The organism is Candidatus Sulfotelmatobacter sp., from assembly GCA_035504415.1.
Taxonomy (GTDB): domain Bacteria; phylum Vulcanimicrobiota; class Vulcanimicrobiia; order Vulcanimicrobiales; family Vulcanimicrobiaceae; genus Vulcanimicrobium.
On the sequence record DATJRY010000021.1, the window covers coordinates 229,640 to 341,234 of the forward strand.

General features: G+C 69.7%; 121 protein-coding genes and 1 pseudogene (1 of these 122 only partly in view). 57 read left to right on the plus strand and 65 right to left on the minus strand.

Features of this window, described 5'->3' with window-relative positions:
- Positions 1-209 precede the first annotated feature (209 nt).
- The gene (locus tag VMD91_18870) at positions 210-698 is read left to right on the plus strand and encodes a hypothetical protein (protein HTW86142.1); all 489 of its coding nucleotides are present in this window, start codon (positions 210-212) and stop codon (positions 696-698) included.
- Between the two features lie 40 nt (positions 699-738).
- On the plus strand, positions 739-1,314 hold the full coding sequence (locus tag VMD91_18875; GenBank protein HTW86143.1) for a helix-turn-helix transcriptional regulator: 576 nt from the start codon (positions 739-741) through the stop codon (positions 1,312-1,314).
- On the opposite strand, the gene VMD91_18880 is transcribed toward VMD91_18875, so the two are convergent.
- The gene (locus VMD91_18880) at positions 1,259-1,981 is read right to left on the minus strand and encodes a methyltransferase domain-containing protein (protein ID HTW86144.1); all 723 of its coding nucleotides are present in this window, start codon (positions 1,979-1,981) and stop codon (positions 1,259-1,261) included. The two genes, VMD91_18875 and VMD91_18880, sit on opposite strands and share 56 nt — an antisense overlap.
- Before the next feature lie 53 nt (positions 1,982-2,034).
- Between VMD91_18880 and VMD91_18885 the strand changes: the two genes are divergently transcribed.
- Entirely contained in the window at positions 2,035-2,865 is an 831-nt protein-coding gene (locus VMD91_18885; GenBank protein ID HTW86145.1) for a glycoside hydrolase family 16 protein, read from the plus strand.
- A gap of 39 nt (positions 2,866-2,904) precedes the next feature.
- On the opposite strand, the gene VMD91_18890 is transcribed toward VMD91_18885, so the two are convergent.
- The 12 genes from VMD91_18890 to VMD91_18945 all read right to left on the minus strand — a co-directional run bounded on the left by VMD91_18890 (position 2,905) and on the right by VMD91_18945 (position 15,886).
- The gene (locus VMD91_18890; GenBank protein HTW86146.1) at positions 2,905-4,266 is read right to left on the minus strand and encodes an O-antigen ligase family protein; all 1,362 of its coding nucleotides are present in this window, start codon (positions 4,264-4,266) and stop codon (positions 2,905-2,907) included.
- A 2-nt stretch (positions 4,267-4,268) separates the two neighbouring features.
- Entirely contained in the window at positions 4,269-5,216 is a 948-nt protein-coding gene (locus tag VMD91_18895; protein ID HTW86147.1) for a glycosyltransferase, read from the minus strand.
- Positions 5,213-6,169, minus strand: a complete 957-nt coding sequence (locus VMD91_18900; GenBank protein HTW86148.1) for a glycosyltransferase family A protein — start codon at positions 6,167-6,169, stop codon at positions 5,213-5,215. The genes VMD91_18895 and VMD91_18900 overlap by 4 nt, the downstream gene beginning before the upstream one ends.
- Positions 6,166-6,777: a glycosyltransferase family 4 protein gene (locus VMD91_18905; protein HTW86149.1), complete on the minus strand. Its 612-nt coding sequence runs from the start codon at positions 6,775-6,777 to the stop codon at positions 6,166-6,168. The genes VMD91_18900 and VMD91_18905 overlap by 4 nt, the downstream gene beginning before the upstream one ends.
- A 692-nt stretch (positions 6,778-7,469) precedes the next feature.
- Positions 7,470-8,267, minus strand: coding sequence for a WecB/TagA/CpsF family glycosyltransferase (locus tag VMD91_18910; protein ID HTW86150.1), 798 nt, complete (start codon positions 8,265-8,267; stop codon positions 7,470-7,472).
- Positions 8,264-9,703 carry an oligosaccharide flippase family protein gene (locus VMD91_18915; GenBank protein HTW86151.1) on the minus strand — a complete coding sequence of 480 codons (1,440 nt, stop codon included), beginning with the start codon at positions 9,701-9,703 and terminating at the stop codon, positions 8,264-8,266. The genes VMD91_18910 and VMD91_18915 overlap by 4 nt, the downstream gene beginning before the upstream one ends.
- Positions 9,700-10,515, minus strand: a complete 816-nt coding sequence (locus VMD91_18920) for an NAD-dependent epimerase/dehydratase family protein (protein ID HTW86152.1) — start codon at positions 10,513-10,515, stop codon at positions 9,700-9,702. The genes VMD91_18915 and VMD91_18920 overlap by 4 nt, the downstream gene beginning before the upstream one ends.
- Positions 10,516-10,525: 10 nt before the next feature.
- Positions 10,526-11,092, minus strand: coding sequence for a hypothetical protein (locus VMD91_18925; protein ID HTW86153.1), 567 nt, complete (start codon positions 11,090-11,092; stop codon positions 10,526-10,528).
- A 15-nt stretch (positions 11,093-11,107) separates the two neighbouring features.
- A complete protein-coding gene (locus VMD91_18930; protein HTW86154.1) occupies positions 11,108-12,496 on the minus strand; it encodes a hypothetical protein in 1,389 nt (462 codons plus the stop codon).
- Entirely contained in the window at positions 12,496-13,188 is a 693-nt protein-coding gene (locus tag VMD91_18935) for a sugar transferase (GenBank protein ID HTW86155.1), read from the minus strand. The genes VMD91_18930 and VMD91_18935 overlap by 1 nt, the downstream gene beginning before the upstream one ends.
- Entirely contained in the window at positions 13,185-14,330 is a 1,146-nt protein-coding gene (locus VMD91_18940; protein HTW86156.1) for a polysaccharide biosynthesis/export family protein, read from the minus strand. Before VMD91_18940 ends, VMD91_18935 begins: the two co-directional genes overlap by 4 nt.
- A gap of 8 nt (positions 14,331-14,338) precedes the next feature.
- Complete coding sequence (locus VMD91_18945) at positions 14,339-15,886, minus strand: glycoside hydrolase family 16 protein (GenBank protein ID HTW86157.1); 1,548 nt, start codon at positions 15,884-15,886, stop codon at positions 14,339-14,341.
- Positions 15,887-16,177: 291 nt separating this feature from the next.
- Here VMD91_18945 and VMD91_18950 point away from each other — a divergent pair, with 291 nt between their 5' ends.
- Positions 16,178-17,506 (plus strand): nucleotide sugar dehydrogenase, encoded by a 1,329-nt coding sequence (locus VMD91_18950; GenBank protein ID HTW86158.1) that lies wholly within the window; start codon positions 16,178-16,180, stop codon positions 17,504-17,506.
- Between the two features lie 6 nt (positions 17,507-17,512).
- On the opposite strand, the gene VMD91_18955 is transcribed toward VMD91_18950, so the two are convergent.
- From VMD91_18955 to VMD91_18965, 3 genes are all read right to left on the minus strand, one after another.
- The gene (locus VMD91_18955) at positions 17,513-19,867 is read right to left on the minus strand and encodes a winged helix-turn-helix domain-containing protein (protein HTW86159.1); all 2,355 of its coding nucleotides are present in this window, start codon (positions 19,865-19,867) and stop codon (positions 17,513-17,515) included.
- A gap of 403 nt (positions 19,868-20,270) precedes the next feature.
- On the minus strand, positions 20,271-20,456 hold the full coding sequence (locus VMD91_18960; protein HTW86160.1) for a hypothetical protein: 186 nt from the start codon (positions 20,454-20,456) through the stop codon (positions 20,271-20,273).
- Positions 20,453-21,259 carry a hypothetical protein gene (locus VMD91_18965; GenBank protein ID HTW86161.1) on the minus strand — a complete coding sequence of 269 codons (807 nt, stop codon included), beginning with the start codon at positions 21,257-21,259 and terminating at the stop codon, positions 20,453-20,455. The genes VMD91_18960 and VMD91_18965 overlap by 4 nt, the downstream gene beginning before the upstream one ends.
- 401 nt (positions 21,260-21,660) lie before the next feature.
- Between VMD91_18965 and VMD91_18970 the strand changes: the two genes are divergently transcribed.
- Positions 21,661-24,237 carry an AAA family ATPase gene (locus tag VMD91_18970; protein ID HTW86162.1) on the plus strand — a complete coding sequence of 859 codons (2,577 nt, stop codon included), beginning with the start codon at positions 21,661-21,663 and terminating at the stop codon, positions 24,235-24,237.
- Positions 24,238-24,240: 3 nt separating this feature from the next.
- Here the strand turns inward: VMD91_18970 and VMD91_18975 are convergent, their stop codons facing one another.
- On the minus strand, positions 24,241-25,131 hold the full coding sequence (locus VMD91_18975; GenBank protein ID HTW86163.1) for a hypothetical protein: 891 nt from the start codon (positions 25,129-25,131) through the stop codon (positions 24,241-24,243).
- A gap of 82 nt (positions 25,132-25,213) precedes the next feature.
- On the opposite strand from VMD91_18975, the gene VMD91_18980 reads away from it, so the two are divergent.
- Positions 25,214-25,576: a hypothetical protein gene (locus VMD91_18980; protein ID HTW86164.1), complete on the plus strand. Its 363-nt coding sequence runs from the start codon at positions 25,214-25,216 to the stop codon at positions 25,574-25,576.
- An 18-nt stretch (positions 25,577-25,594) separates the two neighbouring features.
- Here VMD91_18980 and VMD91_18985 read toward each other — a convergent pair whose 3' ends face one another.
- Both VMD91_18985 and speD read right to left on the minus strand, forming a co-directional pair.
- Positions 25,595-26,137: a hypothetical protein gene (locus tag VMD91_18985; protein HTW86165.1), complete on the minus strand. Its 543-nt coding sequence runs from the start codon at positions 26,135-26,137 to the stop codon at positions 25,595-25,597.
- Between the two features lie 90 nt (positions 26,138-26,227).
- A complete protein-coding gene (gene speD, locus VMD91_18990) occupies positions 26,228-26,716 on the minus strand; it encodes an adenosylmethionine decarboxylase (protein HTW86166.1) in 489 nt (162 codons plus the stop codon).
- 317 nt (positions 26,717-27,033) lie between these two features.
- On the opposite strand from speD, the gene VMD91_18995 reads away from it, so the two are divergent.
- The 4 genes from VMD91_18995 to VMD91_19010 are packed head-to-tail and all read left to right on the plus strand — an operon-like array spanning position 27,034 to position 31,646.
- On the plus strand, positions 27,034-28,161 hold the full coding sequence (locus tag VMD91_18995) for a hypothetical protein (GenBank protein HTW86167.1): 1,128 nt from the start codon (positions 27,034-27,036) through the stop codon (positions 28,159-28,161).
- Positions 28,158-29,627: an aminotransferase class V-fold PLP-dependent enzyme gene (locus VMD91_19000; protein HTW86168.1), complete on the plus strand. Its 1,470-nt coding sequence runs from the start codon at positions 28,158-28,160 to the stop codon at positions 29,625-29,627. The genes VMD91_18995 and VMD91_19000 overlap by 4 nt, the downstream gene beginning before the upstream one ends.
- 59 nt (positions 29,628-29,686) lie before the next feature.
- Complete coding sequence (sufB, locus tag VMD91_19005) at positions 29,687-31,096, plus strand: Fe-S cluster assembly protein SufB (GenBank protein ID HTW86169.1); 1,410 nt, start codon at positions 29,687-29,689, stop codon at positions 31,094-31,096.
- 10 nt (positions 31,097-31,106) lie between these two features.
- Positions 31,107-31,646: a hypothetical protein gene (locus VMD91_19010; GenBank protein ID HTW86170.1), complete on the plus strand. Its 540-nt coding sequence runs from the start codon at positions 31,107-31,109 to the stop codon at positions 31,644-31,646.
- Positions 31,647-31,664: 18 nt separating this feature from the next.
- Here the strand turns inward: VMD91_19010 and VMD91_19015 are convergent, their stop codons facing one another.
- The 3 genes from VMD91_19015 to VMD91_19025 form a co-directional block, all read right to left on the minus strand.
- Positions 31,665-33,185, minus strand: coding sequence for a hypothetical protein (locus tag VMD91_19015; protein HTW86171.1), 1,521 nt, complete (start codon positions 33,183-33,185; stop codon positions 31,665-31,667).
- 177 nt (positions 33,186-33,362) lie between these two features.
- Positions 33,363-34,952 (minus strand): hypothetical protein, encoded by a 1,590-nt coding sequence (locus tag VMD91_19020; GenBank protein HTW86172.1) that lies wholly within the window; start codon positions 34,950-34,952, stop codon positions 33,363-33,365.
- A gap of 130 nt (positions 34,953-35,082) precedes the next feature.
- Positions 35,083-35,490, minus strand: coding sequence for an FKBP-type peptidyl-prolyl cis-trans isomerase (locus VMD91_19025; GenBank protein ID HTW86173.1), 408 nt, complete (start codon positions 35,488-35,490; stop codon positions 35,083-35,085).
- A gap of 27 nt (positions 35,491-35,517) precedes the next feature.
- Between VMD91_19025 and VMD91_19030 the strand changes: the two genes are divergently transcribed.
- Positions 35,518-35,823 carry a non-heme iron oxygenase ferredoxin subunit gene (locus tag VMD91_19030; GenBank protein ID HTW86174.1) on the plus strand — a complete coding sequence of 102 codons (306 nt, stop codon included), beginning with the start codon at positions 35,518-35,520 and terminating at the stop codon, positions 35,821-35,823.
- A 3-nt stretch (positions 35,824-35,826) separates the two neighbouring features.
- Here the strand turns inward: VMD91_19030 and VMD91_19035 are convergent, their stop codons facing one another.
- Positions 35,827-36,018: a hypothetical protein gene (locus tag VMD91_19035; GenBank protein HTW86175.1), complete on the minus strand. Its 192-nt coding sequence runs from the start codon at positions 36,016-36,018 to the stop codon at positions 35,827-35,829.
- A gap of 97 nt (positions 36,019-36,115) precedes the next feature.
- Here VMD91_19035 and VMD91_19040 point away from each other — a divergent pair, with 97 nt between their 5' ends.
- Genes VMD91_19040 through VMD91_19050 form a run of 3 tightly spaced genes read left to right on the plus strand, consistent with a single transcriptional unit; the run spans position 36,116 to position 39,517 of the window.
- Entirely contained in the window at positions 36,116-36,916 is an 801-nt protein-coding gene (locus VMD91_19040) for an arginine deiminase-related protein (protein ID HTW86176.1), read from the plus strand.
- Positions 36,917-36,947: 31 nt separating this feature from the next.
- On the plus strand, positions 36,948-37,400 hold the full coding sequence (locus VMD91_19045; protein HTW86177.1) for a (2Fe-2S)-binding protein: 453 nt from the start codon (positions 36,948-36,950) through the stop codon (positions 37,398-37,400).
- Positions 37,400-39,517, plus strand: a complete 2,118-nt coding sequence (locus VMD91_19050; protein HTW86178.1) for a molybdopterin cofactor-binding domain-containing protein — start codon at positions 37,400-37,402, stop codon at positions 39,515-39,517. The genes VMD91_19045 and VMD91_19050 overlap by 1 nt, the downstream gene beginning before the upstream one ends.
- Before the next feature lie 77 nt (positions 39,518-39,594).
- Here the strand turns inward: VMD91_19050 and VMD91_19055 are convergent, their stop codons facing one another.
- The 7 genes from VMD91_19055 to VMD91_19085 form a co-directional block, all read right to left on the minus strand.
- The gene (locus VMD91_19055) at positions 39,595-40,194 is read right to left on the minus strand and encodes an NTP transferase domain-containing protein (GenBank protein HTW86179.1); all 600 of its coding nucleotides are present in this window, start codon (positions 40,192-40,194) and stop codon (positions 39,595-39,597) included.
- 59 nt (positions 40,195-40,253) lie between these two features.
- A complete protein-coding gene (locus VMD91_19060) occupies positions 40,254-41,993 on the minus strand; it encodes a hypothetical protein (protein HTW86180.1) in 1,740 nt (579 codons plus the stop codon).
- A gap of 88 nt (positions 41,994-42,081) precedes the next feature.
- Positions 42,082-42,258, minus strand: coding sequence for a hypothetical protein (locus VMD91_19065; protein ID HTW86181.1), 177 nt, complete (start codon positions 42,256-42,258; stop codon positions 42,082-42,084).
- 207 nt (positions 42,259-42,465) lie between these two features.
- Complete coding sequence (locus VMD91_19070) at positions 42,466-44,202, minus strand: hypothetical protein (GenBank protein HTW86182.1); 1,737 nt, start codon at positions 44,200-44,202, stop codon at positions 42,466-42,468.
- Positions 44,203-44,271: 69 nt separating this feature from the next.
- Positions 44,272-46,509, minus strand: a complete 2,238-nt coding sequence (locus tag VMD91_19075; protein HTW86183.1) for a xanthine dehydrogenase family protein molybdopterin-binding subunit — start codon at positions 46,507-46,509, stop codon at positions 44,272-44,274.
- Positions 46,506-47,492 (minus strand): xanthine dehydrogenase family protein subunit M, encoded by a 987-nt coding sequence (locus VMD91_19080; protein HTW86184.1) that lies wholly within the window; start codon positions 47,490-47,492, stop codon positions 46,506-46,508. Before VMD91_19080 ends, VMD91_19075 begins: the two co-directional genes overlap by 4 nt.
- Entirely contained in the window at positions 47,492-47,977 is a 486-nt protein-coding gene (locus tag VMD91_19085) for a (2Fe-2S)-binding protein (GenBank protein HTW86185.1), read from the minus strand. The genes VMD91_19080 and VMD91_19085 overlap by 1 nt, the downstream gene beginning before the upstream one ends.
- A gap of 102 nt (positions 47,978-48,079) precedes the next feature.
- Between VMD91_19085 and rplU the strand changes: the two genes are divergently transcribed.
- Genes rplU through VMD91_19105 form a run of 4 tightly spaced genes read left to right on the plus strand, consistent with a single transcriptional unit; the run spans position 48,080 to position 49,543 of the window.
- Positions 48,080-48,394: a 50S ribosomal protein L21 gene (rplU, locus tag VMD91_19090; protein ID HTW86186.1), complete on the plus strand. Its 315-nt coding sequence runs from the start codon at positions 48,080-48,082 to the stop codon at positions 48,392-48,394.
- Positions 48,395-48,399: 5 nt separating this feature from the next.
- A complete protein-coding gene (locus VMD91_19095) occupies positions 48,400-48,783 on the plus strand; it encodes a ribosomal-processing cysteine protease Prp (GenBank protein ID HTW86187.1) in 384 nt (127 codons plus the stop codon).
- Positions 48,780-49,013 (plus strand): hypothetical protein, encoded by a 234-nt coding sequence (locus VMD91_19100; protein HTW86188.1) that lies wholly within the window; start codon positions 48,780-48,782, stop codon positions 49,011-49,013. The genes VMD91_19095 and VMD91_19100 overlap by 4 nt, the downstream gene beginning before the upstream one ends.
- A gap of 47 nt (positions 49,014-49,060) precedes the next feature.
- Positions 49,061-49,543 carry a lytic transglycosylase domain-containing protein gene (locus VMD91_19105; GenBank protein ID HTW86189.1) on the plus strand — a complete coding sequence of 161 codons (483 nt, stop codon included), beginning with the start codon at positions 49,061-49,063 and terminating at the stop codon, positions 49,541-49,543.
- Here VMD91_19105 and VMD91_19110 read toward each other — a convergent pair.
- Positions 49,517-49,957: a twin-arginine translocase TatA/TatE family subunit gene (locus VMD91_19110; GenBank protein HTW86190.1), complete on the minus strand. Its 441-nt coding sequence runs from the start codon at positions 49,955-49,957 to the stop codon at positions 49,517-49,519. The two genes, VMD91_19105 and VMD91_19110, sit on opposite strands and share 27 nt — an antisense overlap.
- Positions 49,958-50,216: 259 nt before the next feature.
- Here VMD91_19110 and VMD91_19115 point away from each other — a divergent pair, with 259 nt between their 5' ends.
- Positions 50,217-50,537: a hypothetical protein gene (locus tag VMD91_19115; protein HTW86191.1), complete on the plus strand. Its 321-nt coding sequence runs from the start codon at positions 50,217-50,219 to the stop codon at positions 50,535-50,537.
- 52 nt (positions 50,538-50,589) lie between these two features.
- Here VMD91_19115 and VMD91_19120 read toward each other — a convergent pair whose 3' ends face one another.
- On the minus strand, positions 50,590-51,090 hold the full coding sequence (locus VMD91_19120) for a Clp protease N-terminal domain-containing protein (GenBank protein HTW86192.1): 501 nt from the start codon (positions 51,088-51,090) through the stop codon (positions 50,590-50,592).
- Positions 51,090-51,557, minus strand: coding sequence for a tetratricopeptide repeat protein (locus VMD91_19125; GenBank protein ID HTW86193.1), 468 nt, complete (start codon positions 51,555-51,557; stop codon positions 51,090-51,092). The genes VMD91_19120 and VMD91_19125 overlap by 1 nt, the downstream gene beginning before the upstream one ends.
- Between VMD91_19125 and trmD the strand changes: the two genes are divergently transcribed.
- Genes trmD through VMD91_19140 form a run of 3 tightly spaced genes read left to right on the plus strand, consistent with a single transcriptional unit; the run spans position 51,558 to position 52,922 of the window.
- Positions 51,558-52,247: a tRNA (guanosine(37)-N1)-methyltransferase TrmD gene (gene trmD / locus VMD91_19130; protein HTW86194.1), complete on the plus strand. Its 690-nt coding sequence runs from the start codon at positions 51,558-51,560 to the stop codon at positions 52,245-52,247. It begins immediately after the preceding gene.
- 50 nt (positions 52,248-52,297) lie between these two features.
- Positions 52,298-52,792, plus strand: coding sequence for a hypothetical protein (locus VMD91_19135; GenBank protein ID HTW86195.1), 495 nt, complete (start codon positions 52,298-52,300; stop codon positions 52,790-52,792).
- A 4-nt stretch (positions 52,793-52,796) separates the two neighbouring features.
- Positions 52,797-52,922 (plus strand): hypothetical protein, encoded by a 126-nt coding sequence (locus VMD91_19140; GenBank protein ID HTW86196.1) that lies wholly within the window; start codon positions 52,797-52,799, stop codon positions 52,920-52,922.
- On the opposite strand, the pseudogene VMD91_19145 reads toward VMD91_19140, so the two are convergent.
- Positions 52,919-54,374 (minus strand): annotated as a pseudogene (locus VMD91_19145) (amino acid permease). The gene VMD91_19140 and the pseudogene VMD91_19145 sit on opposite strands and share 4 nt — an antisense overlap.
- 863 nt (positions 54,375-55,237) lie before the next feature.
- Here VMD91_19145 and rplS point away from each other — a divergent pair.
- The 13 genes from rplS (at position 55,238) to VMD91_19210 (ending at position 66,868) form a co-directional block, all read left to right on the plus strand.
- A complete protein-coding gene (gene rplS, locus VMD91_19150) occupies positions 55,238-55,588 on the plus strand; it encodes a 50S ribosomal protein L19 (GenBank protein ID HTW86197.1) in 351 nt (116 codons plus the stop codon).
- A gap of 10 nt (positions 55,589-55,598) precedes the next feature.
- On the plus strand, positions 55,599-56,369 hold the full coding sequence (gene lepB, locus VMD91_19155; protein ID HTW86198.1) for a signal peptidase I: 771 nt from the start codon (positions 55,599-55,601) through the stop codon (positions 56,367-56,369).
- An 88-nt stretch (positions 56,370-56,457) separates the two neighbouring features.
- Positions 56,458-56,946 carry a signal peptidase I gene (lepB, locus tag VMD91_19160; GenBank protein ID HTW86199.1) on the plus strand — a complete coding sequence of 163 codons (489 nt, stop codon included), beginning with the start codon at positions 56,458-56,460 and terminating at the stop codon, positions 56,944-56,946.
- Positions 56,946-57,752 carry a ribosome biogenesis GTPase YlqF gene (ylqF, locus tag VMD91_19165; GenBank protein ID HTW86200.1) on the plus strand — a complete coding sequence of 269 codons (807 nt, stop codon included), beginning with the start codon at positions 56,946-56,948 and terminating at the stop codon, positions 57,750-57,752. Before lepB (VMD91_19160) ends, ylqF begins: the two co-directional genes overlap by 1 nt.
- Complete coding sequence (locus tag VMD91_19170; protein HTW86201.1) at positions 57,752-58,483, plus strand: ribonuclease HII; 732 nt, start codon at positions 57,752-57,754, stop codon at positions 58,481-58,483. The genes ylqF and VMD91_19170 overlap by 1 nt, the downstream gene beginning before the upstream one ends.
- A complete protein-coding gene (locus VMD91_19175; GenBank protein HTW86202.1) occupies positions 58,480-58,818 on the plus strand; it encodes a YraN family protein in 339 nt (112 codons plus the stop codon). The genes VMD91_19170 and VMD91_19175 overlap by 4 nt, the downstream gene beginning before the upstream one ends.
- Positions 58,815-60,110 (plus strand): protein kinase, encoded by a 1,296-nt coding sequence (locus tag VMD91_19180; GenBank protein ID HTW86203.1) that lies wholly within the window; start codon positions 58,815-58,817, stop codon positions 60,108-60,110. Before VMD91_19175 ends, VMD91_19180 begins: the two co-directional genes overlap by 4 nt.
- Before the next feature lie 4 nt (positions 60,111-60,114).
- The gene (locus VMD91_19185; protein ID HTW86204.1) at positions 60,115-61,749 is read left to right on the plus strand and encodes an APC family permease; all 1,635 of its coding nucleotides are present in this window, start codon (positions 60,115-60,117) and stop codon (positions 61,747-61,749) included.
- Positions 61,733-61,945, plus strand: a complete 213-nt coding sequence (locus VMD91_19190; protein ID HTW86205.1) for a hypothetical protein — start codon at positions 61,733-61,735, stop codon at positions 61,943-61,945. Before VMD91_19185 ends, VMD91_19190 begins: the two co-directional genes overlap by 17 nt.
- The gene (locus tag VMD91_19195) at positions 61,942-62,571 is read left to right on the plus strand and encodes a universal stress protein (GenBank protein HTW86206.1); all 630 of its coding nucleotides are present in this window, start codon (positions 61,942-61,944) and stop codon (positions 62,569-62,571) included. Before VMD91_19190 ends, VMD91_19195 begins: the two co-directional genes overlap by 4 nt.
- A gap of 6 nt (positions 62,572-62,577) precedes the next feature.
- Positions 62,578-63,927 carry an MATE family efflux transporter gene (locus tag VMD91_19200; GenBank protein HTW86207.1) on the plus strand — a complete coding sequence of 450 codons (1,350 nt, stop codon included), beginning with the start codon at positions 62,578-62,580 and terminating at the stop codon, positions 63,925-63,927.
- Between the two features lie 168 nt (positions 63,928-64,095).
- Entirely contained in the window at positions 64,096-65,655 is a 1,560-nt protein-coding gene (locus VMD91_19205; GenBank protein HTW86208.1) for a PQQ-binding-like beta-propeller repeat protein, read from the plus strand.
- A gap of 13 nt (positions 65,656-65,668) precedes the next feature.
- Positions 65,669-66,868, plus strand: a complete 1,200-nt coding sequence (locus VMD91_19210) for a c-type cytochrome (GenBank protein HTW86209.1) — start codon at positions 65,669-65,671, stop codon at positions 66,866-66,868.
- On the opposite strand, the gene VMD91_19215 is transcribed toward VMD91_19210, so the two are convergent.
- The gene (locus VMD91_19215) at positions 66,865-67,284 is read right to left on the minus strand and encodes a DUF5069 domain-containing protein (protein ID HTW86210.1); all 420 of its coding nucleotides are present in this window, start codon (positions 67,282-67,284) and stop codon (positions 66,865-66,867) included. The two genes, VMD91_19210 and VMD91_19215, sit on opposite strands and share 4 nt — an antisense overlap.
- A gap of 91 nt (positions 67,285-67,375) precedes the next feature.
- On the opposite strand from VMD91_19215, the gene VMD91_19220 reads away from it, so the two are divergent.
- From VMD91_19220 to VMD91_19235, 4 genes are all read left to right on the plus strand, one after another.
- Positions 67,376-68,407 (plus strand): radical SAM protein, encoded by a 1,032-nt coding sequence (locus VMD91_19220; GenBank protein HTW86211.1) that lies wholly within the window; start codon positions 67,376-67,378, stop codon positions 68,405-68,407.
- Complete coding sequence (locus tag VMD91_19225; protein HTW86212.1) at positions 68,404-69,030, plus strand: hypothetical protein; 627 nt, start codon at positions 68,404-68,406, stop codon at positions 69,028-69,030. Before VMD91_19220 ends, VMD91_19225 begins: the two co-directional genes overlap by 4 nt.
- 110 nt (positions 69,031-69,140) lie before the next feature.
- Positions 69,141-70,229: a hypothetical protein gene (locus tag VMD91_19230; protein HTW86213.1), complete on the plus strand. Its 1,089-nt coding sequence runs from the start codon at positions 69,141-69,143 to the stop codon at positions 70,227-70,229.
- 75 nt (positions 70,230-70,304) lie between these two features.
- Positions 70,305-70,847 (plus strand): phage tail protein, encoded by a 543-nt coding sequence (locus VMD91_19235; GenBank protein HTW86214.1) that lies wholly within the window; start codon positions 70,305-70,307, stop codon positions 70,845-70,847.
- A gap of 36 nt (positions 70,848-70,883) precedes the next feature.
- On the opposite strand, the gene VMD91_19240 is transcribed toward VMD91_19235, so the two are convergent.
- The 6 genes from VMD91_19240 to VMD91_19265 all read right to left on the minus strand — a co-directional run bounded on the left by VMD91_19240 (position 70,884) and on the right by VMD91_19265 (position 76,851).
- Positions 70,884-71,927: an ABC transporter permease gene (locus VMD91_19240; GenBank protein HTW86215.1), complete on the minus strand. Its 1,044-nt coding sequence runs from the start codon at positions 71,925-71,927 to the stop codon at positions 70,884-70,886.
- Entirely contained in the window at positions 71,927-73,444 is a 1,518-nt protein-coding gene (locus VMD91_19245; protein HTW86216.1) for a sugar ABC transporter ATP-binding protein, read from the minus strand. Before VMD91_19245 ends, VMD91_19240 begins: the two co-directional genes overlap by 1 nt.
- A 1-nt stretch (position 73,445) precedes the next feature.
- On the minus strand, positions 73,446-74,405 hold the full coding sequence (locus tag VMD91_19250) for a substrate-binding domain-containing protein (GenBank protein ID HTW86217.1): 960 nt from the start codon (positions 74,403-74,405) through the stop codon (positions 73,446-73,448).
- A gap of 337 nt (positions 74,406-74,742) precedes the next feature.
- Positions 74,743-75,336, minus strand: a complete 594-nt coding sequence (locus VMD91_19255) for a UdgX family uracil-DNA binding protein (GenBank protein HTW86218.1) — start codon at positions 75,334-75,336, stop codon at positions 74,743-74,745.
- A gap of 47 nt (positions 75,337-75,383) precedes the next feature.
- Entirely contained in the window at positions 75,384-76,283 is a 900-nt protein-coding gene (locus VMD91_19260; GenBank protein HTW86219.1) for an aldo/keto reductase, read from the minus strand.
- Between the two features lie 22 nt (positions 76,284-76,305).
- Positions 76,306-76,851, minus strand: coding sequence for an MOSC domain-containing protein (locus tag VMD91_19265; protein HTW86220.1), 546 nt, complete (start codon positions 76,849-76,851; stop codon positions 76,306-76,308).
- 372 nt (positions 76,852-77,223) lie between these two features.
- On the opposite strand from VMD91_19265, the gene VMD91_19270 reads away from it, so the two are divergent.
- The 3 genes from VMD91_19270 (at position 77,224) to VMD91_19280 (ending at position 80,150) form a co-directional block, all read left to right on the plus strand.
- The gene (locus tag VMD91_19270) at positions 77,224-77,778 is read left to right on the plus strand and encodes a hypothetical protein (protein HTW86221.1); all 555 of its coding nucleotides are present in this window, start codon (positions 77,224-77,226) and stop codon (positions 77,776-77,778) included.
- A 57-nt stretch (positions 77,779-77,835) separates the two neighbouring features.
- On the plus strand, positions 77,836-79,371 hold the full coding sequence (locus VMD91_19275; GenBank protein HTW86222.1) for a YifB family Mg chelatase-like AAA ATPase: 1,536 nt from the start codon (positions 77,836-77,838) through the stop codon (positions 79,369-79,371).
- Between the two features lie 164 nt (positions 79,372-79,535).
- Positions 79,536-80,150 (plus strand): hypothetical protein, encoded by a 615-nt coding sequence (locus VMD91_19280; protein HTW86223.1) that lies wholly within the window; start codon positions 79,536-79,538, stop codon positions 80,148-80,150.
- A 19-nt stretch (positions 80,151-80,169) separates the two neighbouring features.
- Here the strand turns inward: VMD91_19280 and VMD91_19285 are convergent, their stop codons facing one another.
- The 3 genes from VMD91_19285 to hppD form a co-directional block, all read right to left on the minus strand.
- Entirely contained in the window at positions 80,170-80,490 is a 321-nt protein-coding gene (locus tag VMD91_19285; protein HTW86224.1) for a hypothetical protein, read from the minus strand.
- 109 nt (positions 80,491-80,599) lie between these two features.
- Positions 80,600-81,922, minus strand: a complete 1,323-nt coding sequence (gene hmgA / locus VMD91_19290) for a homogentisate 1,2-dioxygenase (protein HTW86225.1) — start codon at positions 81,920-81,922, stop codon at positions 80,600-80,602.
- 3 nt (positions 81,923-81,925) lie between these two features.
- On the minus strand, positions 81,926-83,038 hold the full coding sequence (gene hppD / locus VMD91_19295; GenBank protein HTW86226.1) for a 4-hydroxyphenylpyruvate dioxygenase: 1,113 nt from the start codon (positions 83,036-83,038) through the stop codon (positions 81,926-81,928).
- Positions 83,039-83,198: 160 nt separating this feature from the next.
- Between hppD and VMD91_19300 the strand changes: the two genes are divergently transcribed.
- Positions 83,199-83,621 (plus strand): MarR family winged helix-turn-helix transcriptional regulator, encoded by a 423-nt coding sequence (locus tag VMD91_19300; protein ID HTW86227.1) that lies wholly within the window; start codon positions 83,199-83,201, stop codon positions 83,619-83,621.
- Here the strand turns inward: VMD91_19300 and VMD91_19305 are convergent.
- Both VMD91_19305 and VMD91_19310 read right to left on the minus strand, forming a co-directional pair.
- Positions 83,618-84,190 carry an arsinothricin resistance N-acetyltransferase ArsN1 family B gene (locus tag VMD91_19305; GenBank protein HTW86228.1) on the minus strand — a complete coding sequence of 191 codons (573 nt, stop codon included), beginning with the start codon at positions 84,188-84,190 and terminating at the stop codon, positions 83,618-83,620. The genes VMD91_19300 and VMD91_19305 overlap by 4 nt on opposite strands.
- Positions 84,187-85,041, minus strand: coding sequence for a serine hydrolase (locus VMD91_19310; protein HTW86229.1), 855 nt, complete (start codon positions 85,039-85,041; stop codon positions 84,187-84,189). Before VMD91_19310 ends, VMD91_19305 begins: the two co-directional genes overlap by 4 nt.
- Positions 85,042-85,068: 27 nt before the next feature.
- Between VMD91_19310 and VMD91_19315 the strand changes: the two genes are divergently transcribed.
- The gene (locus tag VMD91_19315) at positions 85,069-85,545 is read left to right on the plus strand and encodes a cupin domain-containing protein (protein ID HTW86230.1); all 477 of its coding nucleotides are present in this window, start codon (positions 85,069-85,071) and stop codon (positions 85,543-85,545) included.
- Here the strand turns inward: VMD91_19315 and VMD91_19320 are convergent.
- From VMD91_19320 to VMD91_19360, 9 genes are all read right to left on the minus strand, one after another.
- Complete coding sequence (locus tag VMD91_19320; GenBank protein ID HTW86231.1) at positions 85,533-86,543, minus strand: MBL fold metallo-hydrolase; 1,011 nt, start codon at positions 86,541-86,543, stop codon at positions 85,533-85,535. The genes VMD91_19315 and VMD91_19320 overlap by 13 nt on opposite strands.
- Before the next feature lie 44 nt (positions 86,544-86,587).
- Positions 86,588-88,012, minus strand: a complete 1,425-nt coding sequence (locus tag VMD91_19325) for an NAD-dependent succinate-semialdehyde dehydrogenase (protein ID HTW86232.1) — start codon at positions 88,010-88,012, stop codon at positions 86,588-86,590.
- A 31-nt stretch (positions 88,013-88,043) separates the two neighbouring features.
- A complete protein-coding gene (locus tag VMD91_19330; GenBank protein ID HTW86233.1) occupies positions 88,044-88,520 on the minus strand; it encodes an HNH endonuclease in 477 nt (158 codons plus the stop codon).
- Positions 88,521-88,524: 4 nt separating this feature from the next.
- Entirely contained in the window at positions 88,525-88,956 is a 432-nt protein-coding gene (locus tag VMD91_19335; GenBank protein HTW86234.1) for a VOC family protein, read from the minus strand.
- Positions 88,957-88,958: 2 nt separating this feature from the next.
- Positions 88,959-89,828 (minus strand): hydrogen peroxide-dependent heme synthase, encoded by an 870-nt coding sequence (hemQ, locus tag VMD91_19340; GenBank protein ID HTW86235.1) that lies wholly within the window; start codon positions 89,826-89,828, stop codon positions 88,959-88,961.
- Entirely contained in the window at positions 89,825-90,808 is a 984-nt protein-coding gene (locus VMD91_19345; GenBank protein HTW86236.1) for a ketopantoate reductase C-terminal domain-containing protein, read from the minus strand. The genes hemQ and VMD91_19345 overlap by 4 nt, the downstream gene beginning before the upstream one ends.
- A 4-nt stretch (positions 90,809-90,812) precedes the next feature.
- Complete coding sequence (gene dut / locus VMD91_19350; protein ID HTW86237.1) at positions 90,813-91,259, minus strand: dUTP diphosphatase; 447 nt, start codon at positions 91,257-91,259, stop codon at positions 90,813-90,815.
- Positions 91,256-91,729: a transcriptional regulator NrdR gene (gene nrdR / locus VMD91_19355; protein HTW86238.1), complete on the minus strand. Its 474-nt coding sequence runs from the start codon at positions 91,727-91,729 to the stop codon at positions 91,256-91,258. Before nrdR ends, dut begins: the two co-directional genes overlap by 4 nt.
- Positions 91,730-91,792: 63 nt before the next feature.
- The gene (locus VMD91_19360) at positions 91,793-91,942 is read right to left on the minus strand and encodes a DUF5679 domain-containing protein (GenBank protein HTW86239.1); all 150 of its coding nucleotides are present in this window, start codon (positions 91,940-91,942) and stop codon (positions 91,793-91,795) included.
- 139 nt (positions 91,943-92,081) lie between these two features.
- Between VMD91_19360 and VMD91_19365 the strand changes: the two genes are divergently transcribed.
- The 4 genes from VMD91_19365 (at position 92,082) to VMD91_19380 (ending at position 96,491) form a co-directional block, all read left to right on the plus strand.
- A complete protein-coding gene (locus tag VMD91_19365) occupies positions 92,082-92,978 on the plus strand; it encodes a DNA-processing protein DprA (GenBank protein HTW86240.1) in 897 nt (298 codons plus the stop codon).
- Positions 92,979-93,039: 61 nt separating this feature from the next.
- The gene (locus VMD91_19370; GenBank protein ID HTW86241.1) at positions 93,040-93,501 is read left to right on the plus strand and encodes a 23S rRNA (pseudouridine(1915)-N(3))-methyltransferase RlmH; all 462 of its coding nucleotides are present in this window, start codon (positions 93,040-93,042) and stop codon (positions 93,499-93,501) included.
- The gene (argS, locus tag VMD91_19375; GenBank protein ID HTW86242.1) at positions 93,482-95,167 is read left to right on the plus strand and encodes an arginine--tRNA ligase; all 1,686 of its coding nucleotides are present in this window, start codon (positions 93,482-93,484) and stop codon (positions 95,165-95,167) included. Before VMD91_19370 ends, argS begins: the two co-directional genes overlap by 20 nt.
- A gap of 46 nt (positions 95,168-95,213) precedes the next feature.
- On the plus strand, positions 95,214-96,491 hold the full coding sequence (locus VMD91_19380; protein ID HTW86243.1) for an MFS transporter: 1,278 nt from the start codon (positions 95,214-95,216) through the stop codon (positions 96,489-96,491).
- Here VMD91_19380 and VMD91_19385 read toward each other — a convergent pair.
- From VMD91_19385 to pyrF, 5 genes are read right to left on the minus strand one after another with little or no spacing between them, the layout of a single operon-like run.
- Positions 96,488-97,675: an AI-2E family transporter gene (locus VMD91_19385; GenBank protein ID HTW86244.1), complete on the minus strand. Its 1,188-nt coding sequence runs from the start codon at positions 97,673-97,675 to the stop codon at positions 96,488-96,490. The genes VMD91_19380 and VMD91_19385 overlap by 4 nt on opposite strands.
- Entirely contained in the window at positions 97,672-98,139 is a 468-nt protein-coding gene (locus VMD91_19390) for a GNAT family N-acetyltransferase (protein ID HTW86245.1), read from the minus strand. Before VMD91_19390 ends, VMD91_19385 begins: the two co-directional genes overlap by 4 nt.
- Positions 98,136-99,233, minus strand: a complete 1,098-nt coding sequence (hisC, locus tag VMD91_19395) for a histidinol-phosphate transaminase (protein ID HTW86246.1) — start codon at positions 99,231-99,233, stop codon at positions 98,136-98,138. The genes VMD91_19390 and hisC overlap by 4 nt, the downstream gene beginning before the upstream one ends.
- 5 nt (positions 99,234-99,238) lie before the next feature.
- Positions 99,239-99,820: an orotate phosphoribosyltransferase gene (gene pyrE, locus VMD91_19400; protein HTW86247.1), complete on the minus strand. Its 582-nt coding sequence runs from the start codon at positions 99,818-99,820 to the stop codon at positions 99,239-99,241.
- Positions 99,817-100,527, minus strand: coding sequence for an orotidine-5'-phosphate decarboxylase (gene pyrF / locus VMD91_19405; GenBank protein ID HTW86248.1), 711 nt, complete (start codon positions 100,525-100,527; stop codon positions 99,817-99,819). Before pyrF ends, pyrE begins: the two co-directional genes overlap by 4 nt.
- A 103-nt stretch (positions 100,528-100,630) precedes the next feature.
- Between pyrF and VMD91_19410 the strand changes: the two genes are divergently transcribed.
- Positions 100,631-100,780: a hypothetical protein gene (locus tag VMD91_19410; GenBank protein HTW86249.1), complete on the plus strand. Its 150-nt coding sequence runs from the start codon at positions 100,631-100,633 to the stop codon at positions 100,778-100,780.
- Between the two features lie 78 nt (positions 100,781-100,858).
- On the opposite strand, the gene VMD91_19415 is transcribed toward VMD91_19410, so the two are convergent.
- The 3 genes from VMD91_19415 to VMD91_19425 are packed head-to-tail and all read right to left on the minus strand — an operon-like array spanning position 100,859 to position 102,742.
- On the minus strand, positions 100,859-101,494 hold the full coding sequence (locus VMD91_19415; protein HTW86250.1) for a hypothetical protein: 636 nt from the start codon (positions 101,492-101,494) through the stop codon (positions 100,859-100,861).
- 4 nt (positions 101,495-101,498) lie between these two features.
- The gene (locus VMD91_19420) at positions 101,499-101,789 is read right to left on the minus strand and encodes a hypothetical protein (protein ID HTW86251.1); all 291 of its coding nucleotides are present in this window, start codon (positions 101,787-101,789) and stop codon (positions 101,499-101,501) included.
- Between the two features lie 2 nt (positions 101,790-101,791).
- Positions 101,792-102,742: a DUF4097 family beta strand repeat-containing protein gene (locus tag VMD91_19425; protein HTW86252.1), complete on the minus strand. Its 951-nt coding sequence runs from the start codon at positions 102,740-102,742 to the stop codon at positions 101,792-101,794.
- 79 nt (positions 102,743-102,821) lie between these two features.
- Here VMD91_19425 and VMD91_19430 point away from each other — a divergent pair, with 79 nt between their 5' ends.
- Genes VMD91_19430 through VMD91_19450 form a run of 5 tightly spaced genes read left to right on the plus strand, consistent with a single transcriptional unit; the run spans position 102,822 to position 107,077 of the window.
- Complete coding sequence (locus VMD91_19430) at positions 102,822-103,391, plus strand: sigma-70 family RNA polymerase sigma factor (GenBank protein HTW86253.1); 570 nt, start codon at positions 102,822-102,824, stop codon at positions 103,389-103,391.
- Between the two features lie 2 nt (positions 103,392-103,393).
- Positions 103,394-103,747, plus strand: a complete 354-nt coding sequence (locus tag VMD91_19435; GenBank protein ID HTW86254.1) for a hypothetical protein — start codon at positions 103,394-103,396, stop codon at positions 103,745-103,747.
- Complete coding sequence (locus VMD91_19440; GenBank protein ID HTW86255.1) at positions 103,744-104,457, plus strand: response regulator transcription factor; 714 nt, start codon at positions 103,744-103,746, stop codon at positions 104,455-104,457. The genes VMD91_19435 and VMD91_19440 overlap by 4 nt, the downstream gene beginning before the upstream one ends.
- Before the next feature lie 38 nt (positions 104,458-104,495).
- Complete coding sequence (locus tag VMD91_19445; GenBank protein HTW86256.1) at positions 104,496-105,881, plus strand: HAMP domain-containing sensor histidine kinase; 1,386 nt, start codon at positions 104,496-104,498, stop codon at positions 105,879-105,881.
- 32 nt (positions 105,882-105,913) lie between these two features.
- Positions 105,914-107,077, plus strand: a complete 1,164-nt coding sequence (locus tag VMD91_19450) for a DUF4097 family beta strand repeat-containing protein (GenBank protein HTW86257.1) — start codon at positions 105,914-105,916, stop codon at positions 107,075-107,077.
- Here the strand turns inward: VMD91_19450 and VMD91_19455 are convergent.
- Together VMD91_19455 and VMD91_19460 are read right to left on the minus strand one after the other, a co-directional pair.
- Positions 107,037-107,459: a GNAT family N-acetyltransferase gene (locus VMD91_19455; GenBank protein HTW86258.1), complete on the minus strand. Its 423-nt coding sequence runs from the start codon at positions 107,457-107,459 to the stop codon at positions 107,037-107,039. The two genes, VMD91_19450 and VMD91_19455, sit on opposite strands and share 41 nt — an antisense overlap.
- On the minus strand, positions 107,452-108,228 hold the full coding sequence (locus VMD91_19460) for an MBL fold metallo-hydrolase (GenBank protein ID HTW86259.1): 777 nt from the start codon (positions 108,226-108,228) through the stop codon (positions 107,452-107,454). Before VMD91_19460 ends, VMD91_19455 begins: the two co-directional genes overlap by 8 nt.
- A 147-nt stretch (positions 108,229-108,375) precedes the next feature.
- Between VMD91_19460 and VMD91_19465 the strand changes: the two genes are divergently transcribed.
- The 3 genes in view from VMD91_19465 to VMD91_19475 are tightly spaced (each overlapping or abutting the next) and all read left to right on the plus strand, a layout consistent with a single transcriptional unit that may run on beyond the window.
- Positions 108,376-109,512, plus strand: coding sequence for a hypothetical protein (locus VMD91_19465; protein ID HTW86260.1), 1,137 nt, complete (start codon positions 108,376-108,378; stop codon positions 109,510-109,512).
- Positions 109,512-111,086, plus strand: a complete 1,575-nt coding sequence (locus VMD91_19470; GenBank protein HTW86261.1) for a multicopper oxidase family protein — start codon at positions 109,512-109,514, stop codon at positions 111,084-111,086. Before VMD91_19465 ends, VMD91_19470 begins: the two co-directional genes overlap by 1 nt.
- A protein-coding gene (locus VMD91_19475) for an SCO family protein (protein ID HTW86262.1) crosses the window boundary here: on the plus strand, positions 111,083-111,595 show its 5' portion. 75 nt of this gene lie beyond the right edge of the window; the window shows 513 of its 588 coding nt (coding positions 1-513); its start codon is at positions 111,083-111,085; its stop codon lies beyond the right edge, outside the window. The genes VMD91_19470 and VMD91_19475 overlap by 4 nt, the downstream gene beginning before the upstream one ends.

Sequence of the window (111,595 nt, forward strand, 5' to 3'; positions counted from 1 at the left end):
GACGGTCCGGGAATGCGCGGAAGCTCGCGTGCCGTCCTCGCGCGCAGGCCGCCGGGTTTGCTCGCGGCGAGCGGTCGCTTGACCGTGGAGCAGCCGTGATCTAGCACAAACTTTAAACTTTCTACTAGTAAAAACTATTATAGACGCGGCTGCTCTCTCCGATGTTCTAGGCGAGACCCTCACGCACTCGCCGCCTTCGGAGCCGCATCGTGACCGCCGCCCGCCCGCTCGCCGCCGCCCTCGCCGCCCTGGCCCTCGCCGCCGGCCGGCCCGTCTTCGCCGACCCGACGACGCCCGCGGCGCCCGCGCCGGCGACGCTCGCCGACACCAGCACCACCGTCTCGGCCTTCCGGCCCGACCCCGTCACGCTGCAGATCGTGCAGCCGCGCCCGCCCTCGTCGTTGCCGGCGCTCTCGCGCATGGCGCTCTACGTGCTGCAAGGCATCGACGCGGTGCAGAGCGGTCGCGCGCTGCGCATCAACGGGGCCTACGAGCGCAACGGCATGATGCGCCCCTTCTCCCACGCCGGCACCGCCGGGATGGCACTGGGCTTCGCGCTCGGCGACGTCGTGCGCGACTTCGCCCTGCGCCGCAGCTCGGAAAAGGTGAAGCTCGCCGCCGAAGCGGCGCAGGCCGCCAGCAACGTCGCCGGGATCCTCACCACCCGCGCGACGCTGGACGCCGCCTCCCACCCGTAGCGGGCAGGACGAGAGGGCCTTCAGTCGGTAGGGCGTCGCGATGAAGGCGGCGCGCGAAACGGCCGTTCGAACGAGCGTGACCGGCGGGGACACGCCGGATCGCGCCGTCGTGCGGCGCCGCGCGCCCGTCTGCGCCTACGTCACCGATCTGCAGCTCGCCGTTCAGTCGACGACGGTCGCCGATCCCTTCGCGGCCTGGCGCGACGCCGAGCGGGCACCGGACGCGCCCGGCGGCTTACCGGCGATCGTGGAGCAGGCGGCGCGCGACGCGCTCGACGGCCTCGATCTGGAGACCGCCGGCGAGCAGATCATCTTCCCGCTGCCGTCGTTGGTCGTTCGCATCGTTCCGCTCGAGCGCGACGGCGCGGTCGGGCTGGCGCTCTTCCTCGAACGCGTGCGGGCCGGCACCGACCTCGACGCGGTCGCGCAGCGCTACCGGATCTCCGCCCGCGAGCTGGCCGTCGCGCGGCTGTTGATCGAAGGCGCCTCGCTCGAGGAGGTCGGCCGGCAGCTGACGATCGCGGCGCCGACCGTCGCCGCACACGTGCGCAGCTTGGTGGTCAAGACCGGCTCGCGCCGCCGCGCCGAGATGGTGGCGCGTCTGTTGGGCTGGTAGGGCCCTCCCACCCGCCGTAGGCGACGTAGCTCTTGGTCAGGCCGAGGATCTTCTCGACGTGGATCTTCGCGTCGGGGAAGAGCGCGCGCACTTGGGAACGCCGCAGCAGCCGCACCGACCGCACCTCTTCTCGCGCCCGCTCCATCGACTCGGCGCGCGCGACCCAGCCCAGCCGGCGCCGCACGAGCAGCGCCGCGCGCACCTCGAACGGCAAGAACTGGAAGCCCGGAACCAAGAAGTGCGGTTCGATCGGAAAGAAGTACGACGGCGTTTGGACGAAATAGCGCGGCGCGACGCGCATGACTTCGCGCGCCATGCGCCGCTGATCGGCAAACGTGCCGACGTGTTCGATCACCGAGTTCGAATAGACCACGTCGAAACTGCCGGCGTCGAAGGGTAGCTCGCGTGCGTCGCCGACGAGCGTTTGAATTCGCTCGCCCGCGGGCTGTTGCCGTTCGAGGTTGACGACGGTGACCGAGACGTCGTCCTCGTCGGGCAGCGAGAGCCCGCGCCAGAATTCGGTCGTCCCGCCGACGTCGCATACCGAGATCGGACGCGGCAGGCGCGCGAGCAAATCCAGGAAGAGCGCGAAACGCCGTTGACGCAGCCGCGCGGCCCACGACGCGTCGTTGCGGTGGTCGGCGAGTGCGAGCAGCATCCTCGTCATCCGCTCTCTTCGCCCAACAGGGCTAGCGAAGCGGGACACGAAATCGAGTTGCGATGCTGTCGGCAAGCTACGTCCGGGCTCATCACGTCGCGGCCACCACCGGCACACCGTCGCCGCTCTGCCTGAACGGGACGCGCTACGTCGTCACCTTCGACGACGAGTTCTCCTCGTTTCGGCCGTACGATCCGGCCACCGGACGCGGCGTGTGGGATACCGCCTACACCTGGGGACGCATGAATCCCGGAGCGCGAGACGCTGCCATGTACGTCGATCCCGGCTTCGGCGTGCAACACGGCGTTTCGCTCGGCTTGAACCCCTTCTCGGTCTCCGGCGACGGTTTGACGATCACCGCGCGGGTCGCACCGCCGGCCGTCGCCGCGCTGCCGGGACGACCGGCCTACGTTTCCGGCGTCATCACGACGGCGCACAGCTTCTCGCAGACCTACGGCTACTTCGAGGCGCGCATGCGGCTCTCGCGCGGTCGCGGACTCTGGCCTTCGTTTTGGATGCTGCCCGTCATCGGCTATCCGCCGGAAATCGACGTCATGGAGATCCTGGGGCAAGAGCCGGCGCGCGTGTATCAGACGACCCACGCCGTCGACAAGTCGACGCAGCAGATCGTCTCGACGGAGGCGAACCCGGACGGGTTCCATTCGTACGGCGTGGCCTGGGCGCCGTCGACCATCACGTACTACGTCGACGGACGCGTGACCGGCACGGTCGGCAACATCTCCAATCAGCCGATGTATCTGTTGGCGAACTTGCAAGTCGGCGGCGTCGGAAGCTGGCCGGGAACGCCCGACGCGTCGACGACGTTCCCCACCTCGGCGACGATTCGGTACGTTCGGGGCTACGAAGCCGCGGGCGCTTGTCCCGTCCATTGACGATCCCATCGGTCCGCTCACGCCGGCCGCGACCGCCCGTCAGCGAATGCCGGTCGGCCGACGCACCGGAGCCGTCCGCGAGCGCACCAACCCGCCGGCGCCGATCACGAAGCGCGCCGGCGCCGGCTCCCGCCGCGGCTGCGCGGTGCTGCTGGCCGTCTCCGGCAGCAGCGTGAAGAGGAAGAACGTGAGAAAGACGATCCAGTCGAAGTCGTTGTATTTCGCGATGTACGCCTCGCTGATGTTCAACGTGACGAAGAACGCGAGCGCGGCTAGCGGACAGGCGCGATCGAAGGTGTAGCGGCGCATCACGAACCGCCAGCCCGCGCGGGCGGACTGGCCGAGCACGACGACCATCATCGCCAAACCGACGAGCCCGAGATCGAGCGCGAGCTCCAGATACCCGTCGTGCGCGTGGAACGGCCGCCAGCCGGACGTTCCCGGATTGAACTGCAAGAACGACCCACCCGGCTCCCAGAACACGTCATAGCCGTAGCCGACGAGCGGGTGCGCCGCGATCGCCTGCACGACGTGCGTCCAGATCTCGAGCCGCCCGGTGAGCGTCGCATCGCGGCCGAGCAGCGCGAAGACGGGGTTCTGCGTGCCGTCGGTAGCCAAGGCGGCGCCCGCGACGAGCGCTACGGCCAGCACCACGATGCCGGCGATCAGCGGACGCGCGCGTCGCCGGTTCGCCGCGAAGGCGACGACCATGGCGACCGCGCAGACGAGCAAGGTCAGGAGCGCCGTCGCCGAGCGCGTGGCGGCGAGCTCGACCAGGCACAGCACTCCACCCGCCCAGAAGAACGCCGAGGGCGCCCCGCGCCGGCGCCAGGCGGCCATCGCGACGGTGATGATGCCGAAGGCCAGGAAGAGCCCGAGCCGGTTCTTGTGCGCGAAGATGCCGCGCAGCGCGCCGGCATACTCCAGGTGCATCAAGCCGGCGTCGGGCGAGACGATGACGACGGCCAAGCTCAGCACGGCTGCCGCGATGACGACGACGGCGAAGGTATCGATGAAGCTCTCGAGCGTGAAGCGCGACACGATGAAGTACGCGCACGCGGTGGTTCCGACCAATCCGATGGCCCGCCGCGCCGTCGCTCCGGGATCGTCCGACCACAGCGTCGAGAGGACCGCCAGCGCGACCAGCGCGACGACCAGCCACGACGAACGGATCAGCGCGGCAAGGCCGGCCGAGTGCCGCGCCAGGCCGACGACGGCGATGACGTAGAGTCCGCCCCAGACGGCTTCGGAGAGCGGGGAGCTCGTCTCGACCAGCGCGCTGAACTCTTGGTCCGGCGTCGTGATGCGTACGACGAGGATGCCCAGCAAGATGACTGCGAAGACGAACAGGCGATCGAGCAGGGTCGGCTCCGCGGCTAGGCGCGAGGACGATGACGTCATCGTCACATTTCCGTTCCGTACCGAAGCGTGCTCGGACGATCGTACTCCAGGAAGAGCACGCCGAACGCGCCGGCGAGCATGCCCGCGCCACGGGCGAAGTCGACCAGTGCTTCCACCGCGCCGGTGCGGCCGCGAACGGCGAGCCGTACCGGCAGGCTCGCGAGGCCGAACGTCACCCAGAACAGCGCCTTGGCCACCCGCATGGCGATCACGCGCGCCGTGCCGAGGATGCGCAGGTCGCAGTACCACAGCGTGTTGCCCCGGCGAAACGCGCGCCGCAGGATGTACGCCGCGCAAAGCCGGTTCGGCATCACCTGCTCGGTGGCGACGGCGTTCGCCGCGTACACGATCTCGCCGCCGCGCGCCAGCAGCTCGCGGAAGAAAAACTGATCCTCGCCGCCGGCCGCGTTGAAGGCCGGATCGAAGCCGATCTCGTTGAGCGCCGGCGCACGTAACCGCAAGAGCGCGTTGCCGGTGCAGCCGTCGCGGAGCTGGGCGCCGTCGTGAAAGCGCGGCATGTCGTAGAAGGCGCCCCGGCGGATCCAGGCGGGAGCGGACGCGGGCACCAGCGCCAGGACCGGGCCGCTGACGGCCGCGGCATCGGTCAGCGACTGCACGCGCAGGAGCTCCGCGAGCCACTGCGGCTCCGGAATCTCGTCGTCGTCCAGCATCGCGAGAAACGGCGCGCGCGCCCGTGCGACCGCCAGCGCGGCATTGCGCACGTTGGAGAGGCCGCGCTCGCGCACGACCAGGTATTCGATCGCGAACGGGAGCAGCGCGGCGGCTTCCCGGACGACGGCGCGCGCGCTCTCTTCCGGATCGTTATCGAGGACGACGACCGTGACCCGGGCGTGCTCGACGTCGGTCTGATGCCGCAAGGCGGCCAAGGCGCAACGCAAGAGCTTCGGCCGCCGGTAGGTCGGGACGACCAGGCACACGTCGGGGGTCACGAAGCGACTTCCGCGCCGTACTTGATCGTGCTGGCCTGATCGTACTCCTGGAACACGACGCCGAAGAGGCCCGCGAAGGCTCCGAGCCCGCGCGCGACGTCGACCATCGCCTCCACCGCGCCGGTCTTGCCGCGCACGATCGCTCGCGGTACGAACGTGACCAGACCCAAGCCGATCCGGCCGGCCGCCTTGCACAGCCGCAGGGCGATCACGCCGGCCGTTCCGTGGATCCGCAGGTCGCAGTACCAGAGCGTGTTGCCGCGCCGGAAGGCGCGCCGCAAGATGTATGTCACGCACAGCCGCTGCGGCAGGACGTACTCGGGCGCGATCGCGTTGGCCGCGTACGCGACCCGCCCCCCGCGCGCGAGAAGCTGCCGGAAGAAGAATTGATCGCTTCCGCCCGCGTTGGCGAAGGCAGTGTCGAAGTGCAGCCCGTCGATGGCCGGCGAGGCGAGCCAGAACACACCGTTCCCGGTGCAGCCGTCGTCGAGGAGCTGTCCGTCGGCGAAGGTCGGGATGTCGTAGAATGCGCCGCGACGGATCCACGCCGGCGCGCCGGCCGGGACGAGTCGCGGCACCGGACCGATCACCGCCGCCGCGCCGGTCTGGGCTTGGACACGCATCAGCTCCGCCAGCCATTGCGGTTCGGGCACCTCGTCGTCGTCCAACATGATCAAGAACGGCGCTCGCTCGCGGCCGATCGCGAGCGCCGCGTTGCGGACGTTCACGATTCCCGGTCGCGGGCAGACGGCGTAGTCGACGGGGAACGGCATCGTGCTCCCGATCTCCTCGACGAGGGCGCGAGCGCTTTCCTCCGGATCGTTGTCGAGCACGACGACGCCCACCCGTTCGAGCGCGATTCCGGTCTGACGGCCCAGGCTCGCCATGACCGTACGCAGGAGGCGCGGCCGTTTATAGGTGGTCACGATCAGGCAGATGTCAGGGGTATTCATCGGCTCATCGCTATCACGCTTTGCTCGCTTGTGGTGTGCGTCGTGCGAGTGGACTCGAGATCATCGGCGATCGCAGCCTCGAGCGGCGCGAAGACGCGGGCGGTGCTGAAGCGCGGCGCGGCGCCACGCGCGGCCCGGACCATTCGGGCGTGCTCCTCGTCGTCGGTCAGCATCCTGGCCACCGCGTCGGCGAACTCGCCCGGCTCGTTCGCGACCGCAAAGGGCGCAGGCTGAATGTCGAGCAGTCCTTGCGCGCCGATCGACGTCGTCACCATCGGTACGCCATAGGCCATCGCCTCCACCACCTTCAGCTTGAGCCCGCTGCCGGCGAGAAGCGGGGCGATGGCGACCGTCGCGCCGGAGAAGATCTCCGTCAGCTCATGGCTGAATCCCATCAGGGTCACGTTCTCCGGGACGCTGTCGAGGCGCAAGCAGATCGTCCCGTAGATCTCGAGGTGAGCGTGTGGAACGCGCGCGCGGATCTGTTCCCAGCACGACTCGAAGAACCAGCGAATGCCGTCGACGTTGGGCAGCGTCCCGCTCGCGACGAACACGCAGCGGCCGGGACGACGCGGTGCGCTCACACGCTGGTCCACGTCGATCGCCATCGGCAGCTCCACCACCCGCGCCGAGGGCACGAAGCGGCGAAACGTCTGTGCGTCCTCGCGCTGGATCGCGATCAGGTTTCGCGCGGCGGAGAGCACCTCTCGCTCCGTCTCGGCGCAGAAACCCGCCGGCCGAACCTCGAAACCGCGATCGCGAAGCGATTCGGCGCGCTGAATCTTCACGTCGTGGGTGATGACCCAGCCACTGCGCGCTCGGACGCCTTCACAATAGTTGAAGATCGAGTCGTACAGGATGACGTCCGGCTGGGCGCGTCGGGTGTACTCGCGCACGAAACGGCGCTCGCGCGGCGAGAGGAACGTTCCGAGCACATGCGAGAAGCCGCGAGCGCGCCGCAACGACGTCCGGGCTCGTTCGATTGCGGCGCGCAGCGGCTTGGGCAGCACGTCGAACACGCGATAGGCGAACGTCGTCGCGACGGCGACGGGCGAGCAGAGCACCGAATATCTCCCGACGCGGCGCAGGGCCGGAGAGACGAGCCGGTACGGCAAGCGCGCATCGGTGAGGACGACGGTGGTGATTCGCGGACGCAGCAGCAGCCAGGTAACGTGCCAGCCGCGCGCCGCGAAGCGCGCCACGATCGTCTTGACGTAGGTCGAAAGTCCGGACCGTTCGAGCGCGATCTGGTAGTCGGGCAAGAAGTCGCTCACGATCACGAGCTCACGCGGACGCACGCTCACCGCACCCGTTCCTCGCGACGCCGGGCACGCAAGATCATCCCGGCGACGAGCCAGGGTTCGACCAGGTAGCGGCGCCAGAACCGGGCCGGGTCGGCCGCGAAACGGAAGAGCCACTCGATCCCCAGGCGCCCCATCCAGCGGGGCGGCGTCGGCGTCGTGCCGGCGACGTATTCCAAGCACGCCCCCACCGTGAAGAAGCACGCCGGCGCCACGGTGTGCCGGTGGCTGAGGATCCAGCGCTCCTGTCGTCCCATCCCCATGCCGACGAGCACCACGTGCGGCCGGTACTCGGCCAGTCGGCGGGCCACGTCCGCACCGGCCTCGTCCCCTGGATCGAAGTAGCCGCAGACGCCGTCGACCTCCAGACCGGGCACGCGCGAGCGAACTGCCGCCAGGCCCAGGCGCTGCACCGTGGCCGTGCCGCCGATCCAGAACACGCGCCAACGCAGCGTCGCCGCGAGATGCAGCAAGGGCCAGATGACGTCCAGGACCGTTACGCGGTGATCGCGTCGGGCCGGCACGCCGGCCAGGCGGCACAGTCCGACGATCGGCATCCCGTCGATGTGCACGTACGTCTCGGGCAGCCCGTGCAGCGTGCGAAAGGCGAGGTCGTCCTGCAGGACGCGCAGGCCGTGCAGATTCTGCGAGGCCACGATACACTGCTCGCTCGCCTCGACGTGCGCGCGAACGATCTCGAGCAAGTCGTGTGCGGTCGTCGGCGTGATGCGCGCGCCGAAGACGTCGTATGAGGGAAACCGGCGCGAGAGATAGGCCGACGCCGTGTCGACGGTCATGTCTCGAGCGACCCGTTGGCGCGAGCGCTGACGGCGTGCCCGAGCACGGCATGCGGGGTGCGCGCGGCGATCGCATAGCAGCCGCCGTATGCCAGAACGGCGGCGGTGCACGCGAGCGCGAGCCAGGGGAGGCCGACGTGGACCGGGATCAGCAGCAAGACGGCAACCATGCCGAACGTCGCCACGCCGGCCTGGACCCACCCCGCGGCGCCGAAGGGGAGCGGGAAGAAGCGCCGTCCCCATGCCGCGCTCAAGCCGATACCGAGCGCGTTCGCGATCAGCGACGACCCGGCGGCACCGTACGCGCCGTAGCGCGGAATCAGCGCCAGGCTGCAGACGATCCCCGCGGCCGTCGCCGCCACGCTGATGAGCGCGGCCGGGCGCGTGCGCCGCGAGAGCTCGAACGCCTGATCGAAGTAGAACGTGCGCAAGCCGTAGAGTGCCGTCGCGACGGCGGCGAGCGCGATGATGGTCTCGGCCCCGTTCTGGAAATGGCGACCGAAGAAGGTGTGCGCGATCGGCCCCGCCAGGACGACCAGGCCGGCCACGGCCGGAATCGCCAAGCCGAGCATCAGCCGCACGTTTTGCCGCAGCTGCGCGCGCGCCGCCTCGGCGCCGTCCGTGTCGAGCAACCGCATCGCGAGCGGCTGCCCGGCAAGCGCAGTCGCCGAAATCAGCAAGTACACGGACTGGCGAGAGAAGTCGAACGCCACCGAATAGATTCCGACCGCCGCGGTTCCGGCCGTCACCCCGAGCAGAAGCCGGTCGAAGGTCACGTTGAGCTGAGCGAGGACCCCGGTCGCGGTGATCGGCCAGCCGAAGTGCGCGAGCCGGTGAAACAGCTCGCGGTCGAACCGTCCGCTCATCGCGGGCGCCCATTGCCCGACGGCGAGCAACGCGCTGGCGTTTCCCAGCGTGAAGCCGAGCAGCAGGCCTTCGCCTTTCAGACCCATCGCGATGCAGCACAACGAGACGACGACGGTGGTGAAGGCGCGCGTCACGCTGAGGGCGCCGTACGCGCCGACCGCGCGCTTCGCCTGAAGCACGGTGATCGTCAGCTCGAACCATCCGTTGGCGATCGTGGCCGCAACGGTCAGCGCGATCGCGGTCGTCGAGAACCGCCCCCACGCCGCGAGTGCGGCGACCTCGACGAGCGCGAGCACCAGCGCGGTCCCGGCGAACGACACCAGCACCGTCCGGGCCAGAGCCGGATCCATGACGAGCGTGCTGCCGAGCGTGCGCAGCATCGCGACGCGCACCCAATAGAATGCGACCGCGGCGAACAGAGCGATGCTGGCGAGCAGGGCATAGAGACCGACCGCGCCCGGTTCGAGCAGTCGCGTGTACAGTGAAACGGCGAGCACGGTGACGAGCGCGGGAAGAATCCGGCCCGCGAAGTAACCGCCGAAATGGCGAACGACCGGTGGAAGCCTCACGGCGAGGCTCCGGCGGCGAGCGAAACGCTCGCCGCTTCCAGCCCGCGAAACCACGCCAGTGTTTCGGCGAGCGAGCTCTCGAGCTGACCGGCGTCGGCCGCCGCCGGCGGCACCTGGTGGGTCGCGAGCGGAACGCTCGCGGGGTTTGCGGGCCGCGTCCGCATCGCGATCCCGGCGACCAGTGAGAGGGTAGCGGCAAACTCGGCCGTCGTGACGACGGCATCGGCTTCACGGAGATTGGCGGCATGCCGCTTGCCGGCCTCGACCCACTCGACGAGGTCGTGCGCGATGCGGCGCGACGAACTGACCTCGAGCGGGACTCCCTCGATGCCGCGAATCGGCAGCGGTTCCCCGGCGGCGCAGGCCGCGAACAGCTCGTAGACGAGCGCCGATGGCCGGCGGCGCATGCGCGGCCCGTACGCGATGCCGCGGCAGATCAACGCGTTCTCGGACTGCGCGCTCGCGGTGCGGGCTTCCATGCCCGGCGGCGACTCGCGTATACGCCGCAACGCGACGACGGGCACGGCCAGCTCGGCGCCGATACGCGTGCTCGTCGCGGGCGCATCGGCGAGGTCGAAGACGACCTTCGCTCGCGCGTGCAGCACCTCCAACGCCTGCCTCACCTGCGCGAGCGACGCGGGCGAGTTCCAGAACGCGAAGGCTCCGCGCCCCGATTGGATGGCGGTCGCGGTGTTCGTCAGCGATCCCGACTGTAGCGTGTCGACGATGACCACGGGCTGGCGGCGCGCGATGAGCACCTCGACCAACGCGCTTCCGAGAAACCCCGCTCCACCGACGACGATCGAGGCCATGTGCCGCCGCTCAGCGCTCCAGGACGAGTCTGTGCGAGTCGGTCGACGATGGCACCGTCTCACCGTGCACGACGCGCAGCGATCCGCGGCCCGGGGTGACGATATCGACGCCTTGCGCGCCCTCCGCCGCCAGCTCGGCCAGGCGCCGCGGCTCGGCGGCGACGACGCCCAGGACGCGCGCACCGAAGCGCGAGAGGGCGGGCACGACGTCCCGATCCGCACGGCGCACCCGCCGCCCCATTCCGACGACCAGGATCACGCCGTCCACGATCCGAGCGGCATCGAGCGCGACGCTGCTCTCCAAGATGCGCGCCGTCTCGATGACGCACACGTCGTATTCGGCCTTCAGCTCCGCGAGGCGCAGTCCGAGCGCGACCGCCGGGCGCTGCTCGCCGGCGTCCAGGCGCAGCAACGCCGTCGTACGTCCGGCGGCGGCGAACGCGTTTGCCAGCCCCAACCCCAACCCCGAGCCGTCGTCGTCGTCGGTCGAGGCGACGAGGATCATGGTCGGGGCACCGACTTCGGCCTCGATGGCGACCCGCAGAATCCGGAGTTGCTCGTCCAGAGAAATTGCCATGACGATCGCCTCCCTTCAGCTCAGCGTCGCGACGACCGGCGCGCCGTAGACGGTCTCGACGATCGTGACCGACCACATGCGATACTCGCGCCGGTCCAGCCAGAGGATCATCGCGAAGGCGATGCACAGGGACAGGAGCAGCGCCAGGGCGATCCGCACGGGCAGCACCGTGTAGAAGACCGGCTTGCCGTAGGGGGCGCGGTCGAGCACGCTGACGGAGCCGATGGAGCCCGCTTGCGCCTGGTCGGCCCGCGCTTCGGCCAGACGCGAGGAGAGCACGCCGTACGCCGACGTCTGCACGTCGCGTTCGCGTTGCAGATCGTCGAATCGCGACGCCAGCGTCTTGCCGGTGTTCAGCTCGGCTTGCGTCTCGCGCAGTACTTGATTCAGCCCTTGCAGCTTCGCGGCGTCACCCGCCGCGACCGATTGCGCACGGGTCGCCTCGCCGAGCGCCGCGGCGTAGCCCGTGTCGAGCGCGGGGGGTTTCTGTTGCAGGATGGCGCGCCGGCCCTGTACCGCGCTGCGCTCGCCAGCCACGGTGTGACGAAGCTCCGGCAAGCCGGGATATGCGTCCGAGTACTGCGACTGCACGGCCGCGAGGCGCGCGAAATCGCGCCCGAACTGATCGACGACGTCACGATACGCCGGATCGCTCTCGGTGATCTCGCGGCGCGCGGCCAACTCGGCTTCCGCCGGCCGCCGGTTCGTCACCGAGGCGGCCGCGGCTTCTCCCTTCGCGACCGCCTCGACCTCGGCTCGCTCTTCGGCGAGCGTTTGGTACTGGGCGCTCAACGAGTGCGCATCGTCGTGCGCGGCCAAATACGGCGCGGCGGCGGTGAGACGCTGGATCTCGGTATCGACCCGGTTGATGCGCGCGCGACGGGCCTCGACTTGTTGCTGCAAATCCGCCGTGAGCACGCGGAACCGCGCCGTCGCGCGGTCGTGGTAGAAGCGCGTCATCTCGTCGGCGACGGCGTTCGCGCCGGCGGCACTGTCCGCCGACGAGAGCCCGGTGAAGCGGATCACGACGATCGCTCCCGGTGAGAGCGCGATCGCCCCGGCCGGCGGCGCCGACAGGTTCGCCTTGATATGGTGCATGAGGCGCAGCAGGGCGTGCGGGTCCTGGCCCCACCCGATGTCGCGCGCCACGTTCGTGAGCACGGTCGGCGTCGTGGCGAGATACGGCAAGTCGGCCGAGAGGATCGGCTTGGTCGAGGACGTGGCGTCGGCCGGCGTGTCGTGGTCGCCGCCGGCCGCCATCAGCACCGACGACTGGGCGGCATACTCGGTGGGAACGACGAGCACGGCGAGCGCGTCGAGCACCAGCGCCGCGACGAGGAACGCCACCGCGAACGGACGCCGGCGCCGAACGAGAACGTCTTTGACCTGAGCGAGCCGCATCATCAGTGCGCTCCTTGGCCGTTCACGACGACCCGCACGGTCTCGAGCAAGATCTTCAGGTCGGTCGACGCCGATGCGCGGCGAATGTACTCGAGGTCCAGCAGCGTCGCTTCCGGGCGGTGCAGCGGGACCTTCGAGCGGCACGTCACCTGCCAAAGCCCGGTGAGGCCGGGCGCGGCGAGATGCCGCAAGTGCTGCCACGGCGCGTACTCGCGCACGATGAAGGGCATCTCCGGGCGCGGCCCGATCAGCGTCATGTCGCCGCGAATCACGTTGATCAGCTGAGGCAGCTCGTCGATCGAGGTCTTACGCAAGACGCGCCCGACGCGAGTGATCCGTGCGTCGCTCGAAGTCGACGGCGTGAACTCGTCGCCGCACATGTCGACGCGCATGGTTCTCAGCTTGTACATCGCGAAGAGGCGTTCGAAGCGTCCGACGCGGTGCTGAACGAACAGGGCCGGCCCGCGATCCTCCGCAAGGATCGCGAGGATCGCGAGCAGGAGCAGCGGCGCGGTGACGACCAGCACGACGGTCGCGACGAAAACGTCCAGCATGCGACGTGCGACGCGTGCCGAGCGCCGGCTGCCGTAGACGAAGCTGATGTGCGGGACGTCGTCGTCCCGCTCCGGCACGACGCCGATGTGGTGATCGGACCGAACGGTTGGGACGGAAACGGTCTGGCGGCGCATGATCATGGGAACAGGATCCAGCGCAGCGTGGAAGCCAGCGAGGCGAGGATCGTGTTGTCGATCCGCTTTCCGTGCGGTACGTAGACCTGATCGCCGTCGGCCAATCGAGGGTTCGCGGACATGTCGCCGCGCGCGACGAGCGTCACGTCGTACATCTCGACGACGCCGTCGTGCACGACATGGACGTGCCCGAGGTCGCCGTCCTTGTCCGGGCCGCCGGCGCTGAAGACGGCCGCCAGCAGCGAGACGTCGCTCTTGAGCGTGACCGTTCCGGGATGCAGTACGATCCCGGCGACGGTCACTTGCGGCGCCGTTTGAACGACGAGCACGTCGCCGTTCACGGCCGGCTCGCGAAACGCCGGGTCGGCGATCGAGATCGACGTGTCGGTTCCGTTTCGCCGGAGGATGATGCCGGCCGTCCGCGCGGCGTCGGTCAATCCGTAGACTTGATCGATCGCGTCGGAAAGCGGCTCGTCGGGAGCCAAGTGCGCGAACCCCGGCTGGCGCACCGCACCGCTCACCTGCACCGCGATGGGCTTGTCATGGAACAGCACCGCGTCGCCGGGTCGCAACTGCGGACCGGACTCGCCCGCCGCGGCCAGAGCGACCATGTCGTACGTGCCGAGCAGCGCACCGTCGCGTTCCACTCGCACCGCGCGCATGTCGATCTGCGAGTGGTACGGGTCGAACGCCGGCGGTGCGTTCTGCGCGACCAGCTCCGGCGTCTGCCCCGTCATCCGAATCGCGTCGATGGCGCCCGCCAAGGTCTGACCCGGGTAGTACTTCGCGACGCCGTCATTGAGCGGGAAGGGCCAGCCCGCGATCGTGATCGACGATCCTTCGCTCTGGCGCTGGACTTCGACCGCGGCGAACGGGAGGTACGGCCGAAGGCGAGCGCTGATCCGGCGGGCCGCGTTCGCCGGCGTATCGCCGGCCACGTGAACGATGCCCGCCATCACCAGGATGATGTTGCCGGTACTGTCGACGACGTGGGTTCCCGACAGCTCCGGATGGTTGTAGACGTTGACGTAGACCTGATCCCCGACGTGGACCGGGGCATCGGCGGCGAGGACGCCGAGCGGAATGGCTGCGAGGGAGACGGACGCCACCGCCGCGAGCAGCGTCCGCGCAAGCCGAAAGGAGTACATGTTCCTCTCTATTGATAGACGTGGACGTAGTCGACGAGCATGGTCGCCGGGAAGGACGTGCTCGCGTTCGGTGCGCCCGGGAAGTCGCCGCCGACGGCCAGGTTGAGAACGAGGTAGAACGGCTGGTTGAAGACCCACGTCCCGCCGGTCGGAATCGTGGACGGTGTCACCGTCGCGTACAGCGCGTTGTCGAAGTAGTAGCCGATGCTGCTGGCGGTCCAGAGCACGCCGTAGCTGTGGAAGCCCTGCGAGAGCACGACGTTGGGCACGGTGTACTCCACCGTCAGCGGACCGGTCGTGTCGAAGCCGGGGCCGTGCAGCGCGCCGAACACCGTCGAGGGATCCGAGCCGATGATCTCCATCGGGTCGATCTCACCCTCGTTGGCGCCGGACGGCGTCGTCATCCAGAACGCGGGCCACAGGCCCTGCCCCGCCGGCACCTGGATGCGTGCCTCGAAGTACCCGTACGTCTGGGAGAACAGGCCGCGAGTCGTCAACCGCGCCGAGACGTATTGACACGGGCCGTACGAGCAGGTGGCATTGAACGGATTGCCGGCGTTCGCCGTGATCACCAGGTGCCCGTTGCCGTCCTGTTCCGCGTACTGCGGCGCGTAGTTCGGCGCGCTCGGGTTGGTGACGTTCGCGTAGTACTCGAGCTCCTGATTCTCGGACCACGGCCCGGTGTCGTCGGTCCACTTGGTGGTGTCGACCGGAGCGTTGGCCGCGCCCGTGAACTCGTCGTCGAAGACCAGCGTCATCCCGCTCGACGGTGATTGCGGCGGCGGGGGTGACTGGGTGGGGACGGACGTCGGCGCGATGCTCGGCGCCGGGGTCGGCGCGCCGACGGATTGCGGGATCGCGATCGCCGCGAACCAGTATTGGACGTCCGGCGCGAACGAGAACGCGCTGCTGCCGCCGGTGAAGTTCAGGGTCGTTCCCGACACGGTGGCCGGGCCCTCGAAGCCGTACTGCCACCCGAGCGATGGGCGAGTCGGGTCGTACAGGGCCAGATAGTACGACGCACCCGACACGATGTCGGCCTGCGGAACGACGAGCGAGAAGCCGGGCGTGGTCAGGAACGTGATCGGTGAGGCCCAGTAGAGGGCCAGGTACACGAGCGGCACGGCGTTGCCGGTCGCCTGCGTCCGTCGAATCGCTTGCGCCGCGCGCTTGAGGTCGAGCACGGGAATCGATGCGGGAGCCGTGTCCTGCAGCGTCGCCGTGATGCTTTCGGTCCCCGGCGACTGTGCGGGGGGCATTTGAAGCGTCGCGGCGGTTCCTGTCCCGTTGTTCGCGAGCGAGACCGGCACGGGAGCGGCGGTCGGCTGGCCCGACGGCGGCGCGGTCGCGATCGGCACGCCGACCTGCTGTTGCGTCACCGAATACGGCGAGGCGCTCGGAATCGGCAACGACGTCGGCGTCGCCGTCGCGGTGGGTGCCGTGGTCGGAGTCGCGCCCGAGTGCGGCGCGACGCCGACCCCGCCGCCGCCGCAAGCGGCGAGCGCCGAGGCGACGACGAGCCCGAAGCCCAGCGCGCCGATTTTCCACGCGTTCATCGATTTTGTCTGCACGGTCCCTCCCGCTGCCGGTCGGCTGAACAACGACAAGCACCGAGTGCAAATGCTGCACCTCGATGCACCTCGACCCGCAGGTGTGGAGCCATCGTAGGTCATCGTCCGTTACAAGTCGGTTAACGCGCGGCCGCTCGGCCGCCCTGATCGGGCGTTAACGCTGCGGTTACACCGGAAGCCGTAGCATAGGCGCCATCAGGCGATCCGATTTTCGGGCCGCCGTCTTCTAGTGTATGCAGCCGGTATGATCCGATCAGAGCCGGGAGGATCAGGACGTTGATCGATAGCGTGGAGTTCGGCCTCTCCACTCGCGGGTCGCGCCTGCGAGATCGAATCCACGACCGCACGGCGCGTATCGCCGTCGTCGGTATCGGGCGTATCGGCCTGCCGGTCGCGTTGGAGAGAGCGCGCATCGGCTACAGCGTGGTGGGAATCGATCTCGACGAGGCGCGCGTCGACGCGCTCAACGCCGGCGTGACCTATTACGATGACGTCGATGCCGGCGAGCTCGCCCAGGCCGTCGCGAAAGGTGCGCTGCGCGCGTCATCCGACTTCGCGGAGCTCGGGCGCTGCGACGTGGTAGAAATCTGCGTCCCGAGCGCGCTCACGGCGAACAAAGATCCGGATCTCTCGCGGCTGCGCAGCGTCGGTGAGGCGATCACGCTGCAGCTGCGGTCGGGGCAGCTCATCACGCTCGAGTGCACGGCGTACCCCGGGACGACCGAAGAGGTGCTGCTGCCCATCTTGGCACGCTCCGGGCTCATCGTCGGCGAGGAGTACTTTCTCGCCTTCGCGGCCGAGTGCGAGGACCGGCAGTGCGCGCCGCCCGGCGCGAAGATCGTCGCGGGGGCGACGCCTCGCTGTCGGGAGATCGCCCAGATTTTCTACGGCCAGACCGGCCAGCGCGTCTTCACGGTCAGCTCGCCGCGGGTCGCCGAGATGGCGAAGATCTTCGCGAGCACGTTCCGCGCGGTCAACGGTGCGCTGGTCAACGAGCTGGCGTTGCTCTGCGACCGCATGGGGATCGACGTCTGGGAAGTCGTCGACGGCGCGAGCCGTCCGTTCGGCATCACGCGCTTCGACCCGAACCCGGGTGCCGGCGGACGCTTCGCGGCGTTCGATCCGTTCTATCTGGCTTGGAAAGCGCGCCAGTTCGATTTCACGACCCGTTTCATCGAGCTCGCCGGCGAGATCAACGTGCGCATGCCGTACTTCGTGGTGGAGAAGCTGGGCCGTATCCTCAACGAGCGCGGCAGGTCACTCCGGTATGCCGACGTGGTCGTCATCGGCGTCGCCAACGCGCGCGACGGGGCCGACTGGCACGGCTCGCCGGCGGTCAAGGTGATCGAGCTGCTCGAACGGGCCGGCGCGGCGGTGACGTACCACGATCCGCACGTGGCGTCGTTCGTCGACGAGCGCGGGAAGTTCCGTCGCAGCATCCCGTTGGACGACGCGCAGCTCGGCGCGGCGGACTGCACCGTGATCCTGACGGATCACAGCGACATCGCGTGGGAACGGGTCGTCGAGTCGAGCACCGCGGTGCTCGACGCGCGCAACGCGACCGCCGGCGTCGCGACGAACCGTCACAAGATCGTTCGTCTGTAGCCGCCCTCAGGGGGTGAGCGGTTCTTCCTCTTCGCTCTCCAGGACGGCGTCGACCGCGATGCGCAGGTGGATCGGAAAGGTCGTACGCCGCTCCTGGAGCCACGCCTCGATGCGTTCAGCCTGCAGGTTGATGCGGGCGTAGACCGAGGGGACCGGAACAAGGTCGAGCAGCGTCGTGGCCGGACCGGCGAGGAGCGAACGGAGATATCGCATCGCCTGCTCGACGGTCGCCGCATCGCCGCCGTCGCGCGGCAGGCGCGCGACGAAGTCGGCGATCTCGTCGAGGTCGGTGCGCACGGTCGGCCCGCGGGCGTAGCCGTACTGCGTCGATTGGACGACGCGCGGATCACCCAGCCGTTTGCGCAAGCGGTTGACGTAGACGCGCAGTCCCACCGTTCGGTCGTCGAGCGGTGCGTTGGGCCACAGCGCTTCGAGCAGCGTCTCGGCCTCGACCGGCTCGTTGTGAACGGCCAGCAGCCCCAGCAGCGCGAACTCTTTGGGCGAGAGCGCAACCATCGCGCCGTCGTGGACGACGCGGCCCGTGAGTACCTGAACCTCGAAGAGCTCTTCGGCCTCGGGCGGGTCCGCCGAGCCGCCGGCCGGGAAGCGGCGCAGAAACGACGCCAGCGTGCCGCTCCCGCTCTCGATCGCCTGCTGCAGCGCCACGTCGGCGCTGGCCGCGGCCAGCGTGCGCGCTTCGGCGCTGAGCCGGTCCGCATCGAGCGCCGCGGACGCGGCGGCGAGCCGTGCGAGAACGCGCACGCGCAGTTGGCCCGAGGCGTCCGCGTCGCGGACCGCGTCTTCGAGCTGGCTGCGGCGCTCCGGGCCGTCCGGCAGGTGCGCGGCCAGGACGAGCGCGGTGAGAGCGCACTCGGCCGGACCGATGCGGTGATCGAGCGGCACCACGCGGCAGGCCGCGGCGCCGATCAGCCGGCGGGCAACCGGATCGTCGGCACCGTGCTCCTCGACGAGCGCACGCAGCCCGTCGACATACCGGTCGAAGAGCGGCTGTTCACCGGCGAGCCAGGCCGTCGCCGCGGCGGCGAACAGCGCACGCGAGACGAGCGCGTGGATGCACGTCCGGCGCGACCGGACGATCGCGTCTTCGAGCGCCCGCCGCTCCGCGCCGCGGTTCGCGGCGGCCGCCGCCGCCGGGGCGACGACGTCGATCAGCGCGACGACCCGCACGACCTCGGAGAGCTCGGTCGAGAGCACGCGCTGTACCGCGTCGGCGTCGAATGCGTCCCCGCGGGCCACCGCGGCGCGCGCTCGCGCGACGAGCGCCGAGGTCGCGACGCGCGGCTCGTCGAGCACGCCGCGAGCCTGCATACGTGACGCGCACTCCAGCTCGAACGCCTCGACCTCGTCCCACGAACCGGCGCGCGCGAGTGCCGCCCGGATGACGTCGGCCACGTCGAGAATCGTCTCCGCCGACGCGGCGGTGTCGAGCCGGTCCCACGTCGCGAACGCACGCGTGAGCACCTCGAGCGGCGCGAACTCGTGATCGCGATGACGCATCGCGATCCCCCACAGCCGCGGGTGGTCGTGAAGCGAACCCAGATCGAGTCGCCGGACCAGCTCCGCCACCTCCTGGGTCGGCGATGCGAGCGCGCGCACCTCGCCCTCGGCAAAGTCGGCGGCGCGGCGGGCCTCGCCCGCGGCGAGCGCGACGTGAGCGGCCCGCAAGACCTGGCCGCGTTGCCGCAACGCCTCCGCGGCGCGCTGCGCCGCCTCGTTCTTCCGCCGGCCGGCGTGACGCTGGACGAACGAGGCGAGGAGCGGGTGGAGCGAAAACCGTCCGCGCTCTTCGCGCACGAGCGGCAGCGCGCGCGTCGCGTTCAATACGTGCTCGGGTTCACCGCCCAGGACCGTCGCCAGCTCGTCGAGCGTCGTCGGCTCCAGCGCGGCGATCGTACACAGCCGCTCCAGCGCGCCGTCGTTCAGCGGTCCGACGATCTCTTGGCGGATGAATCCGTGCAGCCGACGGAACTCCAGATCGTCGGGTTCGTCGATCAGCGCCTGCAGCCGGCCGATCCGCGCGGCCCGCAGGAGAACTTGGACGGCGATCGGCCAGCCCAGCGTCAACCGCTCCACTTGCGCCAGCAGCGCGTCGTCGAGCGCGTGATCGAACAGCGACGCGATCTCGGCGCGGGCCAGGCGCAAGTCTCGTTCGCCGATGCTCAGGACGTCGGTCGGCCGCAACGTTCGCGAGAAGACCGCCTTGGGATACGTGCGCGCGCACACGACCAGGCTCGTCCGGGGACCGGCGAAGTGCAGCACGTCCGTCAACTCGTCCGGCTCGAGGCGCTCCGCGTTGTCGACGACCGCCACCCCTCCGGTACGGGTGCCGAGGGCAGCCATCAGGGCGGGCATATCCAGCTCCGACGCGTCAAGCGGGTCGGCGCCGCCCGCCGTCCGCAACAGCTGACCGGCCAGGACCGACTTTCCGTATCCCGCCGGGGCGGCGCAAAAGACCACGCGCGGCCGCTCGCGCAAGATCGTCTCTACGAGCTGCTTGCGCTGTACCAGCTTCCGATTCGTTACATCGTCGGCCGCCATCTTCGCTCCGAGGCCGTGAGTAGCTGTGGCGCCCGTGCGCACGGTGATCGTCCGCCAACCCGGCCGGCAGCTTTACCCACGGAGTGTGACGTGGGGCACACATCGTAGCACAGCAAGCTGGCGAAGTCCTGTCCAAGGCAGTCACACGGGCTGTCGATGTGTACCTCGGTGAGCGCGGGCTCCCGCCGCTCGGACCGGCGGCGCCTCATGCGCGGACGTCGATGAACCGGCCCTTATACGATGCGATCGGCGCGTCGTCGTCCCAAATGACGGGCAGCGGCCCCCACTCCGCCGCGGGCGCCGGTTGCCGCACGGGGACGGCGGGCTTGAGCACCATCACGGCTGCACGGGGACGTTCGGTCCGCGGCGGGACGCCGGTCGCGACCTTCATCCGTCCATGCTCCCGCGGATGACGCGCGAGCGCGGGAGGATGCGATGCACGACGCCGGCCTCACCGAATTCGGCCATCCGCGCGGGACCGGCGAAGACCAGCGTCTCGGTGCGGCGCTCGCCGGGCCGGCCGACGCCCGCACCCGCCTCGCGCGGGGTCAGCTCGCCCGCGGTTCCGACCCGATGCACGGTCATCGTCGCGCCGAACGCCGAGGAGAGCTCGGCGACGACGTCGTGCGCGCCGCGCGGAACCGCCGTACAGATATAGACGGCATCGGGGTTCTCGTGCACGACCCGCCGCATGCCGCGCAGCGCGCGCCGGCCGAAGCGGCCGGCGTCGAGAAGCAGAACGTCGATCCGGGCGCCCGGCGGCAGCTCGTCGTCGAGCCGGCGCGCTTCGACCGGGAGCGCGACGCCGAACCCGGCCCGCATCGCCGTCGTCCCGGTCAGGTCGTGCGGCTCGGCCTGGATCAGCCGGACGACGGTCTCCAGCCGGTTGCGGCGGACGTTGCTGCGCAGCAGGTCGAACGCCGCCGGATTCGCTTCCCAGGCCAGCACCGTGCCGTCGGGCGTCACGGCGCGACCGGCCAGCACCGTCAGATAGCCGACGCTCGCCCCCAGATCGACGACGAACCGGCCCGGCAGCAGCAGCCGTTCGAGCAGAGCGGTCAGCCCCGGCTCGTACGACGGCTCCAGCAGCACGCTTGCACCCCGGTCGGGCGCCCGCAGGTCGATGGCCAGCGGAAAGCCGGCCCCCGTCCGCACCACGATCGCGTCGCCGAAGACGTCGTGGGCCAGGGCCAATGGAATGGAGAGCGGCTCTGTCTGCTCCCGGACATGGTAATTCGACAGGCGGTCTATCGCCGTCACAGCTACCTTCCGTCCCCTTCGTCATTCCGGCGCGGCAACGGACCTGCCCGTAACCGAGCCTGCGCGTGGATGGATGCTCACCGTACCGCCACCCACCTAACGGAGCGATAACTGGTGGGATAACAGAAAAGTGTGATCTCGGTCATAGGGACGCGAGGCCAAAAGGGGCTGGCGCTCCTCGTGGGCGCGCCGGAAGTGTGACTGGCCTCACACCCCGAAGAGAGCGACCTCCCGTGTACTCCTCGGACGCTTCCCGCCTGGGTCCTGGAGCGGAATCGCCGGGCCCCAATGCGGGCAAGCCCTCGCTACCTTTTGTGAAAAACCTAGTTCGCCGTATGCAGCTGGACGCAATCGCTGCAACGCGTCCGCGAATCGTCGTCTGCTGGGCTCCGGCGGGCTTCGGGAAGTCGGTCCTAGCCTCGCAGATCATCGCCCAAGCAGGCGCGAGCGGTGTCGTCACGATCGACGCCGCCGGCGCCGGCGACGCGGCCGCGTTTGCGCGCGCGGTGCTCGCCGCGTGCGAACCCGAGTCGGCATCGCTCCCGCTCCACGGTGCGGATGATGCGGCGGCGGCGCTCGATGCGTGGCGGCGCTGCGCCGACCCGCAGACGGTGTACCTGTTCGAGAACGTCGACGCGCTCGACGCGACGGCTCGCGCGCTGCTCGCCGCATGCCTCGAGGATCTGGGCACGCGCGGACTCGTCGTCATGTGCAGCCGCGCCGCCGTGGACGTCCCCTTCTCCCGCTCGCTTCGGCCGACCGACGTGCTCGTGCTCGGCGAACCGGACCTTCGCTTCACGCGCGGCGAGATCGCCGATCTCTTCGGCGAGCGCGTTGACGAGTCGACCCTCGATCGCATCGAGCGCCTCACCGAGGGCTGGCCTCTCGCGCTGGGCCTCTTGCATCACGCAGCGCAGGTCGGGCCGTTGGACCGGCTGCTGCGCGAGCTCGACGACGTCGAGCACGGCCGATTGGGGACCTACCTCGAGGCCGACGTCATCGCCTCGCTCGACGACACCGCGATGGACGTGGTGTGCCTGCTCACGCTGGTCGAGGAGATCGACACGCACGGCGCGGCGGCCGCGCTGCGCATCCCGATCGATCGAGCGCGCGCGGTGCTGCGGGGCTTGCCTTTCGTGCAGCGCACCGAGCGCAGCTATCGCCTCCATCCCCTGATCGTCTCGCACGTTTTCCACAATCACGCCGCACGCCGGGCCCTGGTCGCGGCGCGGGCCGTCCGTGCGCTGCGCGAGACGCACGACGACCTGCTGGCGGCGCGCATCGCCTTCGCCGTGGGCGACACGGAGGGCGCGGCCGGAGCGTTGGACGAGATGGTGGCCGCACCGCCCGAACTGCGCGACCACGTCGCCGACCTCGCGCAGGCGCTCGACGGCGCGACGCTGATGCGCTTCCCGCGTTTGTGGGTGATGGCGATGCCCCATCGCATCTACGCGACCTCGCTCGAGCAGTGGCGGCTCGAGGCGAGCGCGCTGTGGGCGAGCCTCGCCGACGACTGCGCCGAGGACATCGTGGTCGGCGTCGGCGCGGCGCTCGGCATGGTGCTCGGGTTCGAGGGGCTCTGGGACGACTACGACGAGATGCTGCTCGAGCTCTCGCAACGGTTCGTCGCGATCGATCCCCCCTCGCCGGCGCGCCTGCTCGAGTACGCGCTGCGCGTCTGGCGCGGCGTCATCGACCTCGAGCTGCTCGACGTCGACCGGCTCCGCGCGACGCTCGCGCCGCTCGAAGCGACCGACTACCTCTACGTCGCCGCGCTGTGTTTCCTGGTCGCGCCGGCCTACGCCAACGCCGGCGACCGCGAGAGCGAGCGCGAAACGCTCGCGCGCGCGATCGCAGTCGCCGAAAACGGCATCCCGTCCGTGTGGGCTTTCGCGTTGCAGCAGGCGGCGATCGCGGCCTGGCTGGCCGGCGAGGACGACCTCTTCCGTTCGCTCGTGCACGTACTGCAGGCGCTCGCGGACCATGACGGCGGGATTCAGCGCGGCATGGCTCACTTTCTGCGCTGCACGTCGGGCGACGGCTTGGGGACGCTGCCCGACAACGAAGGCTCCGCGACGCGCGCCCTCTCGCTGCTGATCGCCGCCGCCGCGACGCCCAACGCCACGATCCGGCGCTCGACGCTCGACGGCGCGCTGGCCGCCGCCGACGCGTCGCGCCACGCCGGGCCGCGGATCTTGGCCCGGCTCGCGATATCGGTCGCGGATCCCAGCCAGCAGCAGCTGCTCGAGGAGGCGCGCGCGCTGATGACGCCGCTCTCGCGCGACTCGCTCTACGGCCGATACCTCGCGGCACGCCCCGGCGACGAGCCGCTCGAACCGTTCCTGCGCCGCTATCGCTCCGTCCAAGTTCCGACCGGGACGGTGCTCGTGCAGCTGCTGCAGGGCGCCGTGTGGACCGAGACGCGTCAGGTCCCGCTTTCGCACCGCGAGTTCGCCCTGTTCGCGCACATCGCGCTGCAGCCGCGCGCGATCGACGTCGACGCGCTGGCCGACCGGCTATGGCCGGACGCGTCGGCCGAGGCGGGCTTGGCGTCGGTGCGCGTCTACGTCAACCGCATCCGCAAGCGGATCGGCGACGCGGAGGTCATCGCCTCCACGCGAGGCGCCTACGGCCGCGGTCCCAGCGTGCGCACCGACGTCGAGCTGGCCGAACGCTTCGTCGCGAGCCTGCCGTCGGCGACCAACGACGAGATCGTCTCGGCGCTCGAGCTGCGCGCCGCGCTGCGCACCGGGCCGCCGGCGTGGCTGCTCGACCTGCCGGGGTTCGAGACGCTGCACGGCCGGCTCGGCGCGTTGCTGGAGCGCCTCGACGCCGCGCTCGAACGGCGGGCGGCCGGGCTGACGCCGGCGCTGCGCGACGCGGTACGCGCGGCGCTCGACGCCGACGACTGAAGCTCAGGCGAAGACGTCACCCGCTTGGGCGAGCTCGGCGCGCAAATAGCGCGGCAGCGCGAACAAGCGGCGATGCGTCTCGGCGTCGTAGAACCAGTTCTCGCCGCGCAGCCCGTTCACGTACCCGTCGATGCGCTCCGGATCGAGGTCGAGCAGATCGACCGCGTCGCTGCAGGCGATGAACGCCCAGTCGTTGTCGAACGCCGGAACGTGGGTGTAGAAGCTGCGCACGTGACGGAAGAACGGCCGCAGCGAGCGCGCCATCTTCGCGTGCAGCGCCATGTTGTGGAAGCCGGCCGTCGAGGCTTGCAGGACGTAGACGCCACCCGGTGCCAACCGGCGCTTGACGTCGCGGAACACCTGGCCGTTGAACAGCGGGAACGACGGCGAGTCGGGCAGCGGTTCGGTCAGATCGCTGATGATCGCCCCGTATTGTCCGGCGTCCTCGGCGAGAAAGCGCAGCGCGTCACCGATGACGACGCGCGCGCGCGGGTCGTCGAATGCGCCGGCCGACCACTCGGGCAAGTAGCGCTTGGAGAGCGCGACGACCTCGCCGTCGATGTCGACCATCGTGCAGCGCCGCACCGAGCGATCGCGCAGCACCTCGCGCAGCGTGGCCCCCTCGCCGCCGCCGAGGATCAGCACCTCGGCGCGGTCGTCGATCGCGGCCAGCGCCGGGTGCACCAGCGTCTCGTGGTAGATGCGCTCGTCGGCCTGCGAGGACTGCGTGTCGCCGTCGAGGACCAGCAGCTTGCCGAACACCGGCGTGCGCAGCACGGCGACCGACTGGAACGGCGTGCGGCCGGCGTAGTACGCCTCGTCGATCGCGTGCGCGTGGATCTCGCTGGGCGCGAACTGCTCGGTGTACCACTGATACTGCTCGGTTTTCGGCATGGCGCACCTCCGCTTGCCCCGCGTGCCGCAAAGGCCCTGCCGCGCGGGGTGCCGTCGCTCGGCGCGCGAACACGAGCGCGGCATGTCACCCTCGTTCGTCCTCGCCGCCGTGCTGCTCGCGCAAGCCGCCGGCGCTTCGCCGCCGCCGGTCGGCGTGACCCCGACGCCCGCGCCCAACCGCCCGCTGGGCCCGTCCTATTCGCTGCTGTACCGCTGCAGCAACGGCGGCGCGGTGACGGTCGGGTTGACGCCGCATGCCGCGAGCATCCTGTACAACGGGCGAGCCTCCGTCTTCGCGCGGTCCGACAACCCCGACGGCAGCGTGCTGCTGGTCGGTTCGGGGATGCAATGGCTGCTCCGCGGCCGGAGTCTCACGCTGACCCGCGGCGTCGGGGTGCACGCCGTCGCGCTCGAGCGCTGCGTGGCGGTCGGCCCGGGCCACTGACGCGCGCCGCGCGGCGGCTCAGTGCTTCTTGCGGTGCTTGGCCTGGACGCCCAGGCTCGTCTGCGTCAGCGCGACCGTCAACGTTCGGGTTTCGGTGAGGTTCGTGTCGGCGAACGTGAACGTCTGCGTCCCGCACGCATTCGCGCCGCCGGAGGTAAAGGTGAACGTGCCGGTCCCCGTTGACGGCGAGACGGTGACGATCGGGCCGGTGCAGTTCGTCCCGTTCGTTTGCGTGCCGGCCACCACGCTGAACGTGCCGCTGTAGCCCGTCTCGCTGACGGTGACGACCGCGGTCTGTCCGCTGTTGGTGAAGCCGATCGTCGGGTTGGGCGTCGCGGTGTAGTACGAGCTGGTCGAGGTGAAGCTCGGCTGCGGCGTCGGCGTGGGCTCGGGCGTCGGCGTCGGGGTGACGGCCGGGGTCGGCGTCGCGGTAGGCCCGACCGTCGTCGTCGGCGGCGTCGTCCCGCTGCTGCCACCGCCGCTGCAGGCGACCAGCGAGGCGCACGCCACGGCCAGGGCAGCCAGCACCAGACGAGCGGAACAGGGACGCGCGCGATCCATCGCGTTCTGGTTTCGTCCCCGCGAAAGGCGACGCCCGCTGCCGATCGACAGCGGGCGTCCAATTCTCCCTCCGGTTGGGTCGAGGAGGAGCTAGGCCGTGGCGGCCAGCTCGCGAGTATCGTGCTCGGTCGTGACGAGGTGGGTGAAACGGCCGGAACTCGCTTCGATTCCGCGCTTCACTTCGGTCGTCAACATCTGCTTGGCGTCGAGCGCCTCCGCGGCGTACTGGCACGCCGCCCACGGATCGGTGTGGTCGCCGCACGTGTAGAAGTCCATGGCTGCGTAGCCGGTCTCCGGCCACGTGTGGATCGACAGGTGCGACTCTTGGATCACCACCACGCCCGACACCCCTTGGGGCTGGAAGCGGTGGAAGGCGGTCTCGATGACGGTCGCGTTGGCAGCGCGGGCCGCCGCTTGCATCATCTCACGGACTGCTTCGACGTCGGTGAGCTTGGCGGCATCACAGCCGGACAGCTCGCAGACGATGTGCGTGCCGAGTGCTTTCAATTGTTCGTGACTCCTCGGGTTCGGTTGGGAGAATCCCACCTCCAGGCGCGTCGTCCGACGTGTGCGGTACACCGTCTCGTCGTCGACCTATCAGCGAACGCTTGCCGGCACGGCCCCTTCTTCTTGCCGCACGGACGGTCCACTGCGATGGCGCGTAGGGCGCGCCGTCCCCTAAACCGTTGTTCGGTGACTACGCCGCCCCCGGTTCGTAACGGCCGGGGGTCGTCGAAAAGTCCGACGCCAAGTGTACCCCCCGGGGGGTCGCCTGTAAAGTGCCTGGGTCGAGAACCCGGCAACCGGGTCCCACGCCACCGCACATTGTGTGACGACCTATGGAGAACATGCCCGTCGAACCGGAAGTTCCCACCCCGCCCGCCGCTGCGGGAAGCTTGACGGAACGCGGCCGGGCGCTGGCCGCCGCCGGCCGGCACGACGAGGCGCTGGCGGCGTTCGAGCAGGCCGTCGCCCTGGACGCGCGGGCCGTCGGCGCGCACCTGGGCATCTACGAGGTCGCCCAAATCCTCGGCCGACCGGAGCTGGCGCTGGCCCACCAAGCGGCGGCGATCGCGATCGCGCCCATCCACTCGACCCCGGCGCGCGGCCGCGAGGCCTACGCCCTGCTGGTCCCGAGCGTCCCCGGTCCGTGGACGGCCAACACGCCGGTCGACCTGCTGTTCGACCCCGCGCAGGTGACCATCCATCGCTGGTACGTCGACCCCACCGGAGCGGTCCCGCCGTTGCCGCGCCACGACGCCGTCTTCGTCGCCGCCGGCGAGTCGCAGGCGGCCCAGCCGGCGCTGACCTTCCTCTCGCAGGCGCTCGCCGCCGGCGAGCGGCCGGTCCTCAACGACCCGGCGCGGATCGCGCTGCTGGGCCGCATCCCGTTCGCGCGGACGTTCGCCGGCGCGCGAGCGCGGGTGGTGACGACGACCCGGATGACCCGCGGCGACTACGCCCGGCACGGCTTCCCGACGCCGCACATCGTGCGGCCGCTCGACGCCCACGGCGGCCACGGTCTCGAACGGATCGACGACGACGCGCAACGCGCCGCGTATCTGGCCGGCCACGACGCTGCCGAGCTGTACGTCAGCCCGTTCATCGACTACGCCAGCGCCGACGGGTTCTACCGCAAGTACCGCATCGTGTTCGTCGACGGCGAGCCCTACCCGTTCCACCTCGCGATCTCGCCGCGCTGGATGGTGCACTACTACAACGCGCCGATGACCGAGCACCAGTGGATGCGCGACGAGGAACGCGCGTTTCTGGCCGACCTCGAGCGCGTCTTCCACGGCGCGCTGGCCGAGGCGCTGCGCGAGACCGCGGAACGCTTGGCGCTGGACTACGTGGGGATCGACTGCGCGATCGATCGCGACGGGCGGCTGGTCATCTTCGAGGCCGACAACGCGCTGCTGATCCACTCGCTCGACGACCCGCAGCTGTTCCCGTACAAGCGCGAGTACGTGCCGCGCATCTACGTCGCGCTCGACGCGATGGTGCGGCGGCGCATCGGCCGATGAGCGACACCTCGCTCGACCCCGCCGATTGGGACGCGTTCCGCGCGCTCGTCCACCGCGCCGTCGACGACGCCGTTGATTTTCTCGCCACCATCCGCGAACGTCCGGCGTGGCAGCCCGTGCCGACGGCGGTGAAAGGCGCGCTGCGCGAGCCGTTGCCGCGCGCCGGCGAACCGCTCGAGGAGACGTACGCGCGCTTCCGCGAGCTGATCATGCCGTATGCGACGGGGAATTTGCACCCGCGCTTCTTCGGCTGGGTGCACGGCGGTGGGACGCCGGCCGGCGCGCTGGCCGAGTTCCTGGCCGGGGTGATGAACGCCAACGTCGGCGGCCGCGAGCACGCGGCGGTCTACGTCGAGCGCGCGGTCGTCGGGTGGTTCGCCGAGCTGTTCGGCTTCGGGCCGTCAGCGAGCGGGATCCTCACCACCGGCACGTCGATGGGGAACCTGCTGGCCGTCTGCGCGGCGCGCGATCGTGCGCTGGGCGCGGACGCGCGCCTGCGCGGCGTCGACGGCGCGCCGCTGGTCGCGTACGCCGCCCGCGGCGCGCACAGCTCGATCGCCAAGGCGATCCGCATCGCCGGCCTGGGCGGCTCGTCGTTGCGCGCGATCGACGTCGACGACCGCTTCGCGATCGACGTCGACGCGCTGCGCGCGCAGATCGCCGCCGATCGGACGGCCGGGCTGCGTCCGTTCTTGGTCGTCGCGACGGCGGGCACCGTCGACACCGGCGCGTTCGACCCGCTCGCGACGCTGGCGGATCTCTGCGAGCGCGAGGGGCTGTGGCTGCACGTCGACGGCGCCTTCGGCGCGCTCGCGATCACCAGCCCACGCCACGCGCACCTGGTTGCGGGCATCGACCGCGCCGACTCGCTGGCGTTCGACGCCCATAAGTGGCTGCAAGCGCCGTACGCCGTCGGCTGCGTCCTCTTCCGCGACGAGGCCGCCCATCGCGGCGCGTTCGCCGAGTCGCCGGACTACCTCACGCCGGCCGACCGCGGCACCGCCGCGGGCGCGCCCTGGTATGCCGAGTACGGCCTGGAGCTCTCGCGCGACTTTCGCGCCCTACGGCTGTGGCTGACCCTGCACCACTACGGCATCGACAGCTTCGGCCGCGCGATCGCCGCAGGCTGCAACCTGGCCGCCGAGCTCGGCCGCCGGGTTGACGCCAGCCCCGACCTGGAGCTGCTGGCGCCGGTCTTCCTCAACGTCGTCTGCTTCCGCGTGCGCCCGGCGGGTTTGGACGAGCAGGCCCTCGACCGCCTGAACGCCGCCGTGGCCGTCGCCGTCCAGGAGAGCGGCGCCGCCGTCCCGAGCACGACCCGCCTCGGCGGCCGGCTGGCCCTGCGGGCCTGCTTCATCAATCACCGCACCCGGCTCGACGACCTCGACGTCCTCATGGCGGCCGTGCGCTCGGCCGCTGCCGAAACCTCGCGACGGCACGATCCGCGGGGGAAGCGGGTTAGATAGTACAGAAACCCCTGCACTATCTTGACCGGTCCAGCGTGGGCCGGTAGCCTGGGAGACCTATGGCCGCATCGCCCGACGTCCTGATCGAAGAGTACCGACACGGGTTCCACGACTCGGAAGACAAGTATGTCTTCAAGTCCGACAAGGGGCTCTCGCGCGAGATCGTCGAGCGCATCTCGGCGATGAAGAACGAGCCGGCGTGGATGCTCGACTTCCGTCTGCGCGCCTACGACGTGTTCCGGGCCAAGCCGATGCCGACGTGGGGCGACACCGAGCTGCTCGACCAGATCGATTTCGACAACATCCGCTACTTCGTCAAAGCCGGCGAGCGCACCGAGCAGAACTGGGACGACGTCCCCGACGACATCAAGCGCACCTTCGACCGGCTCGGCATCCCCGAGGCCGAGCGCAAGTTCCTCAGCGGCGTCTCGGCGCAGTACGAGTCGGAAGTCGTCTATCACTCCGTCATCGAGGAGCTCGAGAAGGACGGCGTGATCTTCTGCGACATGGACACGGCGCTGCGCGAGCATCCGGAGATCGTCCAGAAGTACATCTCGACCGTCATCCCGATCGAAGACAACAAGTTCGCCGCGCTCAACTCGGCCGTGTGGTCGGGCGGGTCGTTCGTCTACGTCCCGAAGGGCGTCGAAGTCAAGATGCCGCTGCAGGCCTACTTCCGGATCAACACCGAGAACATGGGCCAGTTCGAGCGCACGCTGATCATCGCCGACGAGGGCTCGAAGGTCCACTACATCGAGGGCTGCACCGCACCGCAGTTCTCGACCAGCTCGCTGCACTCGGCGGTCGTCGAGCTGATCGCGATGGACGGCGCGTCGATCCGCTACACGACGATCCAGAACTGGTACCGCAACATCTACAACCTGGTCACCAAGCGCGCCAAGGCGATGCGCAACGCGACCGTGGAGTGGGTCGACGGCAACATCGGCTCGCGCCTGACGATGAAGTACCCGGCCATCTACTTGATGGGCGAGGGTGCGCGCGGCGAGATCCTCTCGGCGGCGTTCGCCGGTCAGGGCCAGCATCAGGACGCCGGCGCGAAGGTCATCCACGCCGCGCCGAACACGACCTCGGTCGTCACCAACAAGTCGGTCACCGCGCACGGCGGCAAGACGACGTATCGCGGCCTGGTCGAAATCCATCCGGGTGCGGTCGGCGCCAAGACCCGCGTGCGCTGCGACGCCTTGCTGATGGACGACAAGTCCGAGTCGGACACGCTGCCGACGATGAAGGTCGACGAGCAGCGCTCGACGGTCGAGCACGAGGCCTCGGTGTCGAAGATCGGCGAGGAGCAGCTGTTCTACGCGCGCAGCCGCGGGCTCAGCGAAGCCGACGCGACGGCGATGATCGTGAACGGGTTCTTCGACTTCTTCGTCAAGGAGCTGCCGATGGAGTACGCCGTCGAGCTCAACCGGCTGATCAAGATGGAGATGGAAGGGGCGGTCGGCTAGCACCGACCGCATGCGGCGCCTCGCGCTGAGCGCGTTCGCGCTCGTCGCTCTCGCCCTCCCCGCGCCGGCGCGCGCCGTCAAGGTGTGCGCCTACGCGATCCCCGCCGAGATGCTCGACAAGGTCGCCTCCGCCAACGCGCGGGTGGGCGATCCGTTTCGTTTTCGCACCACCGAGGAGCTGACGCTCGACGACGGGATGGTGATCCCAGCCGGCACGCTCGGCTACGGGATCATCCGCGCGGCCTCCGCAGCCGGCCGTCACGACAAGAACGGCGTCGTCGCGCTCGAGCCGCGCTACCTGATCGTCGAGAAGCCCGATGGTGCCGGCGCGACGCGGCTCGACGTCGCGATGAACCCGACCCTGCCGCTCGCGTACAGCCCCGACCAGTCGCTGATCGAAAAGGGACTTGCACGCGTTCCGCTGCCGGTGCCGGGCCTGGTGATGAGCGGCGTCAACGCCGTGCGCTGGGGCAAGAACATCACCATCGGCCCGGGCTTCACGTTCTCCGTCCTGCCGGTCGGCAATCTCGCGCGTTCGCCGGTCTGCTGACGAGCGCGCGGCGCCGCTTCACGACGGCGAGATCGACACCGTGACCGAGGTGAACATCCGGAGCAGCCCGGGCCCATAGAGCCCGCTCGTGTCTTGCGTCCCCGACGTGTACGACGGCGGGGTGAGTATCTTGAAGCTCTCGTCGGTGATGTCTTGGTCCGCGATGTAGAGGTTGTTCGCCGGATCGAGCGCGAGGCCGGCTTGGGACACGCCACCCCCGGTGATCGTCGCCGTCGGGGCGCCCGTGTACGGCGGCGCGTACTCGAGCGCTTCCGGCGTGCTGTTCGCGTACGCGAGGACGAACAAATTCTTGTTGGTGTCGAAACCGACGTCACTCGGATACCCGCCGGGCGAGATGCTCGTAAACCCGTTGGTGTACGGCGGCGGATATTCACGCACGTCTTGGCCATCGGTGTCGGCGATCCAGAGATTGCCGCTCGCGTCGAAGATGATTCCGTTCGGGTTGTTGAGCCCCGAAATCACCGTCTGCGGCGTTCCGGTGTACGGCGGTGCGACGCTCGAGATCGTGCCGTTGAAATCGCTGGCGATGTAGAGCGTTCCGTCGGCCCCGACGGCGAGGCCGGTCGGAAAGCCGTACCCGATGCTCGCGATCGTGGCGGTGGCCGTGCTGTAGGGCGGCGCGTACTCGGTGACGACCCCGCCGCTTCCCGACGCGAAGCTCGACACGAAGAGGTCGCCTTTGGAGTCGAGCGCCACGGCGTACGCCGCGTTCACGCTGATCGTGGTGGTCGGCGCGCCGGTGAACGGCGCCCCGTAGATCGTCACGTCGTTCCCGGACTCGTTGGGGACGAAGAGGTTTTGCGACGCTTGCGTGGCGGTGTAGGCGAACGTCGCCGTGCAGACGGCGCCCGACTGCGTGCAGGCGTTGGTGACGTTCGTCCCGCTGTACGACGCCGTCACTTGCAGCGTCGCCGTACCCGGCGCCGAGGGCGTCGCGAGGAACTCGTTGGGGCTCGTGGTCGTCGGCTGGACGAGCCACGCCGTCGGCCCGGCGGTCTGTGCAACCGTGAACGTCGGCGCGCCCGGCCCGACGATGATGTTGCCGTCGGCGTCGAGCGCCTCGACCAGCACGGCGGCCGCGTTCTGATTGAGCACGCTCGCGATGATCGACGCCGGCACGCCGGAAAGCGAGAGCGAGACGGTGTTGGCCTGCCCTTCGGCGATCGTGAACGCGATCTGCTGCGCGGTGGAGAGCGTCGTGCCGCCGGAGTCGGCGGTCGTCAACGTCATCGTATAGTTACCGGGCGGAAGCGCGATCTGGAGTTGGCACGACGTCGAGGCCAGCGTGCTGGTGCAGCCGCCCGAGGTCGGCGTGAGCGCGACCGTCGTCGGGTACCCGGAGACGTCGGTGCAGGCGCCCGGACAGCCCGTCTGGATGTCGATCGTCATCTGCGTGGTCGCCGGCGAAACGTACGCGGCGCGGCGCGCCGCGGTGCTACTCGTGGCCTTCGGGACGTCGATCTTGATCGTGACCGGCAGCCGCTGATGGACGCTCGTGGTCCGGGGCGTCGCCGGCATCGAATGCCCACCTCCTCCGCAGCCCGCGAGCAGCACGGAGGCGCCAAAAGCGAAGACAGCGACACGGAAAGCGCTCATGCGGCGCGCCGTTGAACCCGATGACCCCGTATTCCCTCCCGTACCACGGGCGGAAATCAGCGAAACCGCACAGATTCGCGGTTCGAGCCGGTCCGGCGGCTACGAAGGCGCGATCGAGGTCGTGTAGGTGTTCAGGAAGCGTATCCGACCGGGGATACCGGCAAAGTAGCTGTACGTCGCTGAGCCCGTATACGGCGGTGCGTAGATCGCCATCCCGCCGTCGGCGTTGTCGTCTCCGTTCGCGATGTAGAGATTATCCGCGGTGTCGAGCGCCACGCCGCCGCCCTGGTAGCCGTAATTGAACGGGCCGAGCGAGAGGACCGCGGCGCCCGTGTAGGGTGAGGCATATTCGCGCACGTAGCCCAAGCCGTCATCGCTGTCCTGATCGAAGACGAAGAGATCGCCCTTGCTGTCGAAGGCCACGTCTTGGGGATAGGTCCCGTGCACCAACGTGAGCGCCGCACTCCCCGTGTACGGCGCCGCATACTCGTTGACGGTTCCGCCATATCCGGTTGCGACCCAGAGGTTGCCGCTCGCATCGAAGGTGATTCCCTGTCCCGCGTTCACCGAGGGATCCAGGGCCTGAAAATCGCTTTCCTGGTACGGAGGCAGCCACCGCCCGAAGCCGTTCGTATCCGTCACGTAGAGATTGCCGTTCGCGTCGAAGGCGAGGCCCCTCCACTGCGCGTCCGCGTTGATGAGCGTCTCGGCCGTGCCGGTGTACGGGGGCGCGATTTTTCTGACCGTGTCCTCGTCGAAGCCGTTCGCGACGTATATGTTGCCGAGCGGGTCGACGGCGATCGCCATCGGACCGATCCCCGCGCTGAAGGCCGTCTCGGCAGCACCGGTGTACGGCGGGGCGAAGAGCTGCACCGCGGGAGCATAGCTCGGAACGACCAGCGTCTGCGACGCGATCGTCGCCGTGTACGTGAAGTTCGCGGTGCACACCGCCCCCGGCAGCGCGCAGGTGTTGGTCCCACTGAACGCCGCGGTCACCTGCAGCGCGGTCGTGCCGGCGCCCCACGGCTTCGCGACGAACTCGTTGGTGCTCGTCGCCGTCGGCTGCGTGAGCAGCACCCCGCCGGCGCCGCCGGTTTGCGCGACGGTGAAGGTGGGCGCGCCCGGACCGACGATGTAGTTGCCGTCGGCGTCGACGGTCGCGACGTAGATGTCCGGTGAGCTCGCCGTCGGCATCGTGGCGGTGATCGCGGTCGGCACGCCCGAGAGCGTGAGCGAAACGCTGTTCGCCTGACCGACGACGACCGTGAAGGCGATCTGCTGCGCCGACGAGAGCGTCGTGCCGCTGGCGTCGGCGGTGGTGAGCGCCAGCGTGTAACTTCCCGGCGTCAACGCGATCGCGAGCTCGCACGACGTACTCGCCAGCGTGCTGGTGCAGCCGTTCGAGGTCGGCGTGAGCCCGACCGTCGTCGGATAGCCCGAGACGTCCGCGCAGCTGCCGGGACAGCCGGTTTGGACGTCGATGGTCATCTGCGTCGTCGCCGGCGAGACGTACCGCGCGCGCCGCGCCGCTGCGGCGGACGCTTTCGGCACGTCGATCTCGATCGTCACCGGCATCCGCTGGTGCGCGCTCGCGCTCTTCGCGGGCGCGGGCAGCGCGCGCGAGCCGCCGCACCCGGCCAGACTCAGGCCCAGTACAACGCAAAAGCCGACGCCGCGCAAAGCGTTCATCGCGGTTTGGCTTGGCCTCGCCCGGCCCGAATTCCCGTCCGCAGCGCACGAAAACGCGCAAAAGGGCGCGGCAGCCGGTCGGTCTCGACTTTTCCTTGACGGACGCGCTCGCGGTCGCGAACGCGTGCGCTTATTTCACGCCGACGAGGACGATGTCGAAGTCGAGCGTCGCGTTCGGCGGGATCACGCCGCCGGCGCCGCGCGGGCCGTAGGCGATGGCCGGCGGGCACACGATCTTGCGATGGCCGCCGACGTGCATCGTCGCCACGGCTTCGTCCCAGCACGAGATCACTTGGTGCTGACCGAGCGGGAACGAGAACGTTCCGCCGTGATCGGCCGACGCGTCGAACTTCTTGCCGTTGGGAAACGTCCCGACGTACGTCACGACCGCGGTCTGCCCCGGCTTGGGCACGGGGCCTTTGCCGACTTTGAGGTCCATGTATTTCAGGCCGTCGGGCAGCGTGACGGTCTTGGCGGCGAGCGCGGGGACGGTGAGGGCGGCAACGAGCGCCGCGGCGATGAGGAGCGGACGGGTCATGGCGCGCCCTTCGCGAACGCTGGGCGCGTGCCCCACCGCGTCGCGTCCGCGTCATCGATCGCCCCCGGCACCACCAAACGGGTCGAGGTCGCCGGCGTCGAGATCCTGCTCTGCAACGTCGACGGGAGCATCTATGCGGTCGAGGATGTCTGCACGCACGACGGCGGCCCGCTCGACCAAGGGACGCTCGAGGGCTGCCGGGTCATGTGCCCGCGCCACGGCGCGCTGTTCGACGTGACGACGGGCGCGGCGCTCACGCTGCCGGCCGTCATCCCGCTCCCGACCTACCCCGTCCGGGTCGAGGGTGACGACGTCTACGTCGACGACGTCTGAGCGCTAGTCCTCGGCCTCGCTGCCGCGGTGGACGTCCTGCTGGTCTTCCCGGTTGGGGTCCTCGTCGGACTCGCCGTAGACCATCTCCGGGGTCGTGGTGATCCCCGCGACGTCCGCTTCCCGGCGAGTCAGCGGGGGCTCGTCGTCCGCCTCGGTGTGGAGCTGCCGCACGCCGACGTCCGTTTCGTGTTCCATGTCCTCCCGGTACCCACGGCGGCGCACGGGCCCCTTCCACGTCGCACCGTTTGTCGAACGACGACCGGGCACGCCGCAGGCTAGGATTGGACCCGAGATGGCTACACGGTTCCTGGTCTGCCCGCCCCGCGAAGGTCCCCGCTACTCGGCGGACGCCCTGCGGCAATGGGACCGTTTCGTCGAGCTGGCCGGCTGCGTCGGCGAAGCCGAGTTCGTCCGCCTCGACCCGCAGGAGCAAGCCCCGGACCTGGTCTACACCGCCAACGCGGCGCTCCTCACCAGCAACCTCGCGATTCTGGCCAGCTTCCGCCACGCCGAACGCCGCCGCGAGCAGCCGATCTACCGGGCCGCCCTGGCACGCGCCGGCTTCGCCACGACCTTCTTGCGCCAGACCTACTTCGAAGGCGCGGGTGACGCGCTGTTCGACCGGGTTCGCCCGCTGCTCTATGCCGGCTACGGCTGGCGCACGGAACGCGGCGCGACCCTGCAGCTGCAGGAGATCGTCGGCTGCCGCGTGCTGCCGCTGCTGTTGACCGACGAAGCCTTCACCCACCTCGACGCGGTGCTCTGCCCGCTGGGCAGCGGCCACGTCCTGGCCTACCTGGAGGCCTTCTCACCGCACGCGCAGTCGATGCTGCGGCGCGCGATCGAGCCGGGGTGGCTGATCGAGATCGGTCGCGAGGACGCGGCCGAGCTGGCCTGCAACGCGCTCGAGATCGGGGACGCGCTGATCATGCACGCGTGCTCGCGGCGGCTGCGCGAGCGGCTGCACGACGTCGGCTACCGGGTCTGGTGTACCGATCTCTCGGAGTTCCAGCGCACCGGCGGCTCCGCCAAGGGACTGACCCTGCGCCTCGACGACGGCCCAGCCGTGGGAATGGCCGCCGCGGCCGTCTGACGAAGCCCTTTCCCGCTCAGGGAGGGCAGTCATGAAAACCATCACCATCAACGGCGTCGACCATCAGGTCGACGTCCCTGATGACATGCCGCTACTGTGGGTCATCCGTGACGTCGTCGGTCTGACCGGCACCAAGTTCGGCTGCGGCGTCGCGACCTGCGGCGCGTGCACCGTTCATCTCGAAGGCGACGCCGTGCGTTCGTGCATGACGCCGATGTCGCGCGCCTACGGCAAGAAGGTCACCACGATCGAAGGGCTCTCGCCCGACGGAACGCATCCGATCCAGGTCGCGTGGGTCGACGACGCCGTGCCGCAGTGCGGCTACTGTCAGCCCGGCCAGATGATGACCGCGTCGGCGCTGCTGGCCAAGACGCCGAAGCCCAGCGACGAAGAGATCCGCACCGCACTGACCGGCAATATCTGCCGCTGCGGCTGCTATCAGCGCATCGAAGCGGCCGTCAAGCGCGCCGCGGGGATCGCCTGATGCGCCGCGCCGCATTTCTCCAGCTGACGACGAGCATGGGCGCCGGCCTCGCGCTGGGCGCGATGCTGCCCGTCGCGCTCAAGCCCGCGCGCGCGCTCGCCGCGCCCGCGACCGACGCGTTCTCGCCCAACGTTTGGGTGCACGTGCGCACCGACGGCACCGTCAAGGTGATGCTCTCGAAGTCCGAGATGGGGCAAGGCGTCTACACCGGCTTGCCGATGATGGTCGCCGAGGAGCTCGACGTGCCGATGGACCGCATCGTCGTCGAGATGGCGCCCGCCGAGGACGCCTACGCCGACCTGCTCTTCACGCACGACCTCACCACCGGCGGCAGCACCAGCACGCCCGACATGTGGCCGGTGCTGCGCCAAGCCGGCGCGACCGCGCGCGCGATGCTGGTCGCCGCCGCGGCCAAACAGTGGGGCGTCTCACCCGCCAGCTGCACGACGGCCAACGGCGTCGTCACCTCCGGCACGCACCACGCGACGTACGCCGAGCTGGCGGCCATCGCGGCGACGCTGCCGGTTCCCACCAACGTCCCGCTCAAGGACCCCGCGCAGTACACGGTCATCGGCACGTCGCCCAAGCGCCTGGACATCGACGCGAAGGTCCGCGGCACGGCGCAGTTCGGGATCGACGTCGTGCTGCCGGGGATGCTCTACGCGAACATCCAGAAGTCGCCGACGTTCGGCGGCACGGTCGTCTCCTACGACGCGACCGCCGCGAAGGCGGTACCGGGCGTGGTCGACGTCTTCCCGGTGTCGTCGGGCGTGGCGGTCGTCGCGACCAACACCTGGGCAGCGTTCCAGGGCGCGCAGAAGGTGAAGGTCACCTGGAAGCCGGGCATGACCAAGAGCTCGAAGGAGCTCTTCGCCGAAGCCGAGCACCTGGCGCGCACCACCACCGTCGTCACCGACAAGCGCGGCGCGGCGAACCTCGCGGTCGCGCCCGGCAAGGAGCTCGGCGCGGTCTACAAGGGACCGTTCCTCGCGCACACGCCGATGGAACCGATGAACACGACTGTCTGGGTTCGTCCCGACGGCGTCGAGATCTGGTCGCCCACACAAGTCCAGTCGCGCACCAAGGCGATCGGCATGCAGATCACCGGCATGCCGGCCGACAAGGTGCAGGTCCACTGCACGTTCCTGGGCGGCGGCTTCGGACGCCGGCTGCATCCGGACTTCGTCGTCGACGCGGTCGAGGTCGGCAAGCACATGGCCGGCAAACCGGTGAAGACGATGTGGCGGCGCGAAGACGACGTCAAGAACGACGCCTTCCGTCCGATGGCGGTCAGCGTCGTTCGAGCGAAGCTCGACGGCGGTACCGTCAGCGGCTGGGAGCACCGCACCGCGCAGAAGTCAATCATGCGCACCTGGGCGCCGCCGCTGTTCAAGGACGGCCTGGACGCGTTCGCCGTCGGCTCGTGCACGCCCGAAGACTACGCGTTCCCGAACGCGGCGACGTACTACTCCGACCACCCCTACGAGGTCCCGGTCGGATTCATGCGCGCGCCGGGCGCGAACTGGAACTGCTTCGTCACCGAGTCGTTCATGGACGAGCTCGCGCACGCGGCCGGCGCCGACCCGCTGGCGTTCCGTCTGGCGAACCTGGGTCCGAAGGCGACGCGCGCGCGCGCCGTGCTGCAGCTCGCGGCGGAAAAGGCGAACTGGGGGCATCCGCTCGCAGGCACGACCCAGGGTCTGGCCCTAGGCTGGTGGGGCGGCGCATACTCGGCCATCGTCGCCGACGTCGCGCTCAACGGCTCGCAGGTGATCGTCAAGCGGGCCGTCATCGCCGTCGACATCGGTCGCGTCATCCATCCCGACATCGCGCTGGCGCAGGTCCAGGGCGCGCTCAACTACGGCCTGGCGATGGCGTTGACCGCCAAGATCACGCTGACCAACGGCGTCGTCGATCAGAACAACTTCTACGACTACACGGTGCTCCGCATGAACCAGTCACCGGAGATCGCCGTCTACATCGTGCCGAGCACGGAGAGTCCCGCCGGCGTCGGCGAGCTCGGCGTGCCGGCGATCGCGCCGGCGATCGGCAACGCGATCTTCCGGGCCACCGGGAAACGCGTGCGCGAGCTGCCCTTCAGCGACGCACTGGCCTAGCGCGCCGCTCGCCCGACCACGGCAACGGCCGTCGCACCTCGCGTGCGACGGCCGTTCTCGTTTCACCGGCACCGCGCTCAGCCGCGGTCGTGCTCGCGCGCGCGCGCTTTCGCCTTCGCTTCCGCCGTGTGCCACGCTTCGGGCGTATCGACGTCGGTCACGTAGGCCTCGTCGTGCTCGAGCATCTCGGCGATCCGCAGCGCCGGATCGCGCCGCACGCGCGCCGGCGGCTCGTCGTCGCGCAGGTTCGGGATGCGCGTACGGGCCTTCGGCGACCAGATCACCGGATGGCCGGGCGTGCCGTGGACGACCGGATAGGCGATGTCGACGTCGGGCGCGACGCGCGCGAGGAACGCGCGGATGCGCGCCGCGTCGAGGAACGGCAGATCGGCCGGCAGCACGACCAACGTGTGGTCGTACGGCAGCGCGGCGTGCGCCAGCGCGAGCGTCGCGCTCGGCCCCGGCGTCGGCTTGGTGACGATCAGGCGCGCGAAGCGCAGGTCGTTCATCGTGTCGGCGACGGGCGGCGTCGCGACGACCAGCGGCGCCAGCTCGCGCAGCGCCAGCACCAGCCGCCGCGCCAGCGGTTCGCCGGCGAACGGCTCGACGAGCTTGTGGAATCCCATCCGCTCCGAGCGTCCGCCCGCGAGGACGACGACCTGAAACGGCGCGTTCACCGGCACGGCGATGCCGTACGCGCCGCGATCGTGGGCTCCTGGTACGGCGCGCCCGCGGGCTACGGAACGACCGTGATGTTGCCCGGCGTGAAGCTCAGCGCTGCCTGGCTCGTGCTGGCCGCGCTCGCCGGGTTCACCGCCATCAGCCCCTGCGGCTGGGCGTAGAAGACGTTGCCGATCGCGTCCGCGGTCAGGCCGTACGGCTGCGCGTACGGAAGACTGGCCGGGACCGACAAGAACGGGCTCGTTGCGTTGGGCGCGAAGAAGTTCAGGGCGCCGTTGTAATAGACGGTCACGTTCCCGGACGAGTCGCAGGCGATCTGGTAGGCCTGCTGCGCGATCGCGCTGCCGGCCGGAAACGCTTGCACGAAACCGCCGCTGGCCGGGCTGACGAACTCGACAGCGATCGACGCGTTGCCGGCGCCGTTATACGTCATCAGCAGGGCATCGTGGCTTGCGCCCGCGCCGAACCCCGTCGGACAATAGATCGCGTCGAACGAGTCGTTGCCGTAGCCGCTGAAGCTGCTGGTCGAACCGGCAAAGAGACCGCCGGAGCCGTTGGCGACGAGAAACGCGTTATGCTGCGGATTCGCGCCGAAGACGATGTTCGGCACGTCGGACACCGGCGAGCTCGAGCCGGAGTACGGTGGGACGGTGGCCAGGAAGCCGCTGGGGTCGGACACGTCGATGTCGCCGCTCCCGGCGTCGTACGTGAGCCGAACCGCGGTGGGATCGACCAGCCCGAGCGGCAGGTCCGACGAGCTCGTATACGGATACGCGCTCATGGCCAGCTTGCTGTTCGCGTCGAAGAAGTAGATATTGCCGCTCGCGTCGCTGACCAGGCCCTGCGCCGTCGTCGACGCCGCCAACACGCCGAGCTGCAGACGCATGTCGGGATAGGCGATGAAGAGGATGGAGCCGGCGGGCTGATAGCTGTCCATGGCGACAATCTCTTGCGGTTCGACCGTGAAGGTCGCCGAGCAGGCGACGCTTCCGCCACAGCTCGCGCCGCCGGCCAGCGTCGCCGTCAGCGTCAGCGTTTGCGCGACGCCGTCGAACGAGCTCGCGGTGATCGAGAACGCGTTGGGTGCGGTGGTCGTCGGTTGGACCAGTGCCAGCGGGTTGGGGGCGCTATGACCGGAGAGCGCGAGCGCGTAGGTCGGCGCGCCGGGACCGACGATCACGTTGCCGTCGACGTCGAGCGCGTTGACGATGAACCGTGAGGACGGCCAAACGGGTTCGACGACGGACTGCGTGGTGGCCCCGTACGAGCCCGGATAGGATGCGATCGCATAGGATGCCGGCAGCGCGCCGAGCGTCGCCTGGATCGTGTTGGCCTGGCCGGCAACGATGGTGACGGCGACGTTCGTTGCGGACGAGAGCGCATTGCCGCTCGCGTCGTCCGTCGTGAAGCTGCCGACGTACGTTCCGAACGAGAGCGCGATGTTCAGCGTGCAGACGGTCGACGCGAGCGACGAGACACACCCGGACGACGACGGCGTCAGCGACGCGTTGAACGTCTGCGGTCCGCCGGGCGTCGATCCGGTCGGCGTGAAAACGATCGCGATCGACGCGGTCGCCGGCGAGAGGTAGCGCGGCAGCCGCGCGCCCGACGAGGTCGTTTTCCCGGTCGGGATCGTGATGACGAGCTTCGCGTGGGCGAGTGCCGGCTGCCGGTCAGGCGGCGCGGCGGGGACACTGCGCGTGCCGCCCGCGGCACAAGCGGCCAGACCGGCCACCGCGACGACGCCGCCCACGAGGACGAAAAAACGACGGGCCAGCGAAGCGGACCACCGCATGGCGGAGCCTTCGGCTAGCCCCTCCCGCCGCCCCCTACCGCCCGGCGCCGTACGCGCCGCGACCGCGGGCTCCTGGACGCCCCGCGGGCTACGGGATGACCGTGATGTTGCCCGGCGTGATGGTCAGCGCCGCCTGGCTCGTGCTCGCCGTGCTGTTCGGGTTGACCGCGATCAGCCCGTGCGGCTGGGCGAAGAAGACGTCGCCGATCGCGTCCGTGGTCAGACCGTACGGCTGCGAGTACGGCAGACTGGCGGGGACCGACAAGAACGGGCTGGTCGCGCCGGGGGTGAAGAAGTTCAGCGGGCCCCGGCGTCGGCTTGGTGACGATCAGGCGCGCGAAGCGCAGGTCGTTGATCGTGTCGGCCCCATGCGCTCGGAGCGCCCGCCCGCGAGTACGACGATCTGCAGCCCCGCCGGCCACCGCGAATCCGTCACCCGTGGGATGTACGCAGTGGCCGTCGCGATCTCCGGCTACGGAATGGTCGCGATGTTGCCGGGCGTGAAGCTGAGCGCGGCCTGGCTCGTGCTCGCCGTGCTCCCCGGGTTCACGGCCAGCAGCCCGTTCGGCTGCGCGTAGAAGACGTCACCGATCGCATCCGTCGTCAGCCCGTACGGCTTGGCATACGGAAGGGCGGCCGGCACGGTGAGGAACGGGCTCGTCGCGTTGGGCGCGAAGACGTTCAACGCGCCGTTGTAGTAGACCGTCACGTTACCGGAGGAGTCGCAGGCGATCTGATAGGCCTGTTGCGCGATCTCGGTGCCGGCCGGGAAGCCCTGCACGAAGCCGTTGCTCGCCGGGCTGACGAATTCGATCGCGATCGAGCCGTTGCCGCTGCCGTTGTACGTCATGAGCAACGCGTCATGTGTCGCGCCGCTGCCGAACCCCGTCGGGCAGTAGATCGCATCGAACGAATCGCTGCCGTTCCCGGCAAAGCTGCTGTAGGTGCCCGCGATGAGACCGCCGGCGCCGTTGGCGACGAGGAACGCGTTGTGATCTGGATTCGCTCCGTAGACGACGTTCGAGACGTTGCTGACCGGTGAGTAACTGGTCGAATACGGCGGGTAGATGACCGCAAAACTGCTCGGGTCGGACACGTCGATGTCGCCGATGCCGGCGTCGTAGGTCAGGCGAACCGCCGCCGCGTCGACCAGCCCGACGGGCAGATCGGTCTTGCTCGTAAACGGATAGGCGCTCTTGGCCAGCTCGCTGTTCGCGTCGAAGAAGTAGATGTTGCCGCTGCCGTCGCTGACCACACCCTGCGCCGTCGTCGATGCCGGCAGCACGCCGAGTTGGAGCTTCATGTCGGGATAGGCGACGAAGACGATGGACCCGGCCGGCTGATAGCTGTCCATCGCAACGATCTCTTGCGGGTCGACCGTGAACGTCGCCGAGCAGACGACGGCGCCGCCGCAGCTCGCACCGCCGGCGAGGGTCGCCGTCAGCGTCAGCGTTTGCGCGGCGCCGTCGTACGAGCTCTCACTGATCGTGAACGCGTTGGGCGCGCTCGTCGTCGGCTGCACCAGCGTCAGCGGATTGGGCGCGCCGTGCCCCGAGAGCGCGACCGTGTACGTCGGCGCGCCGGGACCGACGATCACGTTGCCGTCGACGTCGAGCGCGTTGATGATGAACTTCGAGGACGGCCAGACCGGTTCGACGGCCTGCGTCGTCGTCGCACCGAACGAGCCCGGGTACGGCGCGATCGCATACGATGCCGGCAGTGCGCCGAGCGTCGCTTGGATCGTATTGGCCTGGCCCTCGACGATCGTGATGGCGACGCTGGTCGCCGACGAGAGCGGATTGGAGCTGGCGTCCTCCGTCGTGAAGCTGCCCAGATAGGTGCCGGCCGCAAGCGTGATGTTCAGCGTGCAGACGGTCGAGGCGAGCGAGGAGCTACAGCCGCTCGACGTCGGCGTCAACGACGCGTTGAACGTCTGCGGTCCGCCGGGCGTCGACCCGGTCGGCGTAAAGACGATTGCGATCGACGCGGTCGCGGGCGAGAGGTAGCGCGGCAGCCGCGCGCCGGACGAGGTCGTTTTTCCGCTCGGGATCGTGATGACGATCTTCGCGTGCGCGAGCGCCGGCTGTCGATCGTTCGGAGCGCTGGGGACACTGCGCGCACCGCCCGCGCCGCACGCGGCCAGACCGGCCGCCGCGACGACGGCGCTCGCGAGGACGAAAAAATGACGGGCGACGAAAGCTGACCGCATGGCGTAACCTTCGGCCAGCCCCTCGCGCCGCCCCTACCGCCCCCCCCTCCCCCGTCCGATCGGCAATCGTCAAGGAAGTGTGACGAGCAGCTTCTCCGGCAGAATCGGCAGGTCGCGCACCCGTACGCCGGTGGCGTGATAGACGGCGTTCGCGATCGCGGCCGCGACGCCGGTGATCCCGATCTCGCCGATGCCGCGCACGCCGAGCGGGTTGAACGCGAGGTCCGGTTCCTCGACGAAGACGACGTCGATGTCGTGGACGTCGGCGTTGACCGGCACGTGGTAGTCGGCCAGGTTGTCGCTGACGACCGCGCCGGTCCGCGGATCGCGGATCGTCTCCTCGAGCAGCGCCATCCCGATCCCCCACACGATCCCGCCCAGCATCTGCGAGCGGGCCGTCTTGGCGTTGAGGATGCGTCCGCAGTCGAACGCGCCGACGACGCGGCTGACGCGCAGCCGCGCCAGCTCGGGATCGAAGCGCACTTCCACGAATTGCGCGCCGAACGATTGGAACGCGTAGCGGCCCTCGCCGGGCGGCGTCGACGCGCCGACGACTTCGAGCGCGGCGGTGCCGCTCAGTCGCACGACGTCGGCGTACGCCATCCGTGCGCCCCCGCCGTTTCCGTGCAGCACGCCGTCATTGACGTGGACGTCGCGCGGGTCGTAGCCGAACAGCGGCGAGTCGCCGCTGCGGGTCGCGATCGCGATGGCTTCCTCGCGCGCGCGGCGCGCCGCGTCGAGCACGGCCGGCCCGACGCTGGCCGAGCTCATCGAGCCGCCCGCCACCGGCGCCGGCGGAAACGCCGAGTCGCCGATCCGTACGCGCACCGCCGTCGGCGCGACGCCGAGCGCATCGGCCGCGATCTGGGTGAGGATCGTGTACATCCCGGTCCCCAGGTCGTGCGTCGCGCTCGCGACTTCCACGATGCCCTGCGCGTCGATGGTCAGCCGCGCCTGCGCCGGCGCACTGAGCGCCGGATAGGTCGCCGTCGCGACGCCCCAGCCGACGTACTCGTGACCGTCGCGCATCGAGCGCGGCGCGCGCGAGCGCGACGACCACCCGAACCGGTCGGCGCCGCGCGCGTAGCACTCGAGCAGGTGCTTCGAGGAGTACGGGACGCCTTCGTCGGCGTCGATCGTGCTGTGGTTACGCCGCAGCACCTCGAGCGGATCGAGGCCGCAGGCGTAGGCCAGCTCGTCGAGCGCGCTGCCCAATGCGAACGTTCCCGGCGCCTCGCCGGGAGCGCGCATCGCCGTCGGCGTCGGCACGTCGAGCGGCGCGACCTCGTGCGCGATCGCGACGTTGGGACAGTCGTACAAGAACGAGCTGATGCGCCCGGCCGACTCGACGAACATCCCGACCCGCGAGGTCACCCCGCGCACGTCGTGCAGCAGCGCTTCGAGCTTGCCCTCGCGGGTCGCGCCGACGCGGATGCGTTGCTGCGTCTCGGTGCGGTAGCCGTGCGAGGTGAAGGTCTGCTCGCGCGCCAGCACGACCTTGACCGGCTGCCCCGTCAGCCGCGCGGCCATCGCCGCGATCAGCGAGTGCGCCCAGAAGAAACCCTTGCAGCCGAAGCCGCCGCCGATGAACGGGCAGATGACGTGGACCCGTTCGAGCGGGATCTCGAACGCCGCCGCGAGGGCGCCGCGCGTGCCGACGACGTACTGCGTGGCGTCGTGGACGACCAGGTTCGCGCCCTGCCAATACGCCAGCGTGGCCGACGGTTCCATCGGGACGTGGTGCTCGGTCGGGGTCGTGTAGCGCTCGTCGAGCTGGACCGCGGCGCGCGCGAACGCGCCGTCGGGATCGCCGCGCCGCACCTGCGAGGGGCTGCCGAACCACTCGGCCGGGCGCTCGATCTCGCTCGCCGCGTCGAGTGCGGTCACCGCCGGCTCGCTCGCGTAGGTGATCGCGACCAACGCGGCGGCGTCGCGCGCCGCCTCGTACGTCTCGCCGATCACCAGCGCCACGTGCTGGCCGTCGTAGCGAATGCGCTCGTCCTGCAGCGGCGCCAGCGCTTCGGTCATCGGCGCCGCGAAGTCGAACGGCAGCTCCTTCACCCGCGGCGCGTTGCGATAGGTCATCACCTCGATGACGCCGGGAACCGCGCGCGCCGCGGAGTCGTCGAGCGAGGCGATGCGCCCGCGCGCGATGCGCGACTGCACCAGCACCCCGTGGAGCAGGTCGTCGGCCGGCGTGTCGGCCGTGTAGTGCGCCTCGCCGCGCACCTTGAGGCCGCCGTCGACGCGATCGAACGACGCACCGACGTACGGCCCGGCGTGCGGCCGTTCGGTCGTGACGCTCACGCCCCGCCCTCCGCGACGCCGCGCAGCGCGCGCACGATCGCCCGCTGCGCCAGCTCGACCTTGAACGCGTTCTGCGGCCGGGTCACGGCACCGTCGAGCGCGACCTCGGCGGCCCGCACGTAGGCGTCCTCGTCGGGTGCGACGTTGAGCAGCACATCCTCGGCGTCGCGGGCGCGCCACGGAACGGTGCCGACGCCGCCCAGCGCGAGCCGCGCGGTGCGGATCGCGCCGTGCTCGATCGCCAGGCCCGCCGCGACCGAGACCAGCGCGAACTCGTACGACGCGCGGTCGCGCAGCTTGAGGTAGCGCGAGCGTTCGTTGACGGCCGCGAAGCGCAGCTCGACGGCCACGATCAGCTCGCCGTGCGCGAGCGCGGTCTCGCGCTCGGGGCTCGCGCCCGGCAACAGGTAGAACTCGGTGATCGGCACGCGCCGTTCGCCGCCCTCGCCTTCGATCACCACCTCGGCGTCGAGCGCGACCAGCGCGACGGCCATGTCGCCCGGCGCGGTCGCGATGCAGTGCTCGCTCGTGCCCAGGATCGCGTGCCCGCGGTTGAAGCCCTCGAGCGCGTCGCAGCCGCTGCCGGGCTCGCGCTTGTTGCAGCGCCAGCGCGTCTCGCGGAAGTACGGGCAGCGCGTGCGCTGCTGCAGGTTTCCGCCGACCGTCGCGGCGTTGCGCAGTTGTCCCGACGCGCCGCTGCGCAGCGCTTGCGCGAGGGCCGGAAAGTGCTGCCCGACGGTCGGGTCGTCGGCGACGTCGCTGTTGCGCGCCAAGGCGCCGATGCGCACGCGGTCGGCGCGCAGCTCGACCGCCGCCAGCGGCAGGCGCGAGATGTCGACCACGCGCGGCGGCCGCTCGACCTCGGCCTTCATCAAGTCGACCAGCGTCGTGCCGCCGGCGTAGTAGCGCGCCCCGGGGACCTCGCGCAGCAGCGCGCGCGCGTCGGCCGGCGACCCGGCGACGACGTACTCGAACGGCCGCATCAGGCGCCGGCCTCGCGCGCCGCGCGCACCGCGGCGACGATGTTGACGTACGCGCCGCAGCGGCAGATGTTGCCGCTCATCGCCTCGCGGATCGCGTCGTCGTCGGTCGCGCGGCCCTCGCGCAGCGCACCGACCGCCGACATGATCTGTCCTGGCGTGCAGTACCCGCACTGCAAGGCGTCGTGCTCGACGAAGGCGGCTTGCACCGGGTGCGGCGCGCCGTTCTGGGCCAAGCCCTCGATCGTCACGACGTCGTCGCCGGCATGCGGCCACGCCAGCGCCAGGCACGAGAGCACCCGGCGCCCGTTCACCAGGACGGTGCAAGCGCCGCATTGGCCGCGGTCGCAGCCTTTCTTGGTGCCGGGCAACCCGGCCCGTTCGCGGATCAGGTCGAGCAGCGTCACCTGGGGCTCGACGAGGAAGGTTCGCTCGCGGCCGTTGAGCCGCAGCGTGAGTGGAGCGGTCGAGGGGGCGATCGGTGGCACGCAGTCTCCCTGAATGCAGCGTGTGGAGGAGCCTCCTACCCGCTCGGGGTCCCGCCATCCCGCGTTGACGGGGCGGGGGGCGCATGATAAACTTCCCGGGTTATGTACGCCATCATCGAGACCGGCGGCAAGCAGTTTCGCGTGTCCGAAGGCGACGTCATCCGCACGGACCTCCACACGTCCGAAGTCGGGTCGTCGATCACGTTCGACCGCGTGATCCTGGCGTCGAACGCGGGCGGCGAGGTGTCCGTGGGGACCCCGCTCGTCAGCGGTGCGACGGTCACCGGCACGGTGCTGCGCCACGCCAAAGACAAGAAGATCCTGGTCTTCAAATACAAGCCCAAGAAGCGCGTCCGCAAGCTGAACGGCCACCGTCAGCCCTATGCGGAAGTCCGGATCGAGCGCATCACGCTGTAAGCGCGATGCTCCGGGTCGTGTTTCGTGAGGACAGTCGGCAGCGGCTGTCCTCTGTGTTTGCCACCGGCCACGCCGATACGGCGCCGGACGGCGAGGACATCGCCTGCGCGGCCGCGTCGGCGCTGCTGCAGGCCGCCTGGGCGGGCCTCACCGACGTCGCCGGCGTGCGGGTGACGGGCCACCGCCACAGCGGCGACTTCTTGATGCGCTGGCCGGCCGAGAGCCGCGAGCGCGCCGACGTCCACGCGATCGTCGCGACCGCCGAGCTCGGCATCGCCGAGATCGCCGATCAGTTCCCCGACGCGGTCGCCTGCGCGCGCGAGCGCGAGCACGAGAAACACGACGGGGAGCATCCGGGTACGAGCCCGTCGAAAGGAACGCAACGATGAGCGACACGACCACGCCCCCCGGGGGGCAACTGCCGAGCTACCAGCCCGAGGGCTCGGCGCCCGACGCCGGCAAGACCGTCCTGGTGGGCGTGTTGGGCGGCCTGCTCTCCGCCGCCGGGTACCTGGTTTACCAGCGCCTCCCCGACGACCAGAAAGAGCGCCTGCACCGCCAGGTCCGCGGCCTGGTCGAATCCCGCATCAACGAGATCCGGAATAACTTCAACATTTAGCGAGCGGCGCGAACTGCGCTGACGTTCGGACGGGCACGCTTCGCGGCGTGCTCGTTGCGTTTGGGGCGCTCGTCGTCGCGTATGCGACGGCGCTGCGCGCGTTCGATCCCGCCCTCGACGTGCAGCAGGCGCGGCGGTTGGCGGCGCGCACGATCGCCGAAGCCGACGCGGCGCGGCTCGACGCGCGGTTCGTCGTCGCCGTGATCGCCGTCGAGTCGTCGTGGCGCCCGCGCGCCGTCTCGGCGGCCGGTGCGCGCGGACTCGGCCAGCTCATGCCCGCGACCGCAGCCGCGCTGCACGTCGACGCGCGCGATCCCGACGAGAACGTGCACGGCAGCGTCGTGCAGCTGGCGGCGCTCCTGGCGCGCTATCGCACCTTGCCGCGTTCCGCGCGCTACGAGCGCGCGCTGGCCGCGTACAATGCCGGACCGGCCGCGGTCGCGCGCGCCGGCGGCGTCCCGCCGTATCCCCAGACGCGGCGCTACGTGCGGCGCGTGCTCGAGCTATGGCGCCGTTTGTGCGGCGGTTGAGGCGACTTCGCGGTCGATCGCCGGGCGCGGCTCGGCCAGCCGTTCGGCCACCGGTGGATCTTCGCCGTAGGGGTCGATCGCGCGCGGGTCGGGTGCGGGCGGGGGACCGTACGGGTCGACGCAGACCGCCCCGTCGGCCGGCGCGGGGACCGGCGCCTCGACGACCGGCTCGACGGGGAAATCGTACGCGTACGGCGCCGCGTGCGGCGCCTCGCCGGCCATGGTGGACGGTGTCGGCGGCGGGGCGGGCGGCACGTCGGCGGCGCGTTCCATCTCGCGGATGAAGGCCTGCGAGGTGTTCTGGACCTCGCGCATCAGCGTGCCGGCTTTGCGGGCGACCTTGGGCAGCTGTTCCGGGCCGAAGAGCATGAGGGCGGCCGCTCCGAGCAGCGCCATGTCGGGGATCGAGAGCATTCGGAGGGTTTCTTCCCGGTCGCGTGCAACGCGTCATGCCCCGCTCCGCGTCCTTTTTCCGGGATGCCGCGGAGATCAATCGCTCGAGGCCGGCAGCGCCCTGAAGATCATCTACACCCGCGGCAACCGGACCGAAACGCTGGCGTCGATCGCGACGCTGCGGAAGATCCTCAACCGGTTCGTCGCGCACCGCGTGTTTTACGAGGTGAGTTCACGCAACAAGCGTGGGCACGAGTTTTTCTCTGCCAAGAACACCTTCGTGGTCGGTACGATCGAGATCGTGAACCGCGATTACTTGACGATCACGATCTTCGACGCCAACAGCCCCTCGCACTCGATCGAGATCCTCAATCCGGCGGCGATGCGCATCTACGACGACACGCTGGGCAAGGGCTTCGCGGTCTCGTTCCTGAGCGAAGGCTCAGGCGGCGTCGAGTCGCGCTGCTACTTGCGCGACGAGGGCGAGGACGGCGAGGGGATGGCCCTGCGCAGCGAGCTCGAGAAGATCACGCTGCCGCAGCTGTTCGAATACCTCGAAGACATCACCCAAACCGACGCGATCTCGACCAAGAACCTTTGAGTGCGGCTCGGGCGAAGCCCGAACGCGAAGGCTTCGGCGAAGCCGAAGCCACCTATTCGGCCAGGTCCACCATCGCGGACATCACCTTGGCGGGGTCGGCGCCGAAGAGCTCGAGCAGCTCGCGGTCTTTGACGGCTTCGGCGGCGAAGCCCATCACGAGATGGCGCGTGTGGTATGCCTCGCCGGCGCGGCGCGCGCCTTCGATGAATAGACGAAACGCTTCGCCGTCCAGGTACAGCACGCGATTGCCGTCCGGCGCGTGAAACGCCAGCGTGTCGTAGCGCGCGAACGGTGCGTGTTCGCCCTCCGGCAGCGTGCCTTCCGGCACCTCGACGACGCCGGGCAGCCGTTTGGGAGCCTCTTCGATCGCGTGCAGGAGCTTCTCGCGCGGCACCAGGTCCGCGATCGCCGGACCGACGCGCGGATCGGCGAGCACGCCCACCAGCAGGTGCGCCGGGGCGACGAACTGCGCGCCGTTCTCGATCGCCGCGCGCACGCCGACGCGCATGGCGTCCAGGAGGTCCGAACCGAGCCGAAGCTGCTCGTGGTCCATTACGGGCGTCTCTTGCGGCCCTCGAGCCGCGAGGCCTTCCGCAGATTCCGCACCGCCGCGCCGCGGCGCCCGGCGCGGTGCAGCGCGACGCCCAGGTTGTGGTAGGCGGGCCCGTAGGCGTCGTCGATCCGGATGGCGGCCTCGTAGTGCGCGACGGCTTCGTCGGCGTCGCCGTCCTCGAGCAGCAGGTTTCCGACGGTGGTGATGGCGGCCGGCGAGCGCGGGTTGAGCTCGAGCGCGCGCACCAGCTGCGCTACTGCGAGATCGCGCCGCCCGCGATGGATGGCCACGATCGCGAGCTTGTTGGCGATCAGCGCCAGCTGCGCGGCGTCCGCGGCGAGCGCGGCCTGCGCGAAGGCCGCCTCGGCCTCGTCCAGCCGTCCGCGGTCGAGCGCGCGGACGCCGCGAGCGAACGGCGTCGGCGGCCGGCCCGGGACCAAGCGCCGCAGCCGGTCGAAGAACCCCACGTGAGCCTCTTGCACGTCGACCTGGTCACGCTCTTCCCGGAGATGTTCGCTCCGGTCATCGGGCTCTCGATCGTCGGCCGGGCGGTCGAGCACGGGCTGGTCACCGTTCGCACCCACCACCTGCTCGATGCGCTCGAAGGGAGCGCCCGCGCCGACGAGCGGCCCTACGGCGGCGGCCCCGGGATGGTGCTGCGCGTCGAGCCGCTGGCTCGCGCCCTGGACGCGATCCTGGCCGATGCTCCGGCCGAGGAGCGGTGCCGCATCGTGCTCACGTCCGCCACCGGCCGGGTTTTCCGCCAAGCCGACGCGGCGGGGTGGGCCCAGCTCGACCGCCTGGTCGTCATCTGCGGCCACTACGAGGGTGTCGACGAGCGGCTGCTGGCCCTCTATCCGATCGAGGAGGTCTCGCTGGGCGAGTTCGTCCTGACCGGCGGCGAGATCGCCGCCATGGCCTTCCTCGACGCGACGGTCCGGCTGGTCCCGGGCGCGATCGACGCCGACTCCGCCGAGATGGACTCGTGGGCCGACGGCGAGAGCCTCGACCACCCCGCGTATACGCGCCCGCCGACCTTCCGAGGGATCGACGTTCCCGCGGTGCTCCTTAGCGGCGACCATGCGAAGATCGCAGCCTGGCGCCGCGAGCAGTCGCGCCTGCGCGCCACCGCCCGCAACGCCGAACGCGATCGCTGAGGACAGGCGGCCATGACCCTGACACACGTGCGTGGGACGATCGCGTCGTGGTGTACAGGGTCGACGAAATCGTCCGCTCGCTGTTCGGTACTCGCTCGGCTCCGTTGCCGGACGAGCACGACGTCGCGCTCTATCAGAGCATCCTGGACTCGCAGGTCCGCAGCATGGAGGAGATCGACGCGATCCTGAGCGCGACGGGCGTGCTGGCGTTCAGCGCGATGACGTATCTGCTCTCGACGGACGAGGTGCGCACCGGGGCACCGGCGGCGCGGGTGCTGGCGGTCGCGATGCTCGCACCGGTAGCGCTCGTCGGCGTCGCGATCATGCGCCACCGCCAGCGCGACGCGCCCGATCTGAACGACCTCGAGCTCGAGCTCCTCCACGACCGCACCGCCGCCTTCGCGCGCGCCCGCGCCGGCATGGTCGAGTCGTTCAACGCGAACCGCGAGACGATGGCCGCCAAGAAGCGCATCCGCGCCTGGTCGACGCTGCTCGCCGCGGCCTTCTTCCTGACCGACCTGCTGGGCTTCGTGGTACACTGGTAGCAGCATGAAGTGGCTCGCCCGGCAGGTCAGCGACCTGTACCTGATCCTCTTCCGGCCCGACAAATGGCGCGCGCGCCCGCGCACCAAGGACGACACCGGGTCCGATAACCCGATGATCTACTTCCGCTAGGCGAGCCGGCGCATCGCGTCCGCGTCGGCGCCGGCCGTGCTGTGCCGCCGACCGTATCCGAAGTAGACGATCAGGCCCACCGCGAGCCAGACCAGAAACGCCAGCCACACGAGCGGGAAGAACCCCCACACGAGCGGGTTGCCCACTTTGAGAAAGTAGATCAGGAAGACCGCGGAGACGGCCGAGAGCACCGGAATGAGGTGCGGACCGAACGGCACCGCGAAGCGGCCCACCAACTCGGGGTGGCGCTTGCGCAGCACCGGCACGGCGATCGACACCATGACGAACGCCACCAGCGTCCCCATGTTGGTCGCCGATCCGAGGATTCCGATCGGAAAGAACGCACCGGCGATCGCGATTAGGACACCGAAGAAGACTTGCGAGAAGACCGGCGTTCGCCACGCCGGATGCAGTCGGACGAATCCGCGCGGAAGCAGCCCGTCACGCGCCATCGCGAAGAAGATGCGCGTCTGACCGAACATCATCACGAGCATGACGGTCGTGAGCCCGGCGATGGCGCCGAACGCGATGATGATCCCGGCCCACACGAGCCCGACGTAGTTCATCGCGAACGTCACCGGGAACGCCACGTTAAGCTTGTAGAACGGCACGATTCCGTCCAAGATGATTGTGACGATGATGTAGAGCACCGTGCACACGATCAGGCTGGCGAGGATACCGAACGGGAGGTCTCGCGCGGGATCGTGCGCCTCTTCGGCGGCGGTCGAAACGGCGTCGAACCCGATGTACGCGAAGAACATGAAGGCGGCGCCGCCGAACACGCCGGCCCACCCGAACGGCATGTATCCGCCGGCGAACGTTCGCGGTCCCGGCGGCAGACGGAAATTCGCGGGATCGACGTGACCGGCGCCGATCGCGATGAAGAACAACACGACGACCACTTTGATCGCCACGATGACCGCGTTCACCGCGCCCGATTCTTTCGTACCGCGCACGAGCAACGCCGTGATGAGCAGGACGATGATCGCGGCCGGCACGTTGGCGATGCCGGGCGTCGCGTCCCAATGACTGTGCTGCCACGCTTGCGGAACATCGAGATTGAAGAGCGCGTGGAGGATGAAGGTGCAATAGCCGGACCAGCCCACGCTGACCGTCGCCGCGCCGAGCCCGTACTCGAAGACCAGGCCCCAGCCGACGATCCAGGCCAGAAACTCGCCGAGCGTCGCGTAGGTGTAGGTGTACCGAGACTTCGGCGTAGCAGAACGCCGCGAAGACGCTCGCGATGCCGGCGATCACGAACGAGATCGTAAGGGCCGGGCCGGCCCGCGTCGCCGACGCGACGCCCGTCAGCACGAAGATGCCGGTGCCGATGATGGCCCCGATGCCGATCGCCGTGAGCGCCCACGGCCCCAGCGATCGCCGCAGCCCACGACCGGAGTCCGCCCCTTCGGCGATAATCCTCTCGAGCGGCTTGACGCGAGCGAACAGCATCGCTCGGACCTTGTCTCCGCGGAGAGGGTCGACCTCGCGCGAGGCTGGTTCACGACGGCAAAGCAAGCGGGCACTTTACCGGCTGCTTGCCCGCTTGACCCGCCAGTTTGAATCCGTGGCTTCGTCGAGATTGGTCTTAGGGATTGATCCCGTAGCGCCTTGAAGCACAAGGCGAGCGAGCGGGCCAAGTGTAAAGACTGGCCCCGATGCTCCTCACCGGGTTGCTCCTGCTGGCGCTAGGAGCCATTCTAATTGCAGTCGCAGCTAATCCAAGGATCATAGCTACGGACCCCACCCTGGCCACCCGGCTGAATTTCGTCGCTTGCGTCATCGTCGCTTGTGGCGCAGTTCTCGCGCTTCTGGACTATATGGGTAGCCAATTGGGGAAAGGATCGTTGTTCGGATGATGACAATGGCACGGCCCCCCCAGCGCCAGACGACGAAGCGCAGTACAGCTTCGTTGCTGCCGTCCCTCTATAGTGCGTTGCTAGCCGCTGTCGTCGTCGTGGTTATTGCCACGCTCATCGGAACCCGATCGCACGGTTGGTTGCCTTGGTTTGTCGCATTCCTCGGTGTCATAGCGCTCGCTAGCGTGGCGAGAACGCTTTGGCGAATGCGCCCAAGCCACGACTCGTCCGGCCGCCACGTGGCGGGAACGCACGGAGCGTTCTAAACCGGTTCTGTTCGTGGCGTGCTAGGCCGCCGGGGTTGGCATCGCAAGCCTAGCAGGCGGCGCCTCGGGAATCAAAACTGGCCGCTACCCGAAACCCCGTGGCCTTGCCGGGGTACCGGGTCCGTGGTACACTACCGGGGTTGCCCGCGCGGCCCGCGTGGTGCTTTGCGTTGTTCGTCAGAGAGCTGTCATGAACGTACTCGACCTGATCCAGAAGGAACAGGAAAAGCCGAACGTCCCGGAGTTTCGTCCGGGCGACACCGTCAAGGTCTACTCGAAGGTCGTGGAAGGCGGCAAGGAACGCATCCAGATGTTCGAGGGCGTCGTGACGGTCCGTCGCGGCGGCGGCCTGGCCGAAGCGATCACGGTGCGCCGCGTGGCGCACGGCGTCGGCGTCGAGCGCACGTTCCTGCTCCACAGCCCGCGCGTCGACCGTATCGAGGTCTCCAAGCGCGGTATCGTCCGCCGCTCGCGCCTGTACTACTTGAGCGAGAAGGTCGGCAAAGCGGCCCGCATCAAGGAACGCAAGACCGCGAAGTAACCGCGGCTCCGTGACACCTCTCGAACTCCTGGGACTGATCGCCCTCTTCGCGGTCATCCGCGTCGCGATCAGCGTGCGGCCGGCCCGCGTCGCCGTGGGCAGCGGCACGACCGAGATCGCCGACACCGGAACGGTGCCGGCGACGCCGTCGACGCGCACCGTCATCCGCGAGTACCTCGACGCCTTCATCGTCGCCGGCCTGGTCGCGCTGTTCCTCATCACGTTCGTGGTGCGGACGTTCTACATCCCGAGCGGATCGATGGAGCCGACGCTCCAGATCCACGACGTGCTGCTCGTCAACGAGTTCGAGTATCGCTTCACCAAGCCGCGCGACGGCGACGTCGTCGTCTTCCCGCCGCCGCTGCCGAGCACGAACGACTTCATCAAGCGCGTGGTCGGCTCACCGGGCGACCAGATCCGCGTGCACGCCGGCGTCGTCTACCGCAACGGCCAGCCGCTGAACGAGACCTACATCGCCGAGAAGCCCAACTACGAGCTGCAGATCCGCGACTACGGCATTTGGGTCGACGGGCAGCGGCTCGATCCGGCCACGGCCAACATCCCGCCCAAGGCCGACTGGACCGCGCCCGATCGCATTCCGCCGAACTGCTACCTGATGTTCGGCGACAACCGCAACAACTCGGAAGACTCGCACATCTGGGGCTTCGCCCAGGACGCGGGCACGTTCGCCAGCGGCCCGCTCGCCGGGCACAAGGCCTCGTTCACCGGCCGCGCGTTCCTGATCTTCTTCCCCTTCAACCGGTTCCGGATTCTGCATTAGTGGGTTGCGCATAGCGCAACCCGTCGCGTTCGGGCTTCGCCCGAGCCGCCTAGGCGTCGAGGTCCAAATGGCGAAGGGTGTGCGCGTGGTGAAGGCGCGCACCGCCGTCTCGTTGTCCGCGCAGCTCGTTTTGCTGGCGCTGATCGCGACCGCGTTCTTCTTGCGAACGCCGCAAGTCGACGGACTCTCGATGGAACCGCGCGTCCGCGCGGGCGAGTTCGTGCTCATCAACACGCTGGCATATCGCTTCGGCCCGGTGCGGCGCGGCGACGTGGTGGCGTTCCGCCACGACGCACCCAACCCCGAGACGTACATCAAGCGCGTCGTCGGGCTGCCGGGCGAGCGGGTCGAGGTCCGGCAAGGCGTCGTGCTCGTCGACGGCGTCGCGCTGGCTGAACCCTACGTGCGCTTTCCGGATCACCGCAGCGCGCCGGCGGTCGTCGTGCCCCCCGGCGCCTATTACGTGCTCGGCGACAACCGGGCCGACAGCGACGACTCCCGCAACTGGGGCGTCCTGCACGCCGGCGACATCGTCGGCAAAGCCGTGGTCGGCATCTGGCCGCCGCGGCGCATCTGATGCCCAGCGGCGGCGGCGTCCAGGACGCCCAGATCCAGTGGTATCCGGGCCACATGGCCGCGGCGATGCGCAAGCTCGCCGAGCGGCTGAAGATCGTCGACGTCGTCATCGAGGTCGTCGACGCGCGGCTGCCCCGCTCGAGCGCGAACCCGGCCCTCGACCAGCTGGCCGCGCGCAAACGGCGCATCCTCGTGCTGGGCTGCGAGGACCTCGCCGACCCGCACGCGACGCGGGAATGGGTGGCGTGGTACGCGGCGCACGACCGGCTGGCGATCCCGGTCAACGGGAAGGACCCGACCTCGGTCCGGCGCCTGCAAGCTCCGCTGGCCGAGACGGTCGCGACCAAGGGCACGACGCGGGCCATCGTGGTCGGCATCCCGAACACCGGCAAATCCTCGATCATCAACGGTCTGGTCGGCCGGACCGCGGCGAAGACCGAGGACAAAGCCGGGGTCACGCGCTCGTTGCAGTGGTTCCGCGTGCAGCCGAAATTGGAAGTGATGGATACGCCCGGGATCCTCGTGCCGAAAATCGCGACCCCGCAGGCCCAGTGGCAACTGGCGCTGACCGGCGCGTTGCCGCGCGACCGGTTCGACCCCGAAGAGATCGTCACCGCGTTCGTCGCCTGGTCGCGCGCGCACCGCCCCGCGCTCACCGTTCCGGACCTCGAGGAGTTCGCTCGCGCACGAGGCTTCGCGCGCCGCGGCGGCGAGTTCGATCTCCACAACGCGGCCGGCGCGTACTTGCGCGAGATCGGCACGGGGGCGTTCGGGCGGATCACGTTCGAACGGCCGGAGGCCGCCTGATGGCGAGCGCGGAGGAGGCCCGGCGCAAGCGACGCAACGCGGTGGCACGCGAGCGGCGCAGGCTCGAGCGGCTGCACGCCTACGAGCAGCGCGCCTGGGCCAACGGCCACCGGCTGGTGGGGGGCATCGACGAGGTCGGCCGCGGTCCGCTGGCGGGCCCGGTCGTCGCGGCCTGCGTCGTCACCGACGGGCCGCTGCACCTGCGCGGCTTGAACGACTCGAAGCAAGTGCTGCCGGAGTTGCGCGCCGAGCTGGCGATCGAGATCAAAGCCAAGGCGATCACCTGGGCGATCGGCGAGGCCAGCGTCCTCGAGATCAACCGGCTCAACATTTATTGGGCCAGCGTGCTGGCGATGGAGCGCGCGCTGGCGGCGCTCTCGTTCGCGCCCGAGTACCTGCTCACCGACGCGGTTCGCATCAAGAGCTGGACCGGTTTGCAAGAGCCGGTCATCAAGGGCGACGCGAAGTGCGCGACCGTGGCGGCCGCCTCGATCTTGGCCAAGGTGCATCGCGACGGGCTGCTGGTCGAGCTCGATCAGCGCTATCCGCACTACGGCTTCGCCCTGCACAAAGGCTACGCGACCGCGCAGCACATCACCGCGCTCAACCAATACGGACCGTGCGACGAGCACCGCTTGGGGTTCTGGCGCGTGCGCGCCGCGTGGGACACGCTGCCCGGACTGGAAGCGTTCGTCGCTGAAGGCATACCGGCGGAGAGTCTGGCCGAATGAACCGCACGCAACGCGGCCGAGCCGGTGAGGACGTCGCCGTGGCGCTGCTCGAAGCGCACGGCTTTCGCATCGTCGGCCGCAACGTGCGCCTGCCCGGCGGCGAGATCGACGTCATCGCGCGCGAGGGCGACGTCGTCGCGTTCGTCGAGGTGAAGGCGCGCGCCAGCGGTGCGTTCGGGAGCGCCGTCGGCGCGGTCGACGCGCGCAAGCGCGCCCGGCTGCGGGCCGCCGCGACCGACTGGCTGCAGATCGCCGCGCCGCGTGCGCAGGCACGCTTCGACGTGGTCACCGTCGAGCACGGCCGCGCGACGCTGCGGCGCGGAGCGTTCGCGTGACGACGCTCGAAGGCCGCACGCTCGGCGAACGGTACCGCGTCGACGCGCTGATCGGGCGCGGCGGCATGGCGGACGTCTACCGCGGCGTCGACATCGTGCTCGACCGCGAGGTCGCCGTCAAGGTGCTGACCGAGCGCGACGACGGCGAACGCGACCGCTTCCTGCGCGAAGCGCGCTCGATGGCGCGGCTCAACCATCCGAACATCGTCGCCGTCTACGACGCCGGCCGCAGCGAGGGCTGGTCGTACATCATCATGGAGCTGATCGCGGGCCGCACGCTCGGCACGGTACAGCCCCACGAGCTGACCGTCCACCAGGCGCTGCGCCACTACATCGAGATCCTCGACGCGCTGTCCTACGCGCACGAGAACGGCATCGTGCACCGCGACATCAAACCGGCCAACGTGATGCTCTTGCCCAGCGGGCAGGTCAAGGTGATGGACTTCGGGCTCGCGCGCCGGGCCACCGACATGTCGAGCGCGACCAACGCCGGCGAGATCGTCGGCACGATCGCCTATCTCCCGCCGGAGCGGTTCTTGGGCAAGTCGGCCGACGCGCGCAGCGACCTGTACTCGGTCGGCGTGATGATGTACGAGACGTTCACCGGTCAGGTCCCCTTCAAGAGCGAGACCGACGATCTGGTGGCGGTGATCTTCGGCCACGTCAACGAGCCGGCGCCGCCGCCGCGCAGCGTCAACCGCGCCGTCCCGATGCAAGTCGAGCGCATCATCATGCGGCTGCTCGAGAAAGAACCCGACCGCCGCTACGGTACCGCGCAAGAAGTCATCGCCGACGTGCGCGCGTTGCTCGGCCCGTCGCCGGCGGCCGTCGGCGACGCCGCGAGCCGCAGCAAGGCGCCCAGCGGCCCGCCGACGGCGGAGATGGACGCCGCGCGCAAGACCATCGAAGCGGACGCGCGCGAGGTGCTGGCCCGCACCTTCGGTAAGACGCGCGGCGTCGACGTCGGCTACTCGGAGACGCTGGCCGGGATGCTGGCCGCACGCAAGCGCGATTGGGCCGAGGCGACGCGCGCCTATCGCACCGCGCTGACGGCGTTCGCCGAAGCGAAGAACGAGATCGAGTGCGCGAAGACCGCGCTCAAGTTCGCCGGCATGGTGCTGCAGAAGAACACCGAAGCCGAGTCGAGCGCGGATCGCCGCGAGGTCTCGGGTGCGATCGACATCCTGACTGAAGCGTTGCCGACCTTCCGCGGACGCTCGATGCTGCGCGAGCTCGAAGAGGGCGAACGGCTTCTGTACGCGCTCCAGCGCGTCCTGATACGAACCCGCTGACCGCATGCGGTCCAAGCCGTCGCTCCGGCGTTCCGTCACGCCCTGGGGTTCGTTCTCGTGGGGTTACAGCGACGTCGGGGCGGACATCTTCGTGGGCTTGGGCCTGGTGCTGGGGGCCGCGGCGGGCGGCTCCAACGTCGCCTTCCTGTTCGCGGGCTTGGTCTACATCTGCATCGGGCTGGCCTACACCGAGCTGGCCTCGACCTATCCCGTCGCCGGCGGCGGTCAATACTTCGTCATGCGCGGGCTGGGCGACGTGTTCGGCTTCATCGCCGGCTGGGCCGTGCTGCTCGACTTCACCATCGACATCACGCTCTTCGCCTGGTCGTGCGTCGACTATCTCGGCCAGCTGGCGCCCGAGATGGCGCTGGTCGTGCATCCCTGGACGCATTTCGGCGTCGTCTTCGCGCTGATCGCCGGGCTGTGCATCCTCAACGTGATCGGCGTGCGCGAGTCGACCTGGTTCAACGGAATCGTCTCCGCGCTCGACGTCGCCAGCGAGACCTCGATCCTCTTCTTCGGCTTCCTCTTCGCCTTCAATCCCGATCTGCTCGTCCACACGATGACGACCTACTGGCCGACCAACGACCATCTGCTGCTGGGTGCCTCGCTGGCGATCATCTCGTTCGTCGGGCTCGAATCGATCTCGCAGGCGGCGCAAGAGACGCAGCGGCCGGCCTCGATCATCCCGCGCACCTCGATCGGGCTGATCCTCACCATCCTCGTCTACGCGCTGGCATACTCGAACCTCGCCCTCGGCATGACGCCGGCGCACCCGGTGCCGCTCGACGCGCACGGTCACGCGCAGCCCTTCTTCCACTACCTGGGCAACGCCGAGAACGCCGGCTCGGCCGTCGCGGTGCTGGCGCGCAACGTTCCGTACTTCGGCGCGCTGGCGGCCCTCTACGTCCCGATCCTGGGGGCGATCTTGCTGCTGATCTCGTCGAACTCGGGCGTCTTCGGCGCCTCGCGCATCGCCTACGCGATGAGCCGCTCGCGGCTGTTGCCCTCGGTCTTCGAACGGGTCAACGCACGCTTCCGCACGCCGGTGGTCTCGATCGTCAGCTTCTGCGGTCTGGCGCTGGCGGTGCTGGTGTTCGCCTCGCTGCCGTCGATCGATCCCGGCCTGCGCGCGGCATACGATCACTTCTTCCACGGCGAAGCGGGCCTCGACGTGCTGGCGGACTTGTACGCGTTCGGCGCCGCGACCAGCTACTCGTTCGTCTTCATCGCGCTGATCGCGCTGCGCCTGAACGACCCGCTCAGCCCGCGCAAGTTTCGCATCCCGATCAACCTCCCGTTCACGTTCCGCGGCGAACGCGTGAGCTTCCCGGTCGTCGCGGTGATCGGCTTCGCGGGCATCTTCTCCATCCTGATCTTCACCGTGCTCACCCATCCGATCGGGCGCGTCGCCGGCCCCTCGTGGCTGATCCTCGGCATCGTGGCCTACTTCGTCTACCGGCGGCGTAAGGCGCTGCCGCTGCTGGGGTCGCGGAAGATCGACTGGAACGCCGAACAGCTGCGCATCCTCAAGGACGCCGGTGAGGTCGACCTGATGGACGAGCTGATGACGGCGCTGCGCAAGCGCGGACAGGCCCCCGGACCCGTCGTGGAGAGAACCGATGCGCGTCACCCCTGATGCCATTTACCATTCGCGCGGCGCGTTCGGCGTCGGGTTCCTGGTGCTGGGCGCGGTCGTCATCTGGCGCGACGTCGCCGCGGCCGATCCATGGCGGAGCAAGCTCCTCGGCGGCGCGTTCGGCGTGGTCCTGCTCGGGCTGGGGATCACGCGGATCGTGCAGTACGTGCGCTGGCGGCGCGCGCAGCGGTCGTGACCTTGATCCCGGTCCATCCGATCGGCGCGCTGATCGCGATCGTGATCGTGGCGATCGTCGTGTCGACGATCTACTGGATGCTGCATCCGCCGCAGGCGGCCGCCGACATCGTCGCCGCGGAGGCCGAGCACGCCTTGGCCGAGATGGTCGACAGCATCGTGGTCGTCTTCTCCGAAGACATCCACTCCGAGCACATGATGGTGTTGGCCGCGCGTTTGGCGCGGCGCGAGCGCGCCGAGCTCTTCGCCCTGTACGTGATCGAAGTGCCGCTGATCCTCGCGCAGGGCGCGCAGATGCCCGACGAGGACCGGCGTGGCTACGCGGCGCTGGCGGCCGCCGAAGCGATCGCGCAGCACAACGGCGTCACCATCCGCACCGAGTTGCTTCACGCGCGTCAGATCGCACCGGCGGTGCTCGAGATCGCCAAGCGCGAGCAGGCCAATATGATCGTCATGGGTGCCTACCGCGAGGGGCGCTACAGCGGCGCGCCGCTCGGCCGTACGATCGAGCAGATCGCCGCCAGCGCGCAGTGCGACGTGCTGATCGGCGTGCCGGGTCCGATGGGACGCATGATGGGCGTGCGCCGGGCCGCGGTCGACACGGCCGGTGTGCCGCCCCCGCACTAGGCCGCCGTGGAGGGAATCGCCGCGATCGAGCATCGCGACGCCGGCGCGGCGCTGCGACGCCTGGCCGCGCCCACGGCGCTGGCGATGGCCGGTGACCAGCTGCTGGGGATCGTCGACACGATCGCGATCGGCACGCTCGGCACCGGGGCACTGGCCGCCATCACCGGCGCCGTCAGCGTCTTCATGGCGTTCTGGATCGGGCTGTTCGCTTTCGGCACGGGCTTGCGGATCGTCGGCGCACAAGCGATCGGCGCCGGCAACGGCGAGCGCTTCGGCACGATCGTGCGCTCGTCGGCGGTGGTGCCGATCGCGATCGCCCTGATCTGCGCGCTCGGCTCGCTCGCGTTCGGCCGGCCCCTGATGGCGGCCATGCTGCCGGCCGGGACGCCGGTCGACGCGGCCGCGCGCTATCTCGAGCTGCGGATGCTGTGTCTGATCCCGATGGCGGCCGGCGCGATGATCGTGGTCGCGTTCGCGACCGCCGGCGACGCCCGTTTGGCGATGCGGCTCTTGGTGGTGATCAACGCGGTGCACATCCCGCTGGTGCTGGTGCTGGCGCTCGGCGCCGCGACGCATCATCCGCTCGGCTTGACCGGCGCCGGCATCTCGTCGCTGTGCGCGGAGATCATCGGCCTCGCGTACACGCTCGTCGCGGCGGCCCGCCGCCCGGAGCTGCGCATCCTGGCCAGCGCGCGCATCGAGCCGGCGCTGGTACGGCTGACGGCCGCGCTGAGCTGGCCCGAGTACGTGTTCCTGGTGCTGCAGCTGGCGCCGGACCCGCTGACGATCTTCTGGCTCGCCCCCTACGGTGCGCAGACCGTCGCCTCGTTTCGCGCGCTCACGCTCGTCAGCGACCTGACCTGGGCGCTGCCGGGCTCGCTGGGCGACGCCTCGGAGATCATCGTCGGTCAGCGCATCGGCGCCGGCGACTACGCCGGCGTGTGGGCGTTCCAGCGCGCCGCGACGCGCATCGCGCTGGTGCTGTGCGCGCTCGTCGGCGGCGTGGTCGCGGCGTTCGCCTGGCCACTGGCGGCGCTGTGCACGCTCAACGCCGGGTTGGCGTCGCTGGCCGCCGGCCCGCTCGCGTTGCACGTCGGCGTAACGTTACCGCTCAAGGGTTACGCGATGACCGTGCTGGCGCCGATCCGCGCCGCGGGCGAGACCCGCTTCGTGATGGTGATGGGAATCGGCATGGTCGTGCTGGCCGTGAGCGGGATCCTGCTCGGCATCGACGTGCTGCACTGGGGCCTGTGGTCGGTCCCGTTCGGGTGGACGATGGGCTGGGTGCTGCGCGCGGTCGTCACATCGACAAGGCTGCGTTCCGGATCGTGGGAGCGACGCCGTATCGCGACGTGATGCCACGACGCAGGGTCATCCTTTGCATCCCCGAATGCGCTTCGTGTAGGAATCTTTACTTTTCGTTGGAGGGCCTCAATGAAGGCAGCTTTGCTTCGCACGTCCGGGGTGCTCGCGGGATCGCTCGGGCTGGCGTTCGGCCTCGTTCCTCACGTTCTCGCACAAGGCATGGGTCCAGGGTCGTCGGACTACACCACCGCCGACGCGACCAACTGGGTTCTGCCCGCTCACGATTACAGCGACAACCGTTACGTCACCGAGTCGGAGATCACACCCGCGAACGTCAGCGGTCTCAAGACCGCCTGGACTGCGCCGATCGACGCGCGCGGGCCGCTCGAAGTCTCGCCGATCGTCTACAACGGCACGATGTACGTCTCGTCCTCGCACAACGACGTCTACGCGCTCGACGCCGCGACCGGCAAACAGAAGTGGCACTTCCACTACAATCCGCACGTCATCGCGTTCTCGGCCAACCGCGGCGTCGCGCTGGTCGGCGACAAGGTCTACGAAGCGACGCTCGACGGACACCTGATCGCCCTCAACGCGGCGACCGGCAAGGTGGTCTGGAACGTCGTCGCCGCACACGACTTGACCAACACGTTCTACACGATGCAGCCCGTGCCGTATAAGAACATGCTGCTGCTGGGCGCCTCGAACGGCGACTGGGGCGGCATCGGGTACATCTCCGCCTTCGACCAGGCGACCGGCAAACGCATCTGGGATTGGTACACGATCCCGGGTCCGGGCCGAGCGGGTCACAACACCTGGGCCGGCGACTCCTGGAAGCGCGGCGGCGGCGCCATCTGGAGCGGCGTCGCGATCGATCCCGAGAGCGGCACGCTCTACGTGGATTGCGGCAACCCGCAGCCCGACTTCCTGGGCACGATCCGCAAGGGTTCGAACCTCTACACGAACTCGATGGTCGCGCTCGACATCAGCGGCGCCAAGCCGAAGATCAAATGGTTCCAGCAGTTCATCCCGCACGACACGCACGACTGGGATCCGGCGATGCCGCCGGTTCTCTTCAGCGGCACCGTCGGCGGCGCGTCGCGCAAGCTGGTCGCGGCCGGCGACAAGGGCGGCAACTTCTTCGTCCTCGACGCGGCGACCGGTAAGGTCGTCTATCACGTCGCGGTCAGCACGCAAAAGGGTCAGAACACGCAACCGGATCGCGCCGGCGACATCGCCTGCCCGAACACCAACGGCGGCGTCGAGTTCAACGGCGCGAGCTACTTGCCCGAGACGAACGCGTTCTACATCCCCAGCGTCGACCAGTGCGGGCTCTGGAAGTCGAACGGCACGGCGACCTACATCGCCGGCCAGTTCTACCTCGGCGGCGGCTTCCCGTCGCTGGTCGGCCCGAGCACCGGCTGGATGAGCGCGCTCGACATCAGCACCGGCAAGTTCATGTGGCGCAAGCACCTCGCGTTCCCGCAAATCGGTGGCGCGCTGACCACCTCGAGCGGGATCGTCTTCACCGGCGGCGTCAACGGCGACTTCACGGCGTACGACGCGAAAACCGGGAACGTGCTCTGGCACTACGCGACCGGTCACACGATCCAGGCGCCTGCGGGAACCTACATGGCCGGCGGGAAGCGGTACGTCGTGGTCGCCAACGGCCCGGCGGGTGTCAACTTCGCGGATCCGCGCTTCGGCAAGGGAGCGCCGACACTCGAAGGGACGTACACGCACCCGGTGACCGCGCAGATCACCGCCTTCACGCTGTAGAGGTTCCATCTCGATGCGCACGATCGCCCTTGCACTGATCGCCGTCCTCGCCTGTACCGGCGCGGCTCCGGCAGCGGTCCCCGACGCCCACGCCGACGCGCTCGCCGCGCTGGCCGACATCCGGGCCGCGGTCGGGGAGATCGTGCACATCGAGAACAGCTACGCCGTCGGTCATGCCACCTATCTGCGCGCCGCGCATCGTGCGATGAACGCGCTGGTCGGGCGGCATGACGACGGCTATCTGGCCTCGGCGGGTGATCCCGGGGACGGGGTCGGCACGCTGGGCCATCTCGACCACATGCTCGACCAGACGGCCTCCTATGCCTGGACGCCGGCGGTCGAAGGCGCCAAGGCCAACGTCCTCGCCGCCGCCGCCGACATTCAAGCGGCGCTCGGCGACAAGGAGATGGAAGACTACGAGACCGACCTGACGCGCACGCTGGCCAACCTCGCGCTCGTCGTCGGCCACGGTTCGGACGACGGCGTGCTGGGCGGCCTGCGCGGCGCGATCGCCAACACGACGCTCGGCGTGCCGAGCGGCGCGACGACGGTCTCCGGCTGCGCCGTACCCACCCGCACCCCCGCGTATGGCGTCGTCGGCCAGCACTTGGCCTACGTCGCGGTGCCGGAGCACGCCGCGTCGGTCGGCGTGCCGGCCGAGCTGAGCATTCGCCGCATCGTCGTCCGCTCGGGTGCGCTGCTGCTCTACACGCGTTCCGCCGACGAGAGCGCCTCGCTCTGCCGCCACGCCGACGCCGGTCGGCCCGCGGCGACGCGCCTGCAGCGCGTCCGCGACGTCGTCGCCATCCGTGCGACGGCAACCGCGACGCCGCCGTTCACCGCGGCGCAAGCGCACGCCGGTGCCGGCGTCTATCGGCAGTACTGCATCCAGTGCCACGGCGCCGACCTGCAGGGCACCGCCGGACCGTCGGTCGCCGGCAAAGACTTCCTCCACACCGCGCAGATCAACAAGTGGAGCCTGTCCGACGTGCGCACCGTGGTCGTCGACAACATGCCGTTCTCGAATCCCGGCTCGTTGACGCCGGTGCAGTACGCGAACGTGCTCGCGTTCTTGATGGCGTCGAACTGCTACAAAGCCGGGGCGACGCCGTTCCCGACCAAAGACAACCCGGGCTTCAAGGCGATCAAGATCGGATCCGGGACCAGCGTCAAGCCGACGAATCCGACCTTGGGCACCTGCGCGGTGCGCTAGGCCTCGTCGGCCTCGAAGATGTCGAAGAAGTAGACCAGGTCGGGCCGCTCGTTCAAGATCGGGTGATAGTGCTTCACCCGCGCGACGTTCTCGTCGTTGAGCTTGTGAATGCCGAGTTGCGGCATCTTCGAATTGACTTCGGCGACCGCGACGGGGTCGAGCCGACCCTGCAGCCAGACTTCGAGCTCGGCCTCGTCCTGCGCACGCGCGACCTGCGCGCGCAGATCGTCCATGTCGAGGCCGACCTTCTTGCACATGTAGGCGCTCAGCCCGTCCGGGCGGTTCAGGTACGCGCCCATGTCGCCGCCGGGCTGTTCCGCGCGCAGCTTGTCGACCGTGCGCGGCATGAAGACGAGCCCGGCCAGCATCTCGCGCGGCCCGCGCGGCTTCTGCTTGGTGAGGTCCAACGGTCCCATGTCGCGGGGGTTCCCGCCACCGCGAACGCGTCCTCCGCGCAGGCGCCGGGACAGTAACCGACCTGTAACCGGCAGGCTGCACGCTAGGCTCGTGCTCGTCCAGCCTTTGGTCCTCTCGATCCTCACCACCCGGCGCTGCACGGCCGCCTGCGACCACTGTTGCGTGGGCGCCGGCCCGAAGGCGACCGACGCGATCCCGATCCCGCGCATCCACGCGCTGCTCGACGAGGCGCTCGCGGTACCGTCGATCCAACGCATCGGCTTCAGCGGCGGTGAGACGTTCCTGCTCGGCGACGATCTCGACGACCTGATCCGCCACGCGACCTCGAACGGCTTCCACACCCGCGCGCTGAGCAACGGTTACTGGGCCAAGGACGCCCCCACCGCGATGGCGCGGGTCGCGACGCTGCGCGAAGCCGGCCTGCGCGAGCTGATGCTCTCGACCGGGACGTTCCACCAGCGCTTCGTCCCACCGGCCCGCGTCCTGCACGCGGCCCGCGCCGCCGCCGAGGCCGGCATCCTGACCCGCGTCTCGGTCGAGACCTGCGACCAGTCGACGGTCGACCCGAACGCCGTACGCGAGGCGCTGGCCGACCTCATCGCACGCAAGCTCGTGTTCGTCGGCGCCGATCCCTGGATCACCGACGCCGGCGGCCGCGGCCAGGCCGCGCTCAGCCACGAAGCGCTGCTCGCCGAGGGCGCGGGGGACGCCGCCAGCGGCCCGTGCGTGCAGATCATGAACGTCCTGACGGTGACGCCGCGCCAAGAGCTACTGGCGTGCTGCGGCTACCCCATGGAGGAGTTGCCGCGCCTCCGCATCGCCTCGGTCGCGAATCTGACGCTCGCCGAGGCGATCGCGAACACGCCGGATTCGCTGTTCAAGATGTGGCTGCACGTCGCCGGCCCATCCGGCATCGCCGAGTTCGTGGCTCGATACCTGCCGGGTTTCACGCTGCCACCGTCGGCTTCGATTTGTCAGTCTTGCGCCACGATACAGCGGGACGCGCGATCGATGGCCATCATCTCGGCTCACGCTGCCGAAATCGCTCGAGACCTCGCCACGCATTTTCAGCTCTCGCTTCACCGCAACGGTTCGCGCTCGCACCGAAGGGAATCACCATGAACTGGCTACGCAAGGCGTTCTCCAAGACCACCACGCAGACGACTCCCACCGTCCTTCAGCCCGATATCACCGACCTTGTCGTTTCCATCGACGGCACGGACTTGAAGTCATATGGTCTGCCGATACCATCCTTCGACTGTAGGCTGCTGATGTGGACTGCCGACTCGACGAGCACGGCCGGTCATCTAGCGGTCGCACTCAGCGACGTCCCCCTGAGCCGGACGGGGAACCCGATTCAGGCCGCGACGACGGCCGATTTTTGCGTGACATACCAGAAGACTCCATACACGATAACGAACGCGGCGATCGCGTTTCCGAAGGGGATGACCAACTGCACGCCGCAGCTGCGCCTGTCAAAGACCTTCGATACGGCGAAAATCGTCCTCGCTTTTGACAGTACCAATCAACCGATCTATCAGAATTCGGACATTTGGAACGCGATGACCGAAAGTGTCGTCGCCTTTGTGCTGCTCGAGAACGGCAACGAGTGGGACCTCCTTTGGATTTCGACTCCGTATGCTCATGTCCCGAATCCCAGAGGATACTCGAGCGCAGCGCTGTTCTGGCCGTCGCAAAACGGCGTATACGGTCCTATGGGCGTCGGGCTCGGCACAGGGCCGTAGCGATGGAGCTTCCTACGCAAAGCGATCAGGGCGGCCCAATATCGTTTGACTCCCGTTACCATCAGCAAGATGACGAAAGCGCCTGCGGAGGTGCCGTCGTACGGCTCGTCTTGGACGCTTTGAACAAGCCGTATCAACCACCGCAGCTCTTCATACCCGGAGCAAATGGTGAGGCAGCCCCACCGGAGCGCCTTGCCGCGAAGCTCACCGATTTGGCGGGAGCGCCGTACTGCGTACAGCCGAGCTCTGGAGGTACCGACGAAGACCTCCCAGCCTTGGCTGCGATACTGAGCCACAACGACAAGCCTACACCGGTCTTGATCTACATGAACGCTTCGCATTGGGTCGCCGTCACCGGCGTCGCCTCGCCGCCGGGGAACGCACACGCTGTGAGCGGCTTCTTCCTCCAAAATCCCTGGCCGTCTCAGAGCTACAAACCATCGGCGCCGCACATAAATAGCGATTCATGTGGTCTCGGCGGCAGATACGGTTCGCCCCTGGAATACGCATCTCTCTATGCGTGGAAGAACCTCTACTGGGGCGAGGGATCCGAATCTCGAGCAGTGGTCGCCCCGGAATTGAATTATCCACACGGTCCGGCATTGTCGCCAGTGGACGAGAGCGTCCCCCCGTTACCGCTCACGCAAGAGAGCATTGCCGGCGTTGCTTGGAAGCGCGTCGCGGAGCACGGCCTGTTGAAGGGGCCCCTGAGCGCCTCCTTGGCGTACGCGACAACGGCGAAAGCAAGGCCGAACACCACGTATGACGCCCGCATGGGCGTGAATTACTACCTCGTGGAGTTTTACGATCAAGACGGCACCGTCCTGGCGACCGCGCGTATCGACTGTCGAGAAGGAGAACTCTTTGGGGCGACGCTTCGCAGAACGTGGCCCGGGGAACTCGATACAGCGTCCTTGGTCAAGCCGTTTATCGCGGCACTAGATATTCACGACGAAGACCTCAGCTCGCTCATGGATGAGCGGCAAGGCGAGTCGGCCAGGTGGGTATGGGATCCGGCAAACTCGGCGTCACCGTACTATCCAACCTTCGTGAAGCCGGTCGGTTCGTCGTTCCTCTTGATACATTCAGGTGTGGACGCCGAACTCGTAAGTCGTGACGATCTGATAAACCGTGCTCGAGCAACGCCATTCCCGGATCGATATCTCGCGAACCTGACGCGCGGTAGCGTAGTACTGTAACCGCCTTGTACCTGCGGCAATCGATGATGTGATCGTGGAACGCATCCACGATCACTTTCTTTTTCGGAGGATCACATGGCTGACACACCGGTCGGAACTATCGCGGCGTTTGCTGGTCCGGGGCCCGGAACGGCGGCTTGGGAGAACGCAACTGGCTGGCTCTTGTGCGACGGTCGTTCGTTGCAGCGCACGACACTGGACTACTCCGCACTCTTCAACGCGATCGGGAGCTCGTGGGGCGGCGACGGCGTCGACGCGTTCAACGTGCCTGACCTGCGGGGGCTCTTCCTGCGCGGCGTCGATGGTGGCGCCGGCCGTGATCCGGACGTCGCAAGTCGAACGGCGATCGCTCCCGGCGGCCATGCCGGCGATGCGGTCGGATCACTGGAAGGCGATCAAATTCGGCAGCACGCCCATCCGGCGTCGATCACACCGAACCCGCACCAGCACCAATCGCTGGCGCCTCAGGGACAAGGCGGCTCTGAACGAGGCGGCCGAGAAGGACTGGGCTGGGTGGACACCAGCGCCACGTCGCTCACCGTGACCGTCGACGGCTTCGGCGGGAGCGAAACACGGCCGGTCAACGCGTCGGTCTTTTGGATCATCCGGTACAAGTAAGACGCGACGCGCTGCGACATCCGGTATCTGGCCGGTTCAGCGACTGGCCAGATACCGCTTGCGCAACTCATCGGCGACGACCGCCAGCAGGATCACCACGCCCAGGACGATCAGCTGCGCGTACGAGTCGATGTTGAGCAGGTCCATCACGTTGTTGAGCACGCCGATCAGCAGCGCGCCGAAGAACGTGCCGACGATCGAACCGCGGCCGCCCATCAGCGAGGTGCCGCCGACGACGACCGCGGCGATGGCCTGCAGCTCGTAGCCGACGCCGTTCTGCGGCGAGCCGGAGGCGAAGCGCGACATGAGCAGCAAGCCCGCCAGCGCCGCGCAGCCGCCGGAGATCATGTAGACGCGCGCCTTGACCTTGCGCACGTCGATCCCGGCCAGCCGCGCGGCCTCTTCGTTGCCGCCGTCGGCGATGACGTAGCGGCCGAACGCCGTGCGGCCGAGCACGATGGCGAAGACGATCGCGACCACCCCCATCACCAAGACCTGGTAGGGGATGCCGGACGGCCCGAGGGGTCCGGCCAGGATGCCGCTGATGCCCAGCCAGCTGTACGGGCTCGCATCGACCAGCGGAATCGGTTGGCCGTTCGCCAGGATGTACGCGAGACCGCGTGCGACTTGCATCATCGCCAGCGTCGTGATGAACGGCGGCAGGTTCAACCGCACGACCGGAAGCGCGTTGATCCAACCCGCCGCGCAGCCGACCGCGATTCCGACGATCAGCGTGACGAGAAACGCCAGCGGCGCCGGCAGGTGGACCGCGTTCGCGACGATCGCCATCACGACGCTGGTCAACGCGACCAGCGAGCCGACCGAGAGATCGATCCCCGCCGTGATGATGACGAAGGTCTGGCCGACGGCCATGATCGCGTTGACGCTGATCTGCCGCAGCACGTTGGTCAGGTTGCTGGGGGTGAGAAACTCTCCGCGCGTCATCGCGTTGACGACGACCACGACGACGAGGAGCGCGATCGTCAGCCCGCCCGTGCGCAGCAGCGCGCCGCGGCGCCGCTTCTTGGCCGCCTCGTCGGCGTTGACCGTCAGTTGCTCGGCGGTCTGCTGGGTCGACATCAGGCGGCGACTCCGGTCGCGACCGCGATGACGGCCGCCGGCGTCGCCTCGGCGCGCGCGAGCTCGGCCCGGATGCGCCCGCCGCGCACGACCAGGATCCGGTGCGACATCCCGAGCACCTCCGGCAGCTCGCTCGACACCATCACGATCGCGGCGCCCTGCCGCAACAGCTCGACCATCAAGGCATAGATCTCCGCTTTGGCGCCGACGTCGATGCCGCGCGTGGGCTCGTCGAAGAGAAACACCCGCGCCTGGCCGATCAGCCATTTCGCGAGCACGACTTTCTGCTGGTTGCCTCCGGACAGATTGCGCACCAGCTGCTCGGCGGACGGCGTGCGAATGTGTAGCTCGGCGATCTCTTGCGCGGCGATCGCGTTTTCCGCCGCGCGGTCGATGAACGGGCCGCGCTCGTACTGCCGCAGGTGCGCGAGGGTCGTATTCTCGCGCACGGTCATGCCGAGCACGAGTCCTTGCGCCTTGCGATCCTCGGTGATCAGGACGATGCCGGCCTTGATCGCGCTCTGGGGCGAGCGCACGACGACGCGCGTCCCGTCCACGGTGATCGTGCCGTGCCGCGGCACGTCGGCACCGGCTATCGCGCGCACGATGTCGGTGCGACCCGCGCCGACCAGCCCCGCCAAGCCGACGATCTCGCCGGCACGGACGCTGAACGAGACCTCGGCGATCGGCACGCCGGCGTCGGCCGCCAAATCGCGCACGTCGAGCACGACCTTGGCATCGGCGGCGACCGGCGGGAGGTCGGGGAAGTGGTTGGCGAGCGGCCGGCCGACCATCAGCCGGATCATCTCGTCCTGCGGCAGATCGGCGGTGGCGCGCGTCTCGATCGCGCGCCCGTCGCGCAGGACGGTGATGCGGTCGGCGATGCGCGGGAGCTCCTCGAGCCGATGCGAGATGTAGACGAAGGCGACGCCCTGTGCTTTCAGTGCGCCGATCAGCGCGAACAGCGCGTCGGTCTCGCGGTCGCTCAGCGCGGCGGTCGGCTCGTCCATCACGATCAGCCGCGCGTGGCGCACCAGGCACTTCGCGATCTCGGTGAGCTGCTGCTGCGCGACGGTCAGCTTGCGCGCGGGGACGTCGAGCGGCAACGCGATCCGCAGCTCCGTCAGCACGCGTTTGGCTTCGGCCAGGGCCGCCGCGCGGTCGAGAAACATACCGCGGCGCGGCTCGTTGCCGAGCACGACGTTCTCGATCACGCCCAGATCGGGGACGAGGTTGAACTCCTGGTAGATCATCCCGATGCCGAGCTGCTCGGCCGCTCGCGGCCCGTCGATCGTGACGGCCTTGCCGTCGATGGCGATCTCACCGCTGTCGGCCGGCTGCGCACCGGCCAGGATCTTCATCAGCGTCGACTTGCCCGCGCCGTTCTCGCCGACGAGCGCGTGTACTTCGCCGGCGGCGACCTCGAAGCTGACGCCGTCGAGCGCGCGGACACCGGGAAACGTCTTCACGATCCCCGTCATCCGCAACAGCGGCACCGAGCCGGCCGGTCCGTTCACCTCAGCCGCCGGCGCTGGCCTTCGTGTACGTCCCGACCGGGACCGGGACGAGCTTCGGCGGCGTCTTGCCGCTGAAGTAGTCGTGGATCGCGTCGATCGTCTTGGCACCGATCTGCTTGGGGTATTGGATCGCGTCGCCGACCATCGAGCCGTTCGCGATCGCCGTGCGCGCCTCGGGCGATGCGTCGTAGCCGACGACGGCGACCTTGCCTTTGAGGCCGGCGGCGTTCACGGCCGTCGCCGCGCCCAGCGCCGAGTCGTCGTTGATTCCGAACACGCCCTTGAGACCGTGGTGTGACTGCAGGATGTCGTCCATCGCCGACGACGCCTTCGCCCGCTCGCCGCCGCCGTCGATGTCGGCGACGACGGTCACGCCGGGGCAGTCCTTGGCCAGGGCCTGCTTGAAGCCGCGCACCCGGTCCTGAACCGAGGTGACCTCCGGCTCGTCGAGGATCGCGACCGTCCCGCTGCCGCCGACGGCCTTGCACATGAGCGCCCCGGCCTGCGCGCCGCCTTGGACGTTGTCGCTGGCGATGTGCGAGACCACGACGCCGTTCTTGGACTGGCTGGCGATGTCGGCGGTGAAGACCGGGATATGGGCGTTGTTCGCCTCGACGATCGCGCTGCCGATGGCCTGCGAGTCGTACGGCGTGAGGACGATCGCGTCGACCTTCTGCGAGATGAAGTCCTCGACTTGGCTCTGTTGCTTGGCGTTGTCGCGCGAGGCGTCCACGACGTTGACCGTATAGCCGTACTTGGCAGCCTCGGCTTTCATGCCGGCCTCCATGTCCTGGTAGAACTGGGCCTCCCGGTTTTGGATCGAGACGCCGATCGTCTTGGCGCCGCCCGCGGCGGGGGCGCCCGACGCGGCCGGGGCGGAGGAAGCGCTCGACGAGCTCCCGGACTGCGTCGAGGAGGTACAGCCGGCGACGAGCACCGCGCACGCGCACGCGAGAAGCAACGGGGTTTTCATACCGACGCACCGGATGCGGGGAGGGCGCGCGGAACCCCTGCGAAGCACCCAATCCCCGTCCGATCGGTCGGCACTTGAGAGTTATTCTCAACTAGAAGGTTCGGCGTACGCCGATCCCGCACCGCCGCCTCGAGCGCGGCGACAGCAGGAATTCGGGGAGATCGAGGCGGTTTCGGGGTCGTTTCGGGGCTCAGAACGCCGACCAAGGTCAGAGGTGCGAGAATCGTCGCATCGAGCGTGAGCCTGCGCACGCTTCGTTTCGCGAGCCGTTATCCACAGTAACGAAGATCACGGGTGTGCACCATGTGGAAACGGCGATGAGCGGTCATCGGCCGGCCGTCTGCGCCAGCAGGCCCGCCACGGTGCGCAGATCGTCGACGAATTCGGCCCGCGCGGCCCGCCGCGCGTCCTCGTCGATCGCGCGCAAGATCGAGGCCGGATGGACGGTCGCGACCACCCGTGGGGCCAGTTCGGAGGTCACCAGCCGGCCGCGTTCCTCGGTCACCCGGAACTTCGGGCCCAGCAGCGCCTGAGCCGCCGTCGCACCCAGGGCGACGACGACCCCGGGCTGGATCAGGCGCAGCTCGGCCTCCAGCCATGGAAGACACGCGCGAACCTCGGTTCGCTTGGGGGCACGGTGGATGCGCCGCTTGCCGCGCTCGACGAAGGCGAAGTGCTTGACCGCGTTGGTGATGTAGACGCGAGCCGGATCGATGCCGGCCTCGGCCAGTGCCTCGTGCAGCAGCTTGCCGGCCGGCCCGACGAACGGGTGGCCTTCGCGGTCCTCGCGATCGCCGGGCTGCTCGCCGATCAGCATCGCGGTCGCGTGCAGCGGGCCCTCGCCGAAGACCGTTTGCGTCGCGTGCCGGTAGAGGTCGCAGCCGTGGCAGCCGGCGGCGGCCTCGCGCAACGCCGGCATGCTCAGGCGGCTGGGAACGTACGGGGCGGCGCTCGTCGCGGCTGCCGTCAGTCCGAACCCGCGACGGAGAGCGCCGCGAACTCCTCGTCGGTCAAGGTGATCTGGTCCGCCGCCACGTTCTCTTCGAGGTGCGCGACCGACGAGGTTCCCGGGATCGGCACGATCACCGGCGAGCGGCGCAGGAGCCAGGCCAGCGCGATCTGATTCGGAGTCGCGCCGTGCGCCTTCGCGACCGCGTCGATGCGCGCGGACGAGATGCGGCCCGCCGCCAGCGGTCCCCACGGGAAGAACGCGAGACCGTGCTTCGTGCAATGGTCGACCATCGCGATCGTCTCGTCGTCGGTGACGTGATTGTACTCTTCATCGCCGCCCGACGCGTTGTTGAACCGGTTCTGCACCGAGACGATCGGGACGATCTTCTGCGCCCGCTGCAGCTCGTCGACGTTGACGTTCGAGAGACCGACGTGGCGGATCTTCCCCTGTTTGGCGAGCTCGGCGATGGCGCCGACGGACTCCTCGAACGGCACGTTCGGGTCCGGGCGATGGAACTGATAGATGTCGATGCGGTCGAGCTTGAGGCGGCGCAAGCTGCCTTCGAGCGCTTTGCGCAGATGGTCGGGGTGGCCGTTGGGCGTCCATTGATTCGGACCGCTCCGTTCGAAGCCGCCCTTCGTCGCGATGACCAGGCCTGCGGGATACGGATGCAGCGCCTCGGCGATGAGCTCTTCGCTGACGTTCGGACCGTAGGAGTCGGCGGTATCGATCAGGTTGACGTCGAGCTCCACGGCGCGGCGCAGGACGGCGAGCGCTGCGTCCTTGTCGGCCGGCGGTCCCCAGATACCTCTGCCGGTGATGCGCATCGCGCCGAAGCCGATGCGGTGGACCGGCAGGTCGCCTCCAATGGTAATTGTACCGGCGGCAGCAGCGGAGAGCGTTTGTGTAGCCATGTCGCGATGATACCCCCGTTGGCTACACGAGGGGAAGCGGGCGGAAGGGTCCCGGGTCGGGGATCGCCGTGACCGCGTCGCCGGGGCGCACCGTACCGCCGGCCAGCACGACGCTCATCACGCCGGTGCGAAAGCGCTTTGCGCGCTTGTCGATCGTCAGCTCCGCGACCAGGCCGCGCCGGAAGCGATCGATCTGAAAGCACGGCGTGCGGATACCGGTGACGAGCAGACGAGCGTCGCCGATCGCGAGAATCGTATCGACGCCGAGCGCGAGCAAATCGATTCCACGGGTCGTGATGTTCTCGCCCAGCGCTCCCGGCGCGACGTCGTAGCCGCGCTCGCACAGCTGATCGAGCAGCTCGGCCTCCACCAGATGCACCTGCCGCAGATTCGGTGCGGTCGCGCTGCGCCGTTTCGTCGCCACGTGCTGCACGGTGGCCCCGGCGTGCGCGTCGCCGACGACGCCGCAGTCCGCCACCAGCTCGATCGCCGGCTGCGGCTGTTTGGAGAAGGCGTGCTGCGCGCCGAGTGAGACCGACTCGACGACCGCGGGTCGCTGATCCGTCACGATCCCCTCGCTGCGAGCGCGGCCACGCCGAACCCTGCGAGCAGACATCCGGAGACGACCGCACCGCGCGCATCGTGCGCGCGCCGACCGCCGACCGCATCCGGCCAACCGTCGCGGCCAGGACGATCCACCACGCGGCCGAGCCCAGGAAGACGGCGGCCGCGAACTGCGTCGCCGCACCGAACGTCATACGCCGCGCATCCCGACCCAGCCGACCCGTATCATGCCCGTCACGCGTTCCTCGCGGCGCTGGATGCGAAGATCGGCGCGCTCGAGCCGGTACCGACGCGCGCCCTCGACCCCGCCGTCGAGCGCGCCGCCGCCGCCGTCACAACCCAGGAGATCGGGCTGCTGGTTCGCGGCGTCTTCAGGATGGGCCGGCAGACGTCGTTCGCCGACGTCACGGATCTGCCGGCGAACCGATACTGCGCTTACCGCGGCAAGGACGACACGGAACGCTACGTCATCGCCAAGAATGCCACCGCGCAGCAGTGGGCGACGGACAACGGCGTCGATCCCGCGGTCGCCGACGACGACTGTCTGGGGGCCTTCTTCGCCGCCGCCGCCGACAGCGGCAACCCCGGCACGCGATGGAAGTCGCGGTACGACGCCGCGCCTGACAAAGCCGCCTTCGCCGATATGCTCGGCCGCGCGCTCGCGCTGAGCAACGACCGCGCGGCCGCCGCGGCGCACGCGAACGTCGCCTGGATCCATCGGACGATCGGGCTCGGGACGAGCCGCGAGGACGTGACGGCGGCGCTCCAGCAGCACGGCTTGCGTCTGCTGCTGCGCGGCGATCGGGGCACGGTGAGCCTGTTCACCGGATCGTCGATCGGGTGCGGTCGCGAGATCGACGTCGGCTTCACGTTCGAGCACGGGCGCCTGACCGGCATCACCGAATCGCCCGAATCGCAGACCTGCATGTAGCGAAACCGTTTCACGCCGGGGCTTGCTGCCGCGAAGCGCCCGCGTGAACGAGGCGCGATGATCGCGCTCGCCTTTTCCGCCGCGGTCGCCGGCGTCGACGCGTACGTCGTGCAAGTCGAGACCGACTCGGCGGCCGGCGTGCCCGCTTTCGGGATCGTCGGGCTGCCCGACCGCGCCCTCAACGAGTCGCGCGACCGCGTGCGCGCCGCGATCGTGAACTCCGGCTTCGGCTTTCCGCCCGGCCGATTGCTGGTGAACCTCGCGCCGGCGGACATGCGCAAGACGGGCGTGGGCTTCGACCTGCCCATCGCGCTGGCGCTGTTGGCGACCGACGAACAGGTACCCGCGGCGGCGCTGCGCGCGTACGTCGCGTGCGGCGAGCTCGCGCTGGACGGCGGCGTGCGGGCCGTGCCGGGGGTCCTGGCCATGACGTTGGCGGCGAAGCGGGCCGGGTTCTCGCGCGTCCTCGTCGCCGAGGCGAACCGCGACGAAGCGGCGCTGGTCGACGGCATCGACGTCTACGCGGTTCCGGGATTGGCCGAAGCGGTCGCCGTGGTGCTCGAGAACGGCGCGCGGTTCCGGCGGCGCGGGGCAACCGTGCTGGTGCCCGACGAGCGGCCCGCGTGCGGCGACTACCTCGACGTGCGTGGGCAAGTCGTCGCGAAGCGGGCGCTCGAGATCGCCGCGGCCGGCGGCCACAACCTCGTGCTCGTCGGACCGCCCGGCTGCGGCAAGACGATGCTGGCGCGACGGCTGCCCTCGATCTTGCCCGCCATGACGAGCGCCGAGGCGCTCGACGTGACGAGCGTCTACAGCGTGGCCGGCCTGCTCGGCGCACGCCCGCGCGTCGTCACCACGCGGCCCTTTCGCGCACCGCACCACACCGCGAGCCGCGTCGCGCTGATCGGGGGCGGTTCCAATCCGCGGCCCGGCGAAGTGTCGTTGGCGCAACACGGCGTGCTGTATCTCGATGAGCTGGCGGAGTTCACGCGCTCGACCCTCGAAGTGCTGCGCCAGCCGCTCGAGGAAGGGACGGTCACGATCGCGCGCGCGGCCGGCACGCTGTCGTTTCCCGCGCGCTTCATGCTGGTGGCCTCGATGAACCCGTGTCCGTGCGGCTTTCGCGGCGTGCGCGGCTCCGATTGCCACTGCGACGACGCCGTCGTACAGCGCTATCTCGGCAAGCTGTCCGGACCGCTGCTCGACCGCATCGACTTGCACGTCGCCGTCTCGCGCGTATCGTTCGACGAGTTGACCGACCGCGAGGCCGGAGAGAGCTCCGCCACGATTCGTGCGCGCGTCGAAGCGGCGCGCGGGCTGCAAACCAAACGCTACGAGCGCTGCGCGTATGCAACGAACGCGTCGATCCCGGCTGCGGACATGCGCGTTCGCTGTCCCCTCGAGGCCGACGCGCTCGCGCTGCTCGAGGGCGCGGTCAGCCGCGGCACCCTGAGCGCCCGCGCGTTCGACCGCGTGGCCCGGTTGGCGCGCACCATCGCCGACCTGGCCGGATCGGCTCGCATCGAGCGAACGCACGTCGCCGAAGCGCTCGTGTACCGCGGCGCGACCGCCCGCACACCGGCGGCCGCGTGAAGCGGGGGTCGTGCGCAGCGCTCAGACGCGCGACAAGCCGGACGGCGCGCCGACGGCGCGAATCTCGCGCTTGCGCCGAACCGTACGCTGAGATTTTGCTGAGAACGTCGCGGCGCGCGAGACGTTTCATCGTCTTCACAGCGTGCCGCGATACATGATGCGTGATGGTCGCTTTCGCACTCGGCACGGGGCTCGCAACCGCGGCGCTCGCGACGGATACGCCTCCCGCTTGGCAGGCCTTCTCGCAAGCGTGGGCACAGAGCGGCGCGTTCAGCGCGCGCATCACCGCCTACGAGCGGCGCGGCACGCGCGCCGAGACGATCGTCGTGGACTATAACTACCAATCGCCGGCGCACGCGACGGTCCGGGTCGTGCAAGGCCCCAACCGCGGCGCGATTCTCGTCTGGGACGGCGGCGCGACCTTGCAAGCGCACCTCGGCGGCGGCCTGTTGTACGGGCTCTCGAAATCGATCCCGCTTCACGACCCGAGCGTCGAGTCGCCGCGCGGTTCGTCGCTCGACGAGCTGAGCTACGCCTCGATCCTGCGCCACGGCGACACGACGCCGGGCACCTCGTCCGAACAAGCCGGCGAGACGATCGGCGGCGTCTCCACGGACGCGGTCTCGCTCACGCCCGCGGACCCGGCGGCCGACGGCGGCCTGACCCGTGAGGTCGTCGAGATCGCGACCACGACGCACCTACCGCTGCGTATCCGCGGCTACGAAGGTACGACGCTCGTCCGGCAGATCGACTTCGCGAACGTCGCGCTCAAACGCTGAGCCGTAGAACGGCCGCGCGTTAGTGCGCGGGCCGGAACCAGAGCCCGAGGTGCCGGCGTTCCGGCGCCGCCTCGGGTTCGTCCACGGCGGGGCGCTGCACTTCCCGCAGCGGCGGCAGCACCGTGATCTCGTTCGGATCGACGACCGACCGATCGTGAGCGCGACGGCGAATCATCCGGTCGCGCACGTCCGAGGTCAGCGAACGCCGCAGCGTGCTGTACCCGTCGATCCACGACGCCTTCGGCTTCGCGTAGGTCATCGGGACGTGCGTCACGTCCAGGTGGTTCGGTGTCCACCAGGCCGAAACCGCCACCAACTCCTCGTGCGTGCGTCGTTCCACTGCTCGTACCGCCTCCGTTGTTCTCTTCTTCCCTCGCCAGCAGGCTCGGCAAACGGGCATTCGGCCCGCTGCGCGTGAGCGTTTGATGAGGAAACGTCGGCGGCGGACGTTACGGCGTCGTCGGGTCGAACTTTTTCGGCAAGCCTTGCCAGCACTGGAAGTACTCGGCTTGCAGGGTCGCCGACTCGAGCGCGGCCCGGGTCGGGTGCAGTACCAGTCGCGTCTCGAACATGAAGGCCAGGGTGTCGCCGATCTTGGCCGCCTTCGCGGTGTCGGCGGCGCTGGCGCGCGCGTGCGTGTCGGCGTCGGGGCCGTGCGCGCTCATCGAGTTGTGCAAGCTGGCGCCGCCGGGAACGAAGCCCTCTTCCTTCGCGTCGTAGACGCCGTGCACCAGGCCCATGAACTCGCTGGCGACGTTGCGGTGGAACCACGGCGGGCGGAAGGTGTCCTCGGCGACCTGCCAGCGCGGCGGGAAGATGACGAAGTCGATCTCGTCCGCGCCGCCGGGCGCCCCGGGCGACTGCAGCACCAAGAAGATCGACGGATCGGGATGGTCGTAGCTGATCGAGCCGATCGTGTTGAAGCGGCGCAGGTCGTACGCGTAGGGCGCGTAGTTGCCGTGCCAGGCAACGACGTCGAGCGGTGAGTGGTCGATCGGCGCCGACCACAGGTTGCCCTGGAACTTGGTGATCAGCGCGAAGTCGCCGGTGACGTCCTCGTACCACGCGACCGGCGCGCGAAAATCGCGCGGGTTCGCCAGACCGTTGGAGCCGATCGGCCCCAAGTCCGGCAGCCGGAAGGCCGCGCCGTAGTTCTCGCAGACGTACCCGCGCGCGGTGCCGTCGAGCAGCTCGACGCGGAAGCGCACGCCGCGCGGAACGACCACGATCTCGTTCGGGCCGAGCTCGAGCAAGCCGAACTCGGTCGCGACGCGCAGTCGGCCCTCTTGCGGCACGATCAGCAGCTCGCCGTCGGCGTCGGCGAAGAAGCGCCCCGCCATCGAACGGTTGGCCACGTACAAGTGCACCGCGGCGCCGCTCATCCCGGCCGGATCGCCGTTGCCGGCCATCGTGAACAGCCCCTCGACGAAATCCGTCGGCCGCGACGGCGCGGGCAGCGGGTCCCAGCGCAGCTGGTTGGGCGTCGTCGCGAGGTCGCCGAACCGGCTCACGATCGCGCCGTTGTCGATCCGCGCGAACGGGCGGTGCATCGCCGACGGACGGATGCGGTAGAGCCAGCTGCGCCGGTTGACCGCGCGCGGCAGCGTGAACGCCGTCCCCGAGAGCTGCTCGGCGTAAAGGCCGTACGGCGGCCGTTGCGGCGAGTTGCGCCCGACCGGCAGCGCGCCCGGGAGCGCCTCGGTCGCGAACTCGTTGCCGAAGCCGGACTGGTAGGCCAGCGCGGTCGCCGGCGGCGTCAGCGTGGAGCTCATCGGCTAGGTCGGCGCCGGCAACACGCCGCGGCGGATCTGGTCCTCTTCGATCGACTCGAACAGCGCGCGGAAGTTGCCCTCGCCGAACCCGTCGTCGCCCTTGCGCTGGATGAACTCGAAGAAGATCGGGCCGAGCACGGTCGCCGAGAAGATCTGCAGCAGCACTTTGGTGGTGCCACCGTTCGCGACGCCCTCGCCGTCGATGAGGATGCCGCGCTCGCGCAGCCGCTCGAGCGGCTCCCCGTGTCCGGGCAAGCGGCTTTCGGTCTTCTCGTAGTAGATGGCCGGCGGCGCCGGCATGAACGACAGCCCACCGGCGCGCAGCGCGTCGACGCTGGCGTAGATGTCGCGCGCACCGAGCGCCACGTGTTGAATGCCCTCGCCCGAATACGCGCGCAAGTATTCTTCGATCTGGCTGCGATCGTCGGCCGACTCGTTGATCGGGATGCGGATCTTGCCGTCGGGGCTGGTCATCGCCCGCGAGAACAAGCCCGTCATCTTGCCTTCGATGTCGAAGTAGCGAATCTGCCGGAAGCCGAACAGGTTGGCGTAGAAGTCGGACCAGACGTCCATCCGGCCGCGGTGGACGTTGTGCGTGAGGTGGTCGATGTAGTGCAGCCCCGCGCCGGCCGGGTTGGGATTGCGCTCGCCGAGCCACTCGAACTCGGCGTCGTACGCGGTCTTCCCGTCGCGATAGCGGTCGACGAAGTACAGCAGCGAGCCGCCGATGCCGACGATGGCCGGCGCGTCGATCGTCTTCTGCGAGGCGGGCAGCTGCGCGGCTTCGGCGCCGGCGGCCGTGGCGTGCCGCAGCGCATGCTGCGCGTCGACGACGCGCCACGCCATCGAAGAGGCGCACGGACCGTGCTCGGCGGCGAACGCGATCGCCTGCGAGCCGGGTTCGGAGTTGGCCAGGAAGTTGACGTCGCCCTGACGCCAGAGCGTGATGGCCTTCGTCTTGTGGCGCGCCACCGGCGTGAAGCCCATGCGGCGGAACAGGTCGTCGAGCACCTGCGGCTCGGGGTGCGCGAACTCGACGAACTCGAAGCCGTCGGTCCCGGCCGGATTCTGGTCGGAGATCGTGGCGGGCGGCGCGTTGTGCGGATAGGGACCCATGGCGGTGCTCTCTTCCTGGTCTCGCCGGGATAGTTACATTTGAAACTATCCGCGTCCGTGGTATCGTAGGACCCACATGCCGACCCCGTCAAGAGTCCGCCCCCCGGCACCGGCCGGCGAGCCCTTCGAACTCGGCCGCTTTCTCCCGTACCGCTTATCGGTGATCACCGAACAGGTCAGCCGGCTGGTCGCCAGCACGTACGCCGACCGCTTCGGCTTGAGCGTGCCCGAGTGGCGGGTCGTCGCGCACCTGGGCTACTCGACCAGCCTGAGCGCGCTGGCGATCGCGGAGCGGACGGCGATGGACAAGGTCAAGGTCAGCCGCGCGCTGGCCCGGTTGACGGCCCGGCGGCTGGTGCGCCGCGAGGTCAACCCGCGCGACGGCCGCGGCGCGATCCTGACCTTGACGCCGAGCGGCCGTTCGGTCTACGAGCGCATCGTTCCGGCCGCGCTGGCGATGGAACGCGAGATCCTCGACGCGCTCGATCCGCACGAGGTCGCGCAGCTCACCGCACTGCTGGACCGCCTGGAGGCGCACGTCACGCGGCTCGACGACGCCGACGAGCGCGAGGCGGCCGGCTAGACGGCGAGCGCCGCACGCACCTCGTCGGCCGCCAGGGCCGCGAGCGGCCGCGGTTCGGCCGGCTGCGCGTCATCGCGGATCGCGCGGTCCCACCAACCGACGTCGTGCCAGCGGCCGAACTTGAACCCCGTGCGCCGATGGACGCCGATGCGGCGGAAGCCCGCCGCTTCGTGCACCGCGACGCTGGCCGGGTTCGGCAGGGCGATCCCCGCGTACGCGCGCTGGTAGCCTTGCAACGCGAGAATCGCGAACAGCGCGCGGTAGAGACGCGACCCGATGCCGCGTCCGCGAAACGCCGGCGCCACGTAGATCGAGACGTCGACGTCCCAGCGATACGCGGGGCGCGAGCGGTGCGGCGCGGCGTAGCCGTAACCGGCGATCGCGCCGTCGACCTCGGCCGTCAGCCACGCATGTCGCTCGAGCGCCGCGCGCACGCGTTCGCCCATCTCGTCGGCGCCGGGCGCGCGTTCTTCGAACGAGATGATGGTCTGGGCGACGATCGGCCCGTAGATCGCGGCGAACGCCGCACCGTCCGCGGGCCGCGCCACGCGCACCGCCAGCTCGCTCAACCCGTCAACCTCCGCAAGAACGCGGCGTGATCGTAGGAGTTGGAGCGTCCGTACTTCACGACCACCAGGTCGTCCGCCGGCAAGACGTATAACGCTTGGCCGCCGGCGCCGCTGGCGTAGACGATGTCCGGCCGCTGTTCGAGCGGGCTCAGCCACCAGGCCAAACCGTAGCGCGGGTTCGCCGCCGACCCGACGAAGCACGCCGCCAGCGCGTCGCGCGGCACGATCGAGGTTCCGTTCCGGTCGCCGCCGTCGCGCACCAGCTGCCCGTACTTCAGCCACTCACCGGCCGCCACGAACGCGCCGGTCGGCAGCGGCTGCGTCCCGTCGCGCAGCGTGCGCCAACTGCCGATCTGCAGCCCGATCGGGTCGAGCAGCCGCTCGCGCAGATACGCGTGCGGGGTGCGTCCGCGCGCCTCGAGCTTGCGCGCGAGCACCGCGCCGAATACTTGCAGCGGGATGCCGCCGTAGGTGAACTTCGCGCCCGGCGGATCCTTGAGCACGACGGCCAGTGCCTTCTCGTACGTCGGCACCGCGCTGCCCAGGCCGCCGAAACCGATCCCGCTGGTCAACTGCAGCAGCTCGCGCAGGGTGACGCGCCGCTTCACGGCGTCGGCGGCCCAGTCGGCAATCGTCGCGCCGACCGGTTCGTCGAGCGCGAGCAATCCCTCGCGCTCGGCGAGCACGGCCAGCACGCCCCAGAAGCTCTTCGTCCCGCTGTAGAGCGGATGCGGACGCGCCGCGTTCCAGCCCGCACCGTAGCGTTCGAGCACGACCTCACGGCCGCGCAGCGCGATCAGCGCGTCGAGCTGATGGCGCTCGGCGTAGGCGAGCGCGGCGTCGAGGTTCATGCGGGATCGTTCGGCGAAGACCGGCGCGTGCATCCCGAGGCCGAACGGCTGATCGCCAGCCTACGCTTGCAGCCGCACCCCGAGGGCGGCTGGTTTCGCGAGACCTACCGCAGCGCGGAACTCGTCTCGACCGACCGTGGGACCCGGCGCAGCGCGACGACCTCGATCTACTTCTTGCTCACCGACGCGGCGTTCTCGGCCTTTCACCGGCTCGCGTCCGACGAGACCTGGCACTTCTACCGCGGCGATCCGGTGACGATCGAGATGATCTCACCGAGCGGCCATCACGAACGGCGCGTCCTCGGCACGGGCGACGCGTGGCAGGCGACGGTGCCGGCCGGCACGCACTTCGCCTCGCACGTCGACGTCGCGGGCGGCTACGCGCTGGTCGGCTGCGACGTCGCGCCGGGGTTCGAGTTCGCCGAGTTCCACCTCACCACGCGCGCGACGCTGACCGCCGCCTATCCGCAGTTCGGCCCGTTGATCGCGCGTTACACGCGCTGAGGAACGGCGGCCAGCGCGTACTGCATCGGGTCGGCCTGCGCGTCGCGCGTGACCAAGCCGCGCGCGCGCAAGTGCTCGAGGTGCGCGAGCGTCTCGGCGACGGCGAACTGCTGGTGCGCGGCCGGGAGCGCCTCGAACGGATCCCCGCGCCGGCGCCAGAGCAGGCCGCGCGCGACGCCGGCCGCGCTGGTCGCACCGTTGCCGAGCACCGCCAGCACTTGCGCTTCGCGATGGTCGTGGTGCGCGAGCAGCTCCTGTGCGCGGCCCGGCAGATCGGCGAACGGCTCGCCGTGCGCCGGCAGCGCGCCGCGCGAGGGCAGCGCCGCGATCTTGCGCAGCGAGTCGACGTAGTTGCCGAGCGGATCGCCGCGTCCGTCGCGCCAGATTCCGACGTGCGGCGTCACCGGGTCGAGCACGTGATCGCCCGTCAGCACCTTGCCGCTGATCTCGTCGACGAAGCACAGGTGTCCGGGCGTGTGGCCCGGCGTCCACACCGCGCGCAGGCGTCCGACCTGCGCGTTGTCCTCCAGCAAGTCGGTCGGCTCGGCCAGCTCCGTGCGATGGTGCTGCAAGTCGTCTTCGATCCCGCCCACGATCTCGAATCCGTTGCGCGCGATCCAGGCGTCGGCGGCGGCGTCGAACGCCTGCGGATCGCCGACGTGCGCTTGCGCGACGTCCCAGTCGCGCGGGTGCATCGCCAAGTGCGGCACGCCGGCGCGCCGCAGCGTGCCCGCCAGTCCGTAGTGGTCGAAGTGAACGTGCGTGATCAGCAAACGCCGCACGTCGGCGAGCGTCCGGCCGACCTCGGCCAAGCCGGCGTGCAGCGCCGCCAGCACGTCGTCGGCCTTCCAGCCGCAGTCGACCAGCGTCCACCCGCCGAGCAGACTGTCCTCGACCAGGTAGCCGTTGACGTAGCGCATCGGGTTCCCGGCCATCGGAAGCCGGATCTGAACGATGCCGTCACCCAGGGTCGAGACGAGCGGGTAGTCGTGCGCCATACCGACGCGCCAATTCGTCGGATGGCGGCGGCCACCCGCCCGTCCTATTCGGCCGGGGCGTTCGCCCCGCTGCCGGTATCGGGGCCGATCCAGACGGTCTGCACGTTGACGAACTCGCGAATCCCGAAGGCCGAGAGCTCGCGACCGTGGCCGCTCTTCTTGACGCCGCCGAACGGCAGCCGTGGATCGGACGCCGTCATCCCGTTGATGAACACGTTGCCGGATTGCAAGCGCATCGCCAGCTTCTGCGCGCGCGCGACGTCGCGCGTCCACAGGTTGCCGCCCAGGCCGTAGCGCGAGTCGTTGGCGAGCGCGACGGCCTGCTCCGCGTCGCGCGCGCGAAACAGCGCCGCGGCCGGCCCGAACGTCTCTTCGGTCGCCATCCGCATCCCGGGCGTGACGTCGCCGACGACGGTGGCCGGATAGAACGCGCCCGGACCGATCGGGATCTCGCCGCCGAGCAGCAGCCGCGCGCCGGCGTCGGCGGTCTCGCGCACCTGCGCGTCGAGCGCCTCGCGCAGGTCGGCGCGCGCGAGCGGGCCCAGCGTCGTCGCGCGGTCGAGCGGATCGCCGAGCTTGAGCTTGCGCGCCTCGCGCACGAAGCGCTCCGCGAACGCGTCGTAGACGACGTCCTCGATGATGAACCGCTTGGCCGCGATGCAGCTCTGTCCGTTGTTCTGGAAGCGCGCCTTGACGCCGACCTTCGCGGCCTGGTCGAGATCGGCGTCGGCGAGCACGATGAACGCGTCCGAGCCGCCCAGCTCGAGGACCGTCTTCTTGATCGCACGCCCGGCCAGCTCGCCGACCGACGAGCCGGCGGACTCGCTGCCGGTCAGCGTCACCGCCGCCACCCGCTCGTCGAGCACGATCGGCCCCATCTCCTTGCCGCCGACGACCAGCGTCGAGAACGCTCCGGCCGCGAGACCGCCGCTCTGGAAGATCTCCTCGAGCGCCAGCGCGCAGCCGGTCACATTGGCCGCGTGCTTGAGCACGACGACGTTGCCGGCCATCAACGCCGGGGCGGCCGCGCGCACGACCTGCCAGAACGGGAAGTTCCACGGCATGATCGCGAGCAGCACCCCGAGCGGCCGGAACGCGACGTAGCTGCGGGTCGCGTTCGAAGGCGCGTTCTCGTCGGCGAGCAACCGTTCGCCGTTGGCCGCGAACCACTCGCACGCGACCGCACATTTCTCGACCTCGGCTTCGGCCTCGACGATCGGCTTGCCCATCTCGCGCGTCGCCAGGTCGGCCAGCGACTTCTTGCGGACGCGCAGCACGCGTGCGATCGCGCGCAGCCGCTCGGCCCGGACCGCGAAAGGCTGCTCGCGCCAGCGTGCGGCTTCGGCGACCGCCGCGTCGAGCCGCGCGTCGATGGTGGCCTGCTGGTGCACGTCGTAGTGCGCCAGCACCTCGCCGGTGGTGGGATTACGCGTCTGGATGGACGCCGGACGGGAAGCCGTAGTCGTCATGCCTTCATGTGCCCTATTCCGGACACGAATGTCACGTGCTCGCGCGCACGACCTCACGCTCGGCAGCGGCCGCCGCACGCTGCGCCGACGTCGCCACGCGGTGACAGCTCGGGCACAACGTCTCGAGATTGTCGAGATGGTGCGCGCACGAGAGCTGTCCGTGCTTTCCGATGCACGGAACCACATGGTTCACTTCGAGCCGCGCGGTCTTCTTGGCCGCCCGCCAAGCACGCATGGCGGCCAGGTAGCGCGGCCGCGAGCGAAACGCAGTCGCACTGGGCCGTTTTGGCGCGCTCGCGCCGCAGCGCCGGCAGCGGTAGCGATCGCGCCGCTTTGCCGTCCGGCGAGCGACCGACCACCAATGGTTGGCCCAGAACGCGTCGTTGCAGCGATCGCTGCACCACATGCGCCGGCGCGACGGCAACGGCGTCGCACACCACGCGCACGCACCGTCGGCCGACGGCGGCGCCAGCGAACAGACCGCCAGCAGTTCGTCACGCTTGGTCACGCGCTCAGTGCTTGCGCGGGATGCGCGCCACCAGCTCGAAGCGCGTGCCGATCGGGTCGGTGAAGAACACCGCCCAATAGCGGTCCTCGTGCTCCCAGAACTCGACCTCGCGCGCGCCGATCGCGCGCAGCTCGTCCATCCAGCCTTCGAGCCCTTCGCGCGGCATCGCGAACGCGATGCGCGTGCGCGGCACGACCATGTCGGCGTCCTCGATGACGCCGAAGAACGCACCGGCACGGCCGTCCGTCGCGTCCTCGTACCACTCGACGGCGTTGTAGCGCTCGGCATCGGCGTCGTACCAGTCGCCGCGCGGATCGACGTAGCTGTAGGCCTTGCGCGTGAGCCCGAGCTTCGGCAGCAGCGCCGCGTAGAAGCTCTCCACCGCGGCCAGCGAGGGCACCCGCAAGTCGACGTGGTCGAAGCCGCGGAAGGCCACGATCAGCGCAGCGCCGGTTGGCCGAGGTCCTCGGCCGCGAGCGCGGGCGACCCTTCACCGCTCAAGAACACGCCCAGCTGCGAGACCGAGAACTGCATCCCGGTCCAGAAGCGGCCGAACTCGCCGAAGCGCGCCGACGCCTCGTCGAAGCGCATCGCGTAGACGAGCTTCTTGAAGACCAACGGATCGTCGGCGTACAGGTCGACGCCCCACTCCCAATCGTCGAACCCGATCGAACCCGAGATCACCTGGGTGACGTGGCCGTGGAACGAGCGCCCGATCTTGCCGTGCTCGAGCATCATCGCGGCGCGCTGCGCGTACGGGGTCGAGTACCAGTTGTCGGCGCCGTCGCGCTTCTTGTTCATCGGATAGAAGCAGACGTAGCGGCGGCGTGGGATGCGCGCCCACAGCCGGCCGGCGTTGCGCGGCTCTTGCGCCGCCTCGTCGAGCATCGCGTCGAAGGCGGCGTTCCACTCCTCGCCGTGCGGCTTGAGCCCACGGTCGCGCAGCTCGGCGTGGATCTTCGCCGTGTGCTCGTAGAGGCCGAGCTCGAGCATCGAGACGTACGACTCGAGCGATTCGAGGTAGTCGCGTACAGCGAGCTTGTCGACCTGCGCCTGCATCTCGCCCAGCGCGTCGAAGGAGCGCGCGTAATGGGTCAGCAGCAAGTCGCCTTTGTGGCCGAGCAGCTGCGCCAGCCCCAAGTCCGCATCGGCGTCGCGCGCCAACGTCGCGAAGAGCGCCTGCGCCTCGCGTTCGATCGCGGCGCGCCGGTCGGCGTCCAGCGCGTCCCAACGGCGACGATCGAAGCGGAACATGCGGTGCAGGATCGCCCAGCCGTCGAGCGACTCCGGAACGTTGGGGTGTCTCACGGTGCGGTCTCCTTCGTCGCCGCCGACGGCGCCCCGCTTCGGCCGCGCAGCTCGTCGCGCAGCATCTCGGGCCGCTCGCGGTACTTCGACCACAGTTGTGGCATATGTGCGATGTCGCTGAGAATCCGCGCCAAGCCCGCGTTGACGGGCGCCGCGACTCCGGCGTCGCGCGCGGCGCGCGCGACCGCGCCGTTGAGGTACTCGACCTCGGTCTGGTGTTTCGCGCCGCGCAGGTCGAGCAGCAGCGAAGGCGGCTTGTCGCCGCGGGCGCCCGCGATGCGGCCGGCCAGCGCGGTTCGCGCCAGCGGCGTCGGCAGGCTGGCCGCCGCCAGCAGCGCGCGCACCGGATAGCGCGGCAGGTCGATCGCCTTGATCCCCAGCGCCTTCATCGTCGCGCGCACCTCGCGCAGCATCCGGATCTCGAGCGCGAAGATCTCGTCTTCGCGAACCAGGCGCTCGGGCAGCATGTCCAGGATCGCGCAGCTGGCGTTGGCGACGACGTTGAGCGCGAGCTTCGACCACTTGAGCGCGCGGTAGTCGGCCACGGCGCTGACGGGCAGGTCCGTCGCGCCGAAGGCGGCCAACAGCCAGTTGTGCGCGTTGGCGCCGACCGGCGCGAACGCGATCCCGCCGCCGCGCGCCGCGACCCCCTGGCCGCTCGCGTCGCGCTCGACCGGGACGGTCAGCGCGGCGCTGACGACGCTGTCGGCACCGAACGCCTGGGCCAGCAGCTCCTCGTTGCCGATGCCGTTCTGCGGCGTGAGGATCGTCGTCGCGGACGGGTCGCGCAGCCCGCGCCGCAGCGTTTGTATCGCGCCCGGCGTGTCGTAGGCTTTGACCGTCACGATCGCGAGGTCGACCTCGACCGGAACGACGTCTTCGAGCGCTCGGGGCGCGTACATGACCTCGTTGCCGATGCCGCGCAGCTGCTCGCCGAGATAGGTTCCGACGGCACCCGCGCCGACGACGTAGACGCGCATGCGCCTAGCGCCCCGTGCTGCCGAAGCCGCCTTCGCCGCGCGCGCTCACGCCGAGCGCGGCGACCTCGCGAAAGGCCGCCTGCACGACCGGCGCCACGACGAGCTGCGCGATGCGTTCACCGCGCCGCACGACGAACGGCTCGGTGCCGAAGTTCGCCAAGATCACGCCGACCGCACCGCGATAGTCGCTGTCGATCGTCCCGGGGCTGTTCAAGCACGTCACGCCGAAGCGGAGCGCGAGGCCACTGCGCGGTCGCACCTGCACCTCGTACCCGGGCGGGACCTCGAGCGCGAAGCCGGTCGGGACGAGCGCGCGCTCGCCCGGCGCGAGCACCAGATCGGCCGGGACGGCCGCCACGACGTCGGCGCCGGCGGCGCCGCCGCTCATGTAGGCGGGAAGCGGCAGCCCGTCGCCTTCGGGGAGCCGCACGACCGCGATGTGGGGCGTCATTTCGCCAACAGCTCTTCGAGCTCGGCGCGGAAGCTGGCCACGTCGCGGAAATCACGGTAGACGCTGGCGAAGCGCACGTACGCGATCGCGTCGAGCCCCTTGAGCGCTTCCATCAGCTTCTCGCCGATGAGCGAGGCCGGTACCTCGCTCTCACCACGGGCGAAGAGCTCGCGCTCGATCACGGCGACCGTCTCTTCCATGCGCGCCTCGGAGACCGGGCGCTTCTCGCACGCCCGGCGCAGCCCGCTGAGGACCTTGTCGCGGTTGTACTGCTCGCGCCGCCCGTCTTTCTTCACGACGAACAGACGAGGCGCTTCCATCCGCTCGTAGGTCGTGAACCGGTGCTTGCAACCGAGACACTCCCGACGCCGGCGGACGGAGTTGTCGTCATCGCGCGAATCGACGACGCGAGTCTCGTTCTTGCGACAGTGCGGGCAGAGCAGGTCGAGTCGGTCCTCTCGGGGCGGCACCCCCTAGATGTTGTGGTGCCCGTCCAGTATAGCCCGAACCGAGGGTGTTCGGCTATGCCGCTCCTAGGAAGCGGCGCCGATCTTGAACATCTTCGTCCCGCACACGGGGCACTTGCCCTCGGTCGCGGGGCGGCCATTCTTCATCTGGATCTGCTGCGCGTCTTTGATTTCGCGCTTGGTCTTGCACTTGACGCAGTACGCTTCGGCTGCCATGGCTCGGTCGTCTTCCCCCTTAGAACGGCCCAGTCCGCACAGGCGGACCGTGATCGCCGAGGCCCGTTACGGGTGCCACCGGTGAATCCCTTGGAGGGAGCCCCCTCGCCGTGACGATTCCTCCGCGTGAACGAGCAGCGTGGACGGGTTGGAACGCCGTTGGATCGCTCGCTCGGAGCTGGACGGCTGGTGCGGGGAGCGTCTGGCGGAGGCCGCGTTGGAGGGGCTGTGGGTGGCGGGGACGCTCGACGGCCTGGCCGCGCCGTGCGTGGCGATCGTGGGGACGCGGGCGCCCTCCGACGAGGGGCGACGCCGCGCACGGCGCCTTGCGGAGGCCCTCGGGCGAGCCGGTGTCGCGGTCGTCTCGGGCCTCGCGCTGGGAATTGACGGGGCGGCCCACGAGGGCGCCTTGGCGGCCGGGGCGCCGACCCTCGGCGTGCTCGGGGGTGGCCACGGTCACTTCTTCCCGCCGCGCCATCGGGAGCTGGGCGCCCGGCTGATCGCGGCCGGCGGCGCGGTCGTCTCGCCGTTCGCCCCGGACGTCGCCCCGAAGCCGTGGATGTTCCTGGCCCGCAACGCCGTGATCGCCGCGCTGGCCGACGCGGTGGTCGTGGTGGAGGCCGCCGCCCGCAGCGGGGCGCTCAACACGGCCGGCCACGCCGCCGACCGCGGCATCCCGGTCCTGGCCTTCCCCGGCGACGTCGACCGCCCCAAAGCGGCAGGCTGCAACGCCCTCATCCGCGACGGCGCCACCCTCGTCCGGGACGCCGACGACGTCCTCGCCGCGCTGCCCGGCGGTCTCGTCTCGCGGTCGCCCAGCGACGCGGCCGACGCCGATCGACCGGATGCACTCGCCGGCGACACGGCCGCGGTGCGCCGCATCGTCGGTGCACTCGCCGACGGCGCACGCGATGCCGCGACGCTGGCCGATCACCTCGCGCTCCCGCCCGCCGAGCTGCTCGCGCTCCTCGGCGAACTGGAAGCCGACGGCCGCATCATCGCCGGCACCGACGGCTACGCCCTCGCACGCGGTTGACGCGCACGACACGGGCAGCGAGGAGAGAATGCTCGCGTGAGGGTGCGGCGAACGCGCGCGCATGCACATCCGGCTGATCGCCGTTGGGAAGGTGCGCGAGCACTACATCGCCGAGGCGCTGGCGGACTTCCGCACGCGATTGCGGCCGTATCATCGGCTCGAGGAGATCGAGGTGCGCGCGGCCGACGGCTCCGATCCGGCGCGCGCGATGCAGACCGAGGGCGAGGCGATCCTCAAGCTGCTCGACCCGGCCGATCACGTCTGGCTGTTGGAGCGCGGCGGCGAGAGCTTCGGCAGCGAGGAGCTGGCGCGGCGCCTCGAGCGGTTGCCGCATGACGGGATCGCCCGGTTGACGCTGATCGTCGCGGGGACCTACGGAGCCTCGGAGGCCGTCCTCCGGCGGGCCGACCTGCGTTGGTCGTTGTCCCCGTTGACGCTCTTGCACGAGTGGGCGCGCGCCCTGGTGCTGGAGCAACTGTACCGCGCGGCGAAGATCGCCCGCGATGAACCCTACCACCACTGAGGAGAACGCGCTGCTCTCGCTAGACGACCTCGCCGCCCGCTTCGCGGAGGCGGCGCGCGCGCTCTGGCCCGAGGGCAGCCCGGTGGTGCAGTTCGAGCCGCCGCGGCGCGCCGAGTTCGGCGACGTTGCGACCAACGTCGCTTTCGGTCTGGCCCGGGTGGCCCGCCGCAAGCCGCAAGAGATCGCCGAGGCGCTGATCGAGCGCGCCCTGACCGATCCCGGGGTGCGCGCGACGGTCGCCGACGCGACCGCGACCGCCGGCTTCGTCAACCTGCGGTTGGTCCCGGCCTTCTGGCAGCGCGTCGTCGGCGACGTGCTCCGCGCCGGCGCCGACTACGGCAAGGCGGCGCCCAACGGCGAGCGCATCTCGCTCGAGTTCGGCAGCGCGAACCCGACCGGACCGCTGGTCGTCGTGCAAGGCCGCACGCTCTCGATCGGCGACACGCTGGCCAAGACGATGCGCCATGCCGGCTACCACGTCTTCACCGAGTGGATCATCAACGACGCCGGCTCGCAGATGGATCAGCTCGGCCTGTCGGTCTACGCGCGTTACCACCAGCTGTTCGATCCGCACTACCCGTTCCCCGACGAGGGCTATCCGGGCGACTACCTGATCCCGATCGCCGAAGCGCTGCGCGCGCGCGACGGCGAGAAGTGGCTGCGCGTGTCGGCGGCCGCGGCGATTCCGCCGCTGGCGACCTTCGCGCGGGACATGCTGGTGGCGGGACAACAGGCGGTCGCGCACCGCTTCGGCGTCGACTTCGACCTCTGGCAGTCGGAGAAGGCACTGCACGAGGCCGGCGCGATCGAGCGCGGCATCGAGCGGCTGCGCGAGCTGGGCGTCCTGTACCAGCGCGACGGCGCGACCTGGCTGCGCACGAAGGACGCCGGCGACGACGACGATCGCGTGGTCATCCGCAGCGACGGGCGCCCGACGTATTTCGCCAACGACGTCGCCTATCATTACGAGAAGCTGCAGCGCGCAGATCACGTCATCGACATCCTCGGCCCGGATCATCACGGCTACATCGCGCGGCTGGCGGCGCTGGCGAACGCGTACGGCCGTCCCGGCGCGATCGAGGTCCTGATCGCCCAACAGATCACGCTCAAGCGCGGCGAGGAGATCCTCTCGATGTCCAAGCGCGCCGGCACCCTCGTCACGCTCGAAGAGGTGATCGACGAGGTCGGCGTCGACGCCGCGCGCTTCTTCTTCGTCATGCTCTCGACCGACCAGCCGCTGACGTTCGATCTCGAGCTGGCCAAGAAGCAGTCGAACGACAACCCCGTCTACTACGTCCAGTACGGCCACGCCCGCATCGCCTCGGTGCTCCGGCGCGCGCGCGAGTCGCACGCCGCGATGCTGACCGCCGCCGAACGCGCCGACGGCCTCGACGCGCTGACCGATCCGGCCGAGCTGGCGCTGATCCGGCATCTGGCGGAGTTCCCGGCGACGATCGCCGGCGCGGCCCGCGCGCGCGCACCGCACCGCCTGCCGAAGTACGCGCGCGACCTGGCCGCCGAGTTCCATCAGTTCTACGACGCCTGCCGCGTGCTCACCGACGATGCGCCGCAGACCACGGCGCGGTTGGCGCTCGTGCTGGCGACGAAGACCGTGCTGGCGACGACGCTGGCGCTGTGCGGCGTGAGCGCACCCGAGCAGATGTAACGTACCTGGGCGTGCGTACTATCCGGGCCGCCCGGCGTAGCGTATGATGGCGTCCATGCGCCCGCGCATCCCCTCGTCCGCTTGGTATCTTGCCGTGCCGGCCATCACGTTCGTGGTGACGGTCGTCTCGGCGGCGAACCGGTCGACGCCCTCGATGTTCATCCAGCCGCTCGAGTTCGAGTTCGGCTGGAGCGCGGCGACGATCGCCTTCGCGATCGCCGTCGGGATCGCGCTGTTCGGCTTGATGGGCCCCTTCGCGGCATCGTTCATGAACAAGTACGGCGCGCGCCGCGTGGTCGCGATCGCGCTCGCCATTCTGGCGGTCTCGTCGTTCGCGTCGATCTTCATGACCGCGGCGTGGCAGCTGGTGCTGCTGTGGGGCTTCCTCTCGGGCATCGGAACCGGCGCCATCGGCCTGGCACTGGGCGCGACGATCGCCAACCGCTGGTTCGAACGGCGCCGCGGCCTGGTCATGGGCGTCTTCTCGGCCGGCAACGCCACCGGACAGTTGATCTTCCTGCCGCTGTTCGCGCACATCATCAAGTTCGACGGTTGGCGTCCGTGCGCGGCGATCGTCGGCGGCCTGTGCCTGCTGCTGATCCCGCTCTTCATGGCGATCGTGCGCGAGCGCCCGGTCGACGTCGGCTTGCCGCCCTTCGGCGCGCGGACGGTCGTGCCGGCGCCGCCGCCGCTGGCGAATCCCTTCGCGAGCGCGATCGCGAACTTGCGCTCCGGCCTGCGGTCACGCGACTTCTGGATCCTGGGCGGCACCTTCGCGATCTGCGGCGCGAGCACCAACGGGCTGGTGCAAACCTCGCTGATCCCGCTGTGCGGGGATCACGGCATCCCGCTCACGACCGCGGCGAACCTGCTGGCGGCGATGGGCCTGTTCGACCTGATCGGCACGACGGCGTCGGGCTGGCTGACCGATCGTTTCGACAGCCGCCTCTTGCTGTTGATGTACTACGGGCTGCGCGGCCTCTCGCTGCTCGCGCTGCCGCTCGTGTTCGGCGCGCAAGTCTTCGGGTTGCCGGCCTTCGCGGTCTTCTACGGCCTCGATTGGATCGCCACCGTGCCGCCGACGCTCAAGCTGGCCAATGCGGCGTTCGGCGTCGATCGCGGCGCGGTGATGTTCGCGTGGATCCTGGCGGCGCACCAGATCGGTGCCAGTCTCGCCGCTTACGGCGCCGGACTTTCGCGCACGTACCTGGGCGCGTACGACCCGGCCTTCGCGGTCGCCGGCGGGCTGTGCCTGTGCGCCGCGGTGCTCTCGCTCTTCGTCGCGCGCGGGCGCACGCCGGCGCGCGCGGTCGCCGTCGCCTAGCCCTCGCCCGCCGTCGTCGGCGCGACGGTGACGACGACCGTCTCCGGGACGCTGGGGTCGCCGGCGTCCGCGTCGCGGCGCACGTCGATGTGGACGCCGTCGGCGGTGTCCACGTGCGTGACCAGCGACTGCGTCTGCATGCGCACGACGTAGGGCTGCACGAAGTAGCGGAACAGCACGCGCAGCAGCGCCGCGGCCGGAATCCCGAGCAGCAAGCCCGGGACGCCGAACAACTCCCCGCCGGCGAAGACGGCGAACATCACCGTGATCGGCGAGACGCCCAGCGACTCCGCCATGATCTTGGGGACGAGCAGGTTGTCGCCGATGCGCCCGACGACGAAGATCGCCACCGTCACCCACACCACCATCCCCGTCCCCTGCGGGACGGCCAGCAGCGCGGCGAGGATCTGCGCCACCAGCATGCCGACGAACGGGATCGCGTAGCCGATCCCGCACACCAGGCCGACCAGCAGCGCGAACTGGAAGTGGAAGGGCGCCAACAGCACCCATACCGCGACCCCGACGATCGTGCACAGGAGCGCCTGGCCCGCCACGTAGTGGCCGAACACCTCGGCCAGCTCGTGCACCAGCGCCGCCGCGCGCAGCCGCCGGCCGGGCGGCACGAACGCCAGGATGCCGTCGCGCACCTCGCGCGCCTGCAGCAAGAAGAACACCGAGAGGATCAGCGCCGAGGTGCCGACGACCAGCGCGCCGACCACGCCGACGACGATCGCGCCGAACTGGGTGAGCGTCTCGACCATCAGCGAGCGCACCTGATCGCCGACCGCGGTCTCGATCTGCGCGTACGACGGCAGCGCGACCCGGTTGCCGAACACGTTGCGGATGGTGTGCTCGGCGTCGACGACCAGATTTTGTCCGGCTTGGATGTATTGCGGCGCGTTCTGCACCAGCACGAGGATCTGCCCGTAGCCGACCGGCACGATCACCAGCGCCAGCAGCAGCATGAGGCCCAGCAGGCCCGCGTAGACGATTGCGATGCCGGCCGGACGCGGCATGAAGCGCTCGAGCTGCTTGACCAGCGGGTGCGCGCCGAACGCGATGAAGGCCGCGATGACGAAGATAGAGATCGTGTGCGGGATGCGCGCGGCGAACAGCGTCGCCGCGACCAGCACGATCGCGACGACGATCACGGTCACCGTGCGCCGCACCAAGGTCGAGCTCATAGCCGCTTGGTCATCATCCGTCGCTCGGTGCCGTAGCCGGCGCCGTCGTACAGGCGCCGCGCCGGTTCGTTGTCCTCCGTCACCATCAGGCTGACGTAGCCCAGGCCGAGCTCGCGCGCACAGTCCTCGGCGAGGTCGAGCAGCGCACGGCCGACGCCGCGGCCGCGCGCGAACGGTTCGACGGCGGTATACGCGACGAACGCCTGCTCCGTCAGCGTGACCTCGTCGGGAATGTCGTACAGCAACAGCAGGAAGCCGACCCGCTCGCCGTTCTCTTCGGCGATCAGCACGTCGTGACGGCGGGCGTAGACGAATTCGGTCAACCGTTCGAAGGCCAGCAGCACGTCGTCGAAGCGCGCGTCGCGGACCGCGGAGATGCTGCTGGACGCGCTGCGGCGACCCAGGTCGCGCACGAAGTCGCGGTCGGCGCGCCCACCGCGCCGCACCACGAGCGCGGGTGTCATGCGGGGGCGGCGACGAGCGTCGCCAAGGCGTCGATCACGCGCGCGTTCTGCTCGGGCGTCCCGATCGTGATCCGCAGCCGGCCCGGCATCCGCAGCGCGTCGCCGCTGCGAGTGACGATCCCCTGGCGCAAGAGCGCCTGATAGGCGTCGCCCGCGCTACCGGGGACCTCGACCGCGATGAAGTTCGCCGCCGTCGGGTACGCGTGCAGACCAAGCCGCGGCAGCTGCTCGGCGTAGAAGGCTTTCCCCGCCTCGTTGGTCTGCAGCGAGCGGCGGCGGAACGCCTCGTCGTCGAGCGCGGCCAGCGCGGCCACCGCCGCCGGTCGCGAGACGTTGAACGGCAGCCGGATGCGCTGCGCGTAGCCGAGCAGCGTCGGATCGCCGAGCGCGTACCCGAAGCGCAGCGAGGCCAGTCCGTAGAGCTTGGAGTGCGTGCGCAGCACGACGGTCGCCGGCCGGCGCGCGACGTAGTCGGCCGCTTCGAGCGAACCCGGCGGCATGTACTCGCGATACGCCTGGTCGACCAGCAAGATCAGCTGCTCGGGGAGCGCGCGCACGAAACGATCGAAATCGGCCGGATCGACGCGCGTCGAGGTCGGATTGTTCGGATCGACGACGACCACCATCTTGGTGCGCGGCGTGATCGCGGCCAGCATCGCTTCGAGATCGTGCACGCCGTCGCGCAACGGCACCTCGACCGGCCGCGCGTCGAACAGCACGGCGTCCTTGGGAAACAGCGAGAAGGTGGGATCGGCCATCACCACCTCGTCGCCGGGCGCCAAGTACGCGGTGAACAGCGTGCGCACGACGTCGTTCGAGCCGTGTCCCACCAGCACGTGCTCGACGCCCAAGCCGTACGGCTCGGCCAAGCGCCGCCGCAGCTCGGGGTGATCGTCGTCGACGTAGATCTGCAGGTCGTCCATCGCCCGCAACGCGGCCGCCGCCAGCGGCGAGGTGCCGAGCGGGTTCTCGTTCGAGGACAGCTTGACGAACGTCTCGAGCCCATACGTGGCCCGCGCCTGCGAGACCGTGGTCCCCGGCGTGTAGGGCTTGAGCGCGGCGACTTGGGGCCGAACCAGTCTCTCGTAGTCCATCAGTTCTACTTCGAATGCAGAAAGCGCGAACCGGGTTCCGTCAGGGGCTCACCGTTCATGCATTGCGGGCAAGATTCGGGGTCGTGGGACTCCATCGGGAGGTCCAGAAGCGCGGCGGTGGGGAGGGCGAAATCGGCGGGGGCGCGGCGGACGATGACGCCGACGCCGACCGGTTCGGCACCGCGCGTGCGGACGACGTCGAGCACCTCGCGCACCGAGCCGCCGGTGGTGACGACGTCCTCGACGACGTAGGCGCGATCGCCCGGGCCCAGGACGAAGCCGCGCCGCAAAGCCGGCACGCCGCCTTCCTTTTCGACGAAGATGCCCAGCGTGCCGAGCGCGCGCGCGGTCTCGTACCCGAGCACGATCCCCCCGACGGCGGCGCTCACGACGACGGTCGGCTGCAACGCGCGCGCGTGCTCGGCGAGCCGGCGGGCGACGAGCTCGACCAAACGCGGATCCTCGAGAATGCGGAACTTCTGAACGAACAGGTTCGAGTGCCGCCCCGACGAGAGCCGGAAGTGCCCGCTCAGGATCGCGCCGCGCTCTTCGAGCTCGTGCAGCAGTTCCTCGTTGGCGGCGCTCACGCGCTCAGCTCCGCCAAGATCGCCTGCGTCGCGTACACCGGATCGTTGTCGTCGACGATCGGGCGTCCGACGACGACGTAGTCGGCGCCGGCCTCGCGCGCTTCGCGCGGCGTCGCGGCGCGCTTCTGATCGCCGTGCGCGGAGCCGGCCGGTCGAATTCCCGGACAGAACGTGCCGAAGTGCGTGCCGAAGTACGCGCGCAGATCGGCGACCTCGCGCACGCTGCAGACCACGCCGGCGCAGCGCGCGTCGCGCGCCAACGCGGCCAGGCGTATCGCGTTCTCGCCCGGGCCGCCGGTTAAGCCCAGCTCGCCGAGATCTTCCGCGCCGATACTCGTGAGCACGGTCACGGCGTAGACCTCGGGCGTCGGGATGCCGAGCTCGGCGGCACGCTCCTCGGCCGCTTCCACCGCGGCTTCGAGCATCGCGGCGCCGCCCAGCGCGTGGACCGTCAACAAGCGCACGCCGGGCGCCACCACGGCGCGGATACCGGCGGAGACGGTGCGAGGAATGTCGTGGAGCTTGAGATCGAGGACGTATTCGGCCCCGGCGTTTTCGAACGCAGTTTTAATCGTCGGACCGTACGCATAGAAGGCCTCGTAGCCGATCTTGAAGATGACCCCCAGCGGAGAGAGGCGCTCGACGAGCGTCGCGGCACGTGCGGGGTCGGGGACGTCGAGAGCGACGACCAATCGTGAAGCCGGCATGAAAGCTCTGCTTCGCGAGAACCGACGGTCAGCTCATTTCGTTCCTCGGGTAAGGACGAACAAAATCGCCGCTCGAGCGGCGGAGCGAGGAAGGGAGGACGATATGCCAGGGATTCAGGTCTTCAAGACGCTAGCCGACGCGCTCAGAGCGGGCTACACCGTCTACGACCGCACTTCCGACGGCTATCTGGTGCGCATGCGCACCGCCAACGGTTGGGCGATGGCGATCGTCACCTGCCAGAGCTCGACGTAGCGACGGCAGTCGACGCTGCGAAAAAGAGGGGCGGACCGCTCAGGCGGTCCGCCCCTCCTTCGTTGATCGTGGAGCGACTCAGCGCTTGTCCGGCGGCGGTGCCGGCTTGGAGAGCTCCTCGAAGTGCGGTCGGCCGGGCTGGTGCCAAGCGCTGCCCGGGTGCCAGGGGATGTCCTGCGGCGCTTGCGGACCGCCCGGACCGGGGCCGGGCGGCGGCGGCGGAACGAAGGTCGTCCGCGTGCCGCCGGGCAGCTGCGCGCCGGCGAGCAGCGCGCTGATGATCATCGCGATCCCGACGAACATCGGAATCAGCCCGCCCAGCAGCCAGGGGCCGCCGTGGAAGTCGGACGTGCCCGGCGTTCCACCGATGAACGAGAGCCCGATCAGGATCGCCAGGCCGATCATGGCGGTTTGGATGCCCTTGGCCAGCGCCCGCTGCGGATCGTCGTCGGGACCGCAGTAGCGCGCCGCGCGCGGCGGCGGCATCGGCGCGCCGGTCTGCCAGGGCGGCACGGCTTGCCCGGCCGGGCCGGCCTGGTTCATCTCGCGGTACCAGCGGCGGAAGGCGCGGCCGCCCACCGACGGCGGCGGCACCATCCCGCGGCGCAAGTACTCCATGTGCTCTTGATGGCGCAGGACGCGCGAGACGATCCAAGCGGCGATCGGTGCGCCGAAGATCAGGAAAACGGCGATGACCGCGGTGAAGTCTTGCATTGCTCTAACGTGAGGCTCCGTGATTGATGATGATCGAACCTTCGCGGCGGCCCGAACCGAGGGCATTTTGCCACGGCGGCAGCGGTTGCGTCGGCATCTGCCCCGACTGCTGCATCTCGCGGTACCAGCGGCGGTAGCCGCGCTTGCCCAGCCGCGGCGGCGGTACCAAGCCCTGCCGCAGGTACTCCATCCGCTCGCGGTGACACAGCAGGCGTGAGACGGTCCACGCGGTGATCGGTGAGCCGAAGATCAGCATGACCGCCATCAGGGCGGTGAAGTCGTCAGCAGAATGCATGGCTAGACGGATGCCCCCTGAGTGACGGTGATGTCGCCGCTGCCGCTCGAGACGGCGAAATGGCCGCGGCCGGAACCGAGCTGAATGATGTGCGACGAGTTTCCGGTCTCGTCGTCGCGAGCGGTGGTACCGTTGATGGCGATGCCTCCGTCATCGGTGTGGAGCGTCACGGTCGCGTCGCTGCCGTCGGCGAAACCGACCTTCACGTGTCCGTCGTTGGTCGTCAAGCGGCCGTCGGCGACCCGCAAGCCGCTGGCGATGATCCGGCCGTCCGACGTGGCGCCCTCGAGCCTGTCGGCGACGACGTGGTCGAAGATCAGGCGCCCGTCGTTCGTGCTCGCGGCAACCGTTCCGCCGCGCACGTCGGTCAGCTCGATCCGCCCGTCGTCGGTGTGGACGTCGACGTCGCCTTGCTGATCGCTGACCGAAATGCTGTCGTCACTCACGTGCGCGCTGAACGGCGCGCGCAAGCCGCTGGCGACGACCTTGCCGCCGCTCTCGACCCGGACCCGCGCGCCGGGCGGCACGCCGACGTGCAGCTGACGGTCCCAGAACCCGAAGGCGATGTGCACGCCGCCGTCGTCGTCGGGCGTCGAGATGCGTACCCCGTCGGCGCTGCGCGCCAGCGTCACCGGCGCGGGCGGCGTGCCCGTGACCCAGCCCCACTTGCGCGTCTGGTCGGCCACCCGCACCTCGATGCCGGGCTCGGCGTCGATCGTCACGTCGACGTCGTGGACGTCGATGACGACGCTGGGCGTGGGACCCGCCGGCAGCTGCTGGTCGCGGGCGGACGGCGTCCAGTCGTGGCCGAACGCGCCGCCCGGCCCGGCCGGGGCGACCGCGGTGGGGAACGACGAGTCGCTGAATCCGGCTCCGAGTGCGCGAGCGGCCAGGCCGACGATCGCAAGCTCGACGACGACCAAGGCGCCGATGAGGGTCGAGCGGGAAATCATGTCCCATGTACGACCCGAGCGCCGGTGAGTTTCGCCGTCGGCGAAACCGAGGCGTCCCTGGCGCGTACATGCGGGCAGCATGGGGCTCGCACTCGCGGTGGAACCGCCCCCGGTAGCCGTGGCGCCGGTCGACGACCAGGCGCTCATCACGGCTACCCTGGCTGGCCACGGCGAGGCGTTCGGCGAGCTGGTGGAACGCTACCAACGGGCGGTCTACCACCTCGCGGCGCGCACCCTGCGAGACGCGGCCGACGCCGAGGATGCGACCCAAGAAGCGTTCTTCAAAGCCTATCGGGCGCTCCACGGCTTCCGGCCGGGCGCGAAGTTCTCGACCTGGATTTTCACCATCTGCTACCGCGTCTGCTGCGACCGGATCGCCAAGCGCAAGCGGATCTCGCCCGACGAGCCGCCCGATTGGGCCGACCCGGCGGCCGGTCCCGAGCTCCTGGCCGAACGCAACGACGAAGCCGCCCGGCTGCGAGCGGCGATCGAAGCACTCCCCGAGAAGTACCGAACGGTCATCACCCTCTATCACTTGCAAGGGAAGCAGTACGAGGAGATTGCAACCGTATTAAACCTTCCGCTGGGAACGGTGAAGACGCACCTGTTTCGGGCGAAAGAACAGCTCCGGAAGGCCCTGAGCACATGATGATGGACGACGACTCTCTCGACCGCGCCCTGGCGGCGCTCCCGCTGGAAGAACCCCCGGCCGATCTGTACCGGCGGATCATGGCCCAGACGGTCTACGCCCCGCGGCCTGCTTTTCGCACCTGGGAGCTGTGGGTCGTCGCGTGTTTGGCCAGCCTCGCCGGCTGGCTCTGCTGGCTGGTCGGCTCCGCCCCGCACGCCCAGGAACGGATCGCGCAGGCGACCTCGCACCTGATCGCCGGCGCGGGCCTGGAGTCGATGAACACGGTACTGTGGCTGGCCGCCGGCGTCTCGGCGACCTGGTGGCTCTTGCAGCTGACGCTGCCGGCGCGTCCGCGCCGCATCGAGGTGCAGTGAGCAGCAGCGCGTCGACGCCCGCGTCGACCTCGGAGGACGGCCGAACCTACAAGATCCTGCTGGTCGAAGACGACGCGCAGATCTTGCGCGTGCTCAAGCTCGAGCTCGAGCACGAAGGCTACGAAGTCGACACCGCCACCGACGGGCTGGCGGGGTTGGAGAAGGCGCTCAAGGAGCCCGACCTGGTCGTGCTCGACCTGATGCTGCCCAAGCTCGACGGGCTCGAAGTCGCGACGCGCGTGCGCGCCAAGTCGCGCGTGCCGATCATCATGCTGACCGCCAAGGACCGTATTCCCGACCGCGTCGCCGGCCTGGACCGCGGCGCCGACGACTACGTCGTCAAGCCGTTCTCGATCGAGGAGCTGTTGGCGCGCATTCGCGCGCGGCTGCGTGACAAGTCGCCGCAAGAGAACCTGCTCACGGCCCGCGACTTGATCATGGACCGCGACCGCCACGAGGTCACCCGTGGCGGCCAGGCGATCCACCTGACGGCCAAAGAGTACGCGCTGCTCGAGTACCTGCTCTTGCACCGCAACAAGGTGCATACGCGCGACGAGCTGTTCAACGGCGTCTGGGGCAGCGACTTTCTGGGCGATTCGAACCTGATCGACGTCTACATCCGGTACCTGCGCGGCAAGATCGACGATCCGTTCCCCGAGAAGCTGATCCAGACCGTGCGCGGCGTCGGGTACGCCCTCAAGGACTCCTGAACAGCCTCCGCACCCGCATCGCGGCGCTGTTCGCGGCGTTGATCGTCGTCGTGATCGCCGTCGGCGCGATCACGATCGACCTCGCGCTGCGGCGCGTGCTGATCGATCAGGCGAAATCGCAGCTGGTCGACACCGCCGATCAGATCGAGCAAACCGCCCGCGAAGAAGCCAGCTACGGCTTCATCGACGAGGGGCCGGTCACGCTCAACCTCTCCGACCGGGTCGCGCTCGACCGCTGGGCGTCCTCGAGTCAATTCGTGCAGATCGACACGCCGCAAGGTCAGGTGCTCGGCAAGAGCTCGAACCTGGGCAGCATCACCTTTCCGCCCTTCACGCCCAGCCAAGACCGCACGTTCGAGGACCTCGCGCTCGGCGGCAACCGCCCCGGCACGATGCTGGTGCTCAACCGCATCATCACCGACGCCGACGGCCGGCCGCTGGTGCTGGCGCTGGTCGGGCAACGGCTCGACACCGTCGACCAGCTGACCTCGCGCACGCGCACGATCTTGTTCGCGACGGCGTGGGACGCGATGATCATCGTCGCGCTGGTCGCGTACTTCGTCGCCGCCGCGGCGATCGTGCCGATCGAACGGCTGACGCTGGAGATCGCCGAGATCGGCTCCGAGCATCTGGACCGGCGGCTGCGCTGGCGCCGGCGCGACGAGGTCGGCCGGCTCGCCGCCGCGTTCGACGCGATGCTGGACCGGCTGCAGGCGGCGTTCGCGCGCGAGCGGCAGTTCATCAGCGACGCGTCGCACGAGCTGCGCACGCCGCTGACGGTGATCAACGCCAACGCGCAGATGCTGCAGCGCTGGGGCGGCGCGGACCCCGAGGTGCTGCACACCTCGCTGGAGGCGATCGCCGAGGAGAGCGGCCGGCTCGCGGCGATGGTCTCGGGGATGCTGACGCTGGCGAAGGCCGAGTCGGGCGACGCGATCCCCAAGGAACCGATCGTGCTCGAGCGGTTGGCCGAGGACGTGGCCGTGCACGCGCGCGACCGCGCCGCCGCCAAAGGGCTCACGGTGGACGTCACCAGCCCGCCCGGCGCGCGCACGATCGTCGTCGGCGATCCGGGCCTCTTGCGCCAGCTGATCGGCAACCTGGTCGACAACGCGATCAAGTTCACCGCCGTGGGCGGGGTCGAGGTCGTCGTCGAGCAGGCCGGCGGGCGCGCGCTGATCGAGGTGCGCGACACCGGCCCCGGGATCGACCAGTCGATCGCCGACCGCCTGTTCGACCGCTTCTTCCGCGGCGATCCGGCCCGCGCGCGCAGCGTCGAGGGGACGGGCCTGGGGCTCGCGATCGTGCGCTCGATCGCCCGGGTGCACGGCGGCACGGTCTCGGCCGCCGGCCGGCCGGAGGGAGGCAGCGTCTTCCTCGTCAGCCTGCCCGCCGAGCCCGAATCCCTCACGTCGGGTTCATGACGGGGATCACTCGGCAGACCTACCATGAGGTCGTGGACGTCCTCCGGACCCGAGCCGCGCGGTGGATCGCCGCGGGGCTCGGCCTGTTGTTGCTTGCGCTGGGGAAGCTCGCGCCCGCGGGCGCGGACTCCAACACCCTGCTGCTTACCAACCAGCCGGTCGTCGTCATCCTGCTGGCCGGACACGGCAACGACGTCACGGTGCGCACCTGGGACCGGCCCTTCGTCCAGATCGACGACCCCGACAACGCGACCACCATCACCCGGACCGCGGCGGTCTGGGGGACGCCGCGCTTTCCGCTGACCGCGCGCTTGCCGCCCTTCCGCTACGTCGAGCGCCAGGACGGCCAGATCGTCGGCAACGGGCTGATGCCGCCCGAAGACTTCCCGCTCTCCGGCTTCCGCGCCGGAGCGCACGACGTGGTCCGGATTCGCGCCCTGACCGCCGCGCACGTGACGGTGATGGTCCCGCCCGAGACCGGCTACCTCGACATCCGCTCGAACGGCGGCTCGACGACGATCGACGGCTATCACGGCGCCGACCTGTTCATCCGGCAGTCGTACGGGCAGATCCACGTCGGCGACGCCGCGACGACCGCGTACTTCGAGCTGCAGAACGGATTGGTCCAGCTCAGCGACGACGACTTCTCGCGCGTGCGCGTGCGTGCCAATGCCGCCCGCGTCGTGTTCGAGCGCTGCCGGTCGACGCAGATCGAGGCGACGACGGTCAGCGGCTCGATCGTCTACGACGGCGGCAGCTTCGAGCCGGGACTGGCGCGCTTCGAGTCGGAGAGCGGCGCGATCGCGCTGGGCGTCAACGCGGGGGCGCAATTGGTCGCGCACTCGCAGGACGGCCGCGTCTTCACCCGCTTCGATCAGCCGGCGCAAGTCACGCAGCGCGGCGAGAGCGACGCGGCGGCGACCATCGGCGGCGGCGGCGCGCTGGTCAACGCGATCAGCCAGCGCGGCAACGTCTACCTGTACGACGGCGCGCTGAACGACCACCGTAACCTGGGCCCCGAGTGGCGCCCGGCGCACCAAGCCTTCCGCCGCCCGGCGGCGATGGCGCAGCCCGGCTTCCAGCGGCCGCCGCCGATGCTGCAGCGGCCGCCGCTCTACCAGCACCTGCGCCGCTACGCGCCCGCGCGGCCCGCGCTCAGAGCAAGAACTTTCGAACGAGTGCGACGTCGAGCTTGAACGTGTGCTGCGGCAGCACCGCCTCGACGTGGTAGCCGCAGGCGACGAAAAACCGCTGCGCGTCGCGGTCGTGAAAGACCGCGGCCGTCACCTTGTGGCAGTTGTAGTAGTTCGAGAGCTCCTCGGCGCGTGAGAGCAGGAGCCGGCCGATGCCGCTCCGGCGCCGGTTCGGCAGCACGTAGAGCGCGGCGATCGTCCCCAGCGAGGCGGCGACGTGCAGCCGCAGCGCGCCGGCGATCTCGTCGCCGTCGCGGGCCAGCACGTCGTGCGACTGTTCGTGCCAGACGACGCGAAAGTTCCACAGCTCGCTGCGCCAGTCGCGATCGTAGCGGTTCCAGAACGGTTCGGCGTCGGCCGGGCGCGCGTTCTCGATCTCAAGCAACGTCGTACGTCCAGCCGTCGTACGCCGCGAACGTCTTGACGCCGGTGGCGTCCTCGAGGTCGTAGGCCAGCCGGCGCGGGTCGCGCTCGAGCATGCGGGTGCCGAAGTGCGACATGATCGCGACGCCCGGCTTGATCCCCTCGATCAGCGTGCGCGCGTCGTCGTACGTCAGATGGTCGACGTCCATCGAGTCGCGGTAGCGCAGCACGTTCATGATCAGCACGGCCGGCGCGTGGGCGCGGTAGTCGGCGAGGATGTCCTCGAAGTACCGCGTGCACGGCAAGTACGAGACCGTCCCGGCCGAGGTGGTGAAGTGCAGGCCGTAGGCTTCGACGGGATGCTGCAGCTGCAACGAGGCGCGCATCGCCACCGCGCCGACTTCGAACGGGCCGCCGTGCGCGGTCACGACCCACTCGCGTGGCACGAACTTGCGCGCGTACGGAAACACGACCGGCTGCTGCCCGGCGTCGAGCGCGTCGAGCGGGGCGCACAGCGCGCCGCGCGGTCGCCACCCGCCTTGGCACATCGCCTCGATCATCGCGTTGACGTCGCCGCTGTGGTCGAGGTGCTTGTGCGAGAGCACGATCGCATCGAGCGTCGCCGGATCGCACGGCGGCACGGCGCCCAGCGCGCGGACCAGCGCGCCCGGCCCGGGGTCGACGTGCACGTTGGTCCCGTCGGCGTGCAGCCAGAACCCGCCCGACGAGCGAATCTGCTTGGCGACGACCCAGCGCGCGCCGCCGGTCCCTAAAAACCGCAACGAAACCACGAGCCGCGCTTCGCGCCCGGCCTGCGACTTCCGCGCCGACGCCGGCAATCGGTGCCTCCGCGGCAGGAAAGGTGCTCCGCAGGAACGATTTAGGCTCTCCTAACCCATTGGTTTGGAGAACCTATGCTCGCCTTGAGGAGGGCCGTATTGGCGGCCTTGGTGGGCGTCGGAGGCGGAGCCGCTCTGGCGGCCCCGGCCGATGCCATTCCCGTCTTCGCCCACCGCTACGGTCTGACGTGTCAGGCCTGCCACACGGTCGTGCCGCACCTCACCCCGTTCGGCGAGCTGTTCCTGGCCAACGGCTACCGGCTGCCCGGCATCAAGCCCAAGCCGGTCTTCCCGGTCGCGGTCCGCATGGAAGACAGCTACGCCAGCGCCGGCGCCGCCGATCCCGACGAGGCCGGCCACGGCCCGCTGCCCAAGGCGATCGTCGACGAGGTCGAGCTGCTGACGGGCGGTTCGGTCGGACCACGCGGCTCGTACTGGGCCGAGGCCTACGTCGTCGACGGCGGCGAGCCGGGGCGACCGCGCGACGTCTGGTACGCGTACCGCCTGACCAACGACGGCGCCACGACCCCGATCACGCTGCGCGGCGGCGAGTTCACGCTGCCGCTCCCGCTCGATCCGGAGACGTTCCGCGAGACGACGCAGCCGTACGCGATCTGGCAGCAGACGGCCGGGATCAACCCGTTCGACTTCTTCGACGTCAAGATCGGCGGCCAAGCCGTGATCGGCGATCCGGCCCGCGAAGTGAGCGGCACGATCAACTTCGTGCAGGGCCACGACACGGCGTCCGGGCTGCCGGCGCACGGCGTCGACACGATGCTCACCCTCGCGCGCGACCTGGGCGACTTCCGGCTGGAAGCATATCGGTACGACGGCACGCGCGACCTGGCCGGCTCGGGCTTCAACGACACGCAATTCTTCAGCGGCATCCCCGACCGGTTCTGGCGCACCGGCTACGGCGTCGGCTGGACGCACGGCGGCACGTCGGTCGACGCGGTCTACCAAACCGGCAACGACACCGCGGCCGACGTGTACGGCGACGCGCTGCAGACCAGCGGCGGCTTCCTGCAAGTGCGGCAATCGCTGTTCGGCAATCGCGCCTTCGCGATCGCGCGCTGGGACGCGACGCAGGACGCGACCTTCGCGCGCACCTACACCGGCGGACTCGGTTACCGGCTGACGCGCAACACGCGCTTGACGCTATTCGACACCGGCGAGCGCGACTTCACCGGCCGGCTCATCCACGTCATCTCGTCCAGCTTCTTGGTGGCCTACTGATGCGCTCGCACCATCTGCGCCGGTTCGGCGCCTTGCTCGTCGCGTTCGGACTCGTCGCCTGCGGCGGCGGGGGCGGCGGTTCCGCGACGCCGCCGCTCGGCGGCTCGAGCGGTACCGGGCCGCCGCCGCTGCCGGTGATCCCGGAAGTCACCAGCGTCAACGGCGTCGCCGCGCTGACGCTGACGGCGCAGTTCGACCAGGACGCGCGGCCGGCGTTCTTCTACAACGGCATCGAGGTCGCGCCGACGATCCGCGTCTCGCCCGGCGACACGATCAAGATCCACTTCATCAACGACTTGCCGGCGTTCTGCGCGCCGGGCGTCGCCACCGACAGCAACCTGCACTTCCACGGCTTCACCACCTCGCCGAATCAGCCCAGCGACGACGTCATCGACATCCTCACGCCGCCCGGCGGCAGCTACGACTACACGGTGCAGGTCAACCCCGATCAGCCGCCGGGTCTGTATTGGTATCACACCCACCCGCACGGGCTCTCGTCGTGGGAGGTCGGCAACGGGATGGCCGGCGCGATCGTCGTCGAGGGAATCGCGAACTACGTGCCCGCGACGGCCGGCCTGCGCGAGCGCGTCATCATCCTGCGCGACGTCCCCAACGACAGCTCGCTGGCGGCCGGTGAATCGGCCCGCCTGCGCCGCATCGCGTTCGCGCGCCGCTCGCCGAGCGACGACGACGAGTCGGGCGGCAACTCGTGCGCGCCGGAAACCGACGCCACCCCGACCATCAACGGGCTGCAGCAAGCCTCGATCGGGATTCGTCCCGGCGAGACGGAGCTGTTCCGCGTCGTCAACGCGTCGGGCCACCGCCACTTCGACCTCTCGTTCAACGGGCAACCGATCACGATCGTGGCGCAAGACGGCGTGCCGATCTCGACCTATCCCGGCGCGCCGCAGACGATCGTGCAAACCGACGTCGTCGTCCCGCCCGCCGGCCGCGTCGAGTTCCTCGTCCAAGGGAAGGGCAGGCCGACGCCGATCGTCTCGAAGTGCTTCAACTCGGGTCCGGCCGGCGACCTCGATCCGCAGATCACGCTCGGCCAGCTCGCCGACGACTCGACCTGGTCGAATCCGGACAACACGACCACGCAGCAGCGCGTGCGCAAGCCGATCGCGGGCCTGCGGCGTTCGCAGTACTACGCGACGACGATGCCGCCGCCGGCGCAGCAGCGCACCGTCACCTTCACCGAGGACGCCAACGGCTTCTACCTCAACGGACAGCAGTACAGCCCCTCGTCCGCACCGATGTTCGTCGCGCAGCACGGGACGACCGAGGAGTGGAACCTGGTCAACGCGAGCGGCGAAGTCCACGACTTCCACATCCACCAGGTGCATTTCATCATCGAGAGCGTCAACGGCGTGCCGGTGGCGAATCCGCACTGGTTCGACACGATCGTGCTGCCGCCGGAGGGGGTGGGCGTGCAAGGACAGCTGATCCCCTCGCAGACCAAGGTGCTGCTCGACTTCCGCGATCCGGTTATCGTCGGCACGTTCGTCTTTCACTGCCACATCCTCGATCACGAAGACGGTGGGATGATGGCGAAGATTCAGGTCCAGTGACGCGCCGGTTTCGCGCCGCGCTGGCGGCCGGCGCACTTCTCGCGAGCGCGCTGGCCGGCTGCGCGCACCCCTCGCCGTTCACCGGCGTGACGCTGCGCGGCAAGCCGGCGGCGGACTTCACGCTCACCGACCAGCACGGCGCGCCGTTTCGGCTCGACGCGCAGCGCGGCCGGGTGGTGGTGCTGTTCTTCGGCTACACGCACTGCCCCGACGTCTGCCCGGCCACGATGGCGCAGCTGGCGCGCGTCTATCACACGCTCGACGATGCGCAGCGCGCGCGCACGACCGTCGCGTTCGTCACCATCGACCCGCGGCGCGACACGCGCACCGTGCTGCGCCGCTGGGTCGACCTGTTCGATCCGCGCTTCGAAGCGCTGGGCGGCAGCGAAGCCGCGCTCGATCCGGTCTACGCCGCCTATCACGAGTACCATAGCCGCATCCCGGGCTCGCGCGGGACGGGCTATCTGATGGCGCACACCGGCATCGTGTACCTCATCGACCCCGCCGGC

Coding starts and splice junctions, on each gene's coding strand:
- VMD91_18875 (HTW86143.1), top strand. CDS start 739: ATGAAGGCGGCGCGCGAAACGGCCGTTCGAACGAGCGTGACCGGCGGG.
- VMD91_18880 (HTW86144.1), bottom strand. CDS start 1,981: ATGACGAGGATGCTGCTCGCACTCGCCGACCACCGCAACGACGCGTCG.
- VMD91_18885 (HTW86145.1), top strand. CDS start 2,035: ATGCTGTCGGCAAGCTACGTCCGGGCTCATCACGTCGCGGCCACCACC.
- VMD91_18890 (HTW86146.1), bottom strand. CDS start 4,266: ATGACGTCATCGTCCTCGCGCCTAGCCGCGGAGCCGACCCTGCTCGAT.
- VMD91_18900 (HTW86148.1), bottom strand. CDS start 6,169: ATGAATACCCCTGACATCTGCCTGATCGTGACCACCTATAAACGGCCG.
- VMD91_18905 (HTW86149.1), bottom strand. CDS start 6,777: ATGGCGATCGACGTGGACCAGCGTGTGAGCGCACCGCGTCGTCCCGGC.
- VMD91_18910 (HTW86150.1), bottom strand. CDS start 8,267: ATGACCGTCGACACGGCGTCGGCCTATCTCTCGCGCCGGTTTCCCTCA.
- VMD91_18920 (HTW86152.1), bottom strand. CDS start 10,515: ATGGCCTCGATCGTCGTCGGTGGAGCGGGGTTTCTCGGAAGCGCGTTG.
- VMD91_18925 (HTW86153.1), bottom strand. CDS start 11,092: ATGGCAATTTCTCTGGACGAGCAACTCCGGATTCTGCGGGTCGCCATC.
- VMD91_18930 (HTW86154.1), bottom strand. CDS start 12,496: ATGATGCGGCTCGCTCAGGTCAAAGACGTTCTCGTTCGGCGCCGGCGT.
- VMD91_18935 (HTW86155.1), bottom strand. CDS start 13,188: ATGATCATGCGCCGCCAGACCGTTTCCGTCCCAACCGTTCGGTCCGAT.
- VMD91_18940 (HTW86156.1), bottom strand. CDS start 14,330: ATGTACTCCTTTCGGCTTGCGCGGACGCTGCTCGCGGCGGTGGCGTCC.
- VMD91_18945 (HTW86157.1), bottom strand. CDS start 15,886: ATGAACGCGTGGAAAATCGGCGCGCTGGGCTTCGGGCTCGTCGTCGCC.
- VMD91_18955 (HTW86159.1), bottom strand. CDS start 19,867: ATGGCTGCCCTCGGCACCCGTACCGGAGGGGTGGCGGTCGTCGACAAC.
- VMD91_18960 (HTW86160.1), bottom strand. CDS start 20,456: ATGAAGGTCGCGACCGGCGTCCCGCCGCGGACCGAACGTCCCCGTGCA.
- VMD91_18970 (HTW86162.1), top strand. CDS start 21,661: ATGCAGCTGGACGCAATCGCTGCAACGCGTCCGCGAATCGTCGTCTGC.
- VMD91_18975 (HTW86163.1), bottom strand. CDS start 25,131: ATGCCGAAAACCGAGCAGTATCAGTGGTACACCGAGCAGTTCGCGCCC.
- VMD91_18980 (HTW86164.1), top strand. CDS start 25,214: ATGTCACCCTCGTTCGTCCTCGCCGCCGTGCTGCTCGCGCAAGCCGCC.
- VMD91_18985 (HTW86165.1), bottom strand. CDS start 26,137: ATGGATCGCGCGCGTCCCTGTTCCGCTCGTCTGGTGCTGGCTGCCCTG.
- VMD91_19000 (HTW86168.1), top strand. CDS start 28,158: ATGAGCGACACCTCGCTCGACCCCGCCGATTGGGACGCGTTCCGCGCG.
- sufB (HTW86169.1), top strand. CDS start 29,687: ATGGCCGCATCGCCCGACGTCCTGATCGAAGAGTACCGACACGGGTTC.
- VMD91_19010 (HTW86170.1), top strand. CDS start 31,107: ATGCGGCGCCTCGCGCTGAGCGCGTTCGCGCTCGTCGCTCTCGCCCTC.
- VMD91_19015 (HTW86171.1), bottom strand. CDS start 33,185: ATGCCGGCGACGCCCCGGACCACGAGCGTCCATCAGCGGCTGCCGGTC.
- VMD91_19020 (HTW86172.1), bottom strand. CDS start 34,952: ATGAACGCTTTGCGCGGCGTCGGCTTTTGCGTTGTACTGGGCCTGAGT.
- VMD91_19025 (HTW86173.1), bottom strand. CDS start 35,490: ATGACCCGTCCGCTCCTCATCGCCGCGGCGCTCGTTGCCGCCCTCACC.
- VMD91_19035 (HTW86175.1), bottom strand. CDS start 36,018: ATGGAACACGAAACGGACGTCGGCGTGCGGCAGCTCCACACCGAGGCG.
- VMD91_19040 (HTW86176.1), top strand. CDS start 36,116: ATGGCTACACGGTTCCTGGTCTGCCCGCCCCGCGAAGGTCCCCGCTAC.
- VMD91_19045 (HTW86177.1), top strand. CDS start 36,948: ATGAAAACCATCACCATCAACGGCGTCGACCATCAGGTCGACGTCCCT.
- VMD91_19050 (HTW86178.1), top strand. CDS start 37,400: ATGCGCCGCGCCGCATTTCTCCAGCTGACGACGAGCATGGGCGCCGGC.
- VMD91_19060 (HTW86180.1), bottom strand. CDS start 41,993: ATGCGGTGGTCCGCTTCGCTGGCCCGTCGTTTTTTCGTCCTCGTGGGC.
- VMD91_19070 (HTW86182.1), bottom strand. CDS start 44,202: ATGCGGTCAGCTTTCGTCGCCCGTCATTTTTTCGTCCTCGCGAGCGCC.
- VMD91_19080 (HTW86184.1), bottom strand. CDS start 47,492: ATGCGGCCGTTCGAGTACGTCGTCGCCGGGTCGCCGGCCGACGCGCGC.
- rplU (HTW86186.1), top strand. CDS start 48,080: ATGTACGCCATCATCGAGACCGGCGGCAAGCAGTTTCGCGTGTCCGAA.
- VMD91_19095 (HTW86187.1), top strand. CDS start 48,400: ATGCTCCGGGTCGTGTTTCGTGAGGACAGTCGGCAGCGGCTGTCCTCT.
- VMD91_19100 (HTW86188.1), top strand. CDS start 48,780: ATGAGCGACACGACCACGCCCCCCGGGGGGCAACTGCCGAGCTACCAG.
- VMD91_19110 (HTW86190.1), bottom strand. CDS start 49,957: ATGCTCTCGATCCCCGACATGGCGCTGCTCGGAGCGGCCGCCCTCATG.
- VMD91_19120 (HTW86192.1), bottom strand. CDS start 51,090: ATGGACCACGAGCAGCTTCGGCTCGGTTCGGACCTCCTGGACGCCATG.
- VMD91_19140 (HTW86196.1), top strand. CDS start 52,797: ATGAAGTGGCTCGCCCGGCAGGTCAGCGACCTGTACCTGATCCTCTTC.
- rplS (HTW86197.1), top strand. CDS start 55,238: ATGAACGTACTCGACCTGATCCAGAAGGAACAGGAAAAGCCGAACGTC.
- ylqF (HTW86200.1), top strand. CDS start 56,946: ATGCCCAGCGGCGGCGGCGTCCAGGACGCCCAGATCCAGTGGTATCCG.
- VMD91_19170 (HTW86201.1), top strand. CDS start 57,752: ATGGCGAGCGCGGAGGAGGCCCGGCGCAAGCGACGCAACGCGGTGGCA.
- VMD91_19175 (HTW86202.1), top strand. CDS start 58,480: ATGAACCGCACGCAACGCGGCCGAGCCGGTGAGGACGTCGCCGTGGCG.
- VMD91_19185 (HTW86204.1), top strand. CDS start 60,115: ATGCGGTCCAAGCCGTCGCTCCGGCGTTCCGTCACGCCCTGGGGTTCG.
- VMD91_19190 (HTW86205.1), top strand. CDS start 61,733: ATGCGCGTCACCCCTGATGCCATTTACCATTCGCGCGGCGCGTTCGGC.
- VMD91_19205 (HTW86208.1), top strand. CDS start 64,096: ATGGGTCCAGGGTCGTCGGACTACACCACCGCCGACGCGACCAACTGG.
- VMD91_19210 (HTW86209.1), top strand. CDS start 65,669: ATGCGCACGATCGCCCTTGCACTGATCGCCGTCCTCGCCTGTACCGGC.
- VMD91_19215 (HTW86210.1), bottom strand. CDS start 67,284: ATGGGACCGTTGGACCTCACCAAGCAGAAGCCGCGCGGGCCGCGCGAG.
- VMD91_19225 (HTW86212.1), top strand. CDS start 68,404: ATGAACTGGCTACGCAAGGCGTTCTCCAAGACCACCACGCAGACGACT.
- VMD91_19235 (HTW86214.1), top strand. CDS start 70,305: ATGGCTGACACACCGGTCGGAACTATCGCGGCGTTTGCTGGTCCGGGG.
- VMD91_19240 (HTW86215.1), bottom strand. CDS start 71,927: ATGTCGACCCAGCAGACCGCCGAGCAACTGACGGTCAACGCCGACGAG.
- VMD91_19255 (HTW86218.1), bottom strand. CDS start 75,336: ATGCCGGCGTTGCGCGAGGCCGCCGCCGGCTGCCACGGCTGCGACCTC.
- VMD91_19260 (HTW86219.1), bottom strand. CDS start 76,283: ATGGCTACACAAACGCTCTCCGCTGCTGCCGCCGGTACAATTACCATT.
- VMD91_19270 (HTW86221.1), top strand. CDS start 77,224: ATGGGCCGGCAGACGTCGTTCGCCGACGTCACGGATCTGCCGGCGAAC.
- VMD91_19275 (HTW86222.1), top strand. CDS start 77,836: ATGATCGCGCTCGCCTTTTCCGCCGCGGTCGCCGGCGTCGACGCGTAC.
- VMD91_19280 (HTW86223.1), top strand. CDS start 79,536: ATGGTCGCTTTCGCACTCGGCACGGGGCTCGCAACCGCGGCGCTCGCG.
- hmgA (HTW86225.1), bottom strand. CDS start 81,922: ATGAGCTCCACGCTGACGCCGCCGGCGACCGCGCTGGCCTACCAGTCC.
- hppD (HTW86226.1), bottom strand. CDS start 83,038: ATGGGTCCCTATCCGCACAACGCGCCGCCCGCCACGATCTCCGACCAG.
- VMD91_19310 (HTW86229.1), bottom strand. CDS start 85,041: ATGAACCTCGACGCCGCGCTCGCCTACGCCGAGCGCCATCAGCTCGAC.
- VMD91_19320 (HTW86231.1), bottom strand. CDS start 86,543: ATGGCGCACGACTACCCGCTCGTCTCGACCCTGGGTGACGGCATCGTT.
- VMD91_19325 (HTW86232.1), bottom strand. CDS start 88,012: ATGACGACTACGGCTTCCCGTCCGGCGTCCATCCAGACGCGTAATCCC.
- VMD91_19345 (HTW86236.1), bottom strand. CDS start 90,808: ATGCGCGTCTACGTCGTCGGCGCGGGTGCCGTCGGAACCTATCTCGGC.
- dut (HTW86237.1), bottom strand. CDS start 91,259: ATGACGCCCCACATCGCGGTCGTGCGGCTCCCCGAAGGCGACGGGCTG.
- VMD91_19360 (HTW86239.1), bottom strand. CDS start 91,942: ATGGCAGCCGAAGCGTACTGCGTCAAGTGCAAGACCAAGCGCGAAATC.
- VMD91_19370 (HTW86241.1), top strand. CDS start 93,040: ATGCACATCCGGCTGATCGCCGTTGGGAAGGTGCGCGAGCACTACATC.
- argS (HTW86242.1), top strand. CDS start 93,482: ATGAACCCTACCACCACTGAGGAGAACGCGCTGCTCTCGCTAGACGAC.
- VMD91_19380 (HTW86243.1), top strand. CDS start 95,214: ATGGCGTCCATGCGCCCGCGCATCCCCTCGTCCGCTTGGTATCTTGCC.
- VMD91_19385 (HTW86244.1), bottom strand. CDS start 97,675: ATGAGCTCGACCTTGGTGCGGCGCACGGTGACCGTGATCGTCGTCGCG.
- VMD91_19390 (HTW86245.1), bottom strand. CDS start 98,139: ATGACACCCGCGCTCGTGGTGCGGCGCGGTGGGCGCGCCGACCGCGAC.
- hisC (HTW86246.1), bottom strand. CDS start 99,233: ATGGACTACGAGAGACTGGTTCGGCCCCAAGTCGCCGCGCTCAAGCCC.
- pyrF (HTW86248.1), bottom strand. CDS start 100,527: ATGCCGGCTTCACGATTGGTCGTCGCTCTCGACGTCCCCGACCCCGCA.
- VMD91_19410 (HTW86249.1), top strand. CDS start 100,631: ATGCCAGGGATTCAGGTCTTCAAGACGCTAGCCGACGCGCTCAGAGCG.
- VMD91_19415 (HTW86250.1), bottom strand. CDS start 101,494: ATGCAAGACTTCACCGCGGTCATCGCCGTTTTCCTGATCTTCGGCGCA.
- VMD91_19420 (HTW86251.1), bottom strand. CDS start 101,789: ATGCATTCTGCTGACGACTTCACCGCCCTGATGGCGGTCATGCTGATC.
- VMD91_19425 (HTW86252.1), bottom strand. CDS start 102,742: ATGATTTCCCGCTCGACCCTCATCGGCGCCTTGGTCGTCGTCGAGCTT.
- VMD91_19430 (HTW86253.1), top strand. CDS start 102,822: ATGGGGCTCGCACTCGCGGTGGAACCGCCCCCGGTAGCCGTGGCGCCG.
- VMD91_19435 (HTW86254.1), top strand. CDS start 103,394: ATGGACGACGACTCTCTCGACCGCGCCCTGGCGGCGCTCCCGCTGGAA.
- VMD91_19470 (HTW86261.1), top strand. CDS start 109,512: ATGCGCTCGCACCATCTGCGCCGGTTCGGCGCCTTGCTCGTCGCGTTC.